Annotated in this window: 112 protein-coding genes (1 of these 112 cut by a window edge); 53 read left to right on the forward strand and 59 right to left on the reverse strand. The window is 59.2% G+C overall.

Features of this window, described 5'->3' with window-relative positions:
* From atuC to ppnP, 6 genes are all read left to right on the forward strand, one after another.
* Window positions 1-650 carry the end of a geranyl-CoA carboxylase subunit beta gene (gene atuC, locus AC07VV_RS26020; RefSeq protein WP_495037887.1) on the forward strand. It extends 967 nt beyond the left edge of the window, so the window shows 650 of its 1,617 coding nt (coding positions 968-1,617); its start codon lies off the left edge, out of view; its stop codon occupies window positions 648-650.
* 29 nt (window positions 651-679) lie between these two features.
* Window positions 680-1,837, forward strand: coding sequence for a citronellyl-CoA dehydrogenase (gene atuD, locus AC07VV_RS26025; RefSeq protein ID WP_085710720.1), 1,158 nt, complete (start codon window positions 680-682; stop codon window positions 1,835-1,837).
* A complete protein-coding gene (locus AC07VV_RS26030) occupies window positions 1,834-2,631 on the forward strand; it encodes an enoyl-CoA hydratase/isomerase family protein (protein WP_495037888.1) in 798 nt (265 codons plus the stop codon). Before atuD ends, AC07VV_RS26030 begins: the two co-directional genes overlap by 4 nt.
* Window positions 2,632-2,695: 64 nt before the next feature.
* A complete protein-coding gene (locus AC07VV_RS26035; RefSeq protein ID WP_495037889.1) occupies window positions 2,696-4,657 on the forward strand; it encodes an acetyl/propionyl/methylcrotonyl-CoA carboxylase subunit alpha in 1,962 nt (653 codons plus the stop codon).
* 69 nt (window positions 4,658-4,726) lie between these two features.
* Entirely contained in the window at window positions 4,727-5,269 is a 543-nt protein-coding gene (locus tag AC07VV_RS26040) for a 3'-5' exonuclease (RefSeq protein ID WP_096821102.1), read from the forward strand.
* A gap of 81 nt (window positions 5,270-5,350) precedes the next feature.
* Window positions 5,351-5,635, forward strand: a complete 285-nt coding sequence (ppnP, locus tag AC07VV_RS26045; protein WP_007940055.1) for a pyrimidine/purine nucleoside phosphorylase — start codon at window positions 5,351-5,353, stop codon at window positions 5,633-5,635.
* Window positions 5,636-5,706: 71 nt separating this feature from the next.
* Here ppnP and AC07VV_RS26050 read toward each other — a convergent pair whose 3' ends face one another.
* Both AC07VV_RS26050 and AC07VV_RS26055 read right to left on the reverse strand, forming a co-directional pair.
* Window positions 5,707-6,513, reverse strand: a complete 807-nt coding sequence (locus tag AC07VV_RS26050) for an MOSC domain-containing protein (protein WP_495037890.1) — start codon at window positions 6,511-6,513, stop codon at window positions 5,707-5,709.
* Window positions 6,514-6,625: 112 nt separating this feature from the next.
* Window positions 6,626-7,561, reverse strand: coding sequence for a chemotaxis protein CheV (locus AC07VV_RS26055; protein ID WP_034155209.1), 936 nt, complete (start codon window positions 7,559-7,561; stop codon window positions 6,626-6,628).
* Between the two features lie 455 nt (window positions 7,562-8,016).
* Here AC07VV_RS26055 and AC07VV_RS26060 point away from each other — a divergent pair, with 455 nt between their 5' ends.
* From AC07VV_RS26060 to AC07VV_RS26070, 3 genes are all read left to right on the forward strand, one after another.
* Entirely contained in the window at window positions 8,017-8,487 is a 471-nt protein-coding gene (locus AC07VV_RS26060; RefSeq protein WP_096821100.1) for a hypothetical protein, read from the forward strand.
* Between the two features lie 491 nt (window positions 8,488-8,978).
* Entirely contained in the window at window positions 8,979-9,872 is an 894-nt protein-coding gene (locus tag AC07VV_RS26065) for a sensor histidine kinase (protein WP_096821099.1), read from the forward strand.
* A complete protein-coding gene (locus AC07VV_RS26070; protein ID WP_096821098.1) occupies window positions 9,869-10,528 on the forward strand; it encodes a response regulator in 660 nt (219 codons plus the stop codon). The genes AC07VV_RS26065 and AC07VV_RS26070 overlap by 4 nt, the downstream gene beginning before the upstream one ends.
* On the opposite strand, the gene yegS is transcribed toward AC07VV_RS26070, so the two are convergent.
* Window positions 10,512-11,429, reverse strand: a complete 918-nt coding sequence (yegS, locus tag AC07VV_RS26075; protein ID WP_495037891.1) for a lipid kinase YegS — start codon at window positions 11,427-11,429, stop codon at window positions 10,512-10,514. The genes AC07VV_RS26070 and yegS overlap by 17 nt on opposite strands.
* A gap of 314 nt (window positions 11,430-11,743) precedes the next feature.
* On the opposite strand from yegS, the gene AC07VV_RS26080 reads away from it, so the two are divergent.
* A complete protein-coding gene (locus AC07VV_RS26080) occupies window positions 11,744-12,052 on the forward strand; it encodes a hypothetical protein (RefSeq protein WP_495037892.1) in 309 nt (102 codons plus the stop codon).
* A gap of 41 nt (window positions 12,053-12,093) precedes the next feature.
* Here AC07VV_RS26080 and AC07VV_RS26085 read toward each other — a convergent pair whose 3' ends face one another.
* Both AC07VV_RS26085 and moaB read right to left on the reverse strand, forming a co-directional pair.
* Entirely contained in the window at window positions 12,094-13,320 is a 1,227-nt protein-coding gene (locus tag AC07VV_RS26085) for a molybdopterin molybdotransferase MoeA (protein WP_495037893.1), read from the reverse strand.
* A complete protein-coding gene (moaB, locus tag AC07VV_RS26090; protein ID WP_495037894.1) occupies window positions 13,304-13,843 on the reverse strand; it encodes a molybdenum cofactor biosynthesis protein B in 540 nt (179 codons plus the stop codon). The genes AC07VV_RS26085 and moaB overlap by 17 nt, the downstream gene beginning before the upstream one ends.
* Before the next feature lie 81 nt (window positions 13,844-13,924).
* Between moaB and mobA the strand changes: the two genes are divergently transcribed.
* Together mobA and AC07VV_RS26100 are read left to right on the forward strand one after the other, a co-directional pair.
* The gene (mobA, locus tag AC07VV_RS26095; RefSeq protein WP_192558623.1) at window positions 13,925-14,527 is read left to right on the forward strand and encodes a molybdenum cofactor guanylyltransferase MobA; all 603 of its coding nucleotides are present in this window, start codon (window positions 13,925-13,927) and stop codon (window positions 14,525-14,527) included.
* Window positions 14,528-14,605: 78 nt separating this feature from the next.
* Window positions 14,606-14,827, forward strand: a complete 222-nt coding sequence (locus tag AC07VV_RS26100; protein ID WP_085710733.1) for a YgdI/YgdR family lipoprotein — start codon at window positions 14,606-14,608, stop codon at window positions 14,825-14,827.
* 74 nt (window positions 14,828-14,901) lie between these two features.
* Here the strand turns inward: AC07VV_RS26100 and AC07VV_RS26105 are convergent, their stop codons facing one another.
* The 3 genes from AC07VV_RS26105 to AC07VV_RS26115 all read right to left on the reverse strand — a co-directional run bounded on the left by AC07VV_RS26105 (window position 14,902) and on the right by AC07VV_RS26115 (window position 16,591).
* On the reverse strand, window positions 14,902-15,795 hold the full coding sequence (locus tag AC07VV_RS26105) for a pseudouridine synthase (protein WP_495037895.1): 894 nt from the start codon (window positions 15,793-15,795) through the stop codon (window positions 14,902-14,904).
* 69 nt (window positions 15,796-15,864) lie between these two features.
* Window positions 15,865-16,182, reverse strand: a complete 318-nt coding sequence (locus tag AC07VV_RS26110; protein ID WP_085730606.1) for a transcriptional regulator — start codon at window positions 16,180-16,182, stop codon at window positions 15,865-15,867.
* 172 nt (window positions 16,183-16,354) lie between these two features.
* Entirely contained in the window at window positions 16,355-16,591 is a 237-nt protein-coding gene (locus tag AC07VV_RS26115) for a glutaredoxin family protein (protein ID WP_007955734.1), read from the reverse strand.
* Between the two features lie 202 nt (window positions 16,592-16,793).
* Between AC07VV_RS26115 and AC07VV_RS26120 the strand changes: the two genes are divergently transcribed.
* Window positions 16,794-18,506 (forward strand): cation:proton antiporter, encoded by a 1,713-nt coding sequence (locus tag AC07VV_RS26120; RefSeq protein WP_495038009.1) that lies wholly within the window; start codon window positions 16,794-16,796, stop codon window positions 18,504-18,506.
* Here the strand turns inward: AC07VV_RS26120 and AC07VV_RS26125 are convergent.
* On the reverse strand, window positions 18,503-19,711 hold the full coding sequence (locus AC07VV_RS26125; protein WP_495037896.1) for an ammonium transporter: 1,209 nt from the start codon (window positions 19,709-19,711) through the stop codon (window positions 18,503-18,505). The two genes, AC07VV_RS26120 and AC07VV_RS26125, sit on opposite strands and share 4 nt — an antisense overlap.
* A gap of 316 nt (window positions 19,712-20,027) precedes the next feature.
* Between AC07VV_RS26125 and AC07VV_RS26130 the strand changes: the two genes are divergently transcribed.
* The 8 genes from AC07VV_RS26130 to AC07VV_RS26165 all read left to right on the forward strand — a co-directional run bounded on the left by AC07VV_RS26130 (window position 20,028) and on the right by AC07VV_RS26165 (window position 31,420).
* A complete protein-coding gene (locus tag AC07VV_RS26130) occupies window positions 20,028-20,342 on the forward strand; it encodes an ElaB/YgaM/YqjD family protein (RefSeq protein ID WP_085710739.1) in 315 nt (104 codons plus the stop codon).
* 2 nt (window positions 20,343-20,344) lie between these two features.
* Entirely contained in the window at window positions 20,345-20,731 is a 387-nt protein-coding gene (locus tag AC07VV_RS26135; protein ID WP_096821090.1) for a phage holin family protein, read from the forward strand.
* Window positions 20,728-21,066, forward strand: coding sequence for a hypothetical protein (locus tag AC07VV_RS26140; protein WP_495037897.1), 339 nt, complete (start codon window positions 20,728-20,730; stop codon window positions 21,064-21,066). The genes AC07VV_RS26135 and AC07VV_RS26140 overlap by 4 nt, the downstream gene beginning before the upstream one ends.
* Window positions 21,067-21,190: 124 nt before the next feature.
* On the forward strand, window positions 21,191-22,354 hold the full coding sequence (locus tag AC07VV_RS26145; protein WP_495037898.1) for an EAL domain-containing protein: 1,164 nt from the start codon (window positions 21,191-21,193) through the stop codon (window positions 22,352-22,354).
* A gap of 68 nt (window positions 22,355-22,422) precedes the next feature.
* Window positions 22,423-23,751 (forward strand): deoxyguanosinetriphosphate triphosphohydrolase, encoded by a 1,329-nt coding sequence (locus AC07VV_RS26150; RefSeq protein WP_495037899.1) that lies wholly within the window; start codon window positions 22,423-22,425, stop codon window positions 23,749-23,751.
* Window positions 23,752-24,146: 395 nt separating this feature from the next.
* A complete protein-coding gene (locus AC07VV_RS26155) occupies window positions 24,147-24,773 on the forward strand; it encodes a response regulator transcription factor (RefSeq protein ID WP_096821086.1) in 627 nt (208 codons plus the stop codon).
* 8 nt (window positions 24,774-24,781) lie between these two features.
* Window positions 24,782-28,426 carry a transporter substrate-binding domain-containing protein gene (locus AC07VV_RS26160; RefSeq protein WP_495037900.1) on the forward strand — a complete coding sequence of 1,215 codons (3,645 nt, stop codon included), beginning with the start codon at window positions 24,782-24,784 and terminating at the stop codon, window positions 28,424-28,426.
* 48 nt (window positions 28,427-28,474) lie between these two features.
* Window positions 28,475-31,420, forward strand: coding sequence for an HD domain-containing phosphohydrolase (locus AC07VV_RS26165; protein WP_495037901.1), 2,946 nt, complete (start codon window positions 28,475-28,477; stop codon window positions 31,418-31,420).
* On the opposite strand, the gene AC07VV_RS26170 is transcribed toward AC07VV_RS26165, so the two are convergent.
* A complete protein-coding gene (locus AC07VV_RS26170) occupies window positions 31,421-31,903 on the reverse strand; it encodes a GAF domain-containing protein (protein ID WP_085710746.1) in 483 nt (160 codons plus the stop codon). It lies immediately after the preceding gene.
* Window positions 31,900-32,790 (reverse strand): ATP-binding protein, encoded by an 891-nt coding sequence (locus AC07VV_RS26175; protein WP_096821083.1) that lies wholly within the window; start codon window positions 32,788-32,790, stop codon window positions 31,900-31,902. Before AC07VV_RS26175 ends, AC07VV_RS26170 begins: the two co-directional genes overlap by 4 nt.
* 166 nt (window positions 32,791-32,956) lie before the next feature.
* Between AC07VV_RS26175 and AC07VV_RS26180 the strand changes: the two genes are divergently transcribed.
* Complete coding sequence (locus tag AC07VV_RS26180) at window positions 32,957-35,278, forward strand: hybrid sensor histidine kinase/response regulator (RefSeq protein WP_096821082.1); 2,322 nt, start codon at window positions 32,957-32,959, stop codon at window positions 35,276-35,278.
* Here AC07VV_RS26180 and AC07VV_RS26185 read toward each other — a convergent pair.
* The 3 genes from AC07VV_RS26185 to msrB all read right to left on the reverse strand — a co-directional run bounded on the left by AC07VV_RS26185 (window position 35,262) and on the right by msrB (window position 36,702).
* Window positions 35,262-35,723: a MarR family winged helix-turn-helix transcriptional regulator gene (locus AC07VV_RS26185; RefSeq protein ID WP_495037902.1), complete on the reverse strand. Its 462-nt coding sequence runs from the start codon at window positions 35,721-35,723 to the stop codon at window positions 35,262-35,264. The genes AC07VV_RS26180 and AC07VV_RS26185 overlap by 17 nt on opposite strands.
* Window positions 35,720-36,205 carry a glutathione peroxidase gene (locus AC07VV_RS26190; RefSeq protein WP_085607138.1) on the reverse strand — a complete coding sequence of 162 codons (486 nt, stop codon included), beginning with the start codon at window positions 36,203-36,205 and terminating at the stop codon, window positions 35,720-35,722. Before AC07VV_RS26190 ends, AC07VV_RS26185 begins: the two co-directional genes overlap by 4 nt.
* Before the next feature lie 101 nt (window positions 36,206-36,306).
* Window positions 36,307-36,702, reverse strand: coding sequence for a peptide-methionine (R)-S-oxide reductase MsrB (gene msrB / locus AC07VV_RS26195; RefSeq protein WP_096821149.1), 396 nt, complete (start codon window positions 36,700-36,702; stop codon window positions 36,307-36,309).
* Between the two features lie 225 nt (window positions 36,703-36,927).
* Between msrB and AC07VV_RS26200 the strand changes: the two genes are divergently transcribed.
* Complete coding sequence (locus AC07VV_RS26200; RefSeq protein ID WP_169431313.1) at window positions 36,928-38,139, forward strand: pyridoxal phosphate-dependent aminotransferase; 1,212 nt, start codon at window positions 36,928-36,930, stop codon at window positions 38,137-38,139.
* Window positions 38,140-38,443: 304 nt separating this feature from the next.
* Window positions 38,444-39,331 (forward strand): protease HtpX, encoded by an 888-nt coding sequence (gene htpX, locus AC07VV_RS26205; protein WP_102620441.1) that lies wholly within the window; start codon window positions 38,444-38,446, stop codon window positions 39,329-39,331.
* A gap of 55 nt (window positions 39,332-39,386) precedes the next feature.
* Here the strand turns inward: htpX and AC07VV_RS26210 are convergent, their stop codons facing one another.
* Window positions 39,387-40,043, reverse strand: coding sequence for a thiopurine S-methyltransferase (locus AC07VV_RS26210; RefSeq protein WP_495037903.1), 657 nt, complete (start codon window positions 40,041-40,043; stop codon window positions 39,387-39,389).
* 102 nt (window positions 40,044-40,145) lie between these two features.
* On the opposite strand from AC07VV_RS26210, the gene AC07VV_RS26215 reads away from it, so the two are divergent.
* The gene (locus AC07VV_RS26215; RefSeq protein WP_495037904.1) at window positions 40,146-40,913 is read left to right on the forward strand and encodes a DODA-type extradiol aromatic ring-opening family dioxygenase; all 768 of its coding nucleotides are present in this window, start codon (window positions 40,146-40,148) and stop codon (window positions 40,911-40,913) included.
* 90 nt (window positions 40,914-41,003) lie between these two features.
* Here the strand turns inward: AC07VV_RS26215 and AC07VV_RS26220 are convergent, their stop codons facing one another.
* Window positions 41,004-42,677 carry a DEAD/DEAH box helicase gene (locus AC07VV_RS26220; protein ID WP_007955707.1) on the reverse strand — a complete coding sequence of 558 codons (1,674 nt, stop codon included), beginning with the start codon at window positions 42,675-42,677 and terminating at the stop codon, window positions 41,004-41,006.
* A 422-nt stretch (window positions 42,678-43,099) separates the two neighbouring features.
* Here AC07VV_RS26220 and AC07VV_RS26225 point away from each other — a divergent pair, with 422 nt between their 5' ends.
* Complete coding sequence (locus AC07VV_RS26225) at window positions 43,100-43,891, forward strand: crotonase/enoyl-CoA hydratase family protein (protein ID WP_096821077.1); 792 nt, start codon at window positions 43,100-43,102, stop codon at window positions 43,889-43,891.
* 3 nt (window positions 43,892-43,894) lie between these two features.
* Here the strand turns inward: AC07VV_RS26225 and AC07VV_RS26230 are convergent, their stop codons facing one another.
* Window positions 43,895-44,650, reverse strand: a complete 756-nt coding sequence (locus AC07VV_RS26230; protein WP_085730587.1) for a spermidine synthase — start codon at window positions 44,648-44,650, stop codon at window positions 43,895-43,897.
* 150 nt (window positions 44,651-44,800) lie between these two features.
* Between AC07VV_RS26230 and AC07VV_RS26235 the strand changes: the two genes are divergently transcribed.
* A complete protein-coding gene (locus AC07VV_RS26235) occupies window positions 44,801-46,147 on the forward strand; it encodes a class II 3-deoxy-7-phosphoheptulonate synthase (RefSeq protein WP_495037905.1) in 1,347 nt (448 codons plus the stop codon).
* Here AC07VV_RS26235 and AC07VV_RS26240 read toward each other — a convergent pair.
* A complete protein-coding gene (locus AC07VV_RS26240; RefSeq protein WP_495037906.1) occupies window positions 46,144-47,391 on the reverse strand; it encodes a winged helix-turn-helix domain-containing protein in 1,248 nt (415 codons plus the stop codon). The two genes, AC07VV_RS26235 and AC07VV_RS26240, sit on opposite strands and share 4 nt — an antisense overlap.
* A gap of 64 nt (window positions 47,392-47,455) precedes the next feature.
* A complete protein-coding gene (locus AC07VV_RS26245; RefSeq protein WP_085607148.1) occupies window positions 47,456-47,671 on the reverse strand; it encodes a DUF1127 domain-containing protein in 216 nt (71 codons plus the stop codon).
* Window positions 47,672-47,768: 97 nt separating this feature from the next.
* On the opposite strand from AC07VV_RS26245, the gene AC07VV_RS26250 reads away from it, so the two are divergent.
* Window positions 47,769-48,623, forward strand: coding sequence for a LysR substrate-binding domain-containing protein (locus AC07VV_RS26250; protein WP_007955701.1), 855 nt, complete (start codon window positions 47,769-47,771; stop codon window positions 48,621-48,623).
* Here the strand turns inward: AC07VV_RS26250 and AC07VV_RS26255 are convergent.
* Entirely contained in the window at window positions 48,613-49,362 is a 750-nt protein-coding gene (locus AC07VV_RS26255) for a sulfite exporter TauE/SafE family protein (RefSeq protein ID WP_085744971.1), read from the reverse strand. The genes AC07VV_RS26250 and AC07VV_RS26255 overlap by 11 nt on opposite strands.
* A 112-nt stretch (window positions 49,363-49,474) precedes the next feature.
* Here AC07VV_RS26255 and AC07VV_RS26260 point away from each other — a divergent pair, with 112 nt between their 5' ends.
* The 4 genes from AC07VV_RS26260 (at window position 49,475) to AC07VV_RS26275 (ending at window position 52,728) form a co-directional block, all read left to right on the forward strand.
* Window positions 49,475-50,431: a LysR family transcriptional regulator gene (locus AC07VV_RS26260; protein WP_102620445.1), complete on the forward strand. Its 957-nt coding sequence runs from the start codon at window positions 49,475-49,477 to the stop codon at window positions 50,429-50,431.
* An 83-nt stretch (window positions 50,432-50,514) separates the two neighbouring features.
* A complete protein-coding gene (locus tag AC07VV_RS26265) occupies window positions 50,515-50,979 on the forward strand; it encodes a MarR family winged helix-turn-helix transcriptional regulator (RefSeq protein ID WP_102620446.1) in 465 nt (154 codons plus the stop codon).
* A gap of 282 nt (window positions 50,980-51,261) precedes the next feature.
* Window positions 51,262-51,681 (forward strand): organic hydroperoxide resistance protein, encoded by a 420-nt coding sequence (locus AC07VV_RS26270; protein WP_034155242.1) that lies wholly within the window; start codon window positions 51,262-51,264, stop codon window positions 51,679-51,681.
* Between the two features lie 33 nt (window positions 51,682-51,714).
* Window positions 51,715-52,728 (forward strand): alpha/beta hydrolase, encoded by a 1,014-nt coding sequence (locus AC07VV_RS26275; protein ID WP_495037907.1) that lies wholly within the window; start codon window positions 51,715-51,717, stop codon window positions 52,726-52,728.
* Between the two features lie 65 nt (window positions 52,729-52,793).
* On the opposite strand, the gene AC07VV_RS26280 is transcribed toward AC07VV_RS26275, so the two are convergent.
* The gene (locus AC07VV_RS26280; RefSeq protein ID WP_096821070.1) at window positions 52,794-53,363 is read right to left on the reverse strand and encodes an elongation factor P; all 570 of its coding nucleotides are present in this window, start codon (window positions 53,361-53,363) and stop codon (window positions 52,794-52,796) included.
* Window positions 53,364-53,411: 48 nt separating this feature from the next.
* Window positions 53,412-54,554, reverse strand: a complete 1,143-nt coding sequence (gene earP, locus AC07VV_RS26285; protein ID WP_495037908.1) for an elongation factor P maturation arginine rhamnosyltransferase EarP — start codon at window positions 54,552-54,554, stop codon at window positions 53,412-53,414.
* Window positions 54,555-54,678: 124 nt separating this feature from the next.
* On the opposite strand from earP, the gene AC07VV_RS26290 reads away from it, so the two are divergent.
* Window positions 54,679-55,086: a hypothetical protein gene (locus AC07VV_RS26290; protein WP_495037909.1), complete on the forward strand. Its 408-nt coding sequence runs from the start codon at window positions 54,679-54,681 to the stop codon at window positions 55,084-55,086.
* Between the two features lie 2 nt (window positions 55,087-55,088).
* Window positions 55,089-55,571 carry a GreA/GreB family elongation factor gene (locus AC07VV_RS26295; protein WP_495037910.1) on the forward strand — a complete coding sequence of 161 codons (483 nt, stop codon included), beginning with the start codon at window positions 55,089-55,091 and terminating at the stop codon, window positions 55,569-55,571.
* Between the two features lie 8 nt (window positions 55,572-55,579).
* On the opposite strand, the gene cysB is transcribed toward AC07VV_RS26295, so the two are convergent.
* From cysB to AC07VV_RS26320, 5 genes are all read right to left on the reverse strand, one after another.
* Entirely contained in the window at window positions 55,580-56,554 is a 975-nt protein-coding gene (cysB, locus tag AC07VV_RS26300) for an HTH-type transcriptional regulator CysB (RefSeq protein WP_007955684.1), read from the reverse strand.
* 113 nt (window positions 56,555-56,667) lie between these two features.
* The gene (locus tag AC07VV_RS26305; protein ID WP_085710767.1) at window positions 56,668-57,171 is read right to left on the reverse strand and encodes a universal stress protein; all 504 of its coding nucleotides are present in this window, start codon (window positions 57,169-57,171) and stop codon (window positions 56,668-56,670) included.
* 98 nt (window positions 57,172-57,269) lie between these two features.
* On the reverse strand, window positions 57,270-58,175 hold the full coding sequence (locus AC07VV_RS26310; protein ID WP_495037911.1) for a 5'-nucleotidase: 906 nt from the start codon (window positions 58,173-58,175) through the stop codon (window positions 57,270-57,272).
* Window positions 58,176-58,206: 31 nt separating this feature from the next.
* A complete protein-coding gene (locus AC07VV_RS26315; protein WP_495037912.1) occupies window positions 58,207-59,160 on the reverse strand; it encodes a putative 2-dehydropantoate 2-reductase in 954 nt (317 codons plus the stop codon).
* The gene (locus tag AC07VV_RS26320; RefSeq protein ID WP_495037913.1) at window positions 59,160-59,546 is read right to left on the reverse strand and encodes a thioredoxin family protein; all 387 of its coding nucleotides are present in this window, start codon (window positions 59,544-59,546) and stop codon (window positions 59,160-59,162) included. The genes AC07VV_RS26315 and AC07VV_RS26320 overlap by 1 nt, the downstream gene beginning before the upstream one ends.
* On the opposite strand from AC07VV_RS26320, the gene AC07VV_RS26325 reads away from it, so the two are divergent.
* Together AC07VV_RS26325 and AC07VV_RS26330 are read left to right on the forward strand one after the other, a co-directional pair.
* Window positions 59,545-59,973 (forward strand): PilZ domain-containing protein, encoded by a 429-nt coding sequence (locus tag AC07VV_RS26325; RefSeq protein ID WP_085730573.1) that lies wholly within the window; start codon window positions 59,545-59,547, stop codon window positions 59,971-59,973. The genes AC07VV_RS26320 and AC07VV_RS26325 overlap by 2 nt on opposite strands.
* 145 nt (window positions 59,974-60,118) lie before the next feature.
* Window positions 60,119-61,195, forward strand: coding sequence for a 3-deoxy-7-phosphoheptulonate synthase (locus tag AC07VV_RS26330; RefSeq protein WP_114884576.1), 1,077 nt, complete (start codon window positions 60,119-60,121; stop codon window positions 61,193-61,195).
* A 70-nt stretch (window positions 61,196-61,265) separates the two neighbouring features.
* Here the strand turns inward: AC07VV_RS26330 and AC07VV_RS26335 are convergent, their stop codons facing one another.
* Window positions 61,266-61,547 (reverse strand): GNAT family N-acetyltransferase, encoded by a 282-nt coding sequence (locus tag AC07VV_RS26335; RefSeq protein ID WP_007955658.1) that lies wholly within the window; start codon window positions 61,545-61,547, stop codon window positions 61,266-61,268.
* Between the two features lie 636 nt (window positions 61,548-62,183).
* On the opposite strand from AC07VV_RS26335, the gene oprI reads away from it, so the two are divergent.
* Window positions 62,184-62,435, forward strand: coding sequence for an outer membrane lipoprotei OprI (gene oprI, locus AC07VV_RS26340; RefSeq protein ID WP_003183784.1), 252 nt, complete (start codon window positions 62,184-62,186; stop codon window positions 62,433-62,435).
* 122 nt (window positions 62,436-62,557) lie between these two features.
* On the opposite strand, the gene AC07VV_RS26345 is transcribed toward oprI, so the two are convergent.
* The 3 genes from AC07VV_RS26345 to AC07VV_RS26355 form a co-directional block, all read right to left on the reverse strand.
* Window positions 62,558-63,529: a L,D-transpeptidase family protein gene (locus AC07VV_RS26345; RefSeq protein WP_495037914.1), complete on the reverse strand. Its 972-nt coding sequence runs from the start codon at window positions 63,527-63,529 to the stop codon at window positions 62,558-62,560.
* A 147-nt stretch (window positions 63,530-63,676) separates the two neighbouring features.
* The gene (locus AC07VV_RS26350) at window positions 63,677-63,970 is read right to left on the reverse strand and encodes a hypothetical protein (protein ID WP_007955656.1); all 294 of its coding nucleotides are present in this window, start codon (window positions 63,968-63,970) and stop codon (window positions 63,677-63,679) included.
* 57 nt (window positions 63,971-64,027) lie between these two features.
* Window positions 64,028-64,633, reverse strand: coding sequence for an arylesterase (locus tag AC07VV_RS26355; protein ID WP_495037915.1), 606 nt, complete (start codon window positions 64,631-64,633; stop codon window positions 64,028-64,030).
* A gap of 10 nt (window positions 64,634-64,643) precedes the next feature.
* On the opposite strand from AC07VV_RS26355, the gene AC07VV_RS26360 reads away from it, so the two are divergent.
* The 3 genes from AC07VV_RS26360 to greB are packed head-to-tail and all read left to right on the forward strand — an operon-like array spanning window position 64,644 to window position 68,363.
* Window positions 64,644-65,327, forward strand: a complete 684-nt coding sequence (locus tag AC07VV_RS26360; RefSeq protein ID WP_085710774.1) for an ABC transporter ATP-binding protein — start codon at window positions 64,644-64,646, stop codon at window positions 65,325-65,327.
* The gene (locus tag AC07VV_RS26365) at window positions 65,327-67,831 is read left to right on the forward strand and encodes an ABC transporter permease (protein WP_495037916.1); all 2,505 of its coding nucleotides are present in this window, start codon (window positions 65,327-65,329) and stop codon (window positions 67,829-67,831) included. The genes AC07VV_RS26360 and AC07VV_RS26365 overlap by 1 nt, the downstream gene beginning before the upstream one ends.
* Before the next feature lie 34 nt (window positions 67,832-67,865).
* Window positions 67,866-68,363: a transcription elongation factor GreB gene (gene greB, locus AC07VV_RS26370; protein ID WP_003226818.1), complete on the forward strand. Its 498-nt coding sequence runs from the start codon at window positions 67,866-67,868 to the stop codon at window positions 68,361-68,363.
* Window positions 68,364-68,366: 3 nt separating this feature from the next.
* On the opposite strand, the gene AC07VV_RS26375 is transcribed toward greB, so the two are convergent.
* The 3 genes from AC07VV_RS26375 to AC07VV_RS26385 all read right to left on the reverse strand — a co-directional run bounded on the left by AC07VV_RS26375 (window position 68,367) and on the right by AC07VV_RS26385 (window position 70,889).
* A complete protein-coding gene (locus AC07VV_RS26375) occupies window positions 68,367-68,675 on the reverse strand; it encodes a class I SAM-dependent methyltransferase (protein ID WP_495037917.1) in 309 nt (102 codons plus the stop codon).
* A gap of 250 nt (window positions 68,676-68,925) precedes the next feature.
* The gene (locus AC07VV_RS26380; protein ID WP_007950955.1) at window positions 68,926-69,360 is read right to left on the reverse strand and encodes a DoxX family protein; all 435 of its coding nucleotides are present in this window, start codon (window positions 69,358-69,360) and stop codon (window positions 68,926-68,928) included.
* Window positions 69,361-69,467: 107 nt separating this feature from the next.
* Window positions 69,468-70,889, reverse strand: a complete 1,422-nt coding sequence (locus tag AC07VV_RS26385) for an MltF family protein (RefSeq protein ID WP_495037918.1) — start codon at window positions 70,887-70,889, stop codon at window positions 69,468-69,470.
* A gap of 236 nt (window positions 70,890-71,125) precedes the next feature.
* Between AC07VV_RS26385 and AC07VV_RS26390 the strand changes: the two genes are divergently transcribed.
* From AC07VV_RS26390 to AC07VV_RS26400, 3 genes are all read left to right on the forward strand, one after another.
* Window positions 71,126-71,932 carry a TatD family hydrolase gene (locus AC07VV_RS26390; RefSeq protein WP_495037919.1) on the forward strand — a complete coding sequence of 269 codons (807 nt, stop codon included), beginning with the start codon at window positions 71,126-71,128 and terminating at the stop codon, window positions 71,930-71,932.
* A gap of 109 nt (window positions 71,933-72,041) precedes the next feature.
* Window positions 72,042-73,520: a methyl-accepting chemotaxis protein gene (locus AC07VV_RS26395; RefSeq protein ID WP_495037920.1), complete on the forward strand. Its 1,479-nt coding sequence runs from the start codon at window positions 72,042-72,044 to the stop codon at window positions 73,518-73,520.
* A gap of 119 nt (window positions 73,521-73,639) precedes the next feature.
* Complete coding sequence (locus AC07VV_RS26400; protein WP_495037921.1) at window positions 73,640-74,005, forward strand: Mpo1-like protein; 366 nt, start codon at window positions 73,640-73,642, stop codon at window positions 74,003-74,005.
* Window position 74,006: 1 nt separating this feature from the next.
* Here the strand turns inward: AC07VV_RS26400 and AC07VV_RS26405 are convergent, their stop codons facing one another.
* The 3 genes from AC07VV_RS26405 to AC07VV_RS26415 form a co-directional block, all read right to left on the reverse strand.
* Window positions 74,007-74,801 carry an acyl-CoA thioesterase gene (locus tag AC07VV_RS26405; RefSeq protein WP_495037922.1) on the reverse strand — a complete coding sequence of 265 codons (795 nt, stop codon included), beginning with the start codon at window positions 74,799-74,801 and terminating at the stop codon, window positions 74,007-74,009.
* A gap of 120 nt (window positions 74,802-74,921) precedes the next feature.
* Window positions 74,922-75,689 (reverse strand): CHAD domain-containing protein, encoded by a 768-nt coding sequence (locus AC07VV_RS26410; protein ID WP_495037923.1) that lies wholly within the window; start codon window positions 75,687-75,689, stop codon window positions 74,922-74,924.
* 77 nt (window positions 75,690-75,766) lie between these two features.
* Complete coding sequence (locus AC07VV_RS26415; protein WP_041069470.1) at window positions 75,767-76,045, reverse strand: hypothetical protein; 279 nt, start codon at window positions 76,043-76,045, stop codon at window positions 75,767-75,769.
* A gap of 218 nt (window positions 76,046-76,263) precedes the next feature.
* On the opposite strand from AC07VV_RS26415, the gene AC07VV_RS26420 reads away from it, so the two are divergent.
* Window positions 76,264-77,301 (forward strand): patatin-like phospholipase family protein, encoded by a 1,038-nt coding sequence (locus AC07VV_RS26420; RefSeq protein ID WP_096821052.1) that lies wholly within the window; start codon window positions 76,264-76,266, stop codon window positions 77,299-77,301.
* Here the strand turns inward: AC07VV_RS26420 and AC07VV_RS26425 are convergent.
* Genes AC07VV_RS26425 through kdpF form a run of 6 tightly spaced genes read right to left on the reverse strand, consistent with a single transcriptional unit; the run spans window position 77,298 to window position 85,197 of the window.
* The gene (locus AC07VV_RS26425) at window positions 77,298-77,996 is read right to left on the reverse strand and encodes a response regulator (RefSeq protein WP_102620456.1); all 699 of its coding nucleotides are present in this window, start codon (window positions 77,994-77,996) and stop codon (window positions 77,298-77,300) included. The two genes, AC07VV_RS26420 and AC07VV_RS26425, sit on opposite strands and share 4 nt — an antisense overlap.
* A 48-nt stretch (window positions 77,997-78,044) precedes the next feature.
* Window positions 78,045-80,696: a DUF4118 domain-containing protein gene (locus AC07VV_RS26430; protein ID WP_495037924.1), complete on the reverse strand. Its 2,652-nt coding sequence runs from the start codon at window positions 80,694-80,696 to the stop codon at window positions 78,045-78,047.
* A 28-nt stretch (window positions 80,697-80,724) separates the two neighbouring features.
* Window positions 80,725-81,270, reverse strand: coding sequence for a potassium-transporting ATPase subunit KdpC (kdpC, locus tag AC07VV_RS26435; protein ID WP_096821049.1), 546 nt, complete (start codon window positions 81,268-81,270; stop codon window positions 80,725-80,727).
* A gap of 57 nt (window positions 81,271-81,327) precedes the next feature.
* Window positions 81,328-83,394 (reverse strand): potassium-transporting ATPase subunit KdpB, encoded by a 2,067-nt coding sequence (kdpB, locus tag AC07VV_RS26440; protein ID WP_495037925.1) that lies wholly within the window; start codon window positions 83,392-83,394, stop codon window positions 81,328-81,330.
* A 10-nt stretch (window positions 83,395-83,404) separates the two neighbouring features.
* Window positions 83,405-85,099 carry a potassium-transporting ATPase subunit KdpA gene (gene kdpA, locus AC07VV_RS26445; RefSeq protein WP_495037926.1) on the reverse strand — a complete coding sequence of 565 codons (1,695 nt, stop codon included), beginning with the start codon at window positions 85,097-85,099 and terminating at the stop codon, window positions 83,405-83,407.
* Between the two features lie 8 nt (window positions 85,100-85,107).
* Window positions 85,108-85,197 (reverse strand): K(+)-transporting ATPase subunit F, encoded by a 90-nt coding sequence (kdpF, locus tag AC07VV_RS26450; RefSeq protein ID WP_007963673.1) that lies wholly within the window; start codon window positions 85,195-85,197, stop codon window positions 85,108-85,110.
* 302 nt (window positions 85,198-85,499) lie between these two features.
* Here kdpF and eat point away from each other — a divergent pair, with 302 nt between their 5' ends.
* Both eat and AC07VV_RS26460 read left to right on the forward strand, forming a co-directional pair.
* Window positions 85,500-86,864 carry an ethanolamine permease gene (gene eat / locus AC07VV_RS26455; RefSeq protein WP_249482877.1) on the forward strand — a complete coding sequence of 455 codons (1,365 nt, stop codon included), beginning with the start codon at window positions 85,500-85,502 and terminating at the stop codon, window positions 86,862-86,864.
* A gap of 130 nt (window positions 86,865-86,994) precedes the next feature.
* The gene (locus AC07VV_RS26460) at window positions 86,995-87,162 is read left to right on the forward strand and encodes a DUF2897 family protein (protein WP_096821045.1); all 168 of its coding nucleotides are present in this window, start codon (window positions 86,995-86,997) and stop codon (window positions 87,160-87,162) included.
* Between the two features lie 46 nt (window positions 87,163-87,208).
* Here the strand turns inward: AC07VV_RS26460 and AC07VV_RS26465 are convergent, their stop codons facing one another.
* Window positions 87,209-88,060, reverse strand: a complete 852-nt coding sequence (locus AC07VV_RS26465; protein ID WP_495037927.1) for an urea carboxylase-associated family protein — start codon at window positions 88,058-88,060, stop codon at window positions 87,209-87,211.
* A 175-nt stretch (window positions 88,061-88,235) separates the two neighbouring features.
* Here AC07VV_RS26465 and AC07VV_RS26470 point away from each other — a divergent pair, with 175 nt between their 5' ends.
* A complete protein-coding gene (locus AC07VV_RS26470; RefSeq protein WP_495037928.1) occupies window positions 88,236-88,793 on the forward strand; it encodes a TetR/AcrR family transcriptional regulator in 558 nt (185 codons plus the stop codon).
* Here the strand turns inward: AC07VV_RS26470 and fabF are convergent.
* The 5 genes from fabF to AC07VV_RS26495 all read right to left on the reverse strand — a co-directional run bounded on the left by fabF (window position 88,790) and on the right by AC07VV_RS26495 (window position 94,663).
* Window positions 88,790-90,064, reverse strand: a complete 1,275-nt coding sequence (gene fabF / locus AC07VV_RS26475) for a beta-ketoacyl-ACP synthase II (RefSeq protein ID WP_495037929.1) — start codon at window positions 90,062-90,064, stop codon at window positions 88,790-88,792. The genes AC07VV_RS26470 and fabF overlap by 4 nt on opposite strands.
* A gap of 32 nt (window positions 90,065-90,096) precedes the next feature.
* A complete protein-coding gene (locus AC07VV_RS26480) occupies window positions 90,097-90,891 on the reverse strand; it encodes an SDR family NAD(P)-dependent oxidoreductase (protein ID WP_495037930.1) in 795 nt (264 codons plus the stop codon).
* 217 nt (window positions 90,892-91,108) lie between these two features.
* Entirely contained in the window at window positions 91,109-91,444 is a 336-nt protein-coding gene (locus AC07VV_RS26485) for a ComEA family DNA-binding protein (protein ID WP_495037931.1), read from the reverse strand.
* Between the two features lie 110 nt (window positions 91,445-91,554).
* Window positions 91,555-93,549, reverse strand: coding sequence for a polysaccharide biosynthesis protein (locus tag AC07VV_RS26490; protein WP_495037932.1), 1,995 nt, complete (start codon window positions 93,547-93,549; stop codon window positions 91,555-91,557).
* An 85-nt stretch (window positions 93,550-93,634) separates the two neighbouring features.
* Window positions 93,635-94,663, reverse strand: coding sequence for an MraY family glycosyltransferase (locus tag AC07VV_RS26495; protein WP_495037933.1), 1,029 nt, complete (start codon window positions 94,661-94,663; stop codon window positions 93,635-93,637).
* Between the two features lie 732 nt (window positions 94,664-95,395).
* On the opposite strand from AC07VV_RS26495, the gene AC07VV_RS26500 reads away from it, so the two are divergent.
* The 6 genes from AC07VV_RS26500 to AC07VV_RS26525 are packed head-to-tail and all read left to right on the forward strand — an operon-like array spanning window position 95,396 to window position 100,606.
* Window positions 95,396-96,175, forward strand: a complete 780-nt coding sequence (locus AC07VV_RS26500) for an ABC transporter permease (RefSeq protein WP_096821037.1) — start codon at window positions 95,396-95,398, stop codon at window positions 96,173-96,175.
* A 5-nt stretch (window positions 96,176-96,180) separates the two neighbouring features.
* Window positions 96,181-96,924: an ABC transporter ATP-binding protein gene (locus AC07VV_RS26505; RefSeq protein WP_176504855.1), complete on the forward strand. Its 744-nt coding sequence runs from the start codon at window positions 96,181-96,183 to the stop codon at window positions 96,922-96,924.
* 4 nt (window positions 96,925-96,928) lie between these two features.
* On the forward strand, window positions 96,929-98,065 hold the full coding sequence (locus AC07VV_RS26510; protein WP_495037934.1) for a DegT/DnrJ/EryC1/StrS family aminotransferase: 1,137 nt from the start codon (window positions 96,929-96,931) through the stop codon (window positions 98,063-98,065).
* Window positions 98,066-98,067: 2 nt separating this feature from the next.
* The gene (locus tag AC07VV_RS26515) at window positions 98,068-98,889 is read left to right on the forward strand and encodes an NAD-dependent epimerase/dehydratase family protein (protein WP_495037935.1); all 822 of its coding nucleotides are present in this window, start codon (window positions 98,068-98,070) and stop codon (window positions 98,887-98,889) included.
* 8 nt (window positions 98,890-98,897) lie between these two features.
* On the forward strand, window positions 98,898-99,878 hold the full coding sequence (locus tag AC07VV_RS26520; protein WP_096821033.1) for an ATP-grasp domain-containing protein: 981 nt from the start codon (window positions 98,898-98,900) through the stop codon (window positions 99,876-99,878).
* Between the two features lie 41 nt (window positions 99,879-99,919).
* Window positions 99,920-100,606 (forward strand): metallophosphoesterase family protein, encoded by a 687-nt coding sequence (locus AC07VV_RS26525; protein ID WP_495037936.1) that lies wholly within the window; start codon window positions 99,920-99,922, stop codon window positions 100,604-100,606.
* 425 nt (window positions 100,607-101,031) lie between these two features.
* Here AC07VV_RS26525 and AC07VV_RS26530 read toward each other — a convergent pair whose 3' ends face one another.
* The 10 genes from AC07VV_RS26530 to rfbB all read right to left on the reverse strand — a co-directional run bounded on the left by AC07VV_RS26530 (window position 101,032) and on the right by rfbB (window position 111,551).
* Window positions 101,032-101,430: a hypothetical protein gene (locus AC07VV_RS26530; RefSeq protein ID WP_495037937.1), complete on the reverse strand. Its 399-nt coding sequence runs from the start codon at window positions 101,428-101,430 to the stop codon at window positions 101,032-101,034.
* Window positions 101,431-102,020: 590 nt separating this feature from the next.
* Window positions 102,021-102,872, reverse strand: a complete 852-nt coding sequence (locus AC07VV_RS26535; RefSeq protein ID WP_495037938.1) for a class I SAM-dependent methyltransferase — start codon at window positions 102,870-102,872, stop codon at window positions 102,021-102,023.
* A 107-nt stretch (window positions 102,873-102,979) separates the two neighbouring features.
* Window positions 102,980-103,900 carry a glycosyltransferase family 2 protein gene (locus AC07VV_RS26540; RefSeq protein ID WP_495037939.1) on the reverse strand — a complete coding sequence of 307 codons (921 nt, stop codon included), beginning with the start codon at window positions 103,898-103,900 and terminating at the stop codon, window positions 102,980-102,982.
* Between the two features lie 78 nt (window positions 103,901-103,978).
* On the reverse strand, window positions 103,979-105,313 hold the full coding sequence (locus tag AC07VV_RS26545; protein ID WP_495037940.1) for a glycosyltransferase: 1,335 nt from the start codon (window positions 105,311-105,313) through the stop codon (window positions 103,979-103,981).
* Window positions 105,310-106,566 (reverse strand): glycosyltransferase family protein, encoded by a 1,257-nt coding sequence (locus AC07VV_RS26550; protein ID WP_495037941.1) that lies wholly within the window; start codon window positions 106,564-106,566, stop codon window positions 105,310-105,312. Before AC07VV_RS26550 ends, AC07VV_RS26545 begins: the two co-directional genes overlap by 4 nt.
* A 178-nt stretch (window positions 106,567-106,744) precedes the next feature.
* Window positions 106,745-107,716 (reverse strand): UDP-glucose 4-epimerase family protein, encoded by a 972-nt coding sequence (locus AC07VV_RS26555; protein WP_495038010.1) that lies wholly within the window; start codon window positions 107,714-107,716, stop codon window positions 106,745-106,747.
* A gap of 5 nt (window positions 107,717-107,721) precedes the next feature.
* On the reverse strand, window positions 107,722-108,642 hold the full coding sequence (locus AC07VV_RS26560) for a glycosyltransferase (protein WP_495037942.1): 921 nt from the start codon (window positions 108,640-108,642) through the stop codon (window positions 107,722-107,724).
* Between the two features lie 55 nt (window positions 108,643-108,697).
* The gene (gene rfbA / locus AC07VV_RS26565; RefSeq protein ID WP_495037943.1) at window positions 108,698-109,588 is read right to left on the reverse strand and encodes a glucose-1-phosphate thymidylyltransferase RfbA; all 891 of its coding nucleotides are present in this window, start codon (window positions 109,586-109,588) and stop codon (window positions 108,698-108,700) included.
* The gene (gene rfbD, locus AC07VV_RS26570; protein ID WP_495037944.1) at window positions 109,585-110,478 is read right to left on the reverse strand and encodes a dTDP-4-dehydrorhamnose reductase; all 894 of its coding nucleotides are present in this window, start codon (window positions 110,476-110,478) and stop codon (window positions 109,585-109,587) included. The genes rfbA and rfbD overlap by 4 nt, the downstream gene beginning before the upstream one ends.
* Entirely contained in the window at window positions 110,475-111,551 is a 1,077-nt protein-coding gene (gene rfbB / locus AC07VV_RS26575) for a dTDP-glucose 4,6-dehydratase (RefSeq protein ID WP_495037945.1), read from the reverse strand. The genes rfbD and rfbB overlap by 4 nt, the downstream gene beginning before the upstream one ends.
* Window positions 111,552-111,697: the final 146 nt, after the last annotated feature.

Here is a 111,697-nt window from a genome sequence, read left to right on the forward strand (position 1 = left end):
TCGATCAGCAGACCGTTTGCGGCCACCTGAAAATTCAGGGCCGCGCCTGCGGTTTCATCGGCAACAACGGCCCGATCACGCCCAATGGCGCGAGCAAGGCGGCGCAGTTCATTCAACTGTGCGACCAGAGTCAGACACCGCTGCTGTTTTTCCACAACACCACCGGGTTCATGGTCGGCACCGAATCGGAACAGCACGGCGTGATCAAGCACGGCTCGAAACTGATCCAGGCCGTGGCCAATGCACGGGTGCCGAAACTGACGGTTGTGGTCGGCGGCTCCTATGGCGCGGGCAACTATGCGATGTGCGGACGCGGGCTCGATCCGCGCTTCATCTTCGCCTGGCCCAACAGCCGCACCGCGGTGATGGGCGGCGCCCAGGCCGGCAAGGTGCTGCGGATCGTCACCGAAGCCAAGCAGTTGAAGGACGGCCTGGTGCCCGATCCGAAAATGCTCGACATGCTGGAGCAGGTCACCGCGCAGAAACTCGACAGCCAGTCCACCGCCCTCTACGGCAGCGCCAACCTGTGGGACGACGGGCTGATCGATCCGCGCGACACCCGCACCCTGCTCGGTTACCTGCTGGACATCTGCCACGAAGCCGACATCCGCACGCTGGCCCCCAACAGCTTCGGCGTCAGCCGGTTCTGATTGCCAAGGACTCAAGGAGAACAATAAAAATGATCTTCACCCCGGAACACGAAGCCCTGCGCCGCACCGTCCGCCAATTCGTCGAGCACGAGATCAACCCGCACGTCGATGAATGGGAAAAGGCCGGGCGCTTTCCGATCCACGAGATTTTCCGCAAGGCCGGCGACCTCGGCCTGTTGGGGATTTCCAAGCCGGAAAAATTCGGCGGCATGGGCCTGGATTACAGCTATTCAATCGTCGCCGCCGAAGAGTTCGGCACCATCCATTGCGGCGGCATTCCGATGTCGATCGGCGTGCAGACCGACATGTGCACCCCGGCCCTCGCCCGCTTCGGCTCCGATGAATTGCGCGACGAATTCCTGCGCCCGGCCATCACCGGCGAGCAGGTCGGCTGCATCGGCGTCTCGGAAGTCGGCGCCGGTTCCGACGTCGCCGGGCTCAAGACCACCGCGCGCAAGGACGGCGACGACTATGTGATCAACGGCAGCAAGATGTGGATCACCAACTCGCCAAGCGCCGACTTCATCTGCCTGCTGGCCAACACCTCGGACGACAAGCCGCACGTCAACAAGTCGCTGATCATGGTCCCGATGAACACACCGGGCATCAGCCTCAGTTCGCACCTGGACAAGCTTGGCATGCGCAGCTCGGAAACCGCCCAGGTGTTTTTCGACAACGTGCGCGTGCCCCAGCGCAATCGCATCGGCCATGAAGGCGCCGGGTTCATGATGCAGATGCTGCAGTTCCAGGAGGAACGCCTGTTCGGTGCGGCCAACATGATCAAGGGCCTGGAATACTGTGTCGACAGCACCATCGAGTACTGCAAGGAACGCAAAACCTTCGGCAATGCGCTGATCGACAATCAGGTGATCCACTTCCGACTCGCCGAATTGCAGACCGAAATCGAATGCCTGCGGGCGCTGGTCTATCAGGCCACCGAGCAATACGTGAAAGGCCAGGACGTCACCCGACTGGCTTCGATGGCCAAGCTCAAGGCCGGGCGTCTCGGTCGCGAAGTCAGCGACAGCTGCCTGCAATACTGGGGCGGCATGGGCTTCATGTGGGACAACCCGGTGGCCCGCGCCTACCGCGACGTGCGGCTGGTATCGATTGGCGGCGGCGCCGACGAAATCATGCTGGGGATCATCTGCAAACTGATGGGCATCCTGCCGGGGAAAAAGAAATGAGCACCCTGCCCGATTGCCAGACGCTGTTGCTGGAACCACATAACGGCGTGCTGCACATCACCCTCAATCGCCCGGAAAGCCGCAATGCCATGAGCCTGCAAATGGTCGCCGAACTGCGCGCAGTGCTGGCCGCCGTGCGCGACGACCGCAGTGTTCGCGCGCTGGTGCTCAGCGGCGCCGGCGGGCATTTCTGTGCCGGTGGCGACATCAAGGACATGGCCAACGCCCGCGCTCAGGGCAGCGATGCCTATCGCGAGTTGAACCGTGCTTTCGGGTCGTTGCTGGAAGAAGCGCAGCACGCGCCGCAAGTGCTGATCACCGTGTTGCAGGGCGCGGTGCTCGGGGGCGGTTTCGGGTTGGTGTGCGTAAGCGATATCGCGATGGCCGATCATCAGGCGCAATTCGGTCTGCCGGAAACCAGCCTCGGCCTGTTGCCGGCGCAGATCGCGCCGTTTGTGGTGCAGCGCATAGGCCTCACTGAAGCCCGCCGCCTGGCCCTGACCGCTGCCCGTTTCGACGGCCACCAGGCGCGGCGTCTGGGGCTGGTGCATTTTGTCGAGCAGGATCCCCAGGCACTGGCCGAACGGCTGGATGAAGTGCTGCAACATGTCCTGTGCTGCGCCCCCGAAGCGAATGCCGCCACCAAGAAATTACTGCTGGCCAGCGCCGGCCAACCGTCGAGCGAATTGCTGGATGAAGCGGCGCAGTGGTTCAGCGAAGCCGTGACCGGTGCCGAGGGTATCGAAGGCACGATGGCGTTCGTGCAAAAACGCAAACCCGGATGGAGCACCTGACCTTGTGGGAGCGAGCTCGCGATGAGGCCCTTCAATTCACCGCCAACATTCAGGAAAAACCACCATGCCCGCCCTCCACAAAATCCTGATCGCCAACCGCGGTGAAATCGCCTGCCGCATCCAGCGCACCGCCCAAGCCCTCGGCTATCGCACCGTCGCGGTGTTCAGCGACGCCGACGCCGATGCGCTGCATGTCCAAATGGCGGACGAGGCGGTGAACATCGGCCCGGCGCCGGTGCAACAGTCCTACCTGAACATCCCGGCCATCCTCGACGCCGCCCGGCGCAGCGGTGCCGACGCGATCCATCCCGGTTATGGCTTCCTTTCTGAAAACGCCGGGTTCGCCCGAGCCTGCGAACAGGCCGGCCTGACCTTCATTGGTCCCAGCGTCGAAGCCATCGAACTGATGGGCAGCAAACGCCAGTCGAAAATTGCCATGCTCGCTGCTGGGGTGCCGTGCATCGCCGGCTATCAAGGTGCCGAGCAGGACGACGCGACCCTGACACGCGAAGCCGAACGCATCGGTTATCCGCTGATGATCAAGGCCAGCGCCGGCGGTGGCGGACGCGGCATGCGCCTGGTGCATCACGCCGAGGAGCTGGCGGCGCAATTGCGCACCGCCCGCTCCGAAGCCTTGAACGGTTTCGGCAGCGACGAACTGATCCTCGAACAGGCGTTGATCGAACCGCGCCACGTCGAAGTGCAGTTGTTCGGCGATCACCACGGCAACCTGATCTACCTGGGCGAGCGCGATTGTTCGATCCAGCGTCGCCATCAGAAAGTCATCGAAGAAGCGCCGTGTCCGGTGATGACCGAAGAACTGCGTCAGGCAATGGGCGAAGCGGCGCTCAAGGCCGGACGCGCGGTGAACTACGTGGGCGCCGGCACCGTGGAGTTTCTGCTCGATGCCCGTGGCCAATTCTACTTTCTGGAAATGAACACCCGGCTGCAAGTCGAGCATCCGGTGACCGAATTGATTACCGGGCTGGACCTGGTGGCGTGGCAGCTCTTGGTTGCCGAGGGTCAGCCACTTCCGCTGACCCAGGCGCAGGTCAAACTCGATGGCCACGCCATGGAAGTGCGCCTCTACGCCGAAGATCCGGCCCAGGAATTTCTTCCGCAGACCGGTCGTGTCGAAGCCTGGGAACCGGCACTGAATCGGGGTGCGCGGGTTGACCATGGCTTGATCGAAGGTCAGTCGATCTCTGCGTTCTACGACCCGATGCTCGGCAAACTGATCGCCCACGGCGCGACCCGCGAAGAGGCCCGGCGCAAACTGCTGTGCGCGGTGCAGGACAGCGTGTTGCTCGGCGTGCAGAGCAATCAGCGACTGCTCGCCAGTCTGTTGCAGCATCCGCAGTTCATCAGCGGTGAATTCAGCACCGGGTTTATCCCGCAACACTTCGCCGACCATCCTTGCCTGCATCCCCATACACCGAGTGCCGAAGAACTCGCGGTCGCGGCGTTGCTGTTTTATCAATCCTGCGCCGGGGCGCATCGTTCACCCTTGGCCGGTTGGCGCAACAATGCCGGGGCGCCATTGCACTATCGGCTGGGTCTCGACGATCAGGCGTGGAGTGTGCAATTGCTGGCCGCCCCGGATGGCATCGTTCGGGTTCAGGTGGCTGAACGTGCCTTCGAACTGAAGCTCATCGAATACAACGAACGCTCGATATCCCTCGAAATCGAAGGCCTGCGCCAGCGCCACGCCTATCGCCTGCACGACGACCAGCTCTGGCTGTTCACCCGTCCCGGCAGCCTGCGCCTGGTGGATCGAACTCATGCCGTGATCGACAGTCAGACCAGCGTCAGCACCGGCACCTTGAAAGCCCCGATGGATGGCGCAATCATCGACGTGCTTGTCAGCGAGGGCAGCCCTGTCAGCAAAGGCCAACTGCTGGTGGTGCTGGAAGCGATGAAAATGGAGCACCCGCTCAAGGCCGGCATCGATGGCGTGCTCAAGCGGGTGCAGGTCAAGGTCGGCGATCAGGTCAAAAATCGTCAGGTTCTGTTGCAGGTCGAGTAGTCGCCGCGCGCATCCGCAAGGTTTGACTACGCTCTGAATAATCAGGACGCGGAAATCAGGAACCCTGCGATGCCCCATTGGCTGGTCATTGATCTGGAAGCCACCACCGATGAAGGTGGCTGGCCGGTTACGGAAATGGAGATCATCGAGATTGGCGCCACGCTGGTGGATCGTGCCGGTCGCGAGCAGGATCACTTTCAACGCTTCGTCAAACCGACGCGTCGGCCACTGCTGACGCCGTTCTGTCGCGAACTCACGCATATCACTCAGGCCAACATCGACGCCGCGCAACCGCTGACCGACGTCTGGCCGGCGTTCGAGCGCTGGCTCGGTCAGCACCAGACACGCCTTGAAGGCTGGGCCAGCTGGGGCGATTACGACCGCAAGCAATTGCTTCAGGAATGGCAGCGCCTGCAACTCGACAGCGCCCTTAGCCGCGTGCCGCACATGAACCTCAAACAACGATTCGCCAAGGCCCGACGCCTTGAACGGCCTCTGGGACTCAATGGCGCCCTGCAGCTGGCGGGCATGCAGTTCACCGGTCAGCAGCATCGAGCACTGGAAGATGCGCGTAATACCGCCCGATTATTGCCGCTGGTGCTGCCGCTCTAGCGCAGGTGACGGCGCCATGAGCCTTGTGCATACTGGCCGACCTTTTTGACCCTTTTAAGCCCTTTTCGAGAGGAATCGCCCATGTTTAAAGTCAACGAGTACTTCGACGGCACCGTCAAGTCGATCGCCTTTGGCACTGCTGAAGGTCCTGCGACCATCGGCGTCATGGCCCCGGGCGAATACGAATTCGGCACCAGCCAGCGTGAAATCATGCACGTGGTGTCCGGCGCACTGACCGTCAAACTGCCGGACAGCAGCGACTGGGAAACCTTCGCTGCAGGCAGCCAGTTCAACGTGCCAGCCAACAGCAAGTTCCAGCTGAAAGTGGCCGTCGACACCGCTTACCTGTGCGAATACCGCGGCTGAAACCCCGGTTTCCTGCGGCAATAAAAAATGCCCGTGTCCTTGGACACGGGCATTTTTCGTTTCGGGGCAGATTACTCGAGGATTTCCACCGGCATGCCGACTTCGAGCCGACCGTTGCTGTCATTGACCAGGTTCTGACCGAACATCGCACCGTCGGCCTGGGCGCGGGTCTTCTGCAGAGTCGCCAGCGGCTCGCGATCCGCGCTGCGTTCACCGGTTTTCGGATCGATCGTGGTGAGAATGCAGCGTGAACACGACTTGACCACGCGGAACTCGACATCACCGATGCGGATGCGCTTCCAGCCATCCTCGGCATAGGCCTCGCTGCCTTCGATCACCAGATTCGGCCGGAACCGCAGCATTTCCAACGGACGCCCGACTTCCTTCGACAGATGTTGCAGCGACGCCTCACCAATCAGCAGTAGCGGGAAACCGTCGGCGAACGCCACTTGGTCGTCATCGTTGCCATAACCGGCCGCAGTCGTGCGAGCGCGATCCAGCGGCACTTGCACCAGTCGGGTCGGCTTGCCGATGAATTCGCTGACCCAACGGGCCGCTTCTTCGCCGGCATCCGGCACGCGCAGGGTGTCGCGCCAGATGGTCACGCCGCGCAGTTCGGCTTCGTTGCCGGGCAACGCGATATCAATCGCCGAATGCCCCGGCGCATCGAGGGTCAGGCCACCGTCGGCATTCCACAGCGCGGACAACTGGCTCATCTTCGCTTCGGCACGCTGAGTCAGGAAACGCCCGCTGGCTTCGTCCACCAACATCCAGCGTCGATCGCCCTCAAGCCCCAGTTTGTCCAGGCCGATCCCTTGCAGAACCTCGCCCTTGGCGGATTTCAACGGGTAACGATAAAGCGCGCTCAGACGCAGCATGGCCAGCTCCCTGATGGGTCAAAAACGCCACCCTATACGAGCTGGGTTGCCGAATCAAAGGCCAGAGATTGAGGAAGCGAACTTGCTCGCTTCCACTGCAACCGCGTGGTGATCAGGCCGGTACTTCGTCGAGCATCAGACGCTGACGCACCACATCGACCAGTTTGTCCGGCTGGAACTTGGAAAGGAAGTTGTCGCAACCGACCTTCTTCACCATCGAGTCGTTGAAACTGCCTGACAGCGAGGTGTGCAACACCACATACAGGCCACGCAAACGTGGGTCGTTGCGGATTTCGGTGGTCAGGCGATAGCCGTCCATTTCCGGCATCTCCGCGTCGGTGAAGATCATCAACAACTTGTCGGTCATGTTGACCCCGGTGTCGGCCCAGGCCTTGAGCATGTTCAGGGCCTTCAGACCGTCGCTGGCGATGTGCATCTTCACGCCCAACTGACCGAGGGTGTCGCGCAACTGCGACAGTGCAACATTGGAGTCGTCCACCAGCAGCACTTCGCGGCCACGGGCGCGCTCCAGGACCGGATCGTCGAGTTTGTCGCGGGAGACCTTGGCGTTGTACGGCACGATTTCGGCGAGGACTTTCTCGACGTCGATGATTTCCACCAATTGATCGTCGACCTTGCTGATGGCGGTCAGGTAATGCTGGCGGCCGGCGCTGGTCGGCGGTGGCAGGATGGCTTCCCAGTTCATGTTGACGATGCGATCCACACCGCCGACGAGGAAAGCCTGCACCGAGCGGTTGTACTCGGTGACGATGATCGTGCTGTTGGGGCCCGGCACCAACGGACGCATGCCGATCGCCTGGGACAGGTCGATCACCGGCAGGGTCTGGCCGCGCAGGTTGACTACACCGCAGACAAACGGGTGACGCTGAGGCATCAGGGTCAGCTTCGGCAGTTGCAGGACTTCCTGAACCTTGAACACGTTGATCGCGAACAATTGACGCCCGGCCAGCCGGAACATGAGAATTTCCAGGCGATTCTCACCCACCAGTTGCGTGCGTTGGTCTACCGTATCGAGAATGCCGGCCATCAATGACTCCTGGGCTTGTTCTGGTGAATTCACTAAAGAGGGTTATCGGCTGATTCCGGCCAATCTTGATCCCTATACAAATCACCTACAAAATGCCATGAGAAGGCATTGATGTCACATTAACATCATGCTTTACTGGCCCCGTGATTTCATCTGCTACATTCTCTGCGGCGCGACCTCGGTTTGCGCGGTAGGTTCCCGTGTCTAAGGGATTCCCCTAGTAACAATCAGGCCCAACCTGATGTTCGCAATATCCAATAGCCATTAATGTGACGCCATTCTCATTGCATGAACGGAGTCAGGCTTTTGTGTGCGATCGCAGGTCAGTGGAACCCCATCCTCTCGAAACCCCCGGCACAAGCCTCCTCGGCACTGCAGGGCGCGATCTCACGACGGTTCATGATCGTCGACACACACGACATTCGCTCATCAGACATGACGTTGTGGAGATAAGCATGCCGAACGACCGTAAAGAGTGGGCGCAGCGGTTCCCCGAATTTCTTGTCGAGGCTGAAACGCTCCTGGCCAAGTCCGAAGAGTGCCTGAGTCATTTGCAACTGATCAGCAATGACAAGGACGCCATCGACTGCATGCTCAGCACCCTGCTCAAACTGGCGAACAAGGCCGATGCCCTTGCATTGGTGGCAGTGTCCGAGTTCTGTCTGCACCTGCATGGCCTGCTCACTCAGACGCAGGATCATGTCGACCTGCATGCCCAGGCGCTCGACGCCCTGAAAGATTGCTTCACCTTGATGGCCTGGCAACTTGAACTGGTCGACCAGAGCACCGGCCAACTGAGCCTGGACGAAAGCGAGCAGACGTCCCTCATCGAAGCGTTCGCCTTCCAGGTGGGTCAGAGCCAGTTTCAACCGCCGCTCAGTGCCAAACCCTTGTCCCTCGTGTCTTACTCGGAGCGGCAAGCGTAATCGAGTACACGCCGGGCCCATTGCAGCCCGTTAGTTCGAGCCATCGAATGTCGCAATTGAATAACTCATGCCTGCCAGCGACATCCCCAAATAAATAATTACGCGTCAACATGCAGACTGTCCCATCGTTGAAGTCAGGGTTTACCTGTGTATGAAAATTGAAAACTTCAGGTTTCATCGATAATTATCGATTCCAATAAACCAACTTTTTCCATTATGGAACTCGCGTCCAACATGGCGTATTTCCTGACTCTTTGGACATATAGGGCGAACGCGACCAACGGTATGTTAAGTGGTATTATGCCGCGCGTTAGTTGCTTTCACTTAATGGCACAGTGACTTCAATGATCGGTCTGCTCCGAAGTTGACAGTCAATTATCGATCACTGAACCGTATTGAAACCAACAACCTGAACCACAGATTTTCAGACAGAGACCGCCAGCCACTCTGACCGGTCTGCCCGCAGCGAACATCCATTGGCTCCATCCGCTATGTACGCCAGCCTCAAGTCAATCGCCACATGGCCACCCTCCCGAGAAAACGCGCGCAGGTTCACGCTCACGCTTTGCATTGGCGCGGCAGTGGGCAGTCTGCTGACTTATGGTTTGTCCGCGCCGCTGTCGTTTGGCCTGCTGCTGATCAATCTGGCAGCCGCCGCTTGCGTCTTTACCCAGCATCGCCTGTCGCGAAAATCGATCAAGTTCCAGCCTCAGGAACTGGCCGACCGATTACTCGAAGTCCAGGAAAACGAACGTCACCGTCTCAGTCGTGAACTGCACGATGATATTGGTCAGTTGCTGACCGCCGCCAAACTGCAAAGCGAATGGCTCAAGCGACGACTACCGGACGACTTGCAGGAACAGTGTTCGGCACTCTGCGACACCCTTGAGGAAACCCTCAACAAAGTCCGCGATGTGTCGGCCATTCTCAATCCACGGCAACTGACCAGCCTGGGGCTGGAAGCCAGTTTGCGCGCGCATCTGCTCAAGACACTGACCAACACCTCGGTGCACTGGAGCCTGGACTGTCAGCAGCGTTTGAATGGCATTCCCGAAGAAATGGCGGTCGCCGCCTTCCGCATCACCCAGGAAGCCGTGACCAACATCCTGCGTCATGCGCAGGCCAAGAACCTGCTGATCCGCGTGCAACGCCTTCCCCAAGGCTTGACCCTGCTGATCAGCGATGACGGTCTGGGCTTTGCCCCGGCCGCCAATCCCGGTCGTGAAGGACAACGAGGCATGGCCGGGATGGCCGAACGGATCGAGCAACTGGGCGGCACCCTGAGCGTGACGAGCGAACCGGGCAAAGGCACTCAAATCGAAGCACTATTCCCCTGGGCGCCCCGTGCACTCGAGCGGGCCAGTACGAATAAGGTTATGCGTTGACTTGTAACTTACTTCTGGTGGATGACCACTCGCTGATCAGAGCCGGCGTGCGCGCTCTGGTGCTGGATATTCCCGGTTATGCGGTAATCGGCGAGGCCAATGACGGCTCGCAGTTGCTTGAGATGGTCGAGCAACTGAACCCCGATATCGTTTTACTGGATATTTCCATGAAAGAAACCGGCGGCCTCGAAGCGTTGCAACGGCTCAGACGGGTTCGTCCGCACAGCAAAGTGCTGATCCTCTCGATGCACACCGATCCTGCACTGATCATGCAGGCACTGGAATCCGGCGCTCACGGTTACTTGCTCAAGGACACCACGGCAACCGAACTCGAACACGCGCTGGAAGCCCTGCGCAACAACGAGCGCTACCTGAGCCCGGCCATCGCCCACACGGTGATCAATCAGGCACTGACCCGCAATCAGAAGCTGCAACCGGAAGTCGCCGACTCACATAACCTGACAGCGCGCCAGCTGGAAATCCTGCGCCTGATCGTGCGCGGCAAGTCCACCCGCGAGATCGCCAATGGTCTGGGCCTGAGCATCAAGACCGTGGAAACCCACCGCTCGCAGATCATGAAACGCCTGCAGATCTACGATGTGGCCGGGCTGGTGCTGTTTGCCGTGCGGGAACAGATCATCAGTCTGGACGACTGAAGCACCGCGTCCTGCCCAACAGCGGCGAGTTCTCCGGCAAATGCACACGCAATGCCGCCGGACGCGCCGCAAAGCGCAAACTGTCTCCCTCCAGGGGCTCGCCATCAAGATTGATGCAGAGCCCTTCGGCCACCTTGATTTCGACCCACGGCAAACGCGTGCGCACAAACATGTTGTCGATGCCGAACCCGTCGCTGAGCAGGGTTTTCAGCGTGCCGACCAGCTCCTGAGGTGCCGGCAGGATACTGATATCCAGCAGGCCGTCATCGGCCAGTGCCTCTGGGCACAATACATGCCCTCCGCCCGCCTGGCGGCCATTGCCGATACCCAGCGCGAGCAGCTCACCGCGCCAATGGAAATCCGGCCCCTGCAATTCGCCATAGGCGGCGTGCAACTCACTGAATCGCGACAGGCCCGTAAACAGATAGGCTGCGCCCCCCAGCACCTTTTTCAGATCCTCCGAGGTATTGGCGGTGACCTGACTGCCGAAGCCGCCCGTGGCCATGTTCAGGAATATCTGCCCGCCCACCTCCCCCAGATCGATGTCACAGGCAGGCGCATCAAGCAATTCGAGTGCCTCATCCGGTTCCAGAGGGACACCGGCCGCGCGGGAAAAGTCGTTGGCGGTTCCCAGTGGCAACAACACCAGACTGGCCTTGCCCTGATGAGCCGCCAGGGCCTCGGCGATATCGCGCAAGGTGCCATCGCCGCCGCCAGCAATGATTTGCCCGAATCCGGCAGCCAGCGCCTCTTCGACCAGACGTTGGGCATCGCCGGCTTCCCAGGTCAGGCGCACAGCCAGTTCCCAACCCTGCCCGCGTTTGCGTTCAACAGCGGCGCGAACCGCTTCGTTGAGTGCCTGCTTGCCATGCAGAATCAACAATGCCCTGCGTTCACTCATTTTGGTCACTCCCGGAATTGAATCAGTTCGGGACATCTTGACCCTCACGGCACGCAAAAGAGCCGCCGCAATCCCAAGTATTTCCAGAGCCCCCTTTCACTCGTCCTACAAGGCGGTATTTTTTCGTACGGAATGTAAGGAATCGGCTCAATTGACCCGCCCTGGCCATTGGTACACCGTGTGTCGGTGGCAACAATCTTCAACCCGATAACACAAGGATGTGCAGGTAATGAGTCAATACATCATCAGGACTTTCGATCATTCGAGTAGCCGTTTCTGCCGGCAGAAACTCATGGCAACAGGCGGGAATTTGCATGCACAGCCATGAAGCAAGAATGCCATTGAGTCCGGTTGCTCCCCTCTCCGACAGTCGTGCCAGTCAAAGGGCCGAATTCAACAGCTGTACCAAAAACACTGGAGAAACCGTTATGGAACCTCGTGTCACCGAGCTGGAAACCCACCTCAAATACATCCGCCGTGACATGGACGAAGTAAGAGGAGACGTCAAAGCCATCAAGCACCGTCTCGCCTACTCCGCAGGTGCCACAGCGGTGGTTCTTGGATTGTTGGGCTGGGTTGCCAATAGTCGCTTCGATCAGCTCGTTGCACTGATCAGCCGCTGACGGACTGAAATGCAGGCCCACACGAGCCTGCATTTCAATGATCAGCCGAGAAGTTCACTCAGGGGAATGAAAGGCACCATATCTCCCTGGGTCAGGGTGCGCCCCTCCTGCACTTCCACCAATCCATCAGCCCAGGCGGCGCTACGCAGAACACCCGAGCTCTGGTTTCGGTAGATAGTTGCCTGTCCCTGTTCCAGACGCCCCCGCAGGAATTCACGCCGATTGCCGGCCTGGGGCCAGACGAATCCAGCCGGAACTGGAAACTTGAGAGGCTCGACATCCTGCACACCCTGACGACGCAGCAGATAGGGCTTGGTCAACAAGGCAAACGTCACCAGGGTCGACGCCGGGTTGCCTGGCAGGCCGATGACCGGAACACCACGAAAATGACCAACAGTCAGAGGCTTCCCGGGCTTGATCGCCAGCTTCCACAGTGTCAGCTCACCCTCTTCCCTCAGCGCAACACCGAGGAAATCTGCTTCCCCGACCGATACGCCACCGGTCGACAGTATCAGGTCGGCCTCTTTGAGCTCTCCAAGACGTGCGCGGGTGGTAGGCAAGTCATCCGGAAGAATCCCGGCATCCAGCACTTCACAGCCCAAACGCTGCAGCCAGCTGCACAGCACCACCCGGTTGCTGTTGTAAATCTGTCCCGGGCCCAGTGCAGTTCCCGGTTCGACCAACTCATCGCCGGTGGACAGCACTGCCACGCGGATCTTGCGGACCACATCAAGGCCGGCGCAGCCCAAAGACGCGGCCAGCCCTTGCTCGATCGGACCGAGCCGGGTTCCCGCGGACAGGATCAACTCGCCCACGGTGGTTTCCTGCCCCTGCGGGCGGATGTTCTGCCCGGACACCATGGGCTCGATGAACCGCACGCGTTCGTCGGCCTCGATCACCGCGTTTTCCTGCATCTCGACGCAATCGGCGCCCGGCGGAACGGGAGCGCCCGTAAAGATACGGGCACAGGTGCCCGGCTCCAACGGTTCAGGCGCCTGACCGGCAAAAATCTTCTGACTGACCGGCATCGGCTCACCGGTCCAGTCGGCCAGGTTCAAGGCATAACCGTCCATGGCACTGTTGGGCCATGGCGGCAGATCCAGTGTCGAAACCAGATCCTGCGCCAACACCCGTCCCTCGACCTGCGCCAGTGGCAGATATTCGGATTGGGCAATCCGCGAGGCGTCAGCCATTTCCAGCAGACGCGCCAGGGCCACCTCGACCGGCATCAGGCTGCCGGTCTTGCCAGGCTTACCCGCGGGATTCACAGGGAGCCGCCTGTTTCAGATGAGGGACGAAATTGCATGGACGGTGCCGCGAATCCAGTTGTTCAGCCAGGATGCCGTCCCAACCGGTACGTACCGCATTGGTCGAACCCGGCAGGCAGCAGACCAGCGTACCGTTGGCCAGCCCCGCCAGTGCCCGGGATTGCACAGTGGAGGTGCCGATGTCGGCAACCGAGATCTGGCGGAACAGTTCACCAAAACCATCGACTTGTTTGTCCAGCAGGCACCCAACGGCTTCCGGCGTGCTGTCGCGCCCCGTGAAGCCAGTGCCCCCGGTGATCAGCACAACTTGCACGACGTCTTCGGCAATCCAGTGGGCGACTTGCGCACGGATTTTGTACAGGTCATCTTTGAGCAGTACCCGCCCCGCCAGGTTGTGACCGGCTGCAGTCAAACGGTCGACGAAGACCTGGCCGGAGGTATCGGTTTCCAGGGTACGGGTGTCGCTGACCGTCAGTACCGCGATATTGAGCGGTGCGAAAGGTACATCAGCCTTGGCTTTCATAGGCTCATCCAGTTGTAGGAGAAACAGCCCGGTGTTATATCACAGCGCCCCATTTTTTCGCCGAACCTGCGGAGAGTTGCCATGACTTCCAATACCCGATTGCCGCCCTGTTCCGTCCTGTTGCTGGCCGGTGGACGAGGCCAGCGCATGGGCGGTCAGGACAAGGGGCTGATCGAATGGCACGGGGAACCACTGATCGCTCATTTGCAGCGCAAGGTTCGTCCGCTGACCGACGACCTGATCATTTCCTGCAACCGTAATCGCGAACGCTATGCACCCTTTGCCGATCAATTGGTCTCGGATGACGAAGAAGATTTTCCCGGACCATTGGCCGGTATTCGTGCAGGTTTGCGAGCCGCCCGCCATACGCATCTGCTGGTGTTGCCATGCGACGTACCGCGAATCGACCTTCCCTTGTTGCAGAGCATGCGCGAGGCCGCCAGCCTGCACCCTGAAAATCCTCTGATGCTGCGTCACGACGAGCACTGGGAACCGCTGCTTTGCGTGATTCCCGTGGTGCTTCTGCCCGCATTCGAAGAGGCCTGGCACGAGGGGGAGCGCAGCCCTGGCCGGCTCATGCGCAGCCTTGGCGCCCAAGCCCTGATTTGCCCGGACAACGACCCACGGCTGGCCAATCTCAATACCCCGGAACTGTTAAGCTCTCATAACACTGTGTCAGACTGACCGCGTTCAAGGAACTCTCACGCCTTGTATACGTCTACAAGCTCAGTAACCAAAAGAATTCCCTTCGGAGACAAACACATGACTCAACGGACTCTCGCCACTTTCATGCTCGCACTGGGCCTGGCCACCCTCGCCGGTTGCGCTTCGCCAACTGTGATCACCTTGAATGACGGTCGCGAAATCCAGGCCGTCGACTCGCCTAAATACGACAAGGATTCGGGCTTCTACGAATTCGAACAACTGGACGGCAAGCAGACTCGCATCAACAAAGATCAGGTTCGCACCGTTAAAGAGCTGTAAGCGACGCCAGATACAAAAAAGCCCGCATTTTGCGGGCTTTTTCGTGGGCGGTTGAAAGTGGATTGCGCTATGGATCACCAATCCAGCGTGATCCGGCTTTCAAATTCACGCGTCTGACCCGTGACCGGATCGATGAACCGCAAACCCTGCGCCAGAAGCTTGAGCGGTTTGGCGTAATCATCCTCAACGTCCTTCAGCACCTCGGGATAGAACGGATCGTTACAGATGCTGGCGCCCAACGACGTCATATGCACCCGCAACTGGTGTTTCTTGCCGGTCACCGGATACAGGCCGTAGCGCCAGAGGTCGCCGTTCTTTTCCCGCACTTCCACTGCCGTTTCGGTGTTGCTGACCCCCGGGCCTTCCTGCATACGGAAAAACGGCTCGCCATCGACCATGCGGCTCTTATGCACCAATGGAAAATCCAGCCCCGGCAATGCCGCAGCGATGGCTTCGTAGCGTTTTTCGATTTGCCGTGTCGGGAACAATGACTGATACGCCGAACGCGTCTGCGGATTGGCCGAAAAAATCACCAGCCCGGCGGTGTGCCGGTCAATCCGGTGCAGCGGCACCAGGTGTGGATTGTCCAGTCGACGAATCAACCGGCGCAGCAGCGTTTGCTCCACGTACTCCCCCGCTGGCGTCACCGGCAGGAAGTGGGGTTTGTCTGCGACGACCAGATGTTCGTCCGCGTAGAGAATCGACTCGACCACCGGAATCGGCTTTTCATCCGGCACTTCGCGAAAGTAATGGATGCGCAGGCCTTCCTTGTACGGCAAGTCCAGCGCAATCGGCTGGCCTTCACCATCCAGCACCCGGCCTCGGGCAATCCGGTCCAGCCATTGATCGCGTCCGATGGCACTGAAGTGATCACACAGACAATCGAACACTGTCCGCCAGTCGCCGGGAGGCAGATAAAGCGTGCTGGCCTGATTCTGTGCGGCGGAAAATGTAGATGTGCTGGACATACGGAAAACTCGAACCCTCAAGGCAGAGCGGCATTATCCAACACGGGACGCAGCAGACCTAGCGCAGAATCAGGCAGGAATCGATTTGAGGGCCGCCGCCTCAGTGAATTCCTTCAGCCAGCGCAATACATCGACTGCCTCCCAGCGGCCCGGATCGTACAAGGCGTACAACAAACCCTGATAACCCACCACATCCAGTTGCTTGTGATAACCGGCGCGCTGGAACAACGCCTCGATCTCGGCAAAACAGGTATTGAAATGCAGCTTGTTGAACGGCGTCTTGCCTTCCGTGACCAGACCGTCCAGGCGCAATTCGTGGACGGCTTCGCGCACCACGTCAACCGACATCCGGTTCACGCTGCTTTTCAACTGTTCGACATTGACCACGGTTCATCCCTCTGACGTCCTGGCTGCCCTGCCTGTTGCCCCAAAAGGACACAGCACGACGAGCCCACTCAATTACTGTATGAACATACAGTAACCGAATAAACCCGAGAGTGCCAAGGATCGATGACCGTCGCGATGAATGGCCAGGTCGGAACAACGTCGAGGGAAAAGGCTAACGCAGGAATGCCACAACCTGATCGGCGCTGAACGGCCACCCCAGCTCCGCCCCGGTATCGACCCGGCGCAGCACAGGAATCCGCAGGCTGTAGGCCTCGAACCAGGACTCATCGTCAGCAATGTCCACCAGCTCCACCAGCAGGCCATGCTCGACAAACGGCATCAGCTCGGCTTCAGCGACTTCACACAGATGGCACCCCAGGGTGCCGAACAACTGGCATTCAGGAAGCATGCGCGTTCAATCCCAAAATTTGATTGGCCATTTTAGGCCTCACCTGTGAACCCGTCGACCCATCAAAGGCTTCAAGCCATCGAGCGGGTTTATCCTCGCAAAACCCTGACTCAAATCAGCCCGCACAAATGCGTTTTCCAGCATGCTCCGGTGTTTTTTGCCTCTACGCTTGAAGAGCCTGACCCTGCTGCCGGAGTGTTTTGTGTTTGCCAATCTGTTGATCATTCTTGCTTCATCCCTGGTGATGATTGCCCTGTTCCGCCGCTTGCGCCTGCCGCCGGTGCTGGGCTACCTGTGCGTCGGGCTGATGGTCGGGCCGAAGGCGTTCGACTGGATCAACGAGAGTGAGCACCTGCCCGACCTTGCCGAGTTGGGTGTGGTGTTTCTGCTGTTTTCCCTGGGGCTGGAATTTTCCCTGTCGAAAATGATTGCCCTGCGCCAGGTGGTTTTCCGTCTGGGCAGCCAACAGGTGTTGATCACCACCCTGCTGCTGGGAAGTGTGCTGATGCTGCTGGGCATGCCTCTCACCCCGGCGCTGTTGCTCGGCGCGGGGCTTTCGCTTTCATCCACGGCGATCGTCACCAAGGAACTGGGCAGCCTCGGCGAAATCTTCAGCAGCCACGGCCAGAACGCCGTGGGGGTCCTGTTGTTTCAGGATGTGGTGGCCGTGTTGTTGCTGACGCTGGTGCCCGTCTTCGCCGGCAGCAGTGATCAGGCCTGGTATTGGGCGTTGCCACTGACACTGCTCAAGACGGTTGTGCTGTTCATCGGCTTGCTGCTGGCCAGTCGCTGGCTGTTGCCACGTCTGTTTCAGGAGGTGGCGGCATCGCGTTCGGCCGAGCTCTTCGTGCTGTTGGCGCTGGTGATCGTGTTGCTCACGGCATGGCTGACTCACCTGCTCGGCCTGTCCCCTGCCCTCGGCGCCTTCCTGGCCGGCATGCTGCTGGGGGAGAGTCATTATCGGCATCAGATCGAAGCCGATATCCGGCCGTTCCGCGATATCCTGCTCGGCCTGTTCTTCGTCAGCATCGGCATGCTGATCGACCTGCAATTGTTTGCCAGCCACAGCCTGCTGATACTCGCCATGACCCTGGGTTTGCTGGTGATCAAGGGTTCAGTGGTGGCGCTGCTGGTGAAATGGCGCGGCAACGACAATGAAACCGCGTGGCGCAGCGGCCTGGCACTGGCTCAGGGCGGCGAGTTCTGTTTCGCCCTGATGGCGCAGATGCAGCAGAACCAACTGATGCCCACCGAACTCGGCGCGCTGCTCCTCGCCGCTACATTCTGCTCGATGCTGCTGACGCCGCTGATGTTGCGTGCAGCACCGCGCATCGCCGCCGCCCTGCACCGCAAACCCAATCAGGAAGCACAGATCGAGCACATCAGCGCTCTCAATGCCGGCCTCGATCAGCACGTGGTGATCTGTGGCTACGGTCGTGTCGGTCAGTCGATCGGACGCTTCATGCGCAATGCCGGGCAACCTTACATCGCCCTGGATAACGACCCCGTACGTATACAGGAGGCCGCCACCGTCGAACGCGACGTGCATTACGGCGACTCTGCACGCGGCGACCTGCTGACTGCCGTCGGTTTGCTGCGCGCCAGGCTGCTGGTAATTGCCGTGGATAAAAGCGATGTGGCGTTGCGGGTGCTCAAGGAAGCCCGGCGACTCAACTCGAAGGTGCCGATTCTGGTGCGCACCCGCGATGACAGCCAGTGGGCCGAACTGAAAGCCGCCGGCGCCAGCGAAGTGGTGCCGGAGCTGTTGGAATCAAGCCTGATGCTCGCGTCCCATGCCTTGATTCTGCTCGGTCTGCCGGCACACCAGGTGCAGGAGAAAGTCGATCGGGTGCGCATCGACCGCTATCGCCTGCTGCATGGCTTCTACCCGGGTGCCGAAGATGAAGAGACTTAGTCCTGACTTACCGCGCCAATCTTGTGCAGCGACAGATCCGCGCCGTAATACTCCTGTTCCTGACTCAGGCGCAGACCATGCAGCGCCTTGATCGAGCCGTAGACGGCAAAGCCACCGGCCAGCGCCACCACCACGCCCAACGCCGTGCCGATCAACTGGCTGATCAGGCTGACGCCGCCAAGCCCGCCCAACGCGGTCGAGCCGAAGATCCCGCAGGCGATGCCACCCCAGACGCCACACAAGCCGTGCAACGGCCAGACACCCAGCACGTCGTCGATCCGCCATTTGACCTGCGCCGCCGTGAAGCACCAGACAAACAGGGCGCCCGCAATCGCACCGGTCACCAGCGCCCCCACCGGATGCATCAGGTCGGAGCCGGCACACACCGCCACCAGACCGGCCAGCGGACCGTTGTGCAGAAAGCCTGGGTCATTACGCCCGACGATCAACGCCGCCACGGTACCGCCCACCATCGCCATCAACGAATTGACCGCCACCAGGCCACTGACGCCCTGCAGGGTTTGCGCGCTCATCACGTTGAAGCCGAACCAGCCGACGATCAGGATCCACGATCCCAGCGCCAGAAACGGAATGCTCGACGGTGCGAATGCCACCAGCCGGCCATCGCGATAGCGTCCATTACGCGGGCCCAGCAACAGCACCGCCGCCAGCGCCAGCCAGCCGCCCATGGCGTGAACCACCACGGACCCGGCGAAGTCATGGAAGGATGCACCGAACCGCGCCGCCAGCCAGGCTTGCAGACCGAAGTTGCCGTTCCAGATCATGCCCTCGAAAAACGGATAGATGAACGCCACGATCAGCGCCGTCGCGCACAATTGCGGAACGAACCGTGCCCGCTCGGCGATGCCCCCGGAAATGATCGCCGGAATCGCTGCCGCAAAGGTCAGCAGGAAGAAAAACTTCACCAGCCCGTAACCATGATCGGCGCTGAGCACCGCCGCCGGTTGCATGAACGTCACCCCGTACGAAATCCAATAGCCTATAAAGAAATAGGCCAGCGTCGACACCGCGAAGTCGCTGAGGATCTTCGACAAGGCGTTGACCTGATTCTTCTGGCGAACCGTTCCGACCTCCAGAAAGGCGAAACCGGCGTGCATGGCCAACACCATGACCGCACCGATCAGAATGAACAACGTGTTGGAACTATGAACGAGCGTATCCACAGCGCTTTGCAGATTTTCCATGAAGAGGCAGACCCAAGGCTGAAAAAGGCACCAAAGCGGTTCATGCAGACATTTCATGCACCAAGTTGCGACCGCGCAGTCACCGATCCACTGGTCCGGCGAACCGCTTTGGCGCACAAGGTCGATGTCCTGAGATGAACCCGTGTCATCCGGGCTATGATTTCCCGGCTTCGCGCCCGGCAACAGCGCACTGCTGTCCGGCGACGCACCACGACACAGCAAAAGATGTACCAGTCATTTGTACTGAACCTTCACGCAAGGCTCATACTCGAAAGTTTCAGAAGCCGTTTCAGACAGCCACTTACGGAGATTCCCCATGGCCAGCACCAAGGCAAAGACTGCTCAAGAAATCCTGATGAACGACTTCCAGACCCTGGTCAGCGACACCGAACGGTTGCTGGAACACACCGCCACGCTGGCCGGTGATCAGGCGGATGAGTTGCGCGAACAGATCCACGAAAGTCTGCTGCGTGCACGGGAAACCCTGAAACTGACCGAAGACACCCTGCGCGAGCGTGGTCAGGCAGCGGTCACCGCCACCGAAGATTATGTGTCGGCCAACCCGTGGCAATCGGTGGGTATCGCGGCGGGCGTGGGCTTTCTGATTGGCCTGCTGGCCACGCGGCGCTGATCATGTCGATCGGTGAATCCGGCCCGACTTCGGGCACCACTTCCTCCACGCGGCGCCTGGGCGCAGCCGTCCTTGGTCTGTTGCACAGTCATGTCGAACTGTTCGGCATCGAACTGCAGGAGCAGAAGGCACGCACCGTCAGCCTGTTGCTGTTTGCAGGCCTGGCGCTGGTGTTTGCATTGCTGTTGCTGGTCGGCCTGTCGACCCTCGTCCTGATCGTGTTCTGGGACACCTATCGTCTCGCCGCGATCATCGGCCTGTGCGTGTTCTACACCCTGGCGGCGATCTTCTGCGCGCTGCGTCTCAAGGCTGCGATCTTCGATGAATCCTCGCCCTTCCACGGCACTCTGGAAGAACTGGCCAACGACCGGGAGCGCCTGCTGCCATGAGCCTGCCTGAACTTCCACAAAACAGCTCGCGCCAGGAAATGCGCAAGGCCCTGATCCGTCTGCGCATGGAAATGCATCGTCAGGAAATCCGTCACGAAGCCGGCCAGGTCCTGCAACCCTTGCAACGCATGCGTGGCATGACGCAAAACCTGCAGGACGGTTTCGGCATCAAGCACGCGCCGTTGTGGGGCGTGGCCGCCGTGACGCTGCTGGGCTTCCTCACCGGCAAAGGCGCCAAGAGTGGAGGCGTCGGCGGTCTGAGTCGGTTGATCCGTCTCGGCACCAGCCTTGCTCCGTTGATCAAACTGGTCATGCAGAACTCCAGCAAGCGCTGAGCTGCACATCTGGCTGCATTCTTGCAGTGCTGGCGGGATTGAATCTCTTCATCCGGAGATTCAATCCCGCTCGTCTATCCGGCCGGCAGGATCCCACCCGAACAACAACGACCAAGGAGGCCCCGTGATCGACGGGCAACCGCTCGCCTGCTTTCAGCCTTTCATCGATACCGCCACCGGACGCATTGCAGGCGTCGAAGCGCTGGGCCGCCTGCGCCAGGCGCAAGGGCAACTGACATCTGTCGGGCCGCTGTTCGCCGATCCACGAACGCCAGCCACCGCGTTGCGCCGCCTCGACCGGCAGATTCGTGACAATGCGCTGAGTCGATTGCACGAAGCGCCGCCGGACTGGTTTCTCAGCCTGAACATGTCACCGCGTTGGATCAGCCGTTTGCGCGCCGATCAGGCGCTGCCGAGTTTCAAACAACTCGCCCGGCATGGCGTCGACCCGCAGCGGATTGTCTTTGAGATCACTGAACTGGGCGGTAACAGTCAGCGTCTGTCTGAAGTGGTCGCGCGCTATCGTGATGCCGGGGCGCGAATCGCCATCGACGATTTCGGCGCTGGATACTCTCAACTTGATCGTGTGCTCGCATTGCAACCGGACATCCTCAAGCTCGACATGCGCCTGTTCCAGGCCGCCGCGCTCGGCGGGCCGAGCAGCGATGTGGTCAAGGCGCTGGCACAGATGGCGGAAAAAACCGGCTGCTGGATCATCGCTGAAGGCGTGGAGACAGAAGCGCAGCTCAATTTCGCGCTGGAGTGTGGCTCACGCTACGTGCAGGGTTTTCTGTTCGCCCGGGCGCAAGAGGCTTTCTTTGCGACGGATGCGTTCGTCCAGCGCTTCGCTGAACTGCGCCAGTCCTATGTGAAGCAGAAACTCACTGAGCGCGGCAAGTTGATGTCGATGCGCCAACAGCTCGGCGAGTTGATGACGATCCTGCAGACCTGGGCCCAGGCTCGCGCGCCGCTCAGCGCCTTGCCGCAACTCGATGCCTTTCCGTGGTTGCTGCGGTTTTATCAGTGCGACCGCCAGGGCACGCAACTGACACCGAACCTGGAATGGCGCCAAAGCGGCTGGGTCGCCGACAACCGCTACCTGGGCCACAACTGGTCGTGGCGCCCCTACTTCTACCACCTGCTGGCCGAAGGCTGGGAAGAACGGCGGCTGACGCTTTCCAACACCTACCGCGACGCCACCAGCAACCAGTATTGCCTGACCGCCGGGCAATTCTTCGACAATGGCGAACGCCTGCTGTTGATCGACATTGATGCCGCCGGACTGTAGTTGCGCTTGCAGACACTCGCTCGAACCGGGAAGCTAGGGCACCAGTCACCCGACGGAGAGAATCAGCCTTGGATTGGCAAACCCTGCTCAACCGCGAACGTCTCGGCAAGCCGCTGCACAGCCCGCAGGAACTCGGCCGCAGCCCGTTCCACAAAGACCATGACCGCATCATTTTTTCTGGCGCCTTTCGCCGCCTGGGCCGCAAGACCCAGGTGCATCCAGTGTCGAGCAATGACCATATCCACACGCGTCTGACCCACTCGCTGGAAGTCAGTTGCGTCGGTCGTTCGCTGGGCATGCGCGTCGGTGAAACCCTGCGTCGCGATCTGCCCGAGTGGTGCGAGCCGAGCGATCTGGGCATGGTCGTTCAGTCCGCCTGCCTGGCCCACGACATCGGTAACCCGCCGTTCGGTCATTCCGGCGAAGACGCCATTCGTCACTGGTTCCAGCAGGCTGCCGGGCGCGGCTGGCTGGATGCGATGAGTGACGCCGAGCGCGATGACTTCCTGAACTTCGAGGGCAATGCCCAAGGCTTCCGGGTCCTCACGCAACTGGAATATCACCAGTTCGACGGCGGCACCCGGTTGACCTATGCGACTCTCGGCACCTATCTGAAGTACCCATGGACCGCGCGTCACGCCGACTCACTGGGCTACAAGAAACACAAGTTCGGCTGCTATCAGAGCGAGTTGCCACTGCTGGAACAGATCGCCCACAAACTGGGTCTGCCGCAACTCGAAGAGCAGCGCTGGGCACGCCATCCACTGGTGTATCTGATGGAGGCTGCGGATGACATCTGCTATGCGCTGATCGATCTGGAAGATGGCCTGGAGATGGAGCTGCTGGACTACGCCGAGGTCGAGTCGCTGCTGCTGGGTCTGGTCGGCGACGATCTGCCGGAAACCTATCGACAGCTGGGTCCGCAGGACTCGCGCCGGCGCAAACTGGCGATCCTGCGGGGCAAGGCCATCGAGCACCTGACCAACGCTGCCGCCCGGGCCTTTGTCGAACAGCAGGACGCACTGCTGGCGGGAACGCTGCACGGGGACCTCGTGGAGCATATGCATGGCCCGGCCAAACGTTGTGTCTTGAATGCCAAGGACATCGCCCGCCGAAAGATCTTCCAGGACAAGCGCAAGACGCTGCACGAGATTGGTGCCTACACGACACTGGAAATTCTGCTCAACGCGTTCTGCGGCGCGGCCCTGGAACAACACAACGGCCGTACGCCGTCGTTCAAGAGCCGCCGAATCCTAGACTTGCTGGGCAACAATGCCCCGGATCCGCACGGCCCGTTGCACGCATCGTTCCTGCGCATGATCGACTTCATCGCGGGCATGACTGACAGCTATGCCAGTGACATGGCCCTGGAAATGACGGGGCGCTCCAGCCAGTGATGCCTCGTGCTCCGACCGGTCAGGCGCTGATCGGTCGGGCGCACGCATCACACAAGACAGGACTCAGGACAGGGTCTGTTGCAGGTTCCGATTTTTCTTTATATGCATCGTCCAAATATCGCGAAGAATCACTGATACAAAAAAAGCCGAAGCACCTTAATATCCGATAAATATTAAACAGCCAGACCATTCAATAACGCACAGCGCTCCATTGACGAAACCCAATTAACGCCCCACCCCCTCTACCTACGCCAAAACTAGTTCACGCGTAGTCTCATTCTTCTTTATATGTAGGAATAATCCTAGATTGCCGCTGAGGTACTGTCGGTTCATGCGACCGCTCATCCATCTGAGCTAAGGTGCGCCCTTTATTCGCGCTCGCATGGGACTTTATTATGAACTCCGTTTTTATCGTCGATGATCACCCGGTTATCCGTCTTGCCGTTCGAATGCTGTTGGAACATGAAGGCTACAAAGTCGTCGGTGAAACCGATAACGGGGTCGATGCCATGCAAATGGTCCGCGAATGCGCGCCTGACCTGATCATCCTCGACATCAGTATTCCGAAGCTTGACGGTCTGGAAGTCCTTGCCCGCTTCAATGCCATGAGTTCGCCGTTCAAGACACTGGTACTGACCGCACAGTGCCCGACATTGTTCGGCATTCGTTGCATGCAGTCTGGCGCGTCGGGTTATGTCTGCAAACAGGAAGACCTCAGCGAACTGGTCAGTGCCATCAAGGCTGTTCTATCCGGTTACAACTATTTTCCCAGTCAGGCACTGAACCCGGTTCGCAGCGATGATGTGCGTTACACGGAACTGGAACTTTTCAAAGCCGTCAACGACCGGGAATTGATGGTATTGCAACTATTTGCCCAAGGTCGCACAAACAAGGAAATTGCCAAAGGCATGTTCCTCAGCAACAAGACCGTCAGCACTTATAAAAAACGCCTGATGCAGAAACTCAAAGCCAAATCCCTTGTAGAACTTATCGAAATGGCCAAACGTAACGCACTCGTGTGAGAGCCAACATGCCCAGTCGCTTGAAAACCTGTCTGATTGTATTGAGTGCATGCCTTGGTTTAAGTGCTCAAGTAACGGCCGCGTCCGTCACCTCACAAGACCTGGCCCTGCTCAGTCGTTCGTCCGACAAGTTGCTGCCGGTCCTGCTTGAACATTCGCAACGGGACTGGCTGCACAATCGCAACGAGTTGACTCTGGGCACGTCCGCTCCCGACTATCCGCCTTTTGACATGACCGCCAGCGGTCGCGACTACGAAGGTTTCACGGCCGATTATGCCGGGCTCATTGGCCAGACCACCCGCCTGCCGGTCAAGGTCAAGCGCTTTGCCACACGGGACGCCGCGATACGGGCATTGATCGATGGCAGCATCGACATGCTCGGCACGTCCAACGGGCTGGAGGCGGAAAACGCCGACATCGTGCTGTCCAGCCCTTACGCCATCGATCAACCGGTACTGGTCACCCGCGTCGGAGAAACCCGCTCACTGACCGATGGCCTGGCCGGCCTGCGGCTGAGCATGCTGTATCACTATCTGCCGCTGGACGAGGTCAAGGCCCTGTATCCCAAGGCCCTCATCACGTCCTATCCGTCGTACCAGAACGCAATCAACGCGGTCGCTTTCGATCAGGCGGACGTGTTTCTCGGCGACACCATTTCCACCCACTACATGATCAGCAAGGGCTATCTGAACAACATCCGCATGGCCAATTTCGGCAAGCACGAGGCCCACGGTTTCAGCTTTGCCGTTCGCCGCGACAATCCTCAACTGCTGGGCATCATCGACAGCGTGCTCAAGGCTGTCCCGGGCAGCGAGCGGGAAAGCATCGCCAAACGCTGGAGTGCCGGCAGCGATACCTTGCTGACCGATCAGAAACTGCAACTGACCCATCGCGAAGAACAATGGCTGAAAAAACACCCGGTGGTGAGCGTGGTCGTCAACGAGGCCTTTGCGCCCCTGAGCTTCTTTGATACCGATGGCAACTTTCGCGGTATCAGCGCCGACCTGCTCGAACTGATCCGCTTGCGCACCGGCCTGCGCTTCGAAGTCCGCCGCAGTCGCAGCGATGCCGAGATGATCAAGCAGATCGAAAACCATCAGGCCGACCTGATCGCCGCCCTGCTGCCAACCGCCCTGCGCGAAGAAACCCTCAAGTTCAGCCGACCCTATCTTGAAAACTCCTATGTCCTGCTGACTCGAAAGGCCGCCGACAGTCCGACGCACCTGGGCCAGCTCAAGCGCAAGCGTCTGGCCATCGCCCAGGGCAACCCGATGATCGAATACCTGCGCCGCGAGTTTCCCAACATCCAGTTGATCGAAACCCCGGACACCTTCAGTGCGGTGGCACTACTCGACGAAGGTCAGGTCGAGGGCGCGGTGAACTCGCTGGTCATCGCCAACTATTTCATCGCCTCACACATCTTCGAACAGCCCTTGCAGATCACCACCACCATCGGCACGCGGCAGGCAGCTTTTTCCCTGGCAACCGCCCGGGACAACACGGAACTGGGCTCGATCATCGACAAGACGCTGATGAGCATAACGCCCGAAGAACTGGGCATCATCAACGGTCGCTGGCGGGGCTACTCCAGCCTGTCGCAAGGCACCTGGCATCAATATCGACGCCTGTTCTATCAGGTGATCGGGGGCGCCAGCCTGCTCTTGCTGCTGTCGATGCTCTGGAATGCCTACATGCGTCGCCAGATCAAACAACGCCAATCGGCCGAACGCGCCTTGAACGATCAACTGGAGTTCATGCGTTCGCTGGTCAATGGCACGCCCCACCCGATCTATGTGCGAGATCGACAGGGCCTGCTGCAAAGCTGCAACGACAGTTACCTCGAAGCCTTCAATGCCAGGCGTGAAGACGTCATCGGCAAGAATGTGATGGAAGGCGCCCTGAGCAATGCCTTCGAAGCCCGCGCCTATCAGGCCGACTATCAACGGGTGGTCACCGAGGGCAGGCCGCTGGTGCTCGACCGGCCGTTGCATATCGGCAACCGGCGCCTGACGATCTATCACTGGATCCTGCCTTACCGCGACTCCAGCGGCGATGTCCAGGGGATCATCGGCGGCTGGATCGACATCAGTGAACGTCATGAACTGCTCGATGAACTTCGTGCTGCCAAGGAACGCGCGGATGATGCCAACCGGGCCAAGAGTACTTTCCTGGCGACCATGAGCCACGAAATCCGCACGCCGATGAATGCGGTCATCGGCATGCTCGAACTGACACTCAAGCGCATGGACAAGGTGCATCCGGACCGCTCCAGCATCGAAACCGCCTACAGTTCGGCCAAGGATCTGCTGGGGCTGATCGGCGACATTCTGGATATCGCACGGATCGAGTCAGGGCGCCTGAGCCTGAGCCCCGAGCGGGTCAACCTTATCGAAACCATCGCCTCGGTGGTCAGGATCTTCGAAGGCCTGGCCCGGCAGAAACGGCTGACGCTGGTGGTGAACGTTTCTCCTCCCGAACTGAATGTCGACGTGCACTTGGACCCCTTGCGCTTCAAACAGGTGCTGTCGAACCTGATCAGCAATGCCATCAAGTTCACCGAAAAAGGCCAGATCCGGATCACGCTGCACCTGCAGGCCAGCGATGTTCCCGATTGCTCGCAGGTACAACTGACGGTTCAGGACAGCGGCATCGGCATCTCTGCCGAGGATCAGCGGCGGTTGTTCGAACCTTTCGCCCAGGCCTGCCATGGCCGGGATCGGGCAATCAGTGGCGCAGGGCTGGGACTGGTCATCAGCCGCAGCCTGTGCGAGATGATGGGTGGTCAGCTGCAATTGAGCAGCCAGCCCGGGATCGGTACACAGGTAAGTGTGTCGCTGCCGCTGACCATCCTGCCTGCGGAAGTGACAGGCCGAAAACACGAACCGCAGATCCAGACCGCCCTTACCCCGCTGAACGTTCTGGTGGTCGACGATCATCCGGCCAATCGCCTGCTGATGTGCCAGCAACTCGAGTTTCTGGGGCACCATTTCAGCATCGCCGAAGAAGGCCAGAGCGCACTGGAACAATGGAAGAACGGCGCATTCGATCTGGTCATCGCCGATTGCAACATGCCCGTCATGAATGGCTATGAACTGACCCGAGCGATCCGGTGCCACGAACGACTCACGCAGCGCCCCACCTGCACCGTGCTGGGGTTCACGGCCAATGCCCAACCGGAAGAGGTGCTTCGCTGCAAGCAGGCCGGCATGAACGAGTGCCTGTTCAAACCGCTGAGCCTGAGTGTCTTGAGCCAATGGGTCGACAGTGTCCGGCCAGCGCTCCATACGCCTGCGTTCAATCTGCAAGGGCTGCACTCCCTGACAGGAGGAAACCCCGCTCAGATCCGGCGACTGCTGACCGAGTTGCTCAACAGCAGTCGGCTTGACCGTCAGGATCTGCTGGCGTTATCCCCGGGGCGGGATCACCAGGCTCTGGCCGAGATGGCGCACAAGATCAAAGGCGCCGCGCGCATTGCCCAGGCGTCACGCCTGATCGACAGTTGCGACGCATTGGAACAGGCCTGCCTGCAAGCGTTGCCGGTAGACGAGATCAAACGCCGCTGCAAGGCGAGCAGCTTCGCCATCCTTGAACTGGAGAAGGCACTGGAGCAACAACTGACGCTGACCGACCAGAGCAGAATGACCGGGCCTTAACTATGCTTGGGCGCTGAGCAGTGTGTTTACCAACACGGAGAGTCCGCAATGCCCAGCCCACTGCGCCCGGATCAACGCCGGTTTCCTTTGCACGTGCACATCAGCGTCATGTTCACCTTTCTGCTGTTGCTCACCGGGGTCGTGCTGGGGCTGTTCAACTACCGGCAGACCACACAGATCATTCTGTCGAGCAGCGAAAAACTGTTCGAACGCATCGAACAGGATGTACGCGTCGACCTGCAATCGACCTACGCGCCAATCCGGCACCTGCTGAGCCTGCTCGCGGACACCCCCGGGACTCAGGCCTCAACGCTTGAACAACGCCTGACGCTGCTCAAGCCGTTCAGCCAGTCACTGGCGGACAACCCGGACCTGGCCTCGTTGTATCTGGGTTACGACAACGGCGATTTCTTCATGGTGCGCCCGTTGCGCACCGCGTCACTGAGAACCTTGCTGAAAGCTCCAGATGCAGCGGCGTATCAGGTCTGGAGCATCGAACATGACGCCGATGGCAGCGTCACATCGCAATCGCTGTTCTTCGACCAGGCGCTGTCAGCGGTCGGTCGTCACGACAATCCGGACGATGCCTACGACCCGCGCAGCCGCACCTGGTACACCCGCGCGCAGCAACAGAACGAACAAATCACCACCGAACCCTACGTGTTCTTTTCCACCCACAATGTCGGCACCACCCTCGCCCGGCGCAGCAGCGTGCATGCGGTGATCGCTGCCGACCTGACCCTCGACGCACTGTCGGCGACCCTGACCAAACACGTGGTGACGCCAGCGACAGAAATCGTCCTGTTCGATGCCGAAGGCAACGCCGTGGCATATCCCGACAGCAGCCGGCTGATCGTCGATGACCGTACCGCCCGCCTGGCCAAGGCGGCCGACCTGAGCCCGAGTCTGCATGCCCTGCTGTCTGCCGATCATCAGGGCAAACGCCTGAAAGCTGACGGACGACGCTGGATCGTCGCCCGCAGCAGCCTGCAGGAAGGTGGCCCGAAAGGTTTGCAGATGGCCTTGCTGGTACCGGAAGACGAGTTACTGGCCGATGCCTATCGCATGCGCTGGCAAGGTGCGCTGATCACCCTTGCCACCCTGTTGCTGTGCCTGCCGCTGGGCTGGCTGATCTCGCGGATTCTGGTCAAGCCGCTGCATGCACTGGTCAAGGAAGCCGATGCCATCCGCAGCTTCGATTTCAACTTTCCCGTGACCCGTCGCTCGCCTGTGCTGGAGGTTGACCAGTTGAGCCTGTCGATGGCGCGGATGAAGGACACCCTGGCCAGCTTCTTTCGCATCACCGATAGCCTGACCGCCGAAACCCGGTTCGCCCCGCTGCTGCAACGGGTGTTGTTTGAAACGGTACAGATTGCCCAGGCCCAGGCCGGTCTGATCTACCTGCGCGAAAGTGATGGCAACCGCATGGAACCTTACGGGCTGGTGGTCGACGGCACTTCCCGGCCGCTGGCAGCGTTCGATATTCAAGGCCACAACCTTGATACCGCACAGGGTCCGGTCTGGTTCGAGCAACTGGCGCAGGCCGACAACGTAGTCAGCAACCTTGGCTTCGAACAGGCCGCCGATCTGCAAAAGGTCCTGCTGGCCATGGACACGCCGCGCGTCCACCTGATCGGGATCCGCCTGCACAACCAGCACAACGAAACAATCGGTCTGCTGGTGCTGCTGATCAATGACAGCGGCACCCCGGCCGACCTGGAGAAGCTGCGACCCGACCGCATCGCGTTCCTGCAAGCGGTGTCCGGTGCGGCGGCGGTGAGTATCGAGAGCCAGCGTCTGCAAGCCCGGCAGAAACAACTGCTGGATGCGTTCATTCAACTGCTCGCCGGCGCCATCGATGCCAAGAGCCCTTACACCGGCGGGCATTGCCAACGCGTGCCGGAACTGACCCTGATGCTCGCCCACGCCGCAGCGGCCAGCGAGGCCCCCGCCTTCAGCGACTACCAGCCCAGTGAGGACGAATGGGAAGCCTTGCACATCGCCGCGTGGCTGCATGACTGCGGCAAAGTCACGACGCCGGAATACGTCGTCGACAAAGCCACCAAACTGGAAACCCTGAACGATCGCATCCATGAAGTCCGCACCCGGTTCGAAGTGCTCAAGCGCGATGTCTGGATCAGCTACTGGCAAGCCATGGCATCGGGTGGCGACGAACGACAACTGGCCAGCCTGCGCGACGCGACGCTGACAACGCTGGATGATGATTTCAGTTTTGTCGCCCGCTGCAATCTGGGCAGTGAGGCCATGGCCGACGCCGACCTTCAGCGTCTTGAGGGCATTGCGCAGCGCACCTGGACGCGCACGCTGGACGATCGCCTGGGCGTGTCCTGGGAGGAAAACCGGCGCCAGGCACGCACATCGGCACCCGTCTTGCCAGTCAGCGAAAAACTCTTGGCGGACAAGCCCGAACACCTGCTCGAACGCGCCGACAGCGAGCTGATTCCGGAAGACAATCCATGGGGGTTCAAACTCGACGTCCCGCGCTACAAATATAACCGTGGCGAGCTGTACAACCTGAGCATTCCTCGTGGCACGCTGACCCGCGAGGAGCGTTACATCATCAACCACCACATGGTGCAGACGATCCTGATGCTCAGTCATCTGCCCTTCCCCGGGCATCTGAACAATGTGGCGGAGATTGCCGGCGGCCATCACGAAAAAATGGACGGCACCGGTTATCCGAAACGTTTGAAACGCGAGGAGATGAGCCTGCCGGCACGGATGATGGCGATTGCCGACATCTTCGAAGCGCTGACCGCCGCCGACCGCCCCTACAAAAAGGCCAAGACCCTCAGCGAGGCGCTGGGGATCATGGCCACCATGTGTCGCGAGGCGCACATCGATGCCGAGCTGTTCGGCCTGTTCATCCGCGAAGGCCTGTATCTGCAATACGCCAGCCGTTTCCTCGACCCGCAACAGATCGATGCAGTCGACCCTGCCGGCGTGCTGCGCAAGGCCGGTCTTGCGGCGTGATCAGCAGTCGGTCAGGCGCAGGAAGATCGCCGCCAGTCGTTCGATACCGGCCTGATCGTCTGCGCCGAAACGCGAAAGCTTCGGACTGTCGAGGTCGAGTACGCCAATCAGGCGACCATCCTTGACCAACGGCACCACCAGTTCGCTGTTCGACGCGCTGTCACAAGCGATGTGGCCGGGGAACGCGTGAACGTCTTCGACCCGTTGTGTCTGCAGACTGGCCGCCGCCGCGCCACACACACCGCGACCGAACGGAATGCGTACGCAAGCGATCTGGCCCTGGAACGGGCCGAGCACCAGCTCTTCATTGCGATTGAGGTAGAAACCGGCCCAGTTCAGATCATCGAGCTGGTTGAACAGGAACGCCGAAAACTGCGCGGCGTTGGCGATGAAATCGCGCTCGTCCGCCAGCAGCGACTCCAGTTGTGCGGCCAACATGCCATAACCTTCGAGGCCCTGGCCGCTCTGTTGCAAATCAATCATGCCTTGTGCTCCAGCAATTTCAGTCCCACCCAGTAACGGGCGAATTGGTACGCGCAACGTCCGTTGCGGTTGCCACGGCCGGTCGCCCAGCGCACGGCGAGAATGTCCAGTTGTTCGTCACGCTGCCAGCTCAGGCCGGCCTTGGCGGCCAACTGGCCGATCCAGTGTTCGACGACGTTGAGGAAATGTTCCTGGGTGAACGGATAGAACGACAGCCACAGGCCGAAGCGATCCGACAAGGCGATCTTGTCCTCCACCGCTTCGCTCGGGTGCAGTTCGCCATCGACGCGCTTCCAGTTTTCGTTGTCGCTTTCCTTTTCCGGCACCAGATGGCGACGGTTGGAGGTGGCGTACAGCAACACGTTGTCCGGCGCCTGCTCCAGCGAGCCATCCAGCACGCTTTTCAACACACGGTAATCACCTTCGCCGGATTCGAACGACAGGTCATCGCAGAACAGCACGAAACGTTGCGGCAGTTTGCCGATCTGCTCCACCACCCGTGGCAGGTCGGCCAGGTGATCGCGCTCGATCTCGATCAGGCGCAAGCCTGCCTTGGCGTGCTCGGCCAGCAGCGCCCGTACCAGCGAGGATTTACCGGTACCGCGCGAACCCCAGAGCAGCGCATGGTTGGCCGGCATGCCATCGAGGAACTGTTGGGTATTTCGGCCCAGTTGCTCCAGTTGCCGATCGACACCGATCAAGTCCGAAAGACGCATGTCGAGGCTGACTTCCAGCGGCAGCAGATAGCCGCTGCGACCGTCACGCTGCCAGCGTGCGGCCAGGCAAGTGCCCCAATCGATGACCGGGCGTGGCGCCGGCAGCAGCGGTTCGATCCGCGCCAGAACCGATTCGGCGCGCTCAAGAAAAGCATTCAATCGGGAATCCACGTCTTTTCCTCGGGCTGGTTCACAGTAATGATGGCGATACAGCGACGACCGATAGCGTTCGACACCCGCCCCGGCCCTTGTTACAAGGCGATTCGGGAACCACGGTATCCATACATGATCGACTATGCTTGAGCAGCGAAGGGAAACGGAAGTGGTTCAACACCCCATGGATATCAAATTCACCCACCGGCTGTCATACAAACAGGCCCGGCTTACCGTGCTGGTCGGGTTCATTCTGGGCACGCTGCTCAGCCTGCTGCAAATCGGCATCGATTATGCCAGTGAAGACGCGTCCATCAACCGTGAAATCCTGTCTTTGCTGGAAATCAGCCATAACCCGGCCTCGCGTATCGCCTATAACATCGATGCCGAACTGGCCCAGGAGCTCACGCTGGGCCTGCTGCGCTCGCCGGCCATCATTTCCGCACAGCTGACCGACAACAATCAGACGGTTCTGGCCAGCGTGAAGCGCCCGGAGCTGCAAAGCGGCTATCGGTTGATCAGCGACTTTCTGTTCGGTGCCAAACGCGAGTTCGAAGATCGGCTCTATCTCGACCACTTGCCCAACGAATCCCTCGGCACCCTGAGCCTGGAGGTCGACACCTATGCCTTCGGCAGCCGATTCCTGCGCCGGGCCGAAGTCACGCTGCTCAACGGTTTTGCCCGCAGCCTGATCCTGACCGGCATCCTGCTGGCGCTGTTCTACGTGATGCTGACCAAGCCGCTGGTGCGGGTCATCCGTGAACTCAGCGGGCGCGATCCACGCAGTGCCGAACCGACCACCCTGGAATGTCCGAGTGGACACGCCAACGACGAGATCGGCGTGCTGGTGAAGGTCGCCAACCAACAGTTCGAGAACATCGCCACGGAAATCCAGCAACGGCGCACCGCAGAAAACCGTCTCACCGACTACCTCGCTCAACTTGAAGACATCGTGTCGGCACGCACCGCCGAACTGAAAGCCATCAACGCCCGCCTCAGCCAGTCCAACGAGGAACTGGAGGTCGCCCGCAGCACCGCACTGGACATGGCAGAGGCCCGCTCGGCATTCCTCGCCAACATGAGCCACGAGATTCGCACCCCGCTCAACGGCTTGCTGGGGATGATCGCGCTGTCCCTCGACGGCCCGCTCAATGGCGAACAGCAGCAACAACTGTCCATTGCCCACGACTCGGGCAAAGTGCTGGTGGAGTTGCTAAACGATATTCTCGACCTGTCGAAATTCGATGCCGGGCAACTGGAGCTGGAACACATCCCGTTCGACCTCGGCTCGCTGATCGAAGACACCGCCAACCTGCTGTCGCAGAACGCGGCACCGAGCGTGGAGCTGACGTGTCTGATCGATCCGCACTTTCCGGCGCTGGTGCTCGGCGACCCGACACGAGTGAGGCAGATCGTCAGCAACCTGTTGTCCAACGCCCTGAAGTTCACCCGTTTTGGTCGGGTCGATGTACGTTTGTCGACCTGGAAAGATGGCGTGCGCATCGAAGTCTGCGATACCGGCATCGGCATCGCCCAGGAAGCCCAGGTGAAGATTTTCCAGCCCTTCACCCAGGCCGGAGCCGGTATCACCCGCCAGTACGGCGGCACCGGGCTGGGCCTGGCCTTGACCTACAACCTGTGCGAGGCCATGCAAGGGCGCCTGACGATCAGTTCCGAAGTCGGTTTCGGCAGTCAGTTCTGTGCCGAACTGCCGCTGCCCTGCCACACCCGCGCGGTCATCCCGGCCCCGCTGCATGGCAGCGTGCTCGCCATCACCACTGCGGCCAGCGGCCTGTCAGAGCTGTTGGGCAGTCTGTTGCCGGTCTGGGGTCTGTCGTACGAACAGCGCACGATTGAAGCGTCACTCCTCGGCCCGTCACCGGACATCATCATCACCGATTGCCCCGAATGCCTGTTTGGCCTGCGCCCGACCATGACCGCACCGATTCTGCTGGTGACGGCTTACGGCAGTTTCATGCCGGGCGAAGAAGCTGCGGCCCTTGCCCCGCTGCAGCAGCAGGCGCGTCCTCTGGCACGCAACGCGCTGTATCAGAATCTGCGCAGAACCCTGCAACCGGACATCACCACCATCGACCGTGCGCGTCTTGAAAGCGTGCCATCTCAGCGTCGCGGGCGGGTGTTGCTGGTGGAGGACAACCCGGTCAACCAACTGGTGGCCAAGGGAATGCTCGGTAAACTCGGCTGCGAGGTGGTGGTGGCGGCCCATGGTGCAGAAGCGCTGGATCAACTGGAACACCATGAGTTCGATCTGGTGCTGATGGACTGCAACATGCCGGTGATGGACGGTTACGAAGCGAGCCGGCAGATCCGTCAGAGCGGTCGCTGGCCACACCTGCCAATCGTGGCGTTGACGGCCAACGCCATGTCCGAGGAGCGGGAACGCTGCCGGGCGGCGGGCATGAGCGACTACCTGGCCAAACCCTTCCGTCGCGAAGAACTGGCAGCGCTGCTGGATCAGTGGATACCGACTACGACAGCGCTTTGATTTGCCCCAGCAGATGATCAAGCCCGGTGCGCAGTTCGTTGAGACGATCCAGGTCCACGCCGCTGTCGCACAGCAACCGGTCCTTCAACGGCCCGACCTGCTCGCGCAACGCCTGCCCCTGAGGCGTGAGGCTCAGGTGAACCTCACGCTCGTCCCGCGCCGAACGTTGGCGCTGCACCAGTTGCAGTTGCTCCAGGCGCTTGAGCAGCGGCGTGAGCGTCCCGGAATCCAGCGCCAGACGCTCGCCCAGTGCCTTGACGGTCGGTTGTTCCGGCGCCGCGTCCTGCCATTCCCACAGCACCAGCATCGCCAGGTATTGCGGGTAGGTCAGGCCGAGCTGATCGAGCATCGGCTTGTAGGCACGAATCACGGCCCGGGACGCGGCGTACAGCTTGAAGCACAACTGACTGTCGAGCTTCAGTGCATCGGCTGACAGATCGTTCATTTGAGCAGGGCTTCGATCTCGCGGCTCAGATCCTGCGGCTTGGTGGCCGGGGCGAAGCGCTTGACCAACTGGCCGTCCTTGCCGATCAGGAATTTGGTGAAGTTCCACTTGATGCCCTGGGAACCCAGTACACCCGGCGCACGCTTCTTCAACTGCACGAACAGCGGATGCGCACCGTTACCGTTGACTTCGATCTTCTTGAACAGCGGGAAGCTGACGCCGTAATTGAGCTCGCAGAACTCGCTGATCGCACCCTCGTTGCCGGGCTCCTGCTTGCCGAACTGGTTGCACGGAAAGCCCAGCACCACCAGTCCCTGATCCTTGTAGGTCTGCCACAGCTCTTCAAGGCCCTTGTATTGCGGTGTGAAGCCGCACTTGCTGGCAGTGTTGACCACCAGCACCGCTTTGCCGGCGAAATCGGCCAGGGTCTTTTGCTCACCCTTGATGGTGGTGCACGGGATGTTCAGCAGGTTGTCGCTCATGGTGCGCACTCTGGAAAGTTGAGAAGCTGTAAAAATAGCGAGCAATTGAATTGTGTGCAATTTAATTATCCGAATGGCGATCCAGGGATCGCCCGCATCGGCTATTCGCGCGGCACCAGGTCCAGGCACACCGAATTGATGCAGTAACGCAGACCGGTCGGCGGCGGACCGTCAGGGAATACGTGGCCGAGGTGCGCATCGCATCGGGCGCATTTCACTTCGGTGCGGATCATGCCGTGGCTGGTGTCACGGATTTCGGTCATGGCGCTCTCGCCGATCGGTGCGTAGAAGCTCGGCCAGCCGCAACCGGAGTCGAATTTGGTCTTGGAATCGAACAACGGCTCGTTGCAGCAGATGCAGTGATAGACACCGTCGGTCTTGGTGGCGTTGTATTTGCCCGAGAACGGTCGCTCGGTGGCACTGAGACGACACACGTTGTATTGCTCCGGGTCGAGCATCGCGCGCCATTCTTCCAGGGTCTTTTCTATCTTTTCCATCATCACACCTCAACGGCTGAAAAAGCCCGATCTGTACCTTTTCCACGGATCGGGTGGCACGTATGATTGCGCCTCGTCACACGCCAGTCTGGCAGCGGGATCCTGCGCATTCAAACGGATTGTTGGAAACCGCCGCTCAAGACGCTTGCCTGTGTGAAGACGCAGGATTCCCAGCACGGTTGTCCATTCGCCGCCTGGATCGTTCATTTTCGGGATCACATCGCCATGCAGTTCAGCAAATCGAACAAGCTCGCCAACGTCTGCTACGACATTCGCGGCCCAGTGCTCAAGCACGCCAAACGCCTGGAAGAGGAAGGCCATCGCATCCTCAAGCTGAACATCGGCAACCCGGCGCCCTTTGGTTTCGAAGCGCCGGACGAAATTCTCCAGGACGTGATCCGCAACCTGCCGACCGCCCAGGGCTACAGCGACTCCAAAGGCCTGTTCAGCGCGCGCAAGGCCGTGATGCAGTACTACCAGCAGAAGCAGGTCGAAGGTGTCGGCATCGAAGACATCTACCTGGGTAACGGCGTGTCCGAGCTGATCGTGATGTCGTTGCAGGCACTGCTCAACAACGGTGACGAAGTGCTGGTGCCGGCGCCGGACTATCCGCTGTGGACCGCAGCCGTGAGTCTGGCCGGCGGTAACGCGGTGCACTACCTGTGCGACGAAGGCGCCGACTGGTTCCCGGACCTGGCCGACATGAAGGCCAAGATCACCCCGAACACCAAGGCCATGGTGATCATCAACCCGAACAACCCGACCGGCGCGGTGTATTCGAAGGAAGTGTTGCTGGGCATGCTGGAACTGGCCCGTCAGCACAACCTGGTGGTGTTCTCCGACGAGATCTACGACAAGATTCTTTACGACGACGCCGTGCACATCTGCACCGCTTCGCTGGCGCCGGACCTGCTGTGCCTGACCTTCAACGGTCTGTCGAAGTCGTATCGCGTGGCGGGTTTCCGTTCCGGCTGGATCGCCATTTCCGGGCCGAAACACAACGCCCACAGCTACATCGAAGGCATCGACATGCTGGCCAACATGCGCCTGTGTGCCAACGTGCCGAGCCAGCACGCGATCCAGACCGCCCTTGGCGGCTATCAGAGCATCAACGACCTGGTCTTGCCGCAAGGTCGCCTGCTGGAACAGCGCAACCGCACCTGGGAGTTGCTCAACGACATTCCCGGCGTGAGCTGCGTGAAGCCGATGGGCGCCCTGTATGCCTTCCCGAAGATCGACCCGAAGGTCTGCCCGATCCACAACGACGAGAAATTCGTCCTCGACCTGCTGCTGTCCGAGAAGCTGCTGGTGGTTCAGGGCACGGCCTTCAACTGGCCGTGGCCGGATCACTTCCGTGTCGTGACCCTGCCGCGTGTCGATGACCTGGACATGGCCATCGGGCGCATCGGCAACTTCCTCAAGTCCTACCGCCAGTAACCGGCGATCAGTGCGCAACGAGCCTTTCGTTGCGCACTGTCTGATTCAGCAACACTTCTGCCCCGCCCCCTTCCGTACGCCTTCTACACTGTCGATTCGTACCGATCACATGCGCCTGATGCAATGCCGGTGGGTGGTGCGCGGCTGTCATCCTTGTCGTCTTCAGGGGGGGGAATTGTCCCGCACACCGGAGAATCCGATGTAGGACACAGTTTGAAATAGTCACTCGGTTGAATCGCCCGGTGCCGCACCTTATATACCCCGCAGTACGCTACATCTTTAGCTTGAGGAGATTTCTACAACCATGATGCGCATCCTGCTGTTTTTGGCCACTAACCTGGCGGTCGTGCTGATAGCCAGCATCACCCTGAGCCTGTTCGGCTTCAACGGGTTCATGGCGGCCAACGGGGTTGACCTCAACCTCAGTCAGCTGCTGGTCTTCTGTGCCGTCTTTGGTTTCGCCGGTTCGCTGTTCTCGCTGTTCATCTCCAAGTGGATGGCGAAGATGAGCACGAGCACCCAGATCATCACCCAGCCGCGCACCCGCCACGAGCAATGGCTGATGCAAACCGTCGAGCAACTGTCCCGCGAAGCCGGGATCAAGATGCCCGAAGTCGGGATTTTCCCGGCCTACGAAGCGAACGCCTTCGCCACCGGCTGGAACAAGAACGACGCGCTGGTCGCGGTCAGCCAGGGCTTGCTGGAGCGTTTCTCTCCGGATGAAGTGAAAGCCGTTCTGGCCCACGAGATCGGCCACGTGGCCAACGGCGACATGGTCACCCTGGCACTGGTCCAGGGCGTGGTGAACACCTTCGTGATGTTCTTCGCGCGGATCATCGGCAACTTCGTTGACAAGGTGATCTTCAAGAACGAGGAAGGCCAGGGCATCGCGTATTACATCGCGACCATCTTTGCCGAACTGGTTCTGGGCATCCTGGCCAGCGCGATCGTGATGTGGTTCTCGCGCAAACGGGAGTTCCGTGCCGACGAAGCCGGCGCCCGTCTGGCCGGTACCAGCGCGATGATCGGCGCCCTGCAACGCCTGCGCGCCGAGCAGGGACTGCCAGTGCACATGCCTGACACCCTGAACGCCTTCGGCATCAACGGTGGCATCAAACAAGGGTTCGCCCGCATGTTCATGAGCCACCCGCCGCTGGAAGAGCGTATCGACGCCCTGCGTCGTCGCGGCTGATCAGCCCGGCCCAAACAGAAAGGCCCGCAATGATGCGGGCCTTTTTTGTGCCTGTTTACTGGCCATTCAGCCGGTAAACCCGCTCTTCCAGGCGCGTCACTCCCGCCTGCAGGAACTTCCCGCTTTCACTCAATACGCCCTGCTCTTCCAGCGCCTGCACCTGCCAGCCGCCACCAAACAGTCGCTGCACCTCGGCATCTTCCACCGCAAACGGCGGCCCGGGCATTTGCGCCTGATCATAATCCAGCGTAATCAGCAAACCGTGTACGCCCGCCGGCAAGATATTCTGCAAGTGCGTCGCGTAGCGCTCACGCATCGGTGCCGGCAAGGCAATCAGCGCCGCGCGGTCATACAGCGCCGTGCAATCGGCCACATCGCTCGCGGACAAGGCGAAAAAATCCCCGCACCACAACTCGATCGCCCCGGCCCGATAAACCTTGAAGCCGCCCTCTTCGCTGATCTGCGGCTGCAATTGCTGTTCACGGAAGAAGTCTTCGACAGCCCTCTGCGACAGCTCGACGCCGAGAACCCGATGCCCACGACCGGCCAGCCACAACAGATCCAGGCTTTTCCCGCACAACGGCACCAGCACACGCGCCTGCGCCGGGATGGCCAGATCGGGCCAATGCCGTTGCAAATACGGGTTCACCTCGGGTTGGTGAAAGCCGATCTGGTTCGATTCCCACTTCTTGTGCCAAAACTCCGGCTGCATGGTTCCTCCTAAGAATTCGATCAAAAAGCGTTAAAACTTATATTGGAATTAGATCAATGAACTGACTGAAGATGAACCATCTTAACGCTCAGGAACCCTTCCATGCTTCCCAGCCTGTTTATCTCTCACGGCTCGCCCATGCTCGCCCTGGAACCCGGCGCCAGCGGCCCGGCCCTGGCGCGTCTGGCCGCCGAACTGCCACGCCCGAAAGCCATCGTCATCGTTTCCGCCCACTGGGAAAGCCATGAGCTGCTGGTCAGCAGCCATCCGCAACCGGAAACCTGGCACGATTTCGGCGGCTTCCCCCGTGCATTGTTTGAAGTGCAGTACCCCGCACCGGGCAATCCGCAATTGGCGCAAGAGGTCGCCGAACTGCTGACCGTCAATAACCTGCCCGCGCGTCTCGACCCGCAACGACCGTTCGACCATGGCGTGTGGGTGCCGCTGTCGCTGATGTATCCGCAAGCCGACATCCCGGTGGTTCAGGTTTCCCTGCCCAGCCGTGGCGGCCCGGCGTTGCAGACTCGCGTCGGCCAGGCGCTGGCCAGTCTGCGCGGCCAAGGCATTCTGTTGATCGGGTCCGGCAGCATCACCCACAACCTGCGTGAGCTGGACTGGCATGCCGGCCCGGAAAGCGTCGAGCCGTGGGCCCGGGACTTCCGGGACTGGATTATCGAGAAGCTGGCGGCCAATGATGAAGCCGCCCTGCACGATTACCGCCAGCAAGCACCAAACGCCGTGCGCAGCCATCCGAGCGACGAGCATCTGTTGCCGCTGTACTTCGCTCGCGGCGCCGGCGGTGAGTTCAGCATTGCGCACCAAGGGTTCACCATGGGCGCGCTGGGCATGGACATCTACCGCTTCGGCTGACGAGTTCGTTCCCACCTCAAATCGCAGGCAAAAAAAATCCCCGAACCAGTCGGGGATTTTTTATGTGCGATCAATCAGCCCAAGGGCGGATCAATCTTCGCGGTAGCGACGCAGCTTCAACTGCTTACCGGCAACGCGAGTGTCCTTCAGCTTGGTCAGGAGTTTGTCCAGACCATCTTCCGGCAGCTCGACGAGGCTGAAGCTGTCACGCACCTGGATGCGACCGATGGCTTCACGTGCCAGACCACCTTCGTTGAGGATGGCGCCCAGCAGGTTTTTCGCCGCGATACCGTCACGCGCGCCCAGCGCGGTACGGCAACGGGCACGGCCTTCGCCCAGCGGCATCGGAGCACGACGCTCGCGATCACCACGATCAGGACGGTCACCGGAACGCTCAGGACGGTCGCCACGTGGAGCGCTGTTCGGCACCAGTGGACGTTCCTTCTCGATCGCTGCCAGGTTCAGCGCCTGACCATTGGTGGCCTTGCGCAGCAGAGCGGCAGCCAGGGCACGCGGGGTGCAACCGATGTCGGCGGTCAGGCGATCCAGCAGATCACCGTGAGTCGATTCGGCGTCAGCCACCAGCGGCGACAGGCTGTTAGTCAGTTTCTTGATGCGGGCATCGAGAACGGCCTGGGCGTCCGGCAGACGCACTTCGGCAACTTTCTGACCGGTTACACGCTCGATCACTTGCAGCATGCGGCGCTCACGTGGAGTCACCAGCAGCAGCGCGCGGCCTTCGCGACCGGCACGGCCGGTACGGCCGATACGGTGCACGTAGGATTCCGGATCGTACGGCATGTCCACGTTGAATACGTGGGTGATGCGCGGTACGTCCAGACCACGGGCGGCTACGTCGGTCGCCACAACGATGTCCAGACGGCCATCTTTCAGCGAGTCGATAACGCGCTCACGCTGGTTCTGGGCGATGTCACCGTTCAACGCTGCGGCTTTGTAGCCTTTGGCGTCGAGGGCGCTGGCCAGATCCAGGGTCGCTTGCTTGGTGCGCACGAACATGATCAGAGCGTCGAAATCTTCCACTTCCAGCAAGCTGAGAACGGCAGAGGTCTTCTGGTCAGCGTGAACCAACAGGTGAGCCTGTTCGATCGCGGTAACGGTCTGAGTCTTGCTCTGGATCTTCACGTGCTTTGGATCGCGCAGGTGACGCTCGGCGATGGCACGGATCGATTGCGGCAGGGTCGCCGAGAACAATACGGTCTGACGGGTTTCCGGCATGGCCTTGAAGATGACTTCGAGGTCGTCCATGAAGCCCAGCTTGAGCATTTCGTCTGCTTCGTCGAGAACCAGGTGGTTCACGGTCTGCAGCACTTTTTCGTCGCGACGCAGGTGGTCGCACAGACGGCCCGGAGTGGCGACAACGATCTGTGCGCCATTACGGATTGCTTTCAATTGTGGGCCCATCGGCGCGCCGCCGTAGACAGCCACAACAGTTACGCCCGGCATTTGCTTGGCGTAGGTTTCGAAAGCGGTTGCAACTTGTAGCGCCAACTCACGAGTTGGGGCCAGGATCAGAGCTTGCGGCTCGCGCTTGGACGGATCAATGCGGTGCAGGATAGGCAGGGCAAAGGCAGCGGTTTTACCGGTACCGGTTTGCGCCTGACCAATCATATCGTGACCGGCGAGGATGATCGGGATCGACTGCTGCTGAATGGCCGAAGGCTCTTCATAGCCGGTAGCGACTACTGCAGCGACAATATTGGGATGAAGTTCAAGAGCGGCGAAGCCGCCGATTTCCTGGGTCATGGGTCTGCCTCTAAGTGCATCCGCAAAGACCCATGCTCCAAAGCTGCACATGCCGTGTTGAGACTCAAGAGTCGCCCTGGCAGCTTTGTCGGCGGGGATTTGCGAAAACGAATGAATGAAAAAGAATCGTCAAGGAAGAGCCCGCAGTGCGGACGTGCAGCCGAAGCTGACTTCGGGGAATTGCGCTACCTAAACGCGGCCCGGTTAAAGGCCGGCGCGCACTATACCGGAATTTGCCCAAAAAGGGAGCTTTTTTTATCGATGAAATGCAGTTGTCACCGCTGTGTAACGGGGTTTTGCGGATAATCGGGCAAAGGTCTATTTTTCAAAGACCCCGGCCCTGCGGGCGATGGCGCTTAAACGATTCACCGACGTGCGGCATCTGGTCGCTGCACCCTTTCTTCCCGTCCGAGGAAACACCCATGAATCAGCCCTGCCCCGGCCGCGTCAGCCGTGCGCGCCACGGTCACGTCCATTTGATTGGTCTGGACCGTGCAGCCAAGCGCAATGCTTTCGATCTGGATCTGCTTAATGACCTGGCCCTGGCCTACGGTGAATTCGAGGCCGACAGCGACGCGCGGGTGGCCGTAGTGTTCGGGCATGGCGAGCATTTCACCGCCGGGCTCGATCTGGTCAACGCCAGCTCCGCCCTCGCCCAGGGCTGGCAGGTGCCGCCCGGCGGTTGCGATCCGTGGGGTGTATTTGTCGGGCCACGGGTCAGCAAACCGGTGATTGTCGCCGCGCAAGGCTATTGCCTGACCATCGGTATCGAGCTGATGCTCGCCGCGGACATCAACCTGTGCGCCAGTAACACCCGGTTCGCGCAGATGGAAGTGCAGCGTGGGATCTTTCCGTTTGGCGGTGCGACGTTGCGCTTTCATCAGATCGCCGGCTGGGGCAATGCCATGCGCTGGCTGCTGACCGGCGACGAGTTTGATGCCCATGATGCGCTGCGCCTGGGCCTGGTGCAGGAAGTCATGGCCAGTGAAGATTTGCTGCCGCGAGCCATCGAACTGGCCGAACGGATCGCCCGACAGGCGCCGCTGGGGGTGCAGGCGACGCTGATGTCGGCACGTCAGGCGCGCTATGAAGGCGAGACCGCAGCGGCGCAGAGCTTGCCGCCGCTGGTGAAGAAGTTGCTGGCCAGTGAGGATGCCAAGGAAGGCGTGCGCTCGCTGGTGGAGCGCAGACCGGGGGTCTTCAAAGGCATTTGAGGCTCAGGTCGCCGGGCGAATAGCCTTGATCAACGACGCCAGCGAATAACCCAGCTTCGGTGCGAGCGCCTCGGCCCGGGCGGTGAGCGCCTGCATGTCCAGCACCTGATCGAGATCCGCCGGCACGATCAGAATCACGTTGCCCTCCTTCACCGGCAGTTCCCAGTAATGCCGGTGATAGAGCCCGCGCAACAGCGCCGCCCCCAGAGGTTTGCCGTCATCGGTGGCCCACTGGTTGATCACCAGCCAGCCGCCAGGATTCAGACGCTTCTGACAGTCACCGAGGAAATTCCACGCAAGGTGTGCGGCACCCGGGCCGACATCGGTGTAGAGGTCGACGAAAATCAGATCCGCCGGTTCGGCCGTCGGCAGCAGTTCGATTGCATCGCCAACGCGGATATACAGCCGCGGATCGTCATCGAGACCGAGGTATTCGATGGCCAGACGCGGCACATCCGGGCGCAACTCGATGGCCTCGACATCTTCCAGCGGCAGGAACTTGAGGCAGGCCTGGGTCAGCGTGCCGGCGCCAAGGCCGAGAAACAGCGCGCTCTCCGGTTGCTCATGGCACAACGCGCCAATCAGCATCGCTCGGGTGTAGTCATACTCCAGCCAGCTCGGGTCGGCGGTAAACACGCAGCTTTGCTCGATGGCGTCGCCGAACTCCAGAAAGCGGTAGTCGGCCACTTCCAGCACGCGAATCACGCCGAACTCATCCTGTACCTCGGCGAGCAACAGCTCGACGCGCTCCTCAGTCATTTCGTCTCCTGGTGGTCACCGGGCGCGGTGACGCGATGGCACCGCTCCGGTGCCGTGGCAAAGCGGCGATTGTCGGCGAAGCGGCGGGAGCAGGTCACGCACTAATTACTGCTAACATGGCCGTCCGTGCGTAGAACCATAGAGACCGTGATGAGCCAACCCTGGAGCCCTGACAGCTGGCGCGCCTTGCCGATCCAGCAACAACCCCAATACCCCGACGCCGAGCACCTGCGCCAGGTCGAGCAGACGCTGGCCAGCTATCCGCCGCTGGTGTTTGCCGGTGAAGCGCGGGAGCTGCGTCGTCAGTTTGCCGAAGTCACCCAGGGCCGGGCGTTCCTGCTGCAGGGCGGCGACTGCGCGGAAAGCTTCGCCGAGTTCTCCGCCGCGAAGATTCGCGACACCTTCAAAGTGCTGCTGCAAATGGCGATCGTCATGACCTTCGCTGCCGGTTGCCCGGTGGTGAAAGTCGGGCGCATGGCCGGCCAGTTCGCCAAGCCGCGCTCGGCCAACGACGAGACCATCGACGGCGTGACCCTGCCGGCCTACCGGGGCGACATCGTCAACGGCATCGGTTTCGACTCGGCCAGCCGCGTACCGGATCCGGAGCGTCTGCTGCAGTCCTATCACCAGTCCACCGCCACCCTCAACCTGCTGCGCGCCTTCGCCCAGGGCGGTTTTGCCGACCTGCATCAGGTGCACAAGTGGAATCTGGACTTCATCGCCAACTCGGCGCTGGCGGAGAAGTACAGCCACCTCGCCGACCGCATCGATGAAACCCTGGCGTTCATGCGTGCCTGCGGCATGGACAGCTCGCCGCAACTGCGCGAGACCAGTTTCTTCACGGCCCACGAAGCGCTGCTGCTGAACTACGAAGAAGCCTTCGTGCGCCGCGACAGCCTGACCAACGATTACTACGATTGCTCGGCGCACATGCTGTGGATCGGCGACCGCACCCGTCAGCTCGACGGCGCCCACGTCGAATTCCTGCGCGGGGTGAACAACCCGATCGGGGTGAAAGTCGGCCCGAGCATGAACCCCGACGACCTGATCCGCCTGATCGATGTGCTCAACCCGGACAACGATCCGGGCCGCCTCAACCTGATTGCGCGAATGGGTGCGAACAAGGTTGGCGATCACCTGCCGGCGCTGATCCGCGCGGTGCAGCGCGAAGGCAAGCAGGTGCTGTGGAGTTCCGACCCGATGCACGGCAACACCATCAAGGCCAGCAGCGGCTACAAGACTCGCGACTTCGCGCAGATCCTTGGCGAGGTGAAGCAGTTCTTCCAGGTTCACGAAGCGGAAGGCAGCTACGCCGGCGGCATCCACATCGAAATGACCGGGCAGAACGTCACCGAATGCATCGGGGGTGCGCGGCCGATCACTGAAGATGGTTTGTCGGATCGCTATCACACCCATTGCGACCCACGGATGAACGCCGATCAGTCGCTGGAACTGGCGTTTCTGATTGCCGAGACGCTGAAACAGGTCAAACGCTAAATCGCGATGACGTTGGCTCGGTCACCTTCGACCTGAGCCAACGCTACCCGCAACCGCCCGGCACTTTCGCGTTGGCAATTGAGTTGCACTTGCTCAAGTCCCAGCCAATCCGCCATTCGGCGCAGATTCATCGCCAACGCCAGCATCCCCGCATCATCCAGTCCGGTTTCTTCCTCGTGCACCGCATGCACGGCCAGGCGCCCCGCTGCCCGCTCGGCGCGCAGATCAACCCGCGCGGCAATCCGTTCGTTGTGCAGGAACGGCAGCACGTAATAGCCGTAGACCCGCTTGTCCTGTGGCGTATAAATCTCCAGCCGATAGCGGAAATCGAATAACCGCTCGGTGCGACTGCGCTCCCAGATCAGCGAATCGAATGGCGACAGCAATGCGCTAGCCTCGACTTTGCGCGGGACTTTCGGTTCGGGGAGGCAATAAGCAATCTGGCGCCAACCCGCGACTTCGCAGGCCAGCAACTGACCGGCCTCGACCAGCTCCGCCAGGCGCGGTCGGGCATCGGAAGGGTTCAGGCGGAAGTAATCGCGCAGGTCTTTTTCCGTGCCGACACCCAACGCCTCAGCCGCGTGCAGCAGCAAACCGCGCTGCGCCTCGACCTCACCGGGCAATGGCTGTTGCAACACGGACGCCGGAATCACTCGTTCCGGCAGGTCATACAGCCTTTCGAAGCCGCGCCGCCCGGCCACGGTCACTTCGCCAGCGGCAAACAGCCATTCCAGCGCATGTTTTTCCGCGCTCCAATCCCACCAGGGGCCGGCCTTTTCCTCGCGGGTCGACAGACTGCCGGCACCCAGTGCGCCCTGCTCTTCGACCGACGCCAGCACCCGGCGAATGGTGTCTTGTTGCTCACGGCCGAAACGCGCCAATTGCTGATAGGTGTCTTCACCGCGCTTGGCCCGCTGCATGCGCCAGCCCATCAACGGGTACATCGACAGCGGCAGCAACGAGGCTTCATGGCCCCAGTATTCGAACAGCGAACGACGTCGCCCCGAACTCCAGGCAGCCTGGTCGAGCAAATCGGAAGAATAGGAGCCGAGACGGGAAAACAGCGGCAGGTAGTGCGAGCGCACCACGGCGTTGACGGAGTCGATCTGCAACAGGCCGAGGCGTTCGATCAGCCGGTTGACGTGCATCGCCTTGACAGCCGGCGGCTGGCGCCCGTGAAACCCTTGGGCAGCCAGTGCCAGACGTCGAGCCTGTTTAAGGGAAAAGGACAATGTCGCGGGCATGTGTACCTCCATGTCTGCTCGCAACCTACCTCACTGCAAGATGGTTTGTGTAGCGGTGGCCTCATCATTTATGCATCGGATCGTCCCAGAACGGCCGAATCGCTTCGTGCTCGACATCGGCACGACTGACCCCGATGTCCTTCAACGCTTCGTCGCTCAGGCTGGCAAGCAGCTCGCGTTCGCGGTGAAGTTCGTACCAGCGGCTAAACTTGTGCAGCAGATCGGAAATCAGATGGACCGGCACTCTTTCATCGCTCACATACAGTTTTTGACCTTTCATCGTGTTGCCCTCCTTTAGGGATGGCTCAAGTCTCGCGCTGGGGCTACGATCAATCCAACGAATGTTTCTGATGGCAAGCATCACGGAGATTCATCAATTGTCGGCGTACCCCAGTATCGATACCGATGTATTGCGCACCTTTGTCGCGATTGCCGATCAGGGCGGTTTTACCCGCGCCGGCGAAATGGTCAACCGCACTCAGTCGGCGGTGAGCATGCAGATGAAGCGTCTGGAAGAGGACGTGTTGCAGCGCCAGTTGTTCGAGCGCGACGGGCGTCAGGTGCGCCTCACTGCCGAAGGCCAAGTGTTGCTCGGCTACGCGCGGCGCATCCTGAAACTGCACAGCGAAGTCTTCAACACCCTGCGCGAGCCGCACATGGTCGGCACGGTGCGGATCGGCACGCCGGATGATTACGTGATGCGGTTTCTGCCGGGGATCCTGTCGCGCTTTGCCCAGTTCTATCCGCTGATCCAAATTGAAGTGCACTGCGAGTCGACCAAACAGTTGCTGCAACGCACGGACTTGGATCTGTCGATCGTCACCCGCGAGCCGGGCAACGAGATTGGCCAGTTGCTGCGCAAGGAGCGTTTTGTCTGGGCCGAGGCGCAGAACTTCAGCGCCCACGAGCAGACGCCTTTGCCACTGGCGATGTTCAACAGTGATTGCTTCTGCCGCCTGTGGGCCTGCAATGCGCTGGACGCCATGGGCCGTGAATACCGGATTGCCTACAACAGCACCAGCCTCTCGGCGTTGATGGCGGTGGTGAGCGCGGGTCTGGCGATCACCGCGCAACTGGAAAGTCTGATCACCCCGGACCTGCGCATTCTCGGCGCCGCCGAAGATCTTCCGCTGTTGCCCGAGGCCAGCATCATGCTGATCCGCAACCTGAACAATCCGTCGCCGATCACCGAATGCCTGGCCGAGCACATCGTCGAAGGCTTCAAACTTTAAAGGCAAGCATCACCGCACACAGCACCAGGAACCCGCAGAACAGCCCACGCAGGAGTTTTTCCGGCATCGCGTGGGCCACCTTCACGCCCCAACTGATGCTGGCCAGACCGCCGATGGCCAGCGGCAGGCCGATCATCCAGTCCACTTCGTGGTGCACCGCGTACGTCACCAGCGTGACACCGGTGCTCGGCAATGCCAGCGCCAGCGACAGGCCTTGAGCGACCACCTGAGTGGTGCCGAACAGGCTGGTCAGCACCGGCGTCGCCACCACTGCCCCACCGACACCGAACAGGCCGCCCATAGTGCCCGACGCCGCGCCGAGCACGCCCAGCCACGGCCATGAATAACGCATCTCGGAAGTCGCCGCCGGACGCGCGCCGAACATGCGCACGAGGTTGTACGCTGACAATGCCACAAGGAACGCGACAAAACCGATGCGCATGGTTTGCGCGTCGATGCCCACGGCCCAGATCGAGCCGATCCACGCAAAGCAGAATCCCATCACCGCCAGCGGCAACGCGTGCCTCAGTTCGATGCGATTGCGCTGGTGATAACGCCACAGCGCCAGCATCACGTTCGGCACCACCATCACCAGCGCCGTGCCCTGGGCGATCTGCTGATCGAGCCCGAACCACACACCCAGCAGCGGAATGGCGATCAAGCCGCCGCCGATTCCGAATATCCCACCCAGGGTGCCGAGGGCGGCGCCAAACAACAGGTACAGCAAAAACTCGATCACAGCAGAATTCCTCATACGTCAGGGGATTCATCCTACGCAGTCGGCGCTGGCACGGAAACGCACAGCAACGCACAATGGCTGTGCCAAATCCGCATAGGCACTGAGCTGATTCATGAATCCCAATCAATTGACCGAACAACTCGGGCTGTTTCTCGATGTGCTGGAGAGTGGCAGTTTTTCCGCCGCCTCGCGCCGGCATCCGCTGACGCCATCGGCCGTCGCCCGGCGTATCGACAGCCTGGAAAGCGCTGTCGGCAGCCAGTTGTTCATCCGCAGCACTCATGCGGTGCGCGCCACACCGGCCGGTCTGGCGTTTGCCGAACGGGCGCGGCGGATCGTTGCCGAGTTGCAACTGGCCCGCGCTGAAGCCGTTTCCCTGAGCAGCGCGCCGGAAGGCTTGATCCGGGTGGATGCGCCGGCAGCGTTCGGGCGTCGGCATCTGGCGCCGGTGATTGCCGATTTTCTGGTGCTGTATCCGGGGCTGGACGTGCAGCTGCATCTGATCGACAGCTTCGTCGACATGGACGGCTCGAACCTGGGCAAGGTCGATCTGGTGTTGCGCGCCGGGCAAATGGCCGATACCCGACTGGTCGCCACACCGCTGGCGAGCATGGTGCGCATCGCTTGCGCCAGTCCCGACTATCTCAAGCGTCGGGGTGTGCCGAGCGAGCCGGCACAACTGGGTGAACATGACGGCCTCGATTGGGACGGCCTCGCCCCGCCCTTCGCCTGGCGATTCGAACAGGACGGGCAGATGCAGTTGCACCGCCCGGCGCGGGTCCGCATGAGCGCCAACAACGCCGAGGCTCTGGTGTGCGGTGCACTTGCGGGCCTCGGGATCGCGCATCTTCCGACCTGGCTGGCGAGCGAATACCTGTTGCGTGGCGAACTGCTGCCGCTGTTCTGTGACAACGGCCTGCCAAAACCGGAGAGCACCGGCATCTACGCGCTGCGGCTGGAACAACAGGCCAGCTCCCGCAGCCGCCTGCTGCTGGAATACCTCAAGACCCGCTTCAGCCCCGTGCCACCGTGGGATCTGGCACTGCAACGGGAACTGGGCCGGCACTGACCGATTCGCCACCGGGCACAATTGTCTGGCGCATTAAAGATTCGAGCGCTAGATTCATCTGCATCACTGTTCAAGGCACCGACATGACCACCACCCGCGACACCACCGACCACTGCGAAGAGCTGCTGCTCGACAATCAGGCCTGCTTCGCCCTGCATTCCACTTCGCTGATGATGACCAAGGTCTACAAACCGCTGTTGCAAGCGCTTGGCCTGACTTATCCGCAGTATCTGGCGATGATGGTGCTGTGGGAGAAGGATGGTTTGACCGTCGGAGAAATCAGCACGCGCCTGCTGACCGATCCGGGTTCGCTGACCCCGCTGCTCAAGCGTCTGGAAGGTGAAGGTTTGCTGAGCCGAACTCGAAGCCGCGAGGATGAGCGGGTGGTGATCGTCGAATTGACCGCACAGGGCCGCGCCTTGAAAGACAAGGCCCGGACCGTTCCGCAATGCATTCTGGGGGCCAGTGGCTTCACGCTGGAGCGCCTGCAAAACCTGCAAGCCGAGTTGCAGGCCTTGCGCGGTCATTTGCAGGACAGCCTCACTTAAGCCTCCCCCTTTCCCTGTAGGAGCGACCTCGCACCTACAGGGAAATCGCGCCTTTCTCTGCTTTCCCCCTCTCCCGCAAAATTTTTTCTCTCTCGTTTTCCCTTCGTAAAAACCCTTCATATCAAAGACTTGAGATTTCTTCTCAGCCTGATCCAGGTCTCCGCTCCATCATTCTTCAAAAATTTATCTTGCGCGCAAAATATTTGCGCAGTACATTTACTTCGCACCTAGTTAGCGCGCAAACAATTAGCGCAATAAATCACACTCAATGAGGCTCACACCATGCAAACTCTCTACACCGCAATCGCAACCTCCACTGGCGGCCGTGACGGTCGTGCGATCTCCAGCGACAACATCCTCGACGTCAAACTGGCCACCCCGAAAGAACTCGGCGGTGCCGGCGGCGCAGCCACCAACCCTGAGCAACTGTTCGCTGCCGGCTACTCGGCCTGCTTCATCGGCGCGCTGAAATTCGTCGCCAGCCAGACCAAACGCAAAATCCCGGACGACGCCTCGATCACCGCTCACGTCGGCATCGGTCAGATTCCTGGTGGTTTCGGTCTGGATATCGACCTGCACATCAGCCTGCCGGGTCTGGAACAGGCCGACGCACAAAGCCTGGTCGACGCAGCCCACCAGGTCTGCCCGTACTCCAACGCCACCCGTGGCAATGTCGATGTGCGCCTGCACGTCACCGTGTAATCACTGACACCCAGGCCCGAACAGGAAATGAACATGAACACTTTCAGCAAAGTCTTGACCGGTACCCTTCTCGCCCTGTCCGTTCACAGCGCATTCGCCGGCGACGTCGAGCACAACACTCAGGCGTTCCTCGATGTGCTGAATGCCGGCACCGGCAAACCGATGGAACAGTTGACGCCCAAGGATGCCCGCGCCGTGCTGACGGGCGCTCAGTCGGGGGTCAAACTGACGCTGCCCAAGGCAGACGTCAGCGAGAAGACCATCCAGGTCGATGGCCAACCGTTGAGCCTGACCATCGTCCGGCCGGCCGGGGTCAAGGGCGAGCTGCCGGTGTTCATGTTCTTCCACGGCGGCGGCTGGGTGCTGGGAGATTTCCCGACCCACGAACGTCTGGTGCGGGATCTGGTGGTGGGCTCGGGGGCGGCGGCGGTGTTCGTCAACTACACCCCTTCGCCGGAAGCGCATTACCCGGTGGCGATCAACCAGGCTTACGCGGCAACCAAGTGGGTGGCCGAACACGGCAAAGAGATCAACGTCGACGGCAAGCGTCTGGCGGTGGCGGGCAACAGTGTCGGCGGCAACATGGCGGCAGTCGTCGCCTTGATGGCCAAGGACAAAGGCACGCCAGCGATCAAGTTCCAGGTACTGTTGTGGCCGGTGACTGATGCCAGTTTCGACACCGGTTCGTATAACCAATATGCCGAGGGGCACTTCCTCACCCGAAACATGATGAAGTGGTTCTGGGACAACTACACCACCGACGCCAACCAGCGTAACGAGATCTACGCCTCGCCGCTGCGGGCCACGACCACGCAATTGAAAGGTCTGCCGCCCGCATTGGTCCAGACTGCCGGAGCCGACGTGCTGCGTGACGAAGGTGAAGCCTACGCCCGTAAACTCGACGAAGCCGGAGTGCCGGTGACCTCGGTGCGCTACAACGGCATGATCCACGATTACGGTTTGCTCAACGTGGTCAGCCAGGTGCCGGCGGTGCGTTCGGCGATGCTGCAGGCTTCGGAAGAACTGAAACAACACCTGAAGCAGTAATTTTCATCAGGCACAAAAAAGCCCGACTCAATGGTCGGGCTTTTTCTTTCCGCAAAAACCAGTGCTTATTTGGCACGGCCTTTGTAGGAACCGCCTTCGCGGGTATCGATCTCGATCTTGTCACCGATTTCGATGAAGTCAGCAACCTGCAGCTCGGTACCGTTGCTCAGCTTGGCTGGCTTCATGACTTTGCCGGAAGTGTCGCCACGAGCCGAACCTTCGGTGTAGTCAACTACGCGCACGATGGTGGTCGGCAGTTCTACGGAAACCAGACGCTCTTCGAAGAACACGGCTTCGCAAACGTCGGTCATGCCTTCTTCAACGAAAGGCAGAACGCTTTCGATGTCTTCGGCGTTCAGCTCGTACATGGTGTAGTCGCTGGTGTCCATGAACGTGTAGGTGTCGCCGCTGATGAAGGACAGGGTCGCTTCTTTGCGGTCGAGGATCACGTCGTCCAGCTTGTCGTCCGCACCGTAAACGGTTTCGGTCTTGTAACCGGTCAGCAGGTTCTTCAGCTTGGTCTTCATGATCGCGCTGTTACGGCCCGATTTGGTGAATTCAGCTTTCTGAACCAGCCAAGGATCGTTGTCGATACGGATCACGGTACCGGGTTTGAGTTCTTTACCAGTTTTCATTGCGAATATCCGAATTTGGATGGGATTTACAAAAATCTAGGCCGCGTATCATATCCAATTTCGGTAAAACTGTACCAGCGCCGTCGCAAGATCGGCCTGCAAGCCCTGTTCCAGACACCATGCTTCGGCATTTTCCTGCAGTTCTGGCCAGTGTTTACGGGCCTCAAGCCAGTGCTCGCCGATAGGCTGCCCGGCACTCCAGGCTCGCCAGAGACCGTTCATCGCCTCGGCAGCTTCCGTCGAAAGGCCTTTTCCATAGAGCGCGAGGAAGGCATCGAGCTTGTCCAGATGGATATCTTCGTCCTGCTGATAGATGTGCCACAGCATCGGCCGCCCCGCCCATTGCGCCCGGACGAACGAGTCTTCACCGCGCACCGCGTTGAAATCGCAGCACCAGAGCAATGGGTCATATTGATCCTGCCTGACGAACGGCAGCACCTGCACGGTCAGCGACCGATCGACATGCACAGCGCCGACAGACAGCGATTCAACGCCGAGCCAGCGCGCGACATCACCCAGAATCCGCCCTTCCGGTACCAGCAGATGAGTGGGTGTCGCATCGGCCGCGAGTACATCCAGCCAGCTGGCAAGCCCGGCATTCTCGTAGGCGAACAGCGAAATCAGTTGCGTACCGGGCGCAGGATCGACCCCTAACGCTTGAAGGAATTGTCGCTGCGACTCGGGATCCTGCTGAAACTGCTGACGTCGTTCAAGCAATCCGCTTTCGCGCAATAACCCGCCAGTGCCCGCCTGGAATCCCGGGAAGAAAAAGATCTTCTGCACGGACTTGTACTTCACCGAAGGCAGGCCGTGGCAGCCGGCCACCCAGTCTTCGGCGCTGAGATAGTCGAGGTTCATCCACAATGGCGACTTTTCCCGCTCGGCCATGGCGTCCATGTAGGCACCCGGCAACTGGCAGGCGAACGCCGCGATCACCACGTCGGCGGCGTCCGTTTCCGGCCATTCTGCCGGCCAGTGCCGGACTTCAACGCCCTGCTGCCATTGCCCGTCGAGGTGGATGTCGAGCTCCGGACAAATACGCTCGAACGCGCGCAGGTCATCGACCCACAGCCGCACTGCCAATGCATGCTCGGCCACCAGTTGCCGGGCCAGACGCCAGGTCACACCGATGTCGCCGTAGTTGTCGACCACGGTGCAAAAGATGTCCCAGCGGGTTTTCGGTTGCGGCATTCAAGACTCCCGTTGGCAAAAGCGACGATTGTCCGCATAAATGTCTGCGTGCAGAAGAGCCGACGACGATTAATCTTCGTGCGACAATCGCCACTTGCCCGCAATCATCCGCCAGGAGGCAGCCATGCCCTACCGACCAAACCCGCGCCGCCCCTTGCCTGTTCAGCTTAGCGCGCTGCAATTGACCGGCAGCATTGCCCTGGGCCTGTGGCTGGGTTTCCTGGCCATTGCGCTGACTGGCTGGCTCGCCTCACGCTTTGTCTTCAATGAACAACTGGCGCCAGTTGCCCAGGCCGTACAACAACTGGCCAATCCACCGGCGGCACGAGCGGTGCCGGATATTCCTCCACAAAGCCCGTTGTTCGAGCAGTACGAAGAGAACCTGCGCAAGAACGAACAGCAGAACCGCCTCGATCAGGCCCGCAGCAGCACGCGCAACCAGTCGAATCCGAAATGCCAGTTCTGGCTCCAGCAGGATCAGACGGCCCCGAGCGAAAAAAGCCGCGCCAACGTCCTGCAATTCTGCGATTGATCATGAACAAGCACGCCGTCCATCAACTGATTCTCGACAAACTGCGCGTCGACCTCGATATCGCCGAACGCGCCGCGCAAACCGCTTACGAAACCGCGACCCACGAAGAAAATATCGCCGAAAACAAGTACGACACTCTGGGGCTTGAAGCGTCGTACCTGGCGGCCGGGCAAGCGAAACGGGTCGAGGAGATCCGCCTGTCACTGGCGGTCTGCCAGAACCTGACGCTTCGGGCCTATGACGATCAACGCGGAATTGAAATCGGCGCCCTGCTCGGTCTGGAAGACGAAAAGGGTCGCGAGCAATGGCTGTTTCTGGCGCCGGATGCGGCGGGACTGAAAGTCGACGTGGTCGGTCAGCCGATTACCGTCATCACCCCGCGCTCGCCGCTGGGCAAAAGCCTGCTGGGCAAGTTCGAGGGTGACGAGGTGGAGATTCTGGTGGCGGGCACCCGGCAACAGTTTGCTGTCACCGAGGTGCTGTAGACAGGGACTTAGTGAACCGGCAGTTCAACGCCTTCGAACAGCTCTTCCAGTTCCTGCTTGTTGTGGCACTGAATGGCCTTGGCCATGACTTCGCGAGTCAGGTGCGGCGCGAATTTCTCGATGAAATCGCACATGAAACCACGCAGGAAAGTGCCGCGACGGAAACCGATCTTGGTCACGCTGGACTCGAACAGTTCGCTGGCATCGAGTACCACCAGGTCGTTGTCGAGTTTGGTATCGACGGCCATTTTCGCCACGATGCCGACACCCAGGCCCAGGCGCACGTAGGTTTTGATCACGTCGGCGTCGGCGGCGGTGAACACCACTTTCGGCGTCAGACCACGATGGCTGAAAGCTTCGTCGAGTTTCGAACGGCCGGTGAAACCGAACACGTAAGTCACGATCGGGTATTCGGCCAGCGCTTCGAGGGTCAGCTTCGGCAGCTTGGTCAGCGGATGGCCTTGCGGCACAACCACGCAGCGGTTCCAGCGGTAGCACGGCATCATCACCAGATCGCCGAACAGTTCCAGCGCTTCGGTGGCGATGGCGAAATCGACGGTGCCGTCAGCGGCCATTTCGGCGATCTGCATCGGCGAACCCTGGTGCATGTGCAGCGCCACGTCCGGGTATTGCTTGATGAAATTGCTGATCACCGGCGGCAGTGCGTAACGTGCCTGGGTGTGAGTGGTGGCAATCGACAGGGTGCCTTTTTTCTCGTTGGAGAATTCCTGGGCGATCTGCTTGATGCTCTCGACCTTGCGCAGAATCTCACCGGCAGTGGTGATGATGCGCTCGCCGGCCGGGGTGACGCGGGTCAGATGCTTGCCACTGCGGGCGAACACTTCGACGCCCAGTTCGTCTTCCAGCAGACGGATTTGCTTACTGATGCCCGGTTGCGAGGTGTAGAGACTTTGGGCTGTAGCGGAAACGTTGAGGTCGTGGTGCGCCACTTCCCAGATGTAGCGCAATTGTTGAAGCTTCATATGAATCCCTCAAAGCAGGTAGACGCCACGGGCATCAGCGACGGTATATAACTATATTAATGGTTTGAAGAATAAATCTAGAACTTTTTTATCAATACGCCATTATTCCCGCCTCAGCGATCCTCCCGACGCCGACGCTCCACCAGCGGCACCATGTAAACCGGCACCTTGGACAATTGCAGCAAGCGAGTCGCCGTGCGCCCCAACGGTGTTTCCGCCCCAACCCCGTGGCTGTGACTTCCTACGATCAGCAAATCGACGGAGAGTTTCTGTACCTGGTCGAGAATCACCTGCGACGGATCGCCCTGCAGCACCCGCACCGCACGAATCCGCAACAGATCCTGCTCGCCTTCGTCCCCCAGTTCCTCGCGAAAACTGTCGAGCACCCGCTGCTCGATATTGGCGATGACAGTTTTCAGACCCTGACTGTGAAATTCGTTCAACGCCTGCTCGTCGAGATAGCTCTGCAACACCGATTCGGCAAACAGCCCCATGGGTTCCACCGCGTGCACCACGTACAGATCGGCATTGAACGTTCGCGCCATTGCCAAGGCATGCTGCATCACTAACGGTGCGTACAGACCGAGGTCAGTGGCATACAGCATCGAACGAATCATATGACCTCCTCGCGAGCCAACATGGCGGAGATTTGATTCAGCTTAGCAGTGCCTTGGCGAGTACGACGTGTGACGCAACGTCTTGAACCACGTGGGCTTTAGACCGCCGGTTCGTTGCTGATGCCGTGCGGGACATGGCCGGTGGCAACCACCTCCCGGGCCAACTCGCAGTGACCGGCCTGATCGTCGAAAAACACGTCGGCGGCAAAGGCTTCGAGGAACGCCGATTTGGTCAGGCCGCCGAGGAACAGCGACTCGTCCAGTCGAATGTCCCACTCACGCAAGGTGCGGATCACCCGCTCGTGAGCCGGCGCCGAACGCGCCGTGACCAGCGCGGTGCGGATCGGGCAAGCGTCGTCCGGGAACTCGCGCTGCAACAGATTGAGCGCCGCGAGGAAGCCTTTGAACGGCCCGCCACGCAACGGCTCGCGGGCGGATTCACGCTCCTTGGCCTGGAAGGCTTCGAGGCCGCCGGATTGATAGACCCGCTCCGATTCGTCGGAAAACAGCACCGCATCGCCGTCAAAGGCGATGCGCAATTCATCGCTGGCCGCACGGCTGGCACCGCCGGAAAGAATGGTCGCCGCCGCAAAGCCGTTATCCAGCGCCGAGCGCACGTCTTCGGCGTGGGTGGAAAGAAACAGGTCGCAACCGAACGCTTTGAGATAGGGATAAGGACTGCGCCCGCCGACAAACGCCGCGCGGGAAATCGCCAGACCATAATGATCGATCGAGTTGAACACCCGCAGGCCGGTGTCGGCACTGTTGCGCGACACCAGAATCACCTCGACCCGGGCGCGACCGAGGTGACTGTTGAGGTTGAGCAGTTTTTCCACCAGCGGAAAGGCATCGCCCGGCGCGAGGATTTCGTCTTCGTGCTCGATCTGATATTGCCGGTAGGCTTCGACGCCGCTCGACAGATACACCTTGTGACTCTCGCTCAGGTCGAACAGGGCACGGGACGAAATCGCCAGCACCAGTTTGTCATCGATGTTCTTGGCCATGCCTTCCCCCAAATCCCCTCAAGAAACCGACTCAGGTGTTACGCCGGTCGATGAAACGCAAATTGCGATACAGCGCTTCGATGCGCGGCAGCTCACAGCCCGCCGCTTTTGCCGCTGCCAAGGGTCGAGCGTAGATGGCGTCCAGTTCCAGCGGTCGCTTGTGCAGAAAATCGTGGTACATGCTCGGCCAATAGTCGGGCATTTTCTCGGTCATCATGAACAGGTACTCGGCGTAACCGGGCGGCATGTCATGACCACAGGCCTTGGCGCCCTGCACCACTTCGGCCATCAACGCCTGAATCAGAAGGCGGCTGTCGGCATCGGCCATCAGCGGCGTGGTGCTCGCCCCGAGCAACACCGAAAGACCGTTGTAGGGAATGTTCCAGACCAGTTTCTGCCAGCGGGCCTGATGCAGGTTCGGCATGGCCTGGGAGTCGATGCCCGTAGTGCGGAACAGCCCGACGCCCTCCTCGACGATCGCCATGCGCGCCGCATCATCGGCTGCCGGACCGCTGTGATAACCCACGTTCACCGCCCCCAGCGCCTGATGAGTGATGTGGCCCGGGCCTTCCCGGTGAACGCAGATCAGGCACAAGCCGCCCAGCAAGTGCAGTGAATCGGGCAGCAACGCGCGAAGACTGTCCTCGACGTCCAGGCCGTTCTGCAGCACCAGCACTTTGGCATCGGGTTTGGCCGCCTGAATGATCGACGGCGCTAGCCCGGCATTGCTGGTGGTCTTGGCGCCAACCAGCAACCAGTCACAGGGCGGCATGTCTTCAGCCGATGAATAGGCCTGCACCGGATTCAGCGTCAGCGTGCCTTGAACCGCACTGTCCACCTGCAAACCTCGCTCGGCGACAGCGGAAAATTCGCTGCGCAGCAGAAAATGCACATCGAACCCGGCCCGGGCCAGCATCAAGCCGTAGAACCCTCCGATTGCGCCGGTACCGATAATCCCCACGACCGGTCTGTTCACTGCTCCCATCACGGCAACTCCTCTGCAATTCGACCCAGCGCCTGGGCCACGGCTGCGTTCAGCTCCGTGGCGTTCAAGCGCGCGTGTACTGCCCCAAAGAACTCGCCGTCGCGCACCACGAACAGCGCCGGCAAATGAAAGACCTGATAACGCTCGACCAGCCCGCCATTGTTGCCAGCGTCGATCCAGCACACGCGATCGAGCGCCAGATCGAACCCTGGCAACACTTCGCGGGCATAGCGGCAGCTGGCGCAGCCGACACTGGTGAAAATCACCAGCGAAATGCCGTTCATCGCCAGCAGCCGTTGGTCGGCGTCGAAATCGGTCAGTTCCGATTCGAACACTATACTGGGGGAAACAATGTCAAATGGCCGACACAGGGAGTCTGTGCTCATGGGACGGTTTATTCCTCATCCGGATGATGTGCCCGTCGAACTGACGTTGCTCAAACCTGAGTGCATTTCGCGGCAACAGCTGCACACTATCAGCCTCGGCGGCATCGCTTGCAATTACCACCGCGCCTGGCGTCATGGCACCGCGCTGCAAGTGCGCATGCCCACACTCAATGCCGACTTCGCCTATCCGGGCTATGTGGCCTGGTGCTTGCGCCGTAAAAAAGGTTATCTGGTGGGCATTGCGTTCACCGATGAACAGACGTTGTTCAGTGCGCGAATGGGTGAGCAGGTGTGTCAGATCGAGCGGTATTGCCGAATCAACGATGCCCACGATGACCTGCAGGACATCCAGGCGCGAGCGCTGCAATGGGTCGAGCAGCACGCCGAAGAGTTCTCCCACGACAGCGTTCGCAAGGCTTTTGCGTAACCAGAGCTGGACTGAACAGTTACTTGCCCATTGTCTAGCAGGCGTCTAACGCGATAAGGTTCGGCTCCCCGACGCGCTTAAATCTGCTGTGCTCCGCCGCGCGGGGATCGCTGGCGGCCGGCACCCGTGACCTGACGAGTAAACGATGGCTGATTTACCGATCAACGACCTAAACGTCGCCTCCAACGAGACCCTGATCACTCCTGATCAGCTCAAGCGTGATATCCCTCTGAGCGACGCTGCCCTGCGCACCGTCACCAAGGGTCGCGAAGTCATCCGCAACATTCTCGATGGCACCGACCACCGTCTGTTCGTGGTCATCGGGCCTTGCTCGATCCACGATATCAAGGCTGCCCACGAGTACGCCGAGCGCCTGAAGGTGCTGGCGGCGGAAGTGTCGGACACCTTGTATCTGGTCATGCGCGTGTACTTCGAGAAGCCACGGACCACCGTTGGCTGGAAAGGCCTGATCAACGACCCGTACCTGGATGACTCGTTCAAGATCCAGGACGGTCTGCACATCGGTCGCCAGTTGCTGCTGGACCTGGCCGAGAAAGGCCTGCCGACCGCGACCGAAGCCCTCGACCCGATCTCCCCGCAGTACCTGCAGGATCTGATCAGTTGGTCGGCCATCGGCGCCCGCACCACCGAATCCCAGACCCACCGTGAGATGGCTTCCGGCCTGTCCTCGGCGGTCGGTTTCAAGAACGGCACCGACGGCGGCCTGACCGTGGCGATCAACGCCTTGCAGTCGGTTTCCAGCCCGCACCGCTTTCTGGGCATCAACCAGGAAGGTGGCGTGTCGATCGTCACCACCAAGGGCAACGCCTACGGTCACGTGGTACTGCGCGGCGGCAACGGCAAGCCGAACTATGATTCGGTCAGCGTCGCCCTGTGCGAGCAGGCGCTGAACAAGGCGAAGATCAAGCCGAACATCATGGTCGATTGCAGCCACGCCAACTCCAACAAGGATCCGGCCCTGCAACCGCTGGTGATGGAGAATGTCGCCAACCAGATCCTCGAAGGCAACCAGTCGATCATCGGCCTGATGGTCGAGAGCCACCTGAACTGGGGCTGCCAGGCGATTCCGAAAGACCTCGCCGACCTGCAATACGGCGTCTCGATCACTGATGCCTGCATCGACTGGTCGGCCACCGAAAACACCTTGCGCAGCATGCACGCCAAGCTCAAGGATGTACTGCCGAAACGTCAGCGCGGCTGACAGCTGTTTCGCAGGCATAAAAAAACGCCGGGCATTGCCCGGCGTTTTTGTGTGTGCGGTGTGAGGTCAGTCAGATCTTGGCGGTGCGCCGCTGATGACGCTCCATGTAGCGCTCCACGTAGGAGCACGACGGGATGACCGTGTAGCCCATTTCATCGGCGTACTGCAGCGCCCGTTCGGTCAGGGCTGCCGCGATGCCTCGGCCACGCAATGCGTTGGGCACGAAGGTGCGGTAGATATCCAGGGTCTGTTTCCCCAGATCCATATAAGTCAGGTAGGCACGATGACCGTCCACATTGGTCTCGAACTGATGACCAGCCTGGTCATGGTGGATGGACAACGCCTCGCTCATCACTACTCCTCGCGGGTCTTTGATTCGACCCCTACCTTACCGATGTTTTCCCGGCGAAGGAACATCTACGCCACCCCGTGCCTGATGGACACCGAGAAGAACTGCACCGATCTCGCGCAACCCGAGCACGTATCAAATAGTAGGCACCAATGGCGAAAATGCTCAAGGCACGATCGTCATCATGCTGATTGACGGGGCAGCTCCGGTGGACTCAGGGCCGGTTCGGGGGAAACTCGTCCCGAGCCGAAAGGCTGAACATCGCCGGATGTTGAGACTTAAGACGTGCCCGGTTTTATAAAGTCACCTGAACATGGACAAAGATAGGTGAGACGCTGCACAAAATCGCAACAAAAGTGTGGACGAATCCATATAGACAGACTCTAGCCACTACCTGCAAAACAGCACCGGACAACGGGAACTTTTTCTCATTAACTCGCTCATCTCGGGCCTTGCAGCTGAATATTTTTTATACAGCCCAGTTAAAAGTTGCTCGAAAAAGAATCAACGCCTACAATTTTTTTTGCTTCTTGCCTTACGTCAGTTTACTTACTACAAGTAATGGGTAGTATGTACGCCGGCTATTTCCTCAATCGGAGGAGACAGCCACTTAATTGAAAGTCCTTGAAGGGGAACACGATGAACAACGTTCTGAAATTCTCTGCTCTGGCTCTGGCCGCAGTTCTGGCTACCGGTTGCAGCAGCGCATCGAAAGAAACCGAAGCACGTCTGACCGCTACTGAAGACGCAGCTGCTCGCTCCCAGGCTCGTGCAGACGAAGCTTACCGTAAAGCTGATGAAGCTCTGGCTGCTGCTCAAAAAGCACAACAGACTGCTGACGAAGCTAACGAGCGTGCTCTGCGCATGCTGGAAAAAGCTAGCCGCAAGTAATAGTCCTTCGGGATTGTTATCAAGCCGACCCGTTTTTCGGGTCGGCTTTTTTTTGCCTGAAATTTTCTTCATGCAATAAAAAACCCGCCGACGCGCAAGCATCGGCGGGTTCTTTTATCGGCTTACTGCTGCAAGTCGATCGGTGCGCTGGAGACGATCGGCGCCGAGCTGTTCGGCGTGCCGATTTCGGTTGGCAGGCCATCTTCGGCCGCGACTACATCACGGACGACATCCCAGTTCATGCGCAGGTTGTTGGTGATGTCTTCACGCTTGAGCATCGCGTTGATCACGGCGGTGTGCTTGTCGACCACCGACGGGTTGCCCTTGTCATCGATCGGCGTGTGCGCCTCCAGGTAGACCTTGCCGCCACTGCGACCGAACTTGTACGCATCGTTGAGGATCCGCACCGAGGTGCCCACCGGCACCATGCCGGCCATTTCCAGCACGTTGTTGTTGAACATGCGGAAGCAGCCGTGACTGGTGCGCATGCCGATGCCGAACTTCTTGTTCGAACCGTGGATCAGGTAGCCCGGCGTTCCCAGGGTGAACTTGAACGGGCCCAGCGGGTTGTCCGGACCGGCCGGCACTACGTTCGGCAGCGGATCGCCATCGGCAGCGTGCTCGGCCTTGATCGAGGCTGGCGGTGTCCAGGTCGGGTTTGGCGTCTTGGCGGTGATCGTGGTGTGGGCGATTGGCGAGCCCCAGCCTTCGCGACCGATACCCAGCGGGAAGGTGTACACCACGTTCCGGCCTTTCGGGTAGTAGTAGAGGCGGTACTCGGCCAGGTTGATCACGATGCCTTCACGCGGACCCGGCGGCAGGATGAAACGGGTCGGCAGGACCACTTCGGTGCCCGCACCCGGCAGCCAGGCATCGACGCCCGGGTTGGCCGCGACCATTTCCGAATAGCCCAGATCGTAGGTGGTGCCCAGATCGGCAAAGGTGTCTTCGTACTTGGCCTTGATCACCTGCACCTGGCCGATGATGTCCTCACCAGGTGGTGGCAGGGGAAACTCCAATGCGGCAACGGGGCCGGCCACACACAGGGCGGCAAGAGACAGGCAGCGGGTGACGGCAGGAAAGCGCGGCAACATCCGGAAAATCCTTCGCATGATCGACAAGGGTACAAGAGCGCGATTGTACACCGCGCCTCGGGGATTCGGGGAGATGCGCCGATGGGCTGGCAGAACTCTTCATAATTGAAGCCGCCACCCCGGGCTGCGTTCGGAAGATGTTTGCGCTTAAAGCTCGAAACGCAGCTCAGGCCAGATCGGCGACGTCCCTCGCTTCTGCGATTCGAGAATCGCCCGGCACAGCGAGCACAGGCGCTGATCCTGAAACACCCGGCGATCCACGCTCGACCAGCGCGGTTGCGCCGGCAGCAGACTGCCGCACAGGGTTCGGTCAGCCGAGCCACCGAGCTCCAGTTGACGGGTCACCAGATGCACCCGCACTTCCTGGCAGGCGAACAGATCCAGCTGTTCGTCAGGCTCGATCAGTTGGTAGGCAAACAGGGACCAGGCAGAACGCGGCATCGGGGGCTCCATTTAGGGGGGCGCCACATTAGCCGAAAGCCTGCCGCTAGAAAAGCCTCATAGCAGCGGTTTTAGCGTCGGCCAGACATTTTCCAGCAACTTGCCCTGGGCCCCGGCCGCCGGGTGCAGACCATCGGCCTGCATCAAGTCTGGATGACCGCCGATTCCGTCGAGGAAAAACGGCACCAGCGGGATCTTTTTCTCCTCGGCCAGTTGGCCGTACACCTGCGCGAACGCATCGGTGTAGCGCTTGCCGTAATTGGGCGGCAATTGCATGCCGAGCAACAGCACCCTGGCACCGCTTTGACGGGAGCTGTCGATCATCGCCGCAAGGTTTTGTTGCAATTGCGTCGGCGGCATTCCGCGCAGGCCATCGTTGCCGCCCAACTCGAGGATCACCAGCTCCGGCTTATGCTCTGCAAGCAGCGCCGGCAGGCGCGCCTGGCCTCCGGCACTGGTGTCGCCGCTGATGGAGGCATTGACCACTTTATCGTCAAAACCTTCGGCCTTGAGCCGCTGCTCGAGCAGCGACACCCACCCCAACCGGGTATCCAGTCCGAAACCGGCGCTGATACTATCGCCAACGATCAGGACTGTACCCGCCGCTGCGTTCTGGGCCATGCACATCAAGGCCAGGCCAGCACTCAAAAACCACACACGCATCGGATTCTCCATGGGCGCAAGCATTCTCACCGCGAAGAACCTTAGCAAAGTGGTTCCCAGCGCGGAAGGTGAACTGACCATCCTGCACGAACTCAGCCTGGAACTGAACAAGGGCGACAGCCTGGCCATCGTCGGCGCGTCCGGCTCCGGTAAATCCACCCTGCTCGGCCTGCTCGCCGGCCTCGACCTGCCAAGCAGCGGCGAAGTCGTTCTCGCCGGCCAGTCCCTGAGCAACCTCGACGAAGACCAGCGCGCACGCATTCGTGCCGAACACGTGGGTTTCGTCTTTCAATCATTCCAGTTGCTCGACAGTCTCAATGCGCTGGAAAACGTCATGCTGCCGCTGGAACTCGACGGCCGCAAAGACGCCCGCGGTCGCGCCACCGAATTGCTGCAACGGGTTGGCCTCGGTCAGCGCCTGACGCACTCGCCGCGCCAGCTCTCCGGTGGCGAGCAGCAGCGTGTCGCCATTGCCCGAGCCTTCGCCGCCGAACCGGATGTGCTGTTCGCCGACGAACCCACCGGCAACCTCGACAGCCACACCGGCGAGCGCATCAGCGACTTGCTGTTCGAATTGAACAAGGAGCGCGGCACCACCCTGGTGCTGGTGACCCACGATGAACGCCTGGCCCATCGCTGCCGGCGCCTGATCCGACTTGAAGCCGGCCTGCTGGTCGCCCCCCTGGAGCCTTGATGGCACGTCTGCCGCTGTTGCGTCTGTTCAGTCTTGCCCTGCGCCAACTTATGCGCGATGCCCGCGCCGGGGAGTTGCGGGTGCTGTTCTTTGCCTTGCTGGTGGCCGTGGCGGCGAGTACCGCCATCGGCTACTTCGGCGCTCGTCTGAATGGCGCCATGACCTTGCGCGCCACCGAGTTTCTTGGCGCGGACCTGGTGCTCGAAGGCAGCTCTCCCGCCCGAACGGAACAGATCAAGAGCGGCACCGAGCTGCGCCTCGACCACGCGCAGATCGTTGAATTCTCCAGCGTCATCGCCACCGATAACGGCATTCAGTTGTCGAGCATCAAGGCCGTCGACCGCGCCTATCCGCTGCGTGGCGAATTGAAAAGTGCCCCGGCACCGTTTGCTGCCGAAACGTCGGGCGGCGAACCACAGCCGGGAGAAGCCTGGGTCGAATCGCGCCTGCTCACGGCGCTGGACCTTAAGATCGGCGACAGCATCGACGTCGGCATGAAGACCTTGAAGCTCACAAGGGTGCTGACTTACGAACCGGATCGTGCCGGCAATTTCTACAGCCTGACGCCACGGGTGCTGATCAACCTCGACGACCTCGCCGCGACCGGCGTTGTCCAGCCTGGCAGCCGGGTGAGCTACCGCGAATTGTGGCGCGGCGAACCCAACGCGCTGGAAACCTATCGCCAACTGATCAAACCGGGGCTTGCCGCCAACCAGCGGATTCAGGATGCCCGCGACGGCAACCGGCAGATCGGCGGTGCACTGGGCAAGGCCGAGCGTTACCTGAACATGGCCAGTCTGGTCGCCGTGCTGTTGGCTGGCGTGGCCGTGGCGTTGTCGGCGAATCGCTTCGCCAGCCGCCGCTTCGATGCCAGCGCGTTGTTGCGTTGCCTGGGTTTGTCGCGCCGGGAAACCATGGTGCTGTTCAGCCTGCAACTGGCGGTGCTTGGCCTGTTCGCCAGCCTCAGCGGCGCCCTGCTCGGCTGGCTTGCCCAGTTGGGACTGTTCGCGCTGCTGCATGATCTGCTGCCGACCGACGTACCGCCGGGTGGCTTGCTGCCGGCGCTGGCGGGGATCGGCACCGGGCTCGTTGCGCTGGCCGGTTTTGCCTTGCCGCCACTGGCCGCATTGGGCCGCGTTCCTCCGCTGCGGGTTTTGCGCCGGGACATGCTGCCGATTCCGTCGAGCACCTGGATGGTCTACGGCGCAGCGCTCGGTGCGCTCGGGTTGATCATGTGGCGCCTGAGCCTGGATCTGTTGCTGACCTTTGCCTTGCTTGGCGGTGGCGTGGTCGCCGCACTGGTGCTCGGTGGTTTGCTGTTGCTGCTGCTCAACAGCCTGCGTCGCCTGTTGGCTCGCGCCTCCCTGCCCTGGCGTCTCGGTTTGGGCCAGTTGTTGCGTCACCCGCTCGCGGCAGCAGGACAGTCCCTGGCATTTGGTCTGATCCTGTTGTCCATGGCGTTGATCGCCTTGCTGCGCGGTGAATTGCTCGATACCTGGCAAAACCAGCTGCCGAAAAATGCCCCCAACTATTTCGCCCTGAACATCCTGCCGGCGGACAAACAGGCCTTCACCGATCACCTGATCAATGTCTCGGCTCAGGCTGCGCCGTTGTATCCAGTGGTGCCGGGACGACTGATCAGCATCAACGGCGAAGCGGTGCAGCAGATCGTCAGCAAGGATTCGGCCGGTGATCGTGCGATCCAGCGCGACCTGAGCCTGACCTGGGCCGCCGACCTGCCGGCAGGCAACAAACTCACCGCCGGTGAGTGGTGGAAAGATCAGCCACAGGACGATGTGCCCGGCGTATCGGTGGAAGGCAAAGTCGCCGAAAGCCTCAAACTCAAGCTCGGCGATCATCTGGTGTTCACCGTTGGCGGAGTGAACCGCGAAGCGAAGGTCACCAGCTTGCGGGAGATCAACTGGGACAACTTTCAGCCGAACTTCTTCATGATCTTCCAGCCCGGCACTTTGAAAGATCTGCCGGCGACGTACCTGACCAGCTTCTATCTGGCGCCCGGTCACGATCAGCAGATTGTCGAGTTGTCGCGAGCGTTCCCGGCGGTGACCATCCTGCAGGTCGAAGCCTTGCTCGAGCAACTGCGCAGCATCCTCGCTCAGGTCACCCTGGCGGTGGAGTACGTCTTGTTGTTTGTGTTGGCGGCCGGGATGGCGGTGCTGTTTTCCGGGTTGCAGGCAACCCTCGATGAACGCATTCGCCAGGGCGCGCTATTGCGTGCGCTGGGGGCGGAACGGCAGTTGCTGGTCAAGGCACGGCGGATCGAGTTCGGCCTGCTCGGCGCGGTCAGCGGGTTGCTGGCGGCCATCGGTTCGGAAGTGGTGAGTCTGGTGTTGTATCGCTTCGCGTTCGACCTGCCCTGGCACCCGCATCCATGGTTGCTGGTGCTGCCATTGATCGGCGCGGCATTGATTGGCGGTGCCGGCGTGTTCGGCACCCGTAGGGCACTGAATGCGAGCCCGCTGACAGTGTTGCGCGAGGGTTGATAGACTCCAGCCCTCATTACCACAAGAAGTTGCCATGAGCCGCTATCGCCCTCCCCGCACCGCCGGCACCGCGCTGATCACCCCCGAAGGTGAAGCGCGGATGCGCGCCGAATTCCATGAGCTCTGGCATGTGCGCCGCCCACAGGTGACGCAGTCGGTCAGCGAAGCGGCGGCTCAGGGTGATCGTTCGGAGAATGCCGAGTACACCTACGGCAAGAAGATGCTGCGCGAGATCGACAGCCGCGTGCGTTTTCTCACCAAGCGTCTTGAAGCACTGAAGGTCGTCAGTGAAAAACCGAGTGATCCGAACAAGGTCTACTTCGGCGCCTGGGTGACCATCGAAGACGAGGATGGTAAACAGTCGCGCTACCGTATCGTCGGCCCGGATGAGCTGGATCTGAAACTGGGCCTGATCAGCATCGACTCGCCGCTGGCCCGTGCCTTGATCGGCAAGGCGCTGGACGCCGAGGTTCGGGTACAGACGCCAACCGGCGAGCAATTCGTTTACATCGTGGCGATCGACTATCCCTGACGCTTAACGCCGGGTGATCAAGCCCTGGCGTGCGACGCGGGTCAGTTGCCTGATCATTTCCGGGGCATCTTCGAGGCTCGGCGCCTGAATCACCGCCAGGTCAAAACTGTCATCGGCAAAACGCGCGAGCGACTCGCCGTCTTCGACAAACTGGATCAGGAATGCGGCAGGACCGCCGCTGCGACGTGGCCAGCCATCGAGATAACGCAACAGCGTCGGCTGGTGTTTGCCGCCAAGCAGGATTTTTGGATTGCGCTGGGTGATATGTGCCGTGATCGGCGCGGGACGTGCTGGAGGGCGAAGTGCATTCATCGTGTCGTGTCTCTGCCTCAAAAGTCTGCATGGCAGGTGAGAGGCAACACCGAACCAGCGCTTTAGCGGTATTTCGAAGCCCTGTTCCGGCTTCTGACGGCAACTGAAGAATAGTCACCTGGCGCCCCGCAAGTAGCTGTTTAAATCGGCGCATGAGCGGCATCCTAGAGAACGTGACCAGCCAGTGTCAAGAATCAGCCACAACAAAAAAGGCCCGCACAATGCGGGCCTTTTGCTTGAACCAGAGCGGTCAACCGGCGATGGCGCGGTCTACCGAGAGCTTGCCGGCGCCTTCGATCAGCACCGCGAGGCTGCCACCGAGCAGAGCCAGGGCGAACTCGTAACCGTTGTTGGCCATGAACAGACCGTTGCTGATGTGTACGGTGAAGATCGCCACCAGCGACAGGAAGGTCAGCCCGAGTGCCGCCGGACGCACCAGCAGACCGATGATCAATGCCAGACCGGCGAAGAACTCAGTACCGCCCGCCAGCGTCGCCATCAGGTAACCCGGGGTCAGACCGATGCTTTCCATGTATTGCGCAGTGCCCGCCAGGCCGTAGCCACCGAACAGGCCGAAGAGTTTCTGCGAACCGTGGGCGGCGAAGATCACGCCGACGGCGATGCGCAGAATGGTCAGACCGTAGCCAGCGCGGGTGAACAGGACCTTGTTGATCAGAGAGCTCATGTTTCGATTCCTTGTTGTGAGAAGTGCTTGTTGGTTGGCCGCCATATTAATCAGTTAAATTTATGTTAAAAGCGCAAATATTCCGCCATAACAATCAATTTATTAGATCATTTACGTGAGACAACTTTCTGCCCCCGGGGCTCCAACGACTCCCGCTCCCGGTCGAACGCCAAGTAATACTTGTTCACGCTATTAACATAGCTGACGGCGCCCATGCCCACCTGCTCCATCGCGATGCGTTCGACCTGGAAGAACCACTGGTTGGGGTTCAGCCCACGGCGCCGGGCCTCGGCGCGCATGCCCTGCACACGCTCCGGGCCGATGTTGTAGGCGGCCAGGGTGAACGCCATGCGCTCACGCTCGTTGAGCTTGGGGCTGTTGAAGAACTTGCGACGGATCATCGCCAGGTACTTGGCCCCGGCCTGCACATTCGCATCAAGATTCTGGATGTTGTTGACGCCGACCCGCTGCGCGGCGGACGGGGTGATCTGCATCAGCCCGGTCGGGCCGCTACCGCTGCGCGCGCTGGGTTGCAGTGCCGACTCCTTGAACGCCAGTGCTGCCAGGTTGAGCCAGTCCATGTTCTGCGCTTCGGCATGCTTTTGCAGGGTCGGACGCAGTTTTTCCAGGCGCTGGCGGTCAGCCTTGGCCAATGGATAGTGAACTTGATAGAGGCGACGGTAGATCCGCAGAAACGCCGCGTCTTCGTTCGACGGCGTCTTGTAGCCGGTCAGGAAGCGGTCGATGCTCGCTCGCAGCATCGAGGCATCGCGCCGCACGAACCAGTATTCCTCGCCCGGCTCGCTGATCATCAACTGCCGGTCGAAGCGCAGTTTGGGCAGAATTTTCCCCCAGCGCTCGGCAATCGGTTGCTCGACGATGGTCAGGTGGAAGATGCCGCCCTGGACCATTTCCAGCACGTCCTCGACGGCCAACGTAGGATCGACCCATTCGATCTTGATCGGCGCCAGTTTGTGCAGCGCCAGTTTCTGGTTGAGCTGGCTGACCGCCTCCCCCGCCGCACTGCCGGTGGGCAGCGCCAGGGTTTTGCCGGCGAGTTGCTCGACCTTGGTGTAGCGCTTCTCACCCTTGATGCCGACCAGCACCAGCGGCACGTTGCTGGCGATCGGTTCGCTGCTGGCGACCGCGTGACCCGGTTGCAGGTCAAGCAGCTCGCCCGGCGCTACCAGATCGCCTTCGCCACGCTGCAACGCGCCGAGCAATTGATCCTTGGCTTTGGGAATGATCTTGAGGGTGATTTCCTGGCCGTCGCGGGCGTGGCCATTGAGGTACTGCTCGAAGGCGCGCAAACGGTGATATTCGACGCCGATGGTCTGGCCCTGAACTTCGCCGGAGCTGTTGCGGCTCTGGTTGACCAGCACCCGCAGCACGCGGCTGTTGCGGATGTCGGTCAGGTCGCGGACCTTGGCGGCCGGCACGGCTTGCAGCGGCCCGGGCAGGCGCGCGACCGCCGTCATCGGCAGCAGCAACGAACCACACAGCAGTAGCAAAACCGAGGGACGAACCATCCACTCTCCGGAAAGAATACGGGGTGTTTTCACCGCTGAGCGATCGTAAAACACCGACGAAAACAGAGCGCCTGAAGCGCTGATAAAGTGCGAGAGACTGGCACAGTGATGGCAACCCTGTCACCCCATCCTGCCTCGCGGCCTCAACAGACAGCCATAAGCCGTTGTAGTTCTTGGTTTTTCTTTTAAATCTACCGCTCTGATATGCTTTCCGGCCTTCGGCCCGAGGTAGCACCATGCAACTCATCGATATCGGCGTCAACCTGACCAACCCCAGTTTCGCCGACAAACACCAGGCCGTACTCGACCGCGCCTACACTGCCGGGGTCTGCCAACTGGTGCTCACCGGCACCAGCGTCGAGGGCAGCGAACAGGCGCTGGAACTGTGCCAGCAACTGGATCCGGACGGGCAGCGACTGTTCGCCACCGCCGGTATTCACCCGCATTCGGCCAGTGACTGGAACGGCGACAGCGCACGGCGTCTGCGCAGTCTGCTGAAGGAATCGAACGTGGTGGCGGTGGGTGAATGCGGGCTGGATTTCAACCGTGATTTCTCGCCGCGTCCGCAACAGGAAAAAGTCCTCGAAGAGCATCTGGCCCTGGCTGTGGAACTGCAATTGCCGGTGTTCCTCCATGAGCGCGATGCCAGCCAGCGCTTGCTGGAAATTCTCCGTGACTTCCGTGACCAATTGCCTGCCGCCGTGGTGCATTGCTTCACCGGCGAGCAGAAAGCGCTGTTCAGTTACCTCGACCTCGACCTGCACATCGGCATCACCGGCTGGATCTGTGACGAGCGTCGCGGCACCCATTTGCACCCGTTGGTGAAAGAGATCAAACGGGGTCGCCTGATGCTGGAAAGCGATGCGCCGTACTTGCTGCCGCGCACCCTGCGGCCAAAACCGAAAAACGGGCGTAACGAACCGGCGTACCTGACCGAAGTACTGCGCGAAGTGGCGTTACATCGAGGCGAAAGCGAGGAGGACCTCGCGGCCCACACCACCGCCTGCGCCCGGGCGTTCTACGGTTTGCCCTCCCTGCCCTAAATCCATGGGAACGCGTCACTTGTTGATGCACATCAAGATCCGGACACCTGCGTAGCGGCACAATGCTGGCACCTTGCCAAAACTGTTTCCGCTATCAGAGAAGACCTCCATGGGTGCCTGGCTTAGCAATATCTCGCTGAAATACAAATTCTGGGCGGTCAATGCGGTCGCCTTCGTCACCACCCTGTTGTTGGTCTTGTACGCGGTACAGCTCGAACAGCAGGCCCGCAGCCATGCCGCGCAGGTGTCGGCACAGGCGCAGGCGCAACTGCTCAAGGCCTGGCCTGCGGATCAGGCCCTGCCCAAGTCCGATCAGGTGCTGACCTTCAAACGCGGTGAAGCACCGCGCCTCAACGATCAACCGCTGCTGGAAATCACCGACAGCAACGGCTGGGTCGACATCAGCCACTTGCCGCTGTTTGGCGAAAACCCGCTACTCGGCGCCGAGGTATTCAGCCGTGCCGACGGCCAGGTTGCGGTGATTGCTTTCGCGCCGAGCCTGAGCCAGGTATTCAGTGAGCGCTTCGCCAACTATGCGGTGGCGGTGTTCATTTTGATGTTGGCGATGCTCGGTGCTTCACAGTTGCTGATCCGCTTCCTGCTCAGCCAGCTCAACACGCTCAAAGACGTGATGCTGCACGTCGAAAAAACCGGCGATCTTTCGGCCCGGGTGCCGTTGGCCTGCAAGGACGAAGTCGGCCAGATGGCCAATGCGTTCAATGCGATGCAGGCCGGCTACCAGCGGGTGGTCACCACCGTGGCCAACACCGCGCGGCAACTGGATGTCGGTGCTGCACGGCTGGCCTCGAGCATGAACGAGGTGCGCCATGGCATGCTCGGCCAGCAGAGCGAAACCGATCAGGCCGCCACGGCGATCAATGAAATGACCGCCACCGTCTACCACATCGCCCAGCACGCCGGCGCCACCCGTGACCTGTCGCAGACCGCCGATGGCCTGGCCGGCAGCGGTCAGCAAGTGGTGACCCGCGTCCAGCATTCGATTGCCGGCCTGTCCAGCGGCGTGCAGCAGACTGCCGAAATGATCCAGCGCCTGGCCGAGGACAGCCAGAAGATCAACGGCGTGGTCAGCGTGATTCACAGCATCGCCGAACAGACCAATCTGCTGGCCCTCAATGCCGCCATTGAAGCGGCGCGCGCCGGGGAAATGGGTCGCGGGTTTGCGGTGGTCGCCGATGAAGTACGCAACCTCGCCAAGCGCGTGCAGACCTCCACCGATGAAATCACCACCATGGTGTCGGCGCTGCAGGCCGGCACCCGCGATGCGGTGGACTTCATGCAGGAGAGCTCGTACAAGGCCGACGACTGCGTGCAGCAAGCGCAAGAGGCAGGAGAAGCACTGGCGGAAATCACCGGGGCGGTAGCGCAGATGCGCGAGAGCAACACGCAGATTGCCGTGGCGGCGGAACAGCAAAGCCAGGTGGCCGAAGAGATGAACCGCGCGGTGGTGAGCATTCGTGATGTGACGGAGAACACGGTGCAGCAGACCGTGGATTCGGCGACCACCAGTAACGAGCTGGCGACGCTGGCCGGTGAGCTGAACAAGGCGATCGGTCAGCTGAAGCTCTAGGGGCAACATCAAGAATGGCCATTGTCCCTATCACTGCAATAGCCAACCTTGATTCGCCGCCCTGCCCGCCCGGGCCTATTCTTCAACCATGAATCGAACATGGATTGAGGAGCAACAACATGGGCAAACGTCACCCCAACCTTCCCGCGTGGCAATGGCGCGCGTACCCGGCCAATCATCAGCACCCGACCAATCTGGTATTGCACCTGATCGCCGTGCCGCTGTTCATCGTTGCGTTTCTGTTGATCGTCTCGGGCGTGTTCAGCCTGAGTCTGGCGAGCGTGGCCATCGGCGTGATCGGCATCATCGCGGCGCTGGGCCTGCAGCGCCACGGCCACAGCCTGGAGGCGCAAGCCTCCGAGCCGTTCAGTGATCGCAAGGACGCGGTATCGCGCCTGCTGGTCGAGCAGTTTCTGACGTTCCCACGGTTCTTTCTCAGTGGCGGCTGGTATCGCGCCTGGCGTGAACGTCACCGCCGTCATTGAGTCAGGCGAAGATCGTCACCGTTTGCCGGCTCATGGCGATCAGTTCACCCTGGGCGCTCCACAGTTTGGCGGCAACGTGGCCGTAACCGTCGGCGGCGTACTCGATGTCCGCCAGATACTGGCACCAGTCCAGCGTGCTCAAGTCGTGTAATGGCTGAACGAATTCGATGGTCCAGGTCAGTGTGCTGCCCGGTGCGGGTTTCTTCAGATACGGCAACAAGGCAGGCGGCCAGGCATCGACCAGCGCCAGCAGGTGCGCCTCGTTGACCGGTTCTTCCTTCACATCCCCGCGCAAGCGCACCCAGCCACCCATCAGCCGCGATTGATTGCCGGTGAACGGCATACCGCCGACACTCCAGCGCATCGCCAGATGGCGCATGAACTCCGGGGTCACACCTTTGATGTACGGCAGCTCCTGGCAGTCGTCCCAATGCTTCATCTCGGGTGCCGGATAGGCTTCAACCGCCACTTCCGACGGGCGCGAAGCACCGAAGCTGCCTTGCACCATCGTCACCACCTGGCCGTTCTGCACGGCGCGCCCCAGCACCTGACTGACCGCTTTGCCTTCGCGCAGTACCTCGACCTCGAAGCTCACCGGCACCTCGGGCTCGACCGGGCCGACAAAACTGATGGCCAGCGAACGCACCGGCCGATCGGCTGGCACCCGAGTGCGCATCACTTCAAATTGCAGCGCGGCAACCAATCCGCCAAAACTGGCCCGGCCCTGCCCCCACTCGGCAGGAATCGTGACCTCGGGTTGACGACGGACAGCATCGATCAGATCGCAAAAGCGCATGGGAACCTCGGACACGAAAAAGGGAGTGACCGGATCTTAACCAGCGCGGCAGAGCGGCGCAGCGTCCATTCCGGTCAAAGAGACTGACAGATAAGACAGCGCGCCGAGCTGTAGAGGGTTTCAGGACTTGAAGCAGGCTGCGCTGAGCTTTTCCAGCACCCGGTCCGCCTTGCTTTCGGCCTTGATCATGGTTGCCTGCCAGGTGGCGACGCAGGGTTGCAGATCCGCTTCCTGTTCGGCCTTCGCCAGCCATTGCCAGCAATCGTGCCAGTCACCCAGCGCGCCCTGTGCGGACTTCAGACGCTCCAACGCGGGTTTCGGCAGGCGATCGAGTTCGGGATAGGCTTCGATGCCGTAACGCACACGCTTGATCAGCAGACGCAGGCGATGACGGTCGTGGGCAGGATCGTGCAGCGCCACGTCGAGGTTCTTCCATTGTTTGCCCAGGCGTTTTTCGATGCGTTCGTCCAGATCATTGAGCAATCCCTGACGCTGGGATGCCCGCAGGAATCGCGGAAACGCATCGAGGATCATCAGCAGCGAAGCCACTTCCGCACTGGCCGCCAATGCCGGATAAGCCTCGGCCATCTGCGCCATGCGCCGCTGCGCGGCCTCAGGTTGACCATGTTCGAGCAGATACGCCGCCAGCACCTCGCGATCGCGCCATGGCGTGGTCACTTGCCCGACGCCAGCCGCCGCGACTTCCAGTTGCTCGACACCGGGCAAACCGCGCAATGGCCGCAACAGGCTGCGCAAGCGGCGCACGGTGGTTCGCAGATCATGCAGCGCCTCAGGGTCGGTCCGAGCGGTCAAACGTGCCTGACAGGCCAGCAGCCTGACTTCCAGGCTTAGTACATGAGCCACCAACCGGTCAACCAACGCAGACATTACTTGCTCCTGAATTCAATGGCGTTGCATGAGTGTGCATCTGCGCAAGGCACCCGCCCTTGCGCTACGTCAGCAGCTTAGCGCCCGGCGCGGGATTCGCGAATGTAGAAACGCGCCTTCTCGGCTTTTTTGCTGCAACCCTCGAATCCCTCGAATTGCTGCTGAGTCTTGGCCGCTGTCAGCAACGACAGGGCTTTGGAGTAGCTGACCGTGCCGGCGAAACCCTCGGCCTTGGCCAGATCCAGTTCATGCCACGCCGCATCAAGCTGGCTGCCGCAGCTGTCGCGGTAGGCGGTCTTGCCGGCGCAACCGGCCAATGCCAGGGCAATCAAGGGCACACAGATCCAGGCTTTCATCACTTACACCTCAAAGATAGGTCAACAGTCGTGCAGTTAAGACGTTCGGGTGGTGAAAAAGTGCCTTGTGCCCCGTGAATCCACCGCATGGAGAAAGATAACGCCAGCGGGTCATGAAGTATCGAAATAACGACGCCACTGCCACCCCGAACGACCGTGACGATTGTAGCCCGGCCCTCGATGGGTGCATTGTGGAAACCTGTCGGGGAGGAAGTCTGATGAAAAAGCGTGTCGCACTGGTGCTGGGCTCCGGTGGCGCCCGGGGCTATGCCCATATCGGGGTCATCGAAGAGATTGAACGGCGTGGTTACGACATCGCCTGTATTGCCGGTTGTTCGATGGGCGCTGTGGTCGGCGGGATCTACGCCGCCGGCAAACTCGACGAGTACCGCAACTGGATCGAAAGCCTGGATTATCTCGATGTGCTGCGGCTGGTGGACGTGAGCTTTCGCCTCGGTGCGATCCGTGGCGAAAAGGTCTTCGGCCAGATCCGCAAGATCGTCGGCGAGATCAACATCGAAGACCTGCGCATCCCTTACACGGCGGTGGCCGCCGACCTCACCAATCAACAGGAAATCTGGTTTCAGGAAGGCTGCCTGCATCAGGCGATGCGCGCCTCGGCGGCGATTCCCAGCCTGTTCACGCCAGTCATGCAAGGCAACCGGATGCTGGTGGACGGCGGGATTCTCAACCCGCTGCCGATCGTGCCAGTGGTATCGAGCCACTGCGACCTGATCATCGCGGTCAATCTCAACTCGACCAACCAGCGTCATTACAAATTGCCGGTGATACAGCGCCCTGCCGCGTTCCGCACACGCTTCGACAGCCTGATCAGTTCGCTGGGATCGAAGATGCCGTTCCGCCGCAAACAGGCCGAGCAATTGCTGTTGCTGGAACAGGAAGCACTGCGCGCCGAAGCGGCGGAGATCAATCCGTGGGTCGAAGGCGCGGAGCCTGAAACCCAGCAACCGGCCGCCGCCCCCGAACGTGACGGCGCCCCGAAATCCGCCACCGGTTCGTTCATCATCGATAACGTCGGGCCGGCGTCATTGCTGGACTTGATCAACCAGAGTTTCGAGGTGATGCAGACCTCGCTGGCGCAGTACAAGATCGCCGGGTATCCGCCGGACATCCTGATCAACGTGCCGAAGCGGGTGTGCCGGTTCTTCGAGTTCTACAAGGCGCCGGAGCTGATCGCGCTGGGCCGCGAGATCGCCCGGGACACCCTCGACCGCTACGAGAGTGAACAGAACTAAAGGCTGTTCTCGTTCAACAACCGATAACCAACGCCGGCCTCGGTCACGATGAACCGTGGCCGGGTCGGATCGTCCGCCAGCTTCTGACGCAGGTGTCCCACCACGATCCGCAGATAGTGACTGTCCTCGGTGTGGGTCGGGCCCCAGATGTCCTTGAGCAATTGCTGCTGGGTGATCACCCGTCCCGGGTGCCGCGCCAGTTGCGCCAGCACGGCGTATTCCTTGCGGGTCAGGGCGACTTCGACGCCGTCGAGCAGCACCCGGCGATAGGCCAGGTCCACCGTCAGCGGGCCAAACACCAACGCCGCTTGCTGCGCTTCTCCGGCCGGCGCCTGGCGCAATAACGCGCGGACCCGGGCGAGAAACTCCTGAATGCCGAACGGCTTGGTCACGTAATCATTGGCGCCGCCATCCAGCGCCTGGACTTTCTGCCCTTCGCTGGCGCGCACCGACAGCACCAGCACCGGCGCCGTGGCCCATTCGCGAAACTCGCGCAAAACTTGTTGGCCGTCCATGTCCGGCAGGCCGAGGTCGAGCACCAACAGGTCAGGTTTGTTCAGCGCAGCCTGAGCCAGGCCTTCGGCACCGGTGCCGGCCTCCAGCACTTTGTAGCCTTGGGAAACGAGGCTGATGCGCAGGAACTTGCGGATCTGCGGTTCGTCATCGATGACCAAAATGGTCGCGGTCTGAGTCATGAGTTCACATCAACACAAAAGAGTGGCAAGAGAGTAGCGCAGCGCGGATCAGGCTTCACCGTCCATCCCCGGTTGCGCCTGCAAAGGCAGGTGCAGGGTGATGCAGGTGCCGTGTCCGTCGATACCGTCGCCGACACTGATGCGCCCGCCATGGGCGCCGACCATGCCCTGACAGATCGCCAGCCCCAGGCCCGTGCCCTGCCCGCCACGATCCCCCCGGGCGGCGGTGTAGAACATGTCGAAAATCTTCGCTCGTTCATCGACGGGAATCCCCGGCCCTTCATCACTGACCGAGAAAAACACCTCGCTGTCATCCGCGCCGGCACGCAATTGCAGACGGCCGTGGGACGGCGAAAACCGCGCGGCGTTTTCCAGCACGTTGACCAGCGCCTGTTCGATCAACGCGGCATGGACGAACAGCAGCGGCAACTCGGCCGGCACATCCGTGCTCACTTGCAACGATGACAGCACCGCCCGCAGACGATTGAGCGCACTGCCGACAATGTCCGCCGGCGATACCCAGTCCCGCGCCAGTTTCAGGGCGCCGTGACCGAGGCGAGTCATGTCCAGCAGATTCTGGATGTAACGGTCGAGACGCTCGGCTTCATCGCGAGTGCCTTCGAGCAACTCGCGGCGATCCTCCAGCGGGATCGCTTCGCCTAGGGCCAGCAGGCTGTCGATGCTGCCGCGCATCGACGTCAGCGGCGTGCGCAGATCGTGAGACACCGAGGCCAGCAAGGCGCTGCGCAGCTGTTCGGTTTCGCCGTGCAGGCGCGCGGCTTCCAGGTCATCGGCCAGTTGCGCCCGGGCCAATGCCTGGGCCAGCGGCTGGCTCAGCGCGGTCAGCAAGCGACGGCGTTGCCCGCTCAATGTCTGGCCTTCTTTGGCACACACACCGAGCAGCGCCAGCGGCCCGTCTTCCACCGACAGCGGCCACCACCACCAGCGACCGAACGGCAAGGTGCCGGTGCCCATGCCCGCCGGTTGATCGTGTTGCCAGGCCCAGTCGGCGGCGGCGCGTTCCGCATCGGTGAATTGCAGCGGCCCGCCGGTCTCGACTTTCCAGCCGCCCTGGCCATCGCGATTGAGCAGGCACAATTGCAGATCGCTCCAGCCATTGAGGTGCTGCGCAGCGGCACTGACCACGGCCTGACGGTCGGTGGCGGCAGTCAGTTTGCGCGACAGGTCGAGCAGTTCGGTGGTCTCTTCCTGGGTATCGCGCAACGCCTGCAATTGCCGACGCTGACGCGCCGCCAGGTTACCGGTGAGCGCCGCCATCAGCAGGAAGAACAGCAAGGTCAGTACGTCTTCTTCGCGCTGGATAGCGAAGGAAAAATTCGGCGGGATAAACAGAAAGTCATAGGTCAGAAACGACAGTGCCGCACAGGCCAGCGACGGCCCAAGGCTGCTGCGCACCGCCACCAGCAATACTGCGGCGAGGAACACCAGCGAGATGTTCGGCAACGGCAATACGCTGGACACCGCCCACGCCAGCGCACTGGCCAGAATGGTCGCCACCAGTGCCAGCGCATAGTCGAACCACACCAGAGCGGGCGCCGTCCGCAGGCGTGCCGAATGTTGTTTGTGATCACTGTCCAGCACGTTGATTTCCAGACCGTGGGACTGACGCAACAAACGCGCCGCCAGACCACCGCCGAACAAGCGCCGACGCAGGCTCGGCCGCGACTGGCCGACCAGCACCAGACTTGCCCGGCGCTCGGTGGCGTGCTGGATCAAGGTCTTCGCCACTTCGCCGGCCCGCAACAACACCACTTCGCCGCCAAGCCGCTCGGCCAGTTGCTGGGCGCTTTGCAGGCGCAGGCGTGTTTGTTCATCGCGCACGCTGCCGTTATCGACGTGCACCAGACTCCACGGCAAATGCCGACGCTGGGCGACGCGACTGGCATGACGCACCAGCCGTTCGGCATCGGCATTGCCGTCGACCCCGACCAGCAAACGTCCGCGCACCGCCGGCGCAGCCTGGCCGAGCTGGCGATAGCCCTGGGCAAGATCGTTATCGACCTGCGCCGCGGCGGTCTGCATCGCCAGTTCACGCAGTGCGGTGAGGTTGGTCTGGGTGAAAAACGCATCGATCGCGGCCCGTGCCTGTTCCGGCACGTAGACCTTGCCCTCGCGCAAGCGCTCGAGCAGTTCCCGAGGCGGCAGGTCGATCAGCAGCAGTTCGTAGGCTTCCTGCAGCACCCAGTCCGGCAGGGTTTCACGCACCTGCACGCCGGTGATGCCGCGCACCTGATCGTTGAGGCTTTCCAGGTGCTGGACGTTGACGGTGGTGTAGACGTCGATGCCGGCGGCGAGCAGTTCCTGAATGTCCTGCCAGCGTTTGGCATGGCGACTGCCGGGAGCGTTGCTGTGGGCCAGTTCGTCGACCAGCACCAGTTTCGGTTTTGCTGCGAGCAGGCCGTCGAGGTCCATTTCCTCCAGCGTCACGCCACGGTATTCCGAACGCACCAGCGGCAGTTGCGGTAAGCCGCCGAGCAGCGCTTCGGTCTCGGCGCGACCGTGGGTTTCGACCACGCCGGCGATGACTTTCACGCCCTGACGCAACTGGCTGTGAGCCGCCTGCAACATCGCGTAGGTCTTGCCCACGCCCGGCGCGGCGCCGAGAAAAACCTTGAGCCGGCCACGGCCGTCGCGGGGCAGGTCTGCTAACAGCGCGTCGGCGCGGCCGGAGTCACTCATGCTTGAAGGTCTCTTCCTGATTGATTCATTACAGCTTTTCCAGCGCCATGTTCAGCGCCAGCACATTCACCACCGGCGGGCCCACCAGCGGCTGTTCGATGTGTGCGTCCAGCAACTGCTGCAGGGTCGCCACCGGCACATTGCGCGCTGCCGCGACACGCGCCAGTTGATAGGCAATCGCGGCCGGTGGCAAGTGCGGATCGAGACCGCTGCCGGACGTGGTCAGCAGCGCCAGTGGCACCGGGCCCTGACCGGGCACCTGCAACTTGTTGGCGTCATCGATCACCCGCGTGGCCAACGCCGGATTGCTCGGCGCCAGGTTACTCGCGCTGCTCGACACGGTGGCAAAGGCACCGGCTGAAGGACGTGGATGGAACCACGCATCGCCGACAAAATCCTGAGCGATCAGGGACGAGCCGCGCACCTTGCCTTCGGCGTCGTGCACCAGGCTGCCGTTGGCCTGCTCGGGGAATGCGACTTGCGCGACTCCGGTGACCACCAGCGGATAGGCAACGCCGGTGACCAGGGTCATCAGCACCAGCAGGCTCAGGGCCGGACGGATCATTGTGGACATTTCAGACTCCTCGAATTCGTGCTTGAAGCGGTGTGCCCGGCACACCGCTGTTCAGGTTCAAACCAGATGCAACGCCGTCAACAGCATGTCGATCGCCTTGATCCCCACGAACGGCACCAGAATCCCGCCCAGGCCATAGATCAGCAGGTTGCGGCGCAGCAGCGCCGCCGCACTCGCCGCCTGCACCCGCACGCCGCGCAGGGCCAGTGGGATCAGCACGACGATGATCAGAGCGTTAAAGACGATGGCCGACAGGATCGCGCTCTGCGGACTGCTCAGGTGCATGATGTTCAGCACGCCCAGTTGCGGGTAGATCGCAGCGAACAGCGCCGGCAGGATCGCGAAGTACTTGGCCACGTCGTTGGCGATGGAAAAAGTCGTCAGCGCGCCACGGGTCACCAGCAATTCCTTGCCGATCTGCACCACGTCCAGCAGTTTGGTTGGATCGCTGTCGAGGTCGACCATGTTGGCCGCTTCGCGCGCCGCCTGAGTGCCGTCGTTCATCGCCATGCCGACGTCAGCCTGGGCCAGCGCCGGGGCATCGTTGGCGCCGTCACCGCACATCGCGACCAGACGACCGTCGTTCTGCTCGTGACGGATGCGCGCCAGTTTTTTCTCCGGTGTGGCTTCGGCCAGCACGTCGTCGACGCCTGCTTCAGCGGCAATCGCGGCAGCGGTCAGCGGGTTGTCGCCGGTGACCATCACCGTGCGAATCCCCAGCTTGCGCAGCTCGGCGAAACGCTCGCGGATACCCGGTTTGACCACGTCTTTCAGATGAATCGCACCGAGCAGTTTGCCGTCGGCGCAGACCAGCAACGGCGTGCCACCGCTCTGGGCAATCTTGTCGATTTCACGAGACAGGCTCGGGGCCAGATCCGAACGTTGTTGACCGATAAACCCCAGCAACGAATCCACTGCACCTTTGCGGAATACGCGGCCCTGATAGTCGACACCGGACAAGCGGGTTTCCGCGCTGAACGGCACGGCGGTCAATACCTCCAGCGCAGGTTCCGCTTGCGGATGCAGGCCACGCAGGTACTCGACGATGGACTTGCCTTCGGCGGTTTCGTCGGCGAGCGAAGCAAACAGCGCGCCTTCGGCCAACTCGCGGCCACTTACGCCGGGGGCGGCATACACCGCGCTGCAACGACGGTTGCCGAAGGTGATAGTGCCGGTCTTGTCCAGCAGCAACACGTGCACGTCGCCCGCTGCTTCCACTGCACGACCAGACTTGGCAATCACGTTCAGGCGCACCAGACGATCCATCCCGGCGATACCGATCGCCGACAGCAGACCGCCGATGGTGGTCGGAATCAGCGTGACCAACAGCGCCACCAGGAACACCAGCGGCAGGCTGCCATTGGCGAAGTGAGCGAATGGCTGCAAGGTCACGACCACCAGCAGGAAGATCAGGGTCAGGCCGATCAGCAGGATGTCCAGCGCCACTTCGTTCGGAGTCTTCTGGCGTTTGGCGCCTTCGACCAGCGCGATCATGCGGTCGAGGGTCGATTCACCCGGGTTGGCGGTGATCTTCACCAGCAACCAGTCGGACACCAGCCGCGTGTTGCCGGTGACGGCGGAACGGTCGCCACCGGACTCGCGGATCACTGGCGCCGATTCACCGGTAATCGCGGCTTCGTTGACCGCCGCGATGCCTTCGATGACCTCGCCGTCACCGGGGATCATTTCCCCGGCCTCGACGCGCACCACATCGCCCTTGCGCAGGCTGGCGGCCGGCACTACCTGAAAGCTGCCGTTGGCCAGTTTGCGACGGGCGCTCAGGCCTTCGCTGCCAGCCTTGAGGCTGTCGGCCCGGGCCTTGCCACGACCTTCGGCCAGTGCTTCGGCGAAGTTAGCGAACAGCACGGTGAACCACAGCCACAGGGCAATTTGCGCCGCGACGAAGGTCGGCACGACGTTGTCCGGAATGAAGCACAACACGGTAGTGAAGATCGCCGTCAGTTCGACCACCAGCATCACTGGCGAGCGCACCAGTTGGCGCGGGTCGAGCTTGACGAACGCCTGCACCAGCGCCGGACGCCACAGGGCGCTGATCGCGGTTTTGGGCGCTTCTGCCGACTTGGCAACTACCGCTGGTTTTGAAGCTGGAACATGCATATTCATGATGGATTCCTTAGAAGCCCATGCTCAGGTGTTCGGCAATCGGGCCGAGCGCCAGGGTCGGCAAGAAGGTCAGGCCGCCCACCAGCAAAATGGTCACGGTCAACAGGGTCACGAACAGCGGGCCGTGGGTCGGGAAGCTGTTCTGGCCAATCGGGGCGGTTTTCTTCATCGCCAGGCTGCCGGCCAGGGCCAGAACCGGGAGGATGTAACCGAAGCGACCGATCAACATGCCCAGGCCGAGCATCAAGTTGTGGAACGGGGTGTTGGCACTCAGGCCACCGAACGCCGAACCGTTGTTGGCACTGGCCGAGGTGTAGGCGTACAGCAACTGGCTGAAACCATGGGGGCCGGGGTTGCTGATAGTCGCCGCCGGGCCAGGCAGTGCAGCGGCGATCGCGCCCAGTACCAGCACGCCGACCGGCATCACCAGCAAGGTCACGACCAGCAGTTGCACTTCGCGGGCCTGGAGTTTCTTGCCGAGGTATTCCGGGGTGCGACCGATCATCAGGCCGGCGAGGAACACCGCGATCAGCACGTTCAGCAACATGCCGTAGAGCCCGGCACCGACGCCGCCGAAGATCACCTCGCCGACCATCATGTTGACCAGCGCGACCATGCCGCTGAGCGGGTTGAGGCTGTCATGCATGCCGTTGACCGAACCGTTCGACGCCGCAGTGGTGGTCACCGACCACAGCACAGTGGCGGTGGTGCCGAAGCGCACTTCCTTGCCTTCCAGCGGTGCAGTCTGTTCGACGGCCACGTTGTTCAGCGCAGGGTTCGGCTGATACTCGGCCCACAGCGAAGTAGCGCCGCCGATGAGGAACAGGGCGAGCATGCAGCCGATGATGGCGCGGCTCTGACGCAGGTCCTTGACGTAGTGGCCGAAAGTGAACACCAGCGCCACCGGGATCAGAATGATCGAGGTGACTTCGAACAGGTTGCTCCACGCGGTCGGGTTCTCGAACGGATGCGCCGAGTTGACGCCGAAGAAACCGCCGCCGTTGGTGCCCAGTTGCTTGATCGCAATCTGGCTGGCCGCCGGGCCCAGCGGGATCACTTGATCGACGCCTTGCATCGTCACCGCATTTACATATTGCGCGAAGGTCTGCGGGACGCCCTGCCACACCAGATACAGCGCCAGCAGCAGACACAGCGGCAGCAGACCGTAGAGGGTGGCGCGGGTCATGTCGACCCAGAAGTTACCGAGGGTCTTGGTCGATTTGCGACCGATGCCACGGCACAGCGCAACCAGTACCGCGAGGCCGGTGGCGGCGCTGACGAAGTTCTGCACGGTGAGGCCGACCATCTGGCTCAGGTAGCTGAGGGTCGCTTCGCCGCTGTAGGACTGCCAGTTGGTGTTGGTCATGAAACTGACGGCGGTGTTGAACGCTTGCGTCCACTCCTGACCCGGCAGGTTTTGCGGGTTCAGCGGCAGGTGATCCTGGAACAGCAGGATCGCGAACAACAGCAGGAAACCCGCGAGGTTGAACGCCAGCAGCGCCAGCGTGTACTTCTGCCAGCTCTGTTCGTCCTGCGGATTGACCCCGGCCACGCGATAACAGCCGCACTCGACCGGGCCGAGAATCGGCGTCAGCCAGGTGCGCTGACCTTCCATCACCTTGTAGTAGAAGCGCCCGAGGAACGGCGCCGGCAGCAACACCAACGCGAAAAACGCGAGGATCTGCCAATAGTCATAACTGTGCATAGCCGCTCCTAGTTCCGGTCCGCGCGCAACAGCGCAACCAACAGATAAATGAACAGCCCCGCTGCCAGCAGCAGGGACACCCCGTCCAGAACGCTCATGGAAGATCTCCGTGTTACGGCGTATTGCCGCGTGTGGAGGCATTGTCGGAAAGGAGGCTGTAAAGGAACGAGACCGAGGGTGCGGGCGGGGCATAAAGAATGCGTAAAGAGTGGGTTTATGCCTTCTTTACGACGGTATCTGGTGGGCGGCGCACCTGACTGGCGCACAGAAATGTGGCTATCGAGTCGCGAACATCCCCGATACGACAGCTTTCAGCCCATTGCGACCCGCTAATACAAAATGGCACGCCCACTGCACACGCCCTCCCCCGAGCTTTCAAAACCGTTCAGGGAGCAAACGCATGAACACACAACTCAAACCCACGCTGGGCACGTTGCACCTGTGGGGCATTGCGGTGGGGCTGGTGATTTCCGGGGAGTACTTTGGCTGGAGTTACGGCTGGGGCGTCGCGGGGACACTCGGCTTTCTGGTGACGTCATTCATGGTCGCGACCATGTACACCTGCTTCATTTTCAGCTTCACCGAACTGACAACGGCGATTCCTCACGCAGGCGGGCCGTTCGCCTACAGTCGCCGGGCGTTCGGTGAAAAAGGCGGATTGATCGCAGGCCTGGCGACGCTGATCGAATTCGTCTTCGCCCCGCCCGCGATTGCGTTGGCAATCGGCGCCTATCTGAACGTGCAGTTTCCGGCCCTCGATCCGAAACACGCAGCGGTCGGCGCTTACATCGTCTTCATGGGGCTGAACATCCTCGGTGTGAAACTGGCAGCGACCTTCGAGTTGATCGTCTGCGTGCTGGCCGTCGCCGAGTTGCTGGTGTTCATGGGCGTGGTTGCACCGGCCTTCAGCTTCAGCAACTTCGCGCTCAATGGCTGGGCCGGCTCGGACGTGTTCGGCGCACCGGCAATTGCCGGGATGTTCGCGGCGATTCCGTTTGCGATCTGGTTCTTCCTTGCCATCGAAGGCGCGGCCATGGCCGCCGAAGAAGCCAAGGATCCGAAACGCACGATTCCCAAGGCCTACATCAGCGGCATCCTGACATTGGTGCTGCTGGCGATGGGCGTGATGTTCTTTGCTGGCGGCGTCGGCGACTGGCGCACCCTGTCGAACATCAACGATCCGTTGCCGCAGGCGATGAAAGCAGTGGTCGGCGATAATTCCGGCTGGTTGCACATGCTGGTGTGGATCGGCCTGTTCGGGCTGGTGGCGAGTTTCCACGGGATCATTCTTGGTTACTCGCGGCAGTTCTTCGCCCTCGCCCGCGCCGGTTACCTGCCCGCCTCGCTGGCGAAACTGTCGCGTTTCCAGACGCCGCACCGGGCGATCATCGCCGGCGGAATCATCGGCATTGCCGCCATTTACAGCGACGGTCTGATCAACCTCGGCGGCATGACCCTCACCGCCGCAATGATCACCATGGCCGTGTTCGGCGCCATCGTGATGTACATCATGAGCATGCTCAGTCTGTTCAAGCTGCGCAAAAGCGAACCGAATCTTGAGCGGACTTTCCGTGCGCCGTGCTACCCGCTGATCCCGTTCATCGCGCTGGTGCTGGCGGTGGTGTGCCTGGTGGCGATGGCCTGGTTCAATGCACTGATCGGGCTGATCTTCCTCGGTTTCATGGCGGTCGGATTCGGCTATTTCCTGCTCACCGGCCAGTTGCGTGCGAACGCGCCGGCCGATGCGATGCTGACCGGTCAATAGAAGCTGTGCGGGTGTACCGGGCATAACCGGCCTAGAATGGAACCACTGCGATTTTCCATCGCTCAAACGTGGTAAGCAGCATCGCCCGGCGAAATCCTCGCCTGGCGACCTGCCATTAAGGAGAGCCGCTATGCCCTGGTATGCCTGGTTGATTCTGGTCGTTGCAATCGGCTCGATCGTGGGGGGTCTGATGATGCTGCGTGACACCGCCAACAAGGTCGAACTGACCGAAGAACAACGTCAACGCGTTGCCGAGCGCAATGCCGAAGCGGACGTCAAGGACGCGCAGGACCGCTGAACGAAAAACCCCGCCTGAATCGGCGGGGTTTGTTTTTTTATCGCGGTTACTTTTCCCAGTCAGCCTTGGCAATGTGCAAGCCATGCAGGCCTTTGTACGCCGCACGTTCCGGCTGGCTCCAGCCTTCGAGCAGCGTATCGTCCAGACGATAGATTTCCACACCGAGCGGACGGCACACGGTCAGGGGATCCTGTGCATCCGGCCCCCACATCGCCAGCGACAGATCACCGCCAGGGCACGTCGACAATGCACACAGCAAGTCGATTTCCGCGAAGAACTCGAGATAGTCGCCCTTCTGCGCCGGACAGGCTTTCATGAAGTACAGGTCATCGTGGTTCAGGCCCGTGCACTGGAAGATATTGAGCACGTCATGCACATCGAATTCGGTCAGACCGTGCGGTAGTACGGCGCGGGTCAGGTTGGAATGGCAATGATGATGAAAGTCTTCGCCGGTGAGCATCTTGTTCACATAGGGATCGCAGCGCGTACCGAGCAAATCGTGCAGGCGACCGCCATGCTCGTCGATGCCATAACCGGCCAGGCTGTCATCGGTGATAGTTACCAGTGGCCGCAGAAAAGGCAGGTTCGACCAGAGGCGATCGTGGGTGCTGACATGCGCGCCCTGCAGTTGCCGGGTCCGCGCCGCCCACATCCGTTCGCGCGGATCGTGGGCATTCCACACATTGAAGTCGCCCACCTGCGGCCCCACTGGTGTGGTGACACGAAACACATGCCCCGCCGGAACGTGCCAGGCGCGGCCGGTACGGATCGGCACTTCGAATTGCTCGATCAGGGTCCGCGCCCCCTTCTGGTCGCGAATCCGCTCGTAGAACGCCGTATTGACCTGCAACGCCGAACCCTTACTGACCTGATAGGCCGCCGGATAGTCTTTGTACATGGTTCTCCTGCTCCTTCGGTGATGGCAACTTTGTGAGCTGCAACCACTATCCGTGCCAACCGTTGATGGCTGTTACGAACATGTTGGATTCATCGGCAGGCTTTTTAGAAGTAGAAGTACAGTCACCATTCAATTCTCATTGGTTAAGATGGTGCTCTTGTTGCGGAGAGTTTAAATGCGTTACTCGCAAGATCATAAAGCCCAGACCCATCAGCGCATCATCAAGGAAGCGTCCGAACGGTTTCGCAAGGACGGCATCGGCGCGACCGGACTGCAACCGTTGATGAAAGCGCTGGGCCTGACCCACGGCGGCTTTTATTCGCATTTCAAATCCAAGGACGACCTGGTCGAAAAAGCCCTGCAAGCCGCCGGCGATCAGGTCGCAGGCTTGTGCGAGGAACTGTTCGCCCAGGAAAAACCGCTGGAAGCCTTCATCGATACGTACCTGTCCGAGTGGCACCAGACCTCGCCTCATGAAGGCTGCCCGCTGCTGACCATTTCTTCGGAACTGGGATTGCGCGGCCAACCGAGCCCGACCAGCGACGCCGTGCTGAAAGCGCGTCTGGATCAGATCCAGAACACCCTCGAAGGCGAGAACGCGGCCGAACGCAGCATCGTCATCATGGCCACACTGGCGGGCGCGCTCCTGCTCTCACGCAGCGTCGCGGATGCCGGATTGGCGCAACAGATCCTCGACGTCACCCGCGAACACCTCAAACGCTCCGAAGATTAATCCCGCCAACGCTTGAACAACACGCTCGCATTGACCCCACCGAATCCGAACCCGTTGGACAGCGCGTACTCGATCGGCATCGACCGCGCCTGACCGTGGACAATGTCCACGCCTTCGCTGGCCGGATCGGGATTGTCCAGGTTGAGGGTCGGCGGAACGACCTGGTCGCGGATCGCCAGCAGCGTGAAGATCGCCTCAAGACCGCCAGCCGCGCCCAACAAATGCCCGGTGGCCGACTTGGTTGAGGTCACGGCGATTTTGTTCTGCGCTCCAAACACCGACTTGATTGCAGCCAGCTCACCCAGGTCGCCGACCGGCGTCGAGGTCGCATGTGCATTCAGATGCTGCACCTGATCCGGCGGGATACCGGCCTGAGCCAGCGCCAACGTCATGGCTCGCCGGGCACCGCTGCCGTCTTCCGGCCCGGCGGTCAGGTGATAGGCGTCGGCGCTGGTGCCATAACCGACCAGTTCGGCCAGTGGCCTGGCACCACGGGCCAATGCGTGATCCAGCGATTCGATCACCAGCAGCCCTGCGCCTTCACCCATCACGAAACCGTCCCTGCCGCTGTCGAACGGCCGCGAGGCTCGTTCGGGTGTTTCGTTGTAGCCGCTGGACAACGCCCGCGCCGCTGCGAAACCGGCGAGACTGACTCGATCGATAGACGCTTCCGCACCGCCACAAACCGCAATATCGGCCTCACCGGCGCGAATCAGCCGAGCAGCGTCACCGATCGCCTGGACACCCGCGGCACACGCGGTGACCGGTGCGCCAATCGGACCTTTGAGCCCGTGCTGAATCGAGACATGGCCTGCCGCGAGGTTGACCAGAAACGACGGAATGGTGAACGGTGACAAGCGTCGCGGGCCACGGCTGTCGGTGGTACGCACGGCATCGGCGATTGCGCCGAAGCCGCCGACACCGGAGCCGATGATGGTGGCCGTGCGTTCCTGGGCATTGGCGTCCGAAGGTTGCCATCCAGCTTGCTCCAGCGCCTGGCGGGCAGCCTCCATGGCGAACAGAATGAAACGGTCCATCTTCTTCTGTTCTTTCGGCGGCGTCGCCCGATCCGGATCGAAACCGGCTTCGGCGTCCTCTTCCATCGTCGGCACCACACCACCGACCCGGGCCGGCAGATCGGCAACCACCGCTTCCGGCAGGTTTCGCAATCCCGAACGCCCGGCCAGCAAGCGCTGCCAGACAACTTCGACGCCGCTTCCCAAGGGCGAAACCAGGCCCATACCCGTGACAACTATTCGACGCTGATCCATATCGGGTTGACCTCTCACGACTCAAAAGTTTTTTACTTGTATCGGCTGGCCGCCGAGCTGTGGGACAGATTGGGCGCCATCACATGACGTGCGGCAACGAAGGCTTGCCACTCTCCGGCGTCGGGCAGCGAAGGAATGGTGACGAGCTCGCCCTGGTCCAGCCCCGACAGCGCGGCATCGACCATTTCGCCCGCCTCCATGACCATCTCCGCCGGAATACCGCTGGCATCAAAACCGGAACGTTCCCAGATTTCAGTGCGGGTCACTCCCGGCAATACCGCTTGTACCTTGACTCCGGTGCCTTCGAGCTCCGTATTGAGCGACTGAGTGAGGCTCAACACGTAGGCCTTGCTGGCACTGTAGGTGGCATTGAAACGTTCGGGGAACAAGGCGACCACTGACGCGATATTGATGATCGTGCCGCGCCCGGCGCGGGTGAACGCTGCGGCGGCTGCGGCGGCCAGCCGAGTCAGGGTTGTGACGTTCAACTGAATCAGTTTTTCCAGCACCTCGGGATCGGCATTGGCCAGCAATCCATTGACTGCCACCCCCGCATTGTTGACCAGCAGGCTGATGCTGGAATCGCTGCGCAGGCGCTGCTCAAGCTTGAGCACTTCCTCCTTTTGCGTCAGATCGGCCTTCAACACTTCGACGCGGACACCGTGAGCGTCCCGCAACCTGTCTGCTGCAGACTCCAGGCGCTCCTGATCGCGAGCCACCAGCAACAGATCAAAACCACGCGCCGCCAACCGCTCGGCATACACCGCACCGATGCCGGAAGACGCGCCAGTGACCAGCGCCGTACCTTGGGATTTCGGGGAATTCATGACGATACTCCTGGAATGCGTGAGGAATGAGCAGCCTCTGAAAGCAGGAAAGCTTCCGTGGCGAGCGAAATTATTATAGGCATAATCTCATCGCAATATGATAGCCATAATTTTATATATTCCGACGGAAAGGCACTCAGCCCCCTTCGCAGTCCTTCAAGACCGGAAAGCAAAAAGGGCCGGTCAATGACCGGCCCCTTGGCGTTGAACAATCAGCTTAGTTGACTTCCAGCTTGTCGCGATTGCGATCCAGGATCGCTTTGCCGATGCCTTTCACTTCAAGCAACTCATCCACGGATGCAAACGGCCCGTTTGTTTCACGATATGCAACAATTGCCTTGGCCTTGGCCTCTCCAACCCCCGCCAGCTCCTTTTGAAGGGTGGCTGCATCAGCCCCGTTGAGATCGACTTTCTGGACGTCGGAAGTGGCTGACGAGTCCATCACCAGAGGGGCCTTGTTCGCATCGGACGGCGCCACAGGCGCAGCGATTGCGGCAATCGAGGCGCTGGTCAGCAGGGCAAAAATCAGGGAGTAGAAATAACCGGTACGCATAAGTGACGCTCCATCATCAATTGAGAAAGCAGCTTTTCCGAAGCTGCTCCTCAAACTTAGGCGATGATCGGGACAAGTCAAAAATGCGTCCGTTACAGGATGTGAAACAATCAGGGCTCGAGGCGGCGCTGCTGGTGGATCCAGTCGACTATCTCACCGTCCGGTGTGTAGCCGCTGACCGTTTCGCGCAGAAGCTGGCGGACGCGGGAGTAGTCATCCGCTTCGACAGCCGCGAGCAGTTCACTCAGCCGGGACTTCAGAACGTCCCAGGGCAAGTGGTCCTCATTGGCCGTCATGATCATCGGATGCGGCGTGGCAGCAACATTGTCGCCGATCAGCAGTTCTTCGTAGAGCTTTTCACCCGGACGCAAACCTGTGAACTCGATGGAAATGTCGCCCTGAGGATTGCGCTCGGAACGAATACTCAAACCCGACAGGTGAATCATTTTCTCGGCGAGTTCGACAATCCTTACCGGCTCGCCCATATCCAGCACGAACACATCACCGCCCTGCCCCATGGAACCTGCCTGGATCACCAGTTGTGCCGCCTCCGGGATCGTCATGAAGTAGCGGGTGATCTTCGGATGAGTCACGGTCAGCGGCCCGCCGGACTTGATCTGGCTGTGAAACAGCGGGATCACGGAACCGGACGAACCCAGCACGTTGCCAAAACGCACCATGGTGAAGCGGGTCTTGTTGACACGGGAAACATTGGCCTTGTCGCCGAACAGCACCGGAGCCACTTCCCGACTCAGAGCCTGGAGGGTCAACTCTGCCAGACGCTTGGTACTGCCCATGACATTGGTCGGGCGAACAGCCTTGTCGGTCGAGATCAGTACAAAGTTCGAAACACCGGACTGCAACGCCGCTTGCGCCGTGTTGAGCGTACCGATCACGTTGTTCAACACACCCTCGGCAATGTTGTGTTCAACCATCGGCACATGCTTGTAGGCCGCCGCGTGGTAAACGGTGTCGACCTTCCAGGTTTTCATCACATCGAGCAACTTTTCCGGCTGACGGATCGAACCGAGGATGGGCAGCAACCGCACCCGCACCGCCTCCCGGCATCCCCGTTGCTCAAGTTCGGACAGAATGCTGTAAAGATTGAATTCGCTGTGTTCGAACAGCAACAGGGTAGTCGGCCCCAACACAAAGATCTGCCGGCACAACTCCGAACCGATCGATCCACCCGCCCCGGTGACCATCACGGTCTTGCCCCGGATGCAGCGCTCGAGCAGGTCCGGCTGAGCCGGCACCGAATCACGCCCCAGCAGGTCGGCGATATCGACCTCCTGAATATCCTCGACCTTGACCCGGCCACTGGCCAGATCCGTGAAATTAGGCACGCTGCGCACATGAAGGGGGAAGCCTTCCAGCAGATTGAGGATTTCCCTGCGACGCGCCCGAGTCGATGAAGGCAGCGCCAGGAGAATTTCCTGCGCCCCGGTGACATCGATCATCTGTTGAATGTGTTTTGGCTTGTAGACCTGCAGACCCGAGATAGACCGGTCGGCAATACTGGAATCATCGTCGATGAACGCGACAGGACGCATGACCCGCCCCATGCGCAATGCTGCGACAAGCTGGTTGCCTGCGACACCCGCACCGTAGATCGCCACCTTGGTCAGACCATCATCCCGGCTGGCGAACGGTACATGCTGCGCCGCGGTGAACCAGTCACCCATGAAGTACTGGCGCATGCACAGGCGCAGCCCACCGATGATCACAAGGCTCAACCACCAATAGTTGAAAATGATCGAGCGCGGGACGACAGCTTCATGATTGCTGTACCAGAAAACCACAAGCGCCAGGATCAGGGCAGAAAGGCTGACGGCCTTGATGATTGCAATCAGCGCATCGTTGCCGAAATAGCGCATCACGGCACGGTACATACCAAAACGTATGAAAAGAGGAACGGCGATGACGGGAGCGCAAGCGAAAAGCCAGAAATGAATGCGCAGCGGGTTGTACATGTCGTCAATCCCGAGACGAACGATGAACGCCAGCCACAAAGCCATCCAGACCAGAATAATGTCCGTAGCAACCTGGATGAGGCGCTTCTGTCGCCTCGGTAGCCCCAACAAAAACGCTCGTATCTTATCCATAAACCTCAACCGGATGGCCCTTTCCCTGACGACGAATTGGCATTTTACGGGAATTCATGACGGCCGGACCCAAATGTATTGTGCGCTACGTTGTAGGGACGGGACGCTCCAGCTCACCCGCGCGATACTTGATGGCAATCAGTAACAGGGGCACATACGCAATCGTCAGAGCCGCTGCGCCATCAACATCAAAATACACGACCGAAAAAGCCACGGGCAGTAACCAGAATACATTGATCAACAAGACCCCAAGCGTCACCGGAAGATGCTTGCCATAGAGGCGAGAAGCGTACTGGTAAGCATGACTTCGATGAGCCTCATAAACTTTGTCCCCTCGCACCAACCGGCGCAACAGCGTAAATGTCGCATCAACGATGAAAACACCCAGCAGAATGTTCCAGACCCAGAACCACCTGGAATCAACACTAGCAGCCGCCAGCGAAATACCACCTAAAATGATGCCCAGGAAACCGCTGCCTGCATCGCCCATGAAAATTCTGGCGGGCGGAAAGTTCCAGATCAGAAAACCCGCCACCGCCAGGGACAACAATAGCGGAACCCAGATCAACACTGACTGACCATCAAGCACGTAAAGCAGACACGCCCCTACGCAGGCACTGATCGCCTCGACACTGGCGATGCCATCGATACCGTCCATGAAGTTGTAGAGGTTGAGCATCCACACCAGATAGATCGCCGCAATGACGGCACCGCTCCAGCCCAGATGAACGGTCAGCCCGAACAGCTTGATCGTCTCGAAACCGTCAAGCCAGAAAACCATCCAGGCTGCCGCACAGAAATGCCCGGCAAGCCGCCAGCGAGCGGCAATGTGGCCGTGATCATCCATAAACCCGATAACCGCTATGACGACTCCCGCCGCCGCCATCCCGAGAAAGGTGGCAAGACTTGTCAGCGATTGCCCGTACAGAACGCAAAGTCCCAGAAGAAACACGATCACAATCGAAACGCCGCCGCCCCTCGGCGTCGCAACCGAATGCGAACTGCGGGCATTGGGAATATCCATCAGACTGCGTGCGAGCGCGTATTGACGCAAAAGGGCCGTCAGCACGAACGATGCGACACCCGCGCCAATAAAAAACCACCAGAAACTCATACTCGACCGGGCTCCGAAAAAGTCGGCTAATTTGATACAACACTGCGCTCAGACAGCCCCGGGAGAATGCTCTGTCAGGCTTCAACCTGATCTCGCCGAAGCCCTCTCTTCCTTTGGCATGTGCCCGCAACAGCGCAGGTGATATTGATCAGTGCCACCGGCACATGATTGCCCTTCGTGAACGGTCAGCCGCTCCTTCAACGACAGCCAAGGATAATGCCCCCTCGAGAGAACCTCCACACCTTCACATATCAAGCACATCGAGCCTGGCTGCTGCGCAGGACAAGTGCACAGACCACCGGCCCGAATACACACAGCCAGCCCAATGTCGGTACACAAGCCAAACCTGGCCAATCACTGGCACAGCATGGCTTTCACCGCTCGTCGCCCCCCGCGCAAATGGGTGGCTGGCTTCATTCGATCGATACATGCTGGTATGCTGTCGCGCGGTCCAGGCAGGCTGATTCGGAATTCCGAAAGAAATGGAGGTGCTAGCATGTGTAAAGCCGAAAAAGCGATTATCAGCGAGCGGCTGAAACAATCAAACTCAACTGCATCATGCACCACGCTTTCGGGACATGATTCTTTTGCGGACATGGATATGTTTTCTTGATACCCGGGCAACATTCAACACAACGGTATCAACAAAGCACTTGGCAGGCCGTCCATATGCAAGGGCGACCTCTTTTTGAGAAACATGCAATCTGGCCTTTCGCCTCGGAATAAAACATTGTGTTCAGCATTTTTTTTAAAGAACTATTCCAATACAAATTAGTGCTCAAGCAGTTGATTTGGCAACAATTGACAATGCGTTACAGAAGGACCGCCCTCGGCTTTTTCTGGACATTGTTAAACCCGCTACTGACCATGGTCGTGACCTCTGTCGTATTTTCGATGATCATGAAATGGCCACTTAAGACATTTGCAATTTTCCTGTTCTCGGGGCTCGTACCTTTCACGTTATTCTCGAACTGCCTGGCCCAAGGTATGCAGGCATTGCTGGCCAACGAGTCATTAATCAAGAAAATCCACATACCGAAACAGATATTCGTCATTTCCACCTCGATAAGCCTGTTGGTCGACGCTATCTTCAGCACGATCTGCCTGTTCATCATCGCCCTTGCGATCGGCGCTCCTTTTACCGCTTCGCTCTTTATCCTGCCAATAAACTTCCTGTTGCTATTTGCCTTTGCAGTAGGCCTGGGACTGGCATTGAGCATCGCGACCGTTTCGTTCCGTGACCTGCCCAACATCGTGGGTGTGATACTCCAAGCCCTTTACTACCTGACGCCGATCATCTACCCGCTCTCTTTCGTCCCGGATACCTACAGATGGATCTTTGCGTTGAACCCGCTGACGCTGTTCATCGAAATCTTCCGACTGCCTATCTATGAAGGCTCCCTCGCCGGGCCCGATGTTTATGCAAAGGTTGTGACACTGGCAATTCTCAGCTTGCTTTTGGGTATATACATATTCAAAAAGCATGATCGATACATAGTATTCAAGTTGTGATCGATATGAACTCAAGTATCTCGATAAAAGATCTAAATCTAAACTTCCGCCTGTACCATGACAAAGGACAGTCGCTGAAGGAATTCTTTGCTGGGCTGCTGAAGCGCCACAACAAAAGCAAATACACGGAATTCCGCGCACTGAAAAACCTCAATCTCGAGGTCGTTCATGGCGACCGGATCGGGATTGTGGGCCACAACGGAGCAGGGAAAAGTACGCTGCTGAAAGCCATTTGCGGCATTTACTGCGCAACAGAGGGATCTGTAACGGTCAATGGCCGAATTGCCCCTCTACTGGAAATTGGAGCAGGCTTCAACGTTGAGCTGAGTGGCCGTGAGAACATCTACCTCAACGGCGCGATCCTCGGCTACAGCAAGTCCATGCTCAAAAAGATCGAACCCGAGATCATTGAGTTCACGGGTTTGGCCGAGTTCATTGACACCCCTGTGAAGTACTACTCCACAGGGATGTACATGCGCCTGGCTTTTGCTATCGCCACTGCCGTTCATCCAGACATTCTTATTCTCGATGAACTTTTTGCCGGTGGTGATGCAGAATTCATCGATAAGGCTCTGGCACGCATGCATGATTTCATTGATAGCTCTAGCATCATGGTATTCGTATCCCATCAGCCCGACTTGCTGCGCAAGCTGTGCAATAGAGTTATCTGGATCGATCACGGCAGCATCGTCGAAGATGGTGAGCCAGATGTCGTTATTAAAAAATATTTGAATAATCACGCGGGGTGATACTGTGGCAACGCAACTTTTTGTTCCAAACTTCCGAGTCGACGAATGCCTTGAAGGCATCCGCGAATGCCTGGAAAAAGGCTGGACCGGTCTGGGCTTCAAGACAGTCGAAATGGAAGAGGCCTGGAAAACCTACACAGGCCTGCCGCATGCGCATTTCCTGAGCTCCAACACGGTTGGCCTGCACCTGGCATTCCACATGATGAAGACGAAGTATGGCTGGGGCGACGATGCCGAAGTCATCACTACGGCGCTGACCTTCGTATCGACCAACCACGCGATCATCCAAGCCGAACTCACCCCGGTTTTCGCTGACGTCGACCAATACCTCTGCCTTGACCCGGTCGATGTAGAGAGCAAGATCACCGACAAGACCAAGGCACTCATCTTCGTCGGCCTGGGCGGTAACGTCGGCCAGTACGAAAAAGTGCTCAAGCTGTGCAAGGATCGCGACATCAAGGTCATTCTGGACGCCGCTCACATGGCGGGCACCCGCGTTGACGGCAAGCACGTTGGCCACGACGCAGACGTCACCGTATTCAGCTTCCAGGCCGTAAAAAACCTGGCGACTGCCGACTCCGGGATGATCTGCTTCCGTGACAAGGAAGACGACGAACGTGCGCGCAAGCTGGCATGGCTCGGGATCAACAAGGACACATTTGCACGCACCGCCAGCCAGGGTGCCTACAAATGGAAGTACGACGTGGAAGAGCTGGGCTTCAAATATCACGGCAACTCCATCATGGCCGCCATCGGTCTGGTCTCGCTGAAGTACCTTGACCGCGACAACGCCTATCGCCGCCAACTGGCCGACTGGTACCTGGAAGCCCTGGAAGGCGAAACACTGATCGAGCCTGTTCTGGTTTCGCCAGGCTGCGAATCGTCCCGCCACCTGTTCCAGGTTCGTGTTGCAAAACGCGATGAAGTACTGATGGCCATGAATGAGCACGAGATCTACCCAGGCGTGCACTATCGCGACAACACCGAATACCGCCTGTACAGCTCGGGTGCCGGCAAATGCCCTGCCGCACACAAGGCCAGCAATGAGCTGATCTCTCTGCCGATGCACATGGGCGTCACCAAGAATGACGTAGAGTTCATCGTAGAGACGCTGAAGAAAGTAGTCCAAGCGGGTCTCTGACCATGAATCTCCGATGCAAATATTCAGCCGGTTACCGCATTGCGGTAACCGGATCAACCGGATATGTCGGAAGCAAATTTCTGGAGTCTTTCGAGACTCCAGATTTTGTTGAGACTGACTTTACTCAACTTCCAGCTGGCTCATTGATTGTTCATCTTGCGGCAAACATGAACAATACAAGCAGCGCACTTTCTGAAAACACCCTCATCGACACGCTGGTACTGGAACAGGTCAACGAAAAACATCGTGGCTTGATCTACGCTTCCACCAACAACGTCTACCCCTACGCCTTGAACTGCCGCACTGGCGACAAGCTGCGCTGCAACGATTACTACTCTGCCTCCAAGGTCTTCGGCGAAAAACTGTTCGAAGATCTGATCAGAGCCCCCTTTGTCTCGGTAAGAATTGCCGATGTCTTTGGCGTAGGCCAGAAACACGGAAACTTCTTCAAGGCAATCGAGCAAGGCATCCGCCAGAAGAGCAGTCTCGCTCAGTACGGTGCAGGCCTCAAAAGACGCACGTATGTCCACATCACTGAACTGGTCCAATTATTGAAATGGATTGCGACAGACGGATTTGATCTGGCATCGACAACACGCGCTCTGAACACTGGCTACGCCGACTCTGCCAGCATTGCCGAAATCGTGGCGCTGGCCGCCGAAATGACCGGGCTGGAAGTCATCAACAAACACATAGAAAATGATCTGTCGGCTTTTGACGTCAGAACCATGCAGCCGACAATCCTGCCAGGCTATGCCCCTCAGTGGAGCTCTTTCAAAAGTGCTTTCGCTGGCTATGTCGAAGAAATCAATTTACAGGTTTAACATAGAACATGAATATTCTGATTACCGGTGCGGGCTCTGTAATGGGACAGAGCATTTACAAGGCCTTGGCATTTCACGATTTTGGCGAGCCTCTGAACATCCACTTCGCCAACAGTGAAGAGCTGGGTGCCGGGCGCTTTTTTTCCCTGCCCTCAGCACCTGTAGTCAAGACGCCTATATTTCCTCTGGCGGCATCCCCTGAGTATCACAGCCACCTGCGAAACTATGTAAAAGAGCACGACATTCAAATTGTGTTCTCCGGCACCCAGCACGAGCTGGCGGCGGTCGCCAACTATCGCGATGAAACACTGCGAGCCGCAACGCTCTCCTCAAGCATCACTGACATCTGCATGGACAAGGTCTCCACGTCAGCCGTGCTGGAGCGACATGGCATCAGAGTTCCAAAGACCAGCTCGCTGAGTGAGTACCTGGAGTCCGGCAACATCTCCGGCCCGATTGTAATCAAACCGAACCATAGCTCCTCTTCTCGCAGCATCTATAAGGTTTCCGGGCTTGCTGAAGCCAAGAAGCTGATCGCGGAAGAAAACATCAAAGTTGACTCCTTCCTGGTTCAAGAACTGTTGACAGGCAACGAGTACACTTGCGGTTGCTACGTTGACCGTTACACCAAAGAAATCAACCATATCATTTTCAAGAGAACACTGACGCCGGACGGCGCCACCTCCTATGGTGAAATCGTTCTGGATGAAAGCATTTCCTCTTATCTGAATAATATCGGCAAGGCACTGATTGAAGAGGGCTTGGACTTTGGCCACTTCAACGTTCAGTTGATCCAGACCGAAACCGGTCCCGTTTTGTTTGAAATCAATGGTCGCTTGAGTTCAACCGAGGCCTCCAAGGCATACTACGGCTACAACTCGTGCGCAGCCTTTGTATACAACATCGTTAAGCAAGAACCTTTCAACGGCTGGAAGATTGCACAGTCTGGCCGATTCCTGCGTTACTACGAAGAGCTGTACTTCGAATAATGAGCAGCCTCCCCTTGCTGTTACCTTATCGTGGAGAGCCCGTGTACATCATTGCCGATGTACACGCCAACCTCCCCGCCCTGCAAGCGGTATTGGACTCAATACCGCCCTCGGCGGATATCGTTTGCGCTGGCGACCTCCTGGGCTACTACACCGAGCCGAACGAGGTTTGCCAGTTACTGCGAGAACGCAAAGTACATTGCATCAAAGGCAATCATGACAAATACGTACTGGGCGAGCTCAGCTATTCCGACAGCCGAGAATCGAAGTACAGAATACAGAGCACACGAGAATCGCTGACCGACGAGAATCTGGAATGGCTTTCATCACTCCCGGACGCTCTGGAACTGCGCTTTTCAACCGATGAAAAAACCACGCCTGTCGATACAGCCCTGTATGTAGCGCACGGAAGCCCACATAACGCTGAAGAGTACATCTATAAGGATACGGAGATAGGCTTTGCCTGGCCCGACGCAATGGACTACCTGGTGCTCGGACACACGCACCATCCAATGCAACGGCCAGCCGGAAGCGGAATCATCGTCAACCCGGGTTCTGTAGGCCAGGCCAGGGACAGAATTCCCGGTGCGTGCTACGCGTCTATCGATGCGCACTCAAGAACTGTAGAGTTCTTCAGAGCAAATTATGATATCGATGCCTATAAAAACAGACTTCGAAAAGCAGGCATTCAAGAAGCCATGATCGAAATCCTGTCAAGAACCGCGTAAACCCTTGGCATCTCAAGGTAGCTTGGCCGAGGAGGAGATTCATCCTTCCCGGCCAAGTCTCCCATACAAGTCGCAATCCGCTTCGACCACACACTGCTCTATAAGCAGCATGTCAAAGACTAGAAACCGGCTTACACGGGAGCCACTTCCATTCCCTCCTTGCTTACCCCCTTGTTATCTTTCTTCTTGTACATCCTGATAAATGGATATTCCACCAACAAGGAAACAAGATAAGAAAGAAAAACACAGATTGCTATCCGGATTATAGACAATCCGTGATTGGTAAACATATCAGACAACCACTTGAGCAGTCCGTCATTGAGATATCTATTAGTTGTCTCGAAGAACAGTATATGAACCAGGTAAAGCGGGTACGACAGCCGAGAGCCACCACACCGATTGCGATCTGACGTCAGTAGCAAATCTCAGGTAAGCCGCCGTCGGGACACCGACCACCAGTTTGTCATACCGGAATGGAATTGAATGAAGCTTGCGAAATACCAACTGGAATCGTCGGGTGCAAAACCCGATGTCATCGCAGCTCGTACTGCCATACCTGAAAGAAAAGCAACAACCAGTGTAACTGGCATCAACCATGGCCTCTTACCTGAAAGGTAAGACACCACAACAATCGCCAGCGGGGCAATCAAGTAGAACATTTCCTCAATGACCAGACTCCATGAGCCGCCGGGAATGTACGCATCATTGATATTGAAGTAGCCCGGAAAGAAGTAAGGCCCGTAGTTTGCAGAAACAACATCCCCGAAAGCATGCTTTTCAAAGCTATAAAATCGAACACCCCACCCGCTTTCAATACAAAACATAAAAGCATAGAAAAATAATAAACTGGAAGTATTCGTAAAGCTCTCTTCTTGTAGAACTCGACAAAATCGAAACGACCCGATGCTATTTTATCGAGAATTATTCCACCGATCAAAAAACCACTCAGTACAAAAAAATGTCTACGCCTATCCAGCCGACAGAAAAAAATGAAAGTGGAAAAGAACTACAAGCGCAACCGCCAGCGCCCTTAAACAATCGACACCCGGATACGCACCTGCACCGGTCAATAGCCCCAGTGCTCCTTGATATAACCCATTGCAGACAATCCCCTGGCCTGGCTAAATAGTTTCTGATTTGTACCGTCGTACAGGAAGCGGGGTGAACAAAACCATCCGTCTTCCGACGGAGCTCTGTCCTTGTTTGCCCTTGATCGGGAGAGGTGTTGTGACACCGCCACAGCTCCTTATCCTGAAACCAGGCAAAAAGGCGATCACCCACCCGCCGGCGAGAGCTTTTACTCGTCTAATACAAACGGACTTAGTGAAATCCCGGCATCCTGCTCACTAAAAATAGCAACCATTCTGCCGGGACTTAAAGGTGCAAGACAGCTGGTCGTAGCGTCTTTGTTCGACTACCCCAGGGCATCAATCTTGCGACGAAGATCCTGAATAACGGCATCTAGCTCATAAACCAGGAAGTTGACTGGAGTCAGAACCCCGTCAACACTGAAAATACTTCCGTCTTTTCTCGTAGTGGTCACTACACTTTTCGCAGTACGGAGCTCTGAATCACCCACTTCTCTTGCTTCAAGATAGGCGATTTGATTGTTTATGTGCTGGAGCTGCTGCTCAACAAACGCAAACGGATCATCCTTGGTCCCGACAGGACCTGTTTCAGGACGTACAGGACAAGGTTTGACTGCTTCCAGGGAATAGGCGATCTGATCCACCACGTTCATTTTCGAGGAACGCGCCAAAAACTTCTCTTCGTCGGAAGAGTCCACATATTCTGGAAAGTAGAAATAGGATACTGACAAGGTCTTGAACTCAATACCAATTTCACTGTTCGCAGAATATCTCAGCCCCCAATGCGGGCAACTGGGTGAAGCATACTCGTGCTTCGCCATTGCATCCGTTTCCGAATCGGAGGAAAAGAACCGAAACGTATGTTCGTTGAAACAGATGTTGTTGTTGTGAAATGGATTGGCCAAGTTAGCGGTGGTTGTAAAATAAGGAACAACGATCTTGAGTTGACCAGCCGGCTTCAATACCCGATAGCACTCATCCATAACATGGAGAAAGCCTTCGATCGTCAAATGTTCTAGAGTATGAGATGAAAAAATGAAATCGACACTGCTGTCCTCAAAAGGGAGACGTTCCTTATTGAGATCGAGCGTAATATCGGCATCGCTCATCGCAGAAAAGTCAATGCCGATTGCCCCGGTGATTTTCTTCCTTCCACAGCCAATATCAAGAACTACCATAAATAAAACCTACTCATATTTGATATGACTCTAAGCGCTATACACGTAGATCACGATGCAAGCCACTTACCTTACACACCCGAATGACCGGACGCCCCCGACAACGCTTATTTCATCTTGCCAGTGACACCAGCTATACCGTCCCGCGCACCACGAAGCATCATCTTAACGCACGCCATTCGATCCGAAGAAAAAATACCAAAAAAAACAAGTGCTCTCAGGCATCGTGCAAGGTCGGCTATTTTCCAACGTAGCGGCATGTAGGATCTTTGCTGAAGCAGAATGCTATTGCGGAACATATAGTAATAACGAAAAGGTGAATGGTACGGAACGGTTCGCCAACGAAGAAACCAGAATCTGGCTCTACGATCACCCAACGAATGCAACATGATCGCGTCGTTTACGCCAAACAGCTTGAGCCCCATAGACTTCGCGCGCAAGCACCATTCAGTGTCGACGTGATCGATAAACAGGCTTGCATCCACGCCCCCGACCTTGGCGATAGCCGAAAGGGGAATCAGCGATCCAGAGGAAATTAGAAAGTCTGCCTCGACGACTCCGCTGTCAGGAGCACAGTCTATTCGAGAAAAACCGAAATACCCGATCCGTACAAAACTGGACAACCTGCCGCCGTCGAAGTCTTTGTAACCTGGCGCAACCGCTGCCAAAGGAACACCGGATGACTCCAGTTCCCTCGCTGCTGAAAGCAGCTTCACAACCATATTCTTCTCAGGGCAGCTATCCTGATCAAACAGTACGACGTAGGTGGCGTCGGAAGCCTTGGCATATTCAATACCAACGTTCTGCGCATGACCGATACCCAGGTTTTCACCAAGACTGAGAACAGCAGGTTTGCTTTCAATGTCTAGATTGCTGACAAAAAGCTCCATCGAATCCGACGACCCATTGTCCACAATGACAATGCTATCGACCTGCTCGTTTAAAGACTCGACCAAATTCCTCAAGTTGCCCAGATCTGGAAAGAAGGTAATGATCACTGCGCATACAGATGGGACTTGTTTTTTCATATAAAACTCGACTGCTCATGCCCATTTATATAGTTACGGAACGTCAAACTACACGACCTCAAACCTGGAACTCCTCATTTAACGCAAACGTCTCCACACAGCAGCGAAAATCGATAGAACTCCGCCGGAAGCATAACGACGTCGCAAACGAAAGAAAAAACCTGTTGATTGATTGGCGCTCACGTAGTGCGACCGGACCAGCGATCGGTCAGGTGCAACAGTCATTGTCCCGAGCCTTTCAAGCAAAGGGTGTACTACAGAGTCCCAGCGAAACCTTTCTGAATAGTTGCGAACGTTTTCCTGGTATCTTTTATGCTCGTTTTTATCAGTCATCAAGACCGTTATAGCTTGAACCCAGCCCTCAAGGTCTTCAAAACCGACGGATATGCCCGTCCCCTCAGGAATCAGAGAATCACCAAACACATCGCCTTGTGTTGCGATGATCGGCAAGTCACACCAGAGATAATCCAGCATGCGAGTTCGAAACGAGAAGCGCGTCTCGGGATTGTCAAAGTGAGAACTTATACCGACATCTGCATCAAGCAGAAAATTATGGCGATCGTCATAGTCCACCCAGCCAAAATTAAAGTGAACAAATTTATCGATCAACCCGAGCTCGGTGGCCAGTTCGACTGCGCGAGCACACATATCATGCTGAGCAATACTGGCATTTGGATGCTTGACCCCAATGAACACGAGATGCACTCGTGCACCTTCCGAAATCAAGCGATGGACAGCCTTGATAGGCGTCAATGGATCAAACCATTGATACAACCCTCCTCCCCATACAAGAACAAAATCATCTGCGGGGATATTAAAGGTTGAGCGTATCGCTCGCCTGGTCGGTTCAGGCCGCTGGGACGACAATCCAAATGGCAGCAGCGATATCAGGTCGGAAACATCGGCGTGACTCGCTTGCGGCCAACGGTCTGCGTTGACTCGTCCGGCCAACGTCAGTGCACCCAGCCAGAATTCCCTCTGTTTTTCACTTGCACAAAGGAAATGATCTCCGTACACGAGTTGCTCAAGCAGCACATCGCATAAAAAATTGCTGGTCATTCCTCTTACATTAAGGCTTACACCTTCCGATGCCTGATGATATTCAAGTGGAACCGGGCAATAAAGGTCTACCACAAGGCAACCTTTTAAATCCTTTAAAAAAGGATGAGATCTTAAAGCGTCACCTTGAACTATCAGAAAGTCCGCACTTTCTGCTGTCGACTTGAAATCCGCATCCGAGAACTTTTTTGTTTCGAACAACACGTCAACCAACGGCTGAGCCTTTGGCGCATACACTTTGACATCGAAGCTTTGTGAAAGAACTTTTGCTATTTCCACACATCTGATTGCCGGCCCGGCCATTTTGAGCCCGACGACATCATTACAGACGATCAAAACAGTTTTTTTCCTCACATTATACTCGACTTCAAGATATACAAGCCGGTAGCAATCAATGCAAAAAAAGCAAAGGTTCTTACCACTTTTCTAACAGGCGCCCTGCTCAAAAGCGACTTCAGCTTTCCTTTCAAGACAAATCCATATATAGAAGTCGCTGTAGCGGCCTCCATTCGCTTGGCAACGCGTGACATGCCACTCAGATGGAAATGTTTTACATAGTTGAACCGAATCCTGGAGGACATCAAGCATTCAGAATCATGAGAAACGCTATCGAGCGCCTCGCGCCAGGCTGGAATAATCGATTCATGCGAATGGTTCAATTCGACATACTTGAAGGACTCTTCCTTTATCGTATCGCGCAATTGAGAACTATCAACGAGGCGCTTGATAGCTTCCACCCAATCGTCGACGTTGTTATCAACCAACAGGCCAGAGCGCTCCGACACTACACACTCGACATAGGGAGTCGTATTGCTATAGATAGCGGATATTCCGCACCCACCGTACTCTCTGAACTTATTGTTCGTTTTGGAAGAGTTGAACTGACTTTCCATCAACGGCGCCAATCCGACAGTCCAGTTTCGCCCCATTTTGAATTCAAGAAATTTGGAATAGTCCGAAAAACCCGGAAACCACTGCACATTATTCAAGTTGCGCAATTCATCGGAAACACCACCAATGAACTCAAAGCGAATTTCAGGCCGCTCCTTTCCTAATTTCTCAACCACTTCCTGAAGCAGCGCAAACTCTTCTTCCTTATAGCCACCGGCGTACCCGACCACCGCGTCTCTTGCAGGTTTTACTGTAAGTTTTTTTGCAATCTTACGAATCAGTGAAGTGTCAAAAGGGACTGGCAACAACTCACATTTCACATCAGGAAATCTTCGATTGATAAACTCGGCAAATGTTTTGTTGTGCGTAATTACGAAACTGGCATTCTCAACAAAAGCGTCGAGCGACATGACGACTTCTGCCGATTGATAATAACGCGCCAACGCTCCCGAGCCGGTGATCTTCCAGAAATTGTCATCAATGTAATATGCATAGGGAATACCATGCTCGCGCAAGTACACCGGCAACCAGTCGTATCTTGGATCACAAATCCGACAAAATATGTTGACACCGCTGACGAGGGACGACCAGCCGACAGTGCTTAGCAGTCGGGTATCGCAGTTATCTTCACCGCTCACATCATTCAGCAGACGCGAAACAATTCTTGTCGTCGAAATATCACCTTCAATCCAGAAATTTATTTTGCTGAATGACATACATAACCTATAAAAGTAAAAATAGTCTAACCCGTTAATCCGAAGTATCTCGCCGCGTACAGCAAGACTCAATCAAAGCTTCACATTTAAAACATTCCCGTCAGCAAGCAGCGTTACATCTACAGAGCGCCATTCGACCAGCGGCACCGAAGAATGAGAATCCAGATTCTTCATGGTTTCAGGCACGGTGCTTTACCAATGCTTCCTGATAGTGAATGGCCGTCTGACGCATGGCTCGATCTGAATGTATCGGTGGAGCCCACCCCAGTAACTCATAGTTCTTGGAGATGTCAACCTGCAGTGAACCGCAGACCCGACTTGCAACCGCTTGCTTGCCCAGCAGCGCCGCCACAGACAGTATCAGCCACTCTGGCAAGGCAATCAGCCGGGATCGCTTATCCAGAGCGTTCGCAAGGCTGTTCAATAACTGAGGAGTGGAGAGATCCTGACCATCGCTAACCAGAAATGTCTGATTAGCCGCTGCAGGATGATTGATACACGTGACGATAAAATCCACCAGATTGCCCAGCGCAACCAGACTTCGCTGGTTGCGTATGCCACCTAAAGGCAGTGGGACACCTCTGTCGAGCCAGCGCAACATATTCAGAAAATTGGCTTTGACACCAGGCCCATAGACCAGTGGAGGACGAATGATCACAAGCTCCATTGAAGTCTCCAGTGCCAGTTGTTTCAGTGCTTGCTCGGCCTCGTATTTGGAGACTCCATAGGGGTCTTGGGGAGCAGGCACATCATCCGCGCTGAACGGTTTCCCCGGAAGAGTGCTTTCCCCATTGACCTTGATCGAACTGATGAAAATGAAGCGCCGCACTCCTGCTTCCGCTGCCTGCTTCGCCAGTCGCAAGGTTCCTTCAACATTGACCTTGCGAAACTCAGCGAGGGCATCCCCGGCAAGTTCATTCATCACATGCACTCGCGCGGCCGTATGAACAACAACATCCACGCCATTCAAATCAGGCCGGTGACTCGGGTTATCCATGTCAAAAGACACAGTGGGGCATAATCCCTGCAATTGCGTAGCACGACGCGCGGCAGCGATAGGCGTGTATTTTTTATCGAGCAACAGGCGCATGACCAGCCGCTGCCCGACAAACCCGCTGGCACCGGACACAAAAATGTTCGGCTTTGGCACGATGCTCAAGACTTGCTCCCCAACAATGCACTAGCCCAACAGATAAAGAAGAAGAAGACCTTATCCCTTACCCGACGCCTGCATTGCCAAGCCCTGAAGGAAAGCTTGACCAGTTTCATCCCACGCAACTGCCGAGTATTGACTACCGATGGCGCCTGTTCAGGCGTCACCAACGTTGCGATGAGTTCAACCTGACTGAACCACCAGCCGTCATGGATGGTTTTATAGCGAGTAATCAATGGCCGTAGACCGGTATTGGCACCGATTTGATTACGCTCGTGCTGGCGATAATCCATAGATGCCCCTGGATCGATATACCAGCGATAGCCGTTGCTTCGCGCATAGGCATAGCAATACCAGTCATGCAGGCTGACGCCTTGCAGTTGCTGCCAGTTCGCAAGCATTGAAGTCTTTAAAGAGCCCGCCAGAGCGTTACTCATTACGTAAGTACAACCCGGCCCGGCAGCCTCGAACAAATAGTCCAGATCGACCTGTGGCTGCGCTTTGTCCAGAAGGACAGTCTTGCCATCAGGCCAGAATGCAGTGACGTTACTGGAGTACGCATCAACGCTTTGCTCTGCAATGCTTTGAGTTGCACGAAGCAGCTTGTTCGAATGCCAGATGTCATCTTGATCTGAAAAGGCAATGAAGTCGAACTTAGCGAAGTCGACATCGCGGATAAGCCGGAAGAAGTTGCGCGACGCACCGCCAAATCGCCCGGAATCCGGGAGGATCACCACACCGGGATGCTCAGTGGCGTACGCTCGGCACAGCGCTTCCGTACCGTCTGATGAGGGATCAATACTGATGTAAACAGTTACATCGACTGCTGATTGATTGAGGATTGAGGAAAGTTGTTCCTCAATCCACGGTGTTCCATTGTAGGCAGCCAGTAAAACTGCAACCTTCGGATGTTCTACTGGCATGCCGTTCCTGCTTGCACGGATTGAACGCTTTGTTTGAATGCCGAACTTTCCAGACTCAGAAAGAAGTCGAATCCAACAATTTTTTCAGGTATTGCCCGTAGCCTGTTTTCTTGAGGGCCTCTGCCTGCTCGCTCAACTGATCCGACGTAATCCAGCCATTGCTGTACGCGATTTCTTCAAGGCATGCCACCTTCAAACCCTGGCGGTGTTCGATGGTATGCACGAAATGGCTCGCCTCAAGCAGCGAGTCGTGAGTACCGGTATCCAGCCACGCAAAGCCTCGACCGAGCATTTCGACATTGAGGGTTTGTTGCTCAAGATAGGCACGGTTAACGTCTGTAATTTCCAGCTCGCCTCGCTCGGAGGGTTTGATGCCCTTGGCAATATCGACAACCTGGTTATCGTAGAAATAAAGACCGGTGACGGCGTAACTGGATTTTGGCTTGAGCGGCTTTTCTTCGATGCTCAATGCCCGACCAGACGCATCGAACTCAACGACACCGAAACGCTCCGGATCAGAAACGTGATAACCGAACACAGTCGCGCCTCGTTCCTGAGTGCTGGCGGAACGCAAGTTATCGGAGAAGTGCTGACCGTAAAATATGTTGTCACCGAGGATCAAACAGCACGGATCCTTACCGATGAACTCCTCACCGATAATAAAGGCCTGAGCCAAACCATCAGGACTCGGCTGTTCGGCATAGGTCAGTTGAATACCGTAGCGGCTACCGTCACCGAGCAATTTGCGAAAGTTTGGCAGATCTTCAGGGGTGGAAATGATCAGGATTTCTCGCATACCTGCGAGCATGAGCACGGACAACGGATAAAAAATCATCGGTTTGTCATAGATCGGCAACATTTGCTTGGATACACCCAGAGTCAGCGGGTGCAAGCGAGTTCCCGAACCACCGGCCAGAATAATTCCCTTTCGATTTGTCTTGATCATTTATTAAAAACTTCCATCAGCATTCTGTTTACGCCGCTTTGCCATTCCGGCAGGCGAAGGGCAAAATTATTTCGCAGTTTCTGGGTGTTCAGGCGTGAATTCAAGGGACGACGGGCGGGAGTCGGATAGGCTGCCGACTCGATCGGGTTTACTTCAGTCACCTTCAGTTGCTCGCCAATCTTTCGCGCAAACTCTATGACATGGGAAGCATAGCCGTGCCAGGAAACTTCACCACCGGCAACCAGATGGTAGATACCCGCCAAATTGGCACTTTGCTTCACTTTCAAAATGGCATGGGCCGTTACATCGGCAATCAGGTCAGCACCGGTCGGCGCACCCACCTGATCGAAAATCACATTTAACGCCTCACGTTCTTTGGCCAGACGTAACATGGTTTTCGCGAAGTTGTTGCCCCTGGTGGAATAGACCCAGCTCGTACGAAAGATCAAGTGCGAACAGCCGGAAGCAATAATTGCCTCTTCGCCGGCGCGCTTGCTGATTCCGTATTGATTCAGGGGCGCAACAGCGTCGTCTTCCTTCCAGGGCGAGTCACCCTCACCACTGAACACATAATCAGTAGAGTAGTGAACCAGCAAGGCATTCAGAGCCAATGCTTCATCCGCCATGACGGCGACGGCCTGGGTATTGATCAGGGTAGCGAGTTCCTTTTCGGACTCTGCTTTATCGACGGCATTGTAGGCGGCAGCGTTGACTATCACATCCGGCTTCAGATGACGGATCGTTGCGCGCAGCGCTTCCGGATCCGACAAGTCGCCTTGCAGGCCATTGAGCAGGTGGCGATCCATCGAGGTGAGCTCACCCAGCGGAGCCAGGGAGCGCTGCAGCTCCCAACCCACCTGACCATTTTTTCCAAAAAGAAGGATTCTCATGCTTTTTGGGAGCGATCGCTGTAGTTCTGATCAATCCATTGTTGATAACTGCCGCTTTTCACATGTTCAACCCACTGCGCGTTGTTCAAATACCATTCCACCGTCTTGCGAATACCGGTTTCGAAGGTTTCCTCTGGCGCCCAGCCGAGTTCACGCTGAATCTTGCTCGCATCGATCGCATAACGCTGATCATGTCCCGGACGATCCTGAACATAAGTAATCAAGCTTGCGTGTGGACGATGAGCTGAATCCGGCCGGAGTTCATCCAGCAGCGCGCAAAGGGTTTGAACCACTTCGATGTTCTGCTTTTCGTTGTGACCACCAATGTTGTACGTCTCGCCGATGACACCCTCGGTGACGACTTTGTACAGCGCACGCGCATGATCTTCTACGTACAACCAGTCACGCACTTGATTGCCCTTGCCGTAAACCGGCAGCGGCTTGCCTTCCAGTGCATTGAGAATGATCAGCGGGATCAACTTCTCAGGGAAGTGGCATGGACCATAGTTGTTCGAGCAGTTGGTGACCAGTGTCGGCAGACCGTAGGTACGGGCCCAGGCACGAACCAGGTGATCGGAGCTGGCCTTGGTGGCAGAGTATGGCGAGCTTGGCTGATAAGGCGTGGTCTCGGTGAAGAGATCTTCAGGGCCTTCGAGGTCGCCGTACACTTCATCAGTGGAAATGTGATGAAAGCGGAAAGCGGCTTTGCGGGTATCGTCCAGTGCGGACCAATATTGGCGTGCAGCTTCCAGCAACGTGTAGGTGCCAATGATATTGGTCTGGATGAATTCGGACGGACCGGAAATCGAACGGTCAACATGGGATTCAGCAGCCAAATGCATGATTGCATCCGGTTGGTGTTCCCGCAGGACACGATCAATTTGATCACGATCGCAGATATCGACACGCTCAAAGGCATAACGTGAGTTTTGACTAACTTCGACCAACGACTCAAGGTTGCCAGCGTAAGTCAGCTTGTCAACGTTCACGACGGCGTCGTTAGTGTTGGAAATGATATGACGGATGACTGCCGAGCCGATAAACCCGGCGCCGCCGGTTACTAGAATTTTCACGCGAAACCATACCCTTGAGCTGCGGACCGCGCCCATAACGAGCGCAGCCTAATCCATGAATGCGAAAGCCGTCATAACCCAGGCCTCCGTCAGAGTCAGTCTGAATCTATGTGGTAACGATGCCACTATCGAACAAGGGCTGCATT

It is taken from the genome of Pseudomonas sp. GW821-FHT02C04 (assembly GCF_059421845.1).

What these genes read in the sequence shown, in the direction of transcription:
- AC07VV_RS26280 (WP_096821070.1), bottom strand. Translation starts at nt 53,363, where the DNA reads ATGAAAACTGGTAAAGAACTCAAACCCGGTACCGTGATCCGTATCGAC.
- kdpF (WP_007963673.1), bottom strand. Translation starts at nt 85,197, where the DNA reads ATGAGCGTTCTGGACGGGGTGTCCCTGCTGCTGGCAGCGGGGCTGTTC.
- AC07VV_RS26395 (WP_495037920.1), top strand. Translation starts at nt 72,042, where the DNA reads ATGGGTGCCTGGCTTAGCAATATCTCGCTGAAATACAAATTCTGGGCG.
- AC07VV_RS26130 (WP_085710739.1), top strand. Translation starts at nt 20,028, where the DNA reads ATGGCCAGCACCAAGGCAAAGACTGCTCAAGAAATCCTGATGAACGAC.
- AC07VV_RS26540 (WP_495037939.1), bottom strand. Translation starts at nt 103,900, where the DNA reads ATGAAAAAACAAGTCCCATCTGTATGCGCAGTGATCATTACCTTCTTT.
- AC07VV_RS26050 (WP_495037890.1), bottom strand. Translation starts at nt 6,513, where the DNA reads ATGCTGCGTCTGAGCGCGCTTTATCGTTACCCGTTGAAATCCGCCAAG.
- AC07VV_RS26350 (WP_007955656.1), bottom strand. Translation starts at nt 63,970, where the DNA reads ATGCCGCGTTCTGCCTGGTCCCTGTTTGCCTACCAACTGATCGAGCCT.
- greB (WP_003226818.1), top strand. Translation starts at nt 67,866, where the DNA reads ATGAGCCGCTATCGCCCTCCCCGCACCGCCGGCACCGCGCTGATCACC.
- AC07VV_RS26035 (WP_495037889.1), top strand. Translation starts at nt 2,696, where the DNA reads ATGCCCGCCCTCCACAAAATCCTGATCGCCAACCGCGGTGAAATCGCC.
- ppnP (WP_007940055.1), top strand. Translation starts at nt 5,351, where the DNA reads ATGTTTAAAGTCAACGAGTACTTCGACGGCACCGTCAAGTCGATCGCC.
- fabF (WP_495037929.1), bottom strand. Translation starts at nt 90,064, where the DNA reads ATGGATCAGCGTCGAATAGTTGTCACGGGTATGGGCCTGGTTTCGCCC.
- AC07VV_RS26115 (WP_007955734.1), bottom strand. Translation starts at nt 16,591, where the DNA reads ATGCTTCCTGAATGCCAGTTGTTCGGCACCCTGGGGTGCCATCTGTGT.
- AC07VV_RS26055 (WP_034155209.1), bottom strand. Translation starts at nt 7,561, where the DNA reads ATGGCCGGCATTCTCGATACGGTAGACCAACGCACGCAACTGGTGGGT.
- AC07VV_RS26030 (WP_495037888.1), top strand. Translation starts at nt 1,834, where the DNA reads ATGAGCACCCTGCCCGATTGCCAGACGCTGTTGCTGGAACCACATAAC.
- AC07VV_RS26170 (WP_085710746.1), bottom strand. Translation starts at nt 31,903, where the DNA reads ATGATTGATTTGCAACAGAGCGGCCAGGGCCTCGAAGGTTATGGCATG.
- AC07VV_RS26470 (WP_495037928.1), top strand. Translation starts at nt 88,236, where the DNA reads ATGCGTTACTCGCAAGATCATAAAGCCCAGACCCATCAGCGCATCATC.
- AC07VV_RS26275 (WP_495037907.1), top strand. Translation starts at nt 51,715, where the DNA reads ATGAACACTTTCAGCAAAGTCTTGACCGGTACCCTTCTCGCCCTGTCC.
- AC07VV_RS26320 (WP_495037913.1), bottom strand. Translation starts at nt 59,546, where the DNA reads ATGAGCACAGACTCCCTGTGTCGGCCATTTGACATTGTTTCCCCCAGT.
- eat (WP_249482877.1), top strand. Translation starts at nt 85,500, where the DNA reads ATGAACACACAACTCAAACCCACGCTGGGCACGTTGCACCTGTGGGGC.
- AC07VV_RS26240 (WP_495037906.1), bottom strand. Translation starts at nt 47,391, where the DNA reads ATGCCCGCGACATTGTCCTTTTCCCTTAAACAGGCTCGACGTCTGGCA.
- AC07VV_RS26400 (WP_495037921.1), top strand. Translation starts at nt 73,640, where the DNA reads ATGGGCAAACGTCACCCCAACCTTCCCGCGTGGCAATGGCGCGCGTAC.
- AC07VV_RS26165 (WP_495037901.1), top strand. Translation starts at nt 28,475, where the DNA reads ATGCCCAGCCCACTGCGCCCGGATCAACGCCGGTTTCCTTTGCACGTG.
- AC07VV_RS26535 (WP_495037938.1), bottom strand. Translation starts at nt 102,872, where the DNA reads ATGGTAGTTCTTGATATTGGCTGTGGAAGGAAGAAAATCACCGGGGCA.
- AC07VV_RS26230 (WP_085730587.1), bottom strand. Translation starts at nt 44,650, where the DNA reads ATGACTGAGGAGCGCGTCGAGCTGTTGCTCGCCGAGGTACAGGATGAG.
- AC07VV_RS26125 (WP_495037896.1), bottom strand. Translation starts at nt 19,711, where the DNA reads ATGGAAAATCTGCAAAGCGCTGTGGATACGCTCGTTCATAGTTCCAAC.
- oprI (WP_003183784.1), top strand. Translation starts at nt 62,184, where the DNA reads ATGAACAACGTTCTGAAATTCTCTGCTCTGGCTCTGGCCGCAGTTCTG.
- AC07VV_RS26235 (WP_495037905.1), top strand. Translation starts at nt 44,801, where the DNA reads ATGAGCCAACCCTGGAGCCCTGACAGCTGGCGCGCCTTGCCGATCCAG.
- AC07VV_RS26100 (WP_085710733.1), top strand. Translation starts at nt 14,606, where the DNA reads ATGACTCAACGGACTCTCGCCACTTTCATGCTCGCACTGGGCCTGGCC.
- AC07VV_RS26495 (WP_495037933.1), bottom strand. Translation starts at nt 94,663, where the DNA reads ATGAGTTTCTGGTGGTTTTTTATTGGCGCGGGTGTCGCATCGTTCGTG.
- rfbA (WP_495037943.1), bottom strand. Translation starts at nt 109,588, where the DNA reads ATGATCAAGACAAATCGAAAGGGAATTATTCTGGCCGGTGGTTCGGGA.
- msrB (WP_096821149.1), bottom strand. Translation starts at nt 36,702, where the DNA reads ATGGAAAAGATAGAAAAGACCCTGGAAGAATGGCGCGCGATGCTCGAC.
- AC07VV_RS26265 (WP_102620446.1), top strand. Translation starts at nt 50,515, where the DNA reads ATGACCACCACCCGCGACACCACCGACCACTGCGAAGAGCTGCTGCTC.
- kdpC (WP_096821049.1), bottom strand. Translation starts at nt 81,270, where the DNA reads ATGTCCACAATGATCCGTCCGGCCCTGAGCCTGCTGGTGCTGATGACC.
- AC07VV_RS26385 (WP_495037918.1), bottom strand. Translation starts at nt 70,889, where the DNA reads ATGGTTCGTCCCTCGGTTTTGCTACTGCTGTGTGGTTCGTTGCTGCTG.
- earP (WP_495037908.1), bottom strand. Translation starts at nt 54,554, where the DNA reads ATGCCGCAACCGAAAACCCGCTGGGACATCTTTTGCACCGTGGTCGAC.
- AC07VV_RS26405 (WP_495037922.1), bottom strand. Translation starts at nt 74,801, where the DNA reads ATGCGCTTTTGCGATCTGATCGATGCTGTCCGTCGTCAACCCGAGGTC.
- moaB (WP_495037894.1), bottom strand. Translation starts at nt 13,843, where the DNA reads ATGAAAGCCAAGGCTGATGTACCTTTCGCACCGCTCAATATCGCGGTA.
- AC07VV_RS26520 (WP_096821033.1), top strand. Translation starts at nt 98,898, where the DNA reads ATGAATATTCTGATTACCGGTGCGGGCTCTGTAATGGGACAGAGCATT.
- AC07VV_RS26245 (WP_085607148.1), bottom strand. Translation starts at nt 47,671, where the DNA reads ATGAAAGGTCAAAAACTGTATGTGAGCGATGAAAGAGTGCCGGTCCAT.
- AC07VV_RS26310 (WP_495037911.1), bottom strand. Translation starts at nt 58,175, where the DNA reads ATGGCCAAGAACATCGATGACAAACTGGTGCTGGCGATTTCGTCCCGT.
- atuD (WP_085710720.1), top strand. Translation starts at nt 680, where the DNA reads ATGATCTTCACCCCGGAACACGAAGCCCTGCGCCGCACCGTCCGCCAA.
- AC07VV_RS26155 (WP_096821086.1), top strand. Translation starts at nt 24,147, where the DNA reads ATGAACTCCGTTTTTATCGTCGATGATCACCCGGTTATCCGTCTTGCC.
- AC07VV_RS26305 (WP_085710767.1), bottom strand. Translation starts at nt 57,171, where the DNA reads ATGATTCGTTCGATGCTGTATGCCACTGACCTCGGTCTGTACGCACCG.
- AC07VV_RS26270 (WP_034155242.1), top strand. Translation starts at nt 51,262, where the DNA reads ATGCAAACTCTCTACACCGCAATCGCAACCTCCACTGGCGGCCGTGAC.
- AC07VV_RS26390 (WP_495037919.1), top strand. Translation starts at nt 71,126, where the DNA reads ATGCAACTCATCGATATCGGCGTCAACCTGACCAACCCCAGTTTCGCC.
- AC07VV_RS26560 (WP_495037942.1), bottom strand. Translation starts at nt 108,642, where the DNA reads ATGCCAGTAGAACATCCGAAGGTTGCAGTTTTACTGGCTGCCTACAAT.
- AC07VV_RS26065 (WP_096821099.1), top strand. Translation starts at nt 8,979, where the DNA reads ATGTACGCCAGCCTCAAGTCAATCGCCACATGGCCACCCTCCCGAGAA.
- AC07VV_RS26365 (WP_495037916.1), top strand. Translation starts at nt 65,327, where the DNA reads ATGGCACGTCTGCCGCTGTTGCGTCTGTTCAGTCTTGCCCTGCGCCAA.
- AC07VV_RS26260 (WP_102620445.1), top strand. Translation starts at nt 49,475, where the DNA reads ATGAATCCCAATCAATTGACCGAACAACTCGGGCTGTTTCTCGATGTG.
- cysB (WP_007955684.1), bottom strand. Translation starts at nt 56,554, where the DNA reads ATGAAGCTTCAACAATTGCGCTACATCTGGGAAGTGGCGCACCACGAC.
- mobA (WP_192558623.1), top strand. Translation starts at nt 13,925, where the DNA reads ATGACTTCCAATACCCGATTGCCGCCCTGTTCCGTCCTGTTGCTGGCC.
- AC07VV_RS26190 (WP_085607138.1), bottom strand. Translation starts at nt 36,205, where the DNA reads ATGAGCGACAACCTGCTGAACATCCCGTGCACCACCATCAAGGGTGAG.
- AC07VV_RS26295 (WP_495037910.1), top strand. Translation starts at nt 55,089, where the DNA reads ATGAACAAGCACGCCGTCCATCAACTGATTCTCGACAAACTGCGCGTC.
- AC07VV_RS26335 (WP_007955658.1), bottom strand. Translation starts at nt 61,547, where the DNA reads ATGAGCGAGGCGTTGTCCATCCACCATGACCAGGCTGGTCATCAGTTC.
- htpX (WP_102620441.1), top strand. Translation starts at nt 38,444, where the DNA reads ATGATGCGCATCCTGCTGTTTTTGGCCACTAACCTGGCGGTCGTGCTG.
- AC07VV_RS26220 (WP_007955707.1), bottom strand. Translation starts at nt 42,677, where the DNA reads ATGACCCAGGAAATCGGCGGCTTCGCCGCTCTTGAACTTCATCCCAAT.
- AC07VV_RS26485 (WP_495037931.1), bottom strand. Translation starts at nt 91,444, where the DNA reads ATGCGTACCGGTTATTTCTACTCCCTGATTTTTGCCCTGCTGACCAGC.
- AC07VV_RS26210 (WP_495037903.1), bottom strand. Translation starts at nt 40,043, where the DNA reads ATGCAGCCGGAGTTTTGGCACAAGAAGTGGGAATCGAACCAGATCGGC.
- rfbD (WP_495037944.1), bottom strand. Translation starts at nt 110,478, where the DNA reads ATGAGAATCCTTCTTTTTGGAAAAAATGGTCAGGTGGGTTGGGAGCTG.
- AC07VV_RS26550 (WP_495037941.1), bottom strand. Translation starts at nt 106,566, where the DNA reads ATGTCATTCAGCAAAATAAATTTCTGGATTGAAGGTGATATTTCGACG.
- yegS (WP_495037891.1), bottom strand. Translation starts at nt 11,429, where the DNA reads ATGAGTGAACGCAGGGCATTGTTGATTCTGCATGGCAAGCAGGCACTC.
- AC07VV_RS26505 (WP_176504855.1), top strand. Translation starts at nt 96,181, where the DNA reads ATGAACTCAAGTATCTCGATAAAAGATCTAAATCTAAACTTCCGCCTG.
- AC07VV_RS26460 (WP_096821045.1), top strand. Translation starts at nt 86,995, where the DNA reads ATGCCCTGGTATGCCTGGTTGATTCTGGTCGTTGCAATCGGCTCGATC.
- AC07VV_RS26490 (WP_495037932.1), bottom strand. Translation starts at nt 93,549, where the DNA reads ATGGATAAGATACGAGCGTTTTTGTTGGGGCTACCGAGGCGACAGAAG.
- AC07VV_RS26225 (WP_096821077.1), top strand. Translation starts at nt 43,100, where the DNA reads ATGAATCAGCCCTGCCCCGGCCGCGTCAGCCGTGCGCGCCACGGTCAC.
- AC07VV_RS26355 (WP_495037915.1), bottom strand. Translation starts at nt 64,633, where the DNA reads ATGCGTGTGTGGTTTTTGAGTGCTGGCCTGGCCTTGATGTGCATGGCC.
- AC07VV_RS26380 (WP_007950955.1), bottom strand. Translation starts at nt 69,360, where the DNA reads ATGAGCTCTCTGATCAACAAGGTCCTGTTCACCCGCGCTGGCTACGGT.
- AC07VV_RS26375 (WP_495037917.1), bottom strand. Translation starts at nt 68,675, where the DNA reads ATGAATGCACTTCGCCCTCCAGCACGTCCCGCGCCGATCACGGCACAT.
- AC07VV_RS26465 (WP_495037927.1), bottom strand. Translation starts at nt 88,060, where the DNA reads ATGTACAAAGACTATCCGGCGGCCTATCAGGTCAGTAAGGGTTCGGCG.
- AC07VV_RS26430 (WP_495037924.1), bottom strand. Translation starts at nt 80,696, where the DNA reads ATGAGTGACTCCGGCCGCGCCGACGCGCTGTTAGCAGACCTGCCCCGC.
- AC07VV_RS26420 (WP_096821052.1), top strand. Translation starts at nt 76,264, where the DNA reads ATGAAAAAGCGTGTCGCACTGGTGCTGGGCTCCGGTGGCGCCCGGGGC.
- AC07VV_RS26105 (WP_495037895.1), bottom strand. Translation starts at nt 15,795, where the DNA reads ATGTCCAGCACATCTACATTTTCCGCCGCACAGAATCAGGCCAGCACG.
- AC07VV_RS26185 (WP_495037902.1), bottom strand. Translation starts at nt 35,723, where the DNA reads ATGAACGATCTGTCAGCCGATGCACTGAAGCTCGACAGTCAGTTGTGC.
- AC07VV_RS26515 (WP_495037935.1), top strand. Translation starts at nt 98,068, where the DNA reads ATGAATCTCCGATGCAAATATTCAGCCGGTTACCGCATTGCGGTAACC.
- AC07VV_RS26040 (WP_096821102.1), top strand. Translation starts at nt 4,727, where the DNA reads ATGCCCCATTGGCTGGTCATTGATCTGGAAGCCACCACCGATGAAGGT.
- AC07VV_RS26330 (WP_114884576.1), top strand. Translation starts at nt 60,119, where the DNA reads ATGGCTGATTTACCGATCAACGACCTAAACGTCGCCTCCAACGAGACC.
- AC07VV_RS26315 (WP_495037912.1), bottom strand. Translation starts at nt 59,160, where the DNA reads ATGGGAGCAGTGAACAGACCGGTCGTGGGGATTATCGGTACCGGCGCA.
- AC07VV_RS26360 (WP_085710774.1), top strand. Translation starts at nt 64,644, where the DNA reads ATGGGCGCAAGCATTCTCACCGCGAAGAACCTTAGCAAAGTGGTTCCC.
- AC07VV_RS26080 (WP_495037892.1), top strand. Translation starts at nt 11,744, where the DNA reads ATGCACAGCCATGAAGCAAGAATGCCATTGAGTCCGGTTGCTCCCCTC.
- AC07VV_RS26140 (WP_495037897.1), top strand. Translation starts at nt 20,728, where the DNA reads ATGAGCCTGCCTGAACTTCCACAAAACAGCTCGCGCCAGGAAATGCGC.
- AC07VV_RS26345 (WP_495037914.1), bottom strand. Translation starts at nt 63,529, where the DNA reads ATGTTGCCGCGCTTTCCTGCCGTCACCCGCTGCCTGTCTCTTGCCGCC.
- AC07VV_RS26410 (WP_495037923.1), bottom strand. Translation starts at nt 75,689, where the DNA reads ATGTCTGCGTTGGTTGACCGGTTGGTGGCTCATGTACTAAGCCTGGAA.
- AC07VV_RS26060 (WP_096821100.1), top strand. Translation starts at nt 8,017, where the DNA reads ATGCCGAACGACCGTAAAGAGTGGGCGCAGCGGTTCCCCGAATTTCTT.
- AC07VV_RS26415 (WP_041069470.1), bottom strand. Translation starts at nt 76,045, where the DNA reads ATGAAAGCCTGGATCTGTGTGCCCTTGATTGCCCTGGCATTGGCCGGT.
- AC07VV_RS26480 (WP_495037930.1), bottom strand. Translation starts at nt 90,891, where the DNA reads ATGAATTCCCCGAAATCCCAAGGTACGGCGCTGGTCACTGGCGCGTCT.
- kdpA (WP_495037926.1), bottom strand. Translation starts at nt 85,099, where the DNA reads ATGCACAGTTATGACTATTGGCAGATCCTCGCGTTTTTCGCGTTGGTG.
- AC07VV_RS26200 (WP_169431313.1), top strand. Translation starts at nt 36,928, where the DNA reads ATGCAGTTCAGCAAATCGAACAAGCTCGCCAACGTCTGCTACGACATT.
- AC07VV_RS26180 (WP_096821082.1), top strand. Translation starts at nt 32,957, where the DNA reads ATGGATATCAAATTCACCCACCGGCTGTCATACAAACAGGCCCGGCTT.
- AC07VV_RS26215 (WP_495037904.1), top strand. Translation starts at nt 40,146, where the DNA reads ATGCTTCCCAGCCTGTTTATCTCTCACGGCTCGCCCATGCTCGCCCTG.
- AC07VV_RS26530 (WP_495037937.1), bottom strand. Translation starts at nt 101,430, where the DNA reads ATGTTTTGTATTGAAAGCGGGTGGGGTGTTCGATTTTATAGCTTTGAA.
- kdpB (WP_495037925.1), bottom strand. Translation starts at nt 83,394, where the DNA reads ATGAATATGCATGTTCCAGCTTCAAAACCAGCGGTAGTTGCCAAGTCG.
- AC07VV_RS26425 (WP_102620456.1), bottom strand. Translation starts at nt 77,996, where the DNA reads ATGACTCAGACCGCGACCATTTTGGTCATCGATGACGAACCGCAGATC.
- AC07VV_RS26135 (WP_096821090.1), top strand. Translation starts at nt 20,345, where the DNA reads ATGTCGATCGGTGAATCCGGCCCGACTTCGGGCACCACTTCCTCCACG.
- AC07VV_RS26290 (WP_495037909.1), top strand. Translation starts at nt 54,679, where the DNA reads ATGCCCTACCGACCAAACCCGCGCCGCCCCTTGCCTGTTCAGCTTAGC.
- AC07VV_RS26325 (WP_085730573.1), top strand. Translation starts at nt 59,545, where the DNA reads ATGGGACGGTTTATTCCTCATCCGGATGATGTGCCCGTCGAACTGACG.
- AC07VV_RS26160 (WP_495037900.1), top strand. Translation starts at nt 24,782, where the DNA reads ATGCCCAGTCGCTTGAAAACCTGTCTGATTGTATTGAGTGCATGCCTT.